The 115,343-nt window shown below is 65.9% G+C and carries 92 protein-coding genes and 9 pseudogenes (1 of these 101 only partly in view); 60 read left to right on the plus strand and 41 right to left on the minus strand.

Features of this window, described 5'->3' with window-relative positions; all coding sequences use genetic code 11:
• The first annotated feature begins 297 nt into the window (after positions 1-297).
• Both HBB12_RS33010 and HBB12_RS33015 read left to right on the plus strand, forming a co-directional pair.
• On the plus strand, positions 298-4,650 hold the full coding sequence (locus tag HBB12_RS33010) for a strawberry notch family protein (RefSeq protein WP_236993681.1): 4,353 nt from the start codon (positions 298-300) through the stop codon (positions 4,648-4,650).
• 25 nt (positions 4,651-4,675) lie between these two features.
• Positions 4,676-5,737, plus strand: a complete 1,062-nt coding sequence (locus tag HBB12_RS33015; protein ID WP_236993682.1) for a DUF7146 domain-containing protein — start codon at positions 4,676-4,678, stop codon at positions 5,735-5,737.
• 407 nt (positions 5,738-6,144) lie between these two features.
• On the opposite strand, the gene HBB12_RS33020 is transcribed toward HBB12_RS33015, so the two are convergent.
• Positions 6,145-7,173 (minus strand): hypothetical protein, encoded by a 1,029-nt coding sequence (locus tag HBB12_RS33020; protein WP_236993683.1) that lies wholly within the window; start codon positions 7,171-7,173, stop codon positions 6,145-6,147.
• 283 nt (positions 7,174-7,456) lie between these two features.
• Between HBB12_RS33020 and HBB12_RS33025 the strand changes: the two genes are divergently transcribed.
• The 4 genes from HBB12_RS33025 to HBB12_RS33040 all read left to right on the plus strand — a co-directional run bounded on the left by HBB12_RS33025 (position 7,457) and on the right by HBB12_RS33040 (position 11,151).
• Positions 7,457-8,038, plus strand: coding sequence for a recombinase family protein (locus tag HBB12_RS33025; RefSeq protein WP_236993737.1), 582 nt, complete (start codon positions 7,457-7,459; stop codon positions 8,036-8,038).
• Between the two features lie 551 nt (positions 8,039-8,589).
• Positions 8,590-9,120, plus strand: coding sequence for a hypothetical protein (locus HBB12_RS33030; protein WP_236993684.1), 531 nt, complete (start codon positions 8,590-8,592; stop codon positions 9,118-9,120).
• A 593-nt stretch (positions 9,121-9,713) separates the two neighbouring features.
• A complete protein-coding gene (locus HBB12_RS33035; protein ID WP_236993685.1) occupies positions 9,714-10,526 on the plus strand; it encodes a methyltransferase domain-containing protein in 813 nt (270 codons plus the stop codon).
• A 94-nt stretch (positions 10,527-10,620) separates the two neighbouring features.
• Positions 10,621-11,151, plus strand: a complete 531-nt coding sequence (locus tag HBB12_RS33040; protein WP_336886979.1) for a 2'-5' RNA ligase family protein — start codon at positions 10,621-10,623, stop codon at positions 11,149-11,151.
• 158 nt (positions 11,152-11,309) lie between these two features.
• On the opposite strand, the gene HBB12_RS33045 is transcribed toward HBB12_RS33040, so the two are convergent.
• The 4 genes from HBB12_RS33045 to HBB12_RS33060 all read right to left on the minus strand — a co-directional run bounded on the left by HBB12_RS33045 (position 11,310) and on the right by HBB12_RS33060 (position 19,266).
• Complete coding sequence (locus HBB12_RS33045; RefSeq protein WP_236993687.1) at positions 11,310-11,771, minus strand: GNAT family N-acetyltransferase; 462 nt, start codon at positions 11,769-11,771, stop codon at positions 11,310-11,312.
• A gap of 619 nt (positions 11,772-12,390) precedes the next feature.
• Complete coding sequence (locus HBB12_RS33050) at positions 12,391-15,303, minus strand: beta strand repeat-containing protein (protein WP_236993688.1); 2,913 nt, start codon at positions 15,301-15,303, stop codon at positions 12,391-12,393.
• Positions 15,304-15,700: 397 nt separating this feature from the next.
• On the minus strand, positions 15,701-17,101 hold the full coding sequence (locus HBB12_RS33055) for an HlyD family type I secretion periplasmic adaptor subunit (RefSeq protein ID WP_236993689.1): 1,401 nt from the start codon (positions 17,099-17,101) through the stop codon (positions 15,701-15,703).
• 2 nt (positions 17,102-17,103) lie between these two features.
• A complete protein-coding gene (locus tag HBB12_RS33060; RefSeq protein ID WP_236993690.1) occupies positions 17,104-19,266 on the minus strand; it encodes a type I secretion system permease/ATPase in 2,163 nt (720 codons plus the stop codon).
• A 640-nt stretch (positions 19,267-19,906) separates the two neighbouring features.
• On the opposite strand from HBB12_RS33060, the gene HBB12_RS33065 reads away from it, so the two are divergent.
• Together HBB12_RS33065 and HBB12_RS33070 are read left to right on the plus strand one after the other, a co-directional pair.
• Positions 19,907-20,692, plus strand: coding sequence for a DUF7146 domain-containing protein (locus tag HBB12_RS33065; protein ID WP_442919409.1), 786 nt, complete (start codon positions 19,907-19,909; stop codon positions 20,690-20,692).
• A 341-nt stretch (positions 20,693-21,033) separates the two neighbouring features.
• Positions 21,034-21,960 (plus strand): DUF2493 domain-containing protein, encoded by a 927-nt coding sequence (locus HBB12_RS33070; RefSeq protein ID WP_236993692.1) that lies wholly within the window; start codon positions 21,034-21,036, stop codon positions 21,958-21,960.
• 39 nt (positions 21,961-21,999) lie between these two features.
• Here the strand turns inward: HBB12_RS33070 and HBB12_RS33075 are convergent, their stop codons facing one another.
• Positions 22,000-22,392, minus strand: coding sequence for a hypothetical protein (locus HBB12_RS33075; protein WP_236993693.1), 393 nt, complete (start codon positions 22,390-22,392; stop codon positions 22,000-22,002).
• Between the two features lie 645 nt (positions 22,393-23,037).
• On the opposite strand from HBB12_RS33075, the gene HBB12_RS33080 reads away from it, so the two are divergent.
• Positions 23,038-23,211 (plus strand): hypothetical protein, encoded by a 174-nt coding sequence (locus tag HBB12_RS33080; RefSeq protein WP_236993694.1) that lies wholly within the window; start codon positions 23,038-23,040, stop codon positions 23,209-23,211.
• A 184-nt stretch (positions 23,212-23,395) separates the two neighbouring features.
• On the opposite strand, the gene HBB12_RS33085 is transcribed toward HBB12_RS33080, so the two are convergent.
• From HBB12_RS33085 to HBB12_RS33095, 3 genes are read right to left on the minus strand one after another with little or no spacing between them, the layout of a single operon-like run.
• Positions 23,396-25,405, minus strand: coding sequence for a type IV secretory system conjugative DNA transfer family protein (locus HBB12_RS33085; RefSeq protein ID WP_236993695.1), 2,010 nt, complete (start codon positions 25,403-25,405; stop codon positions 23,396-23,398).
• Entirely contained in the window at positions 25,402-25,599 is a 198-nt protein-coding gene (gene traD / locus HBB12_RS33090) for a conjugal transfer protein TraD (RefSeq protein WP_236993696.1), read from the minus strand. Before traD ends, HBB12_RS33085 begins: the two co-directional genes overlap by 4 nt.
• Positions 25,583-25,861 carry a TraC family protein gene (locus tag HBB12_RS33095; RefSeq protein WP_236993697.1) on the minus strand — a complete coding sequence of 93 codons (279 nt, stop codon included), beginning with the start codon at positions 25,859-25,861 and terminating at the stop codon, positions 25,583-25,585. Before HBB12_RS33095 ends, traD begins: the two co-directional genes overlap by 17 nt.
• A 538-nt stretch (positions 25,862-26,399) precedes the next feature.
• On the opposite strand from HBB12_RS33095, the gene traA reads away from it, so the two are divergent.
• The 4 genes from traA to HBB12_RS33115 all read left to right on the plus strand — a co-directional run bounded on the left by traA (position 26,400) and on the right by HBB12_RS33115 (position 32,854).
• Positions 26,400-30,140, plus strand: a complete 3,741-nt coding sequence (gene traA, locus HBB12_RS33100; protein WP_236993698.1) for a Ti-type conjugative transfer relaxase TraA — start codon at positions 26,400-26,402, stop codon at positions 30,138-30,140.
• Between the two features lie 220 nt (positions 30,141-30,360).
• On the plus strand, positions 30,361-30,648 hold the full coding sequence (locus HBB12_RS33105; protein WP_236993699.1) for a hypothetical protein: 288 nt from the start codon (positions 30,361-30,363) through the stop codon (positions 30,646-30,648).
• A complete protein-coding gene (locus tag HBB12_RS33110) occupies positions 30,645-31,946 on the plus strand; it encodes a Fic/DOC family protein (RefSeq protein WP_236993700.1) in 1,302 nt (433 codons plus the stop codon). The genes HBB12_RS33105 and HBB12_RS33110 overlap by 4 nt, the downstream gene beginning before the upstream one ends.
• Positions 31,943-32,854, plus strand: a complete 912-nt coding sequence (locus HBB12_RS33115; RefSeq protein WP_236993701.1) for a hypothetical protein — start codon at positions 31,943-31,945, stop codon at positions 32,852-32,854. Before HBB12_RS33110 ends, HBB12_RS33115 begins: the two co-directional genes overlap by 4 nt.
• 94 nt (positions 32,855-32,948) lie before the next feature.
• Here HBB12_RS33115 and HBB12_RS33120 read toward each other — a convergent pair whose 3' ends face one another.
• The 9 genes from HBB12_RS33120 to HBB12_RS33160 are packed head-to-tail and all read right to left on the minus strand — an operon-like array spanning position 32,949 to position 40,909.
• Positions 32,949-33,347 carry a hypothetical protein gene (locus HBB12_RS33120; RefSeq protein WP_236993702.1) on the minus strand — a complete coding sequence of 133 codons (399 nt, stop codon included), beginning with the start codon at positions 33,345-33,347 and terminating at the stop codon, positions 32,949-32,951.
• Positions 33,348-33,361: 14 nt separating this feature from the next.
• Positions 33,362-36,349, minus strand: a complete 2,988-nt coding sequence (locus tag HBB12_RS33125) for a putative type IV secretion/conjugal transfer ATPase (RefSeq protein ID WP_236993703.1) — start codon at positions 36,347-36,349, stop codon at positions 33,362-33,364.
• Entirely contained in the window at positions 36,346-36,831 is a 486-nt protein-coding gene (locus HBB12_RS33130; protein ID WP_236993704.1) for a hypothetical protein, read from the minus strand. The genes HBB12_RS33125 and HBB12_RS33130 overlap by 4 nt, the downstream gene beginning before the upstream one ends.
• Positions 36,832-36,847: 16 nt before the next feature.
• Positions 36,848-37,102 (minus strand): hypothetical protein, encoded by a 255-nt coding sequence (locus HBB12_RS33135; RefSeq protein ID WP_236993705.1) that lies wholly within the window; start codon positions 37,100-37,102, stop codon positions 36,848-36,850.
• Positions 37,099-38,394 carry a DotG/IcmE/VirB10 family type IV secretion system protein gene (locus HBB12_RS33140; protein ID WP_236993706.1) on the minus strand — a complete coding sequence of 432 codons (1,296 nt, stop codon included), beginning with the start codon at positions 38,392-38,394 and terminating at the stop codon, positions 37,099-37,101. Before HBB12_RS33140 ends, HBB12_RS33135 begins: the two co-directional genes overlap by 4 nt.
• A gap of 10 nt (positions 38,395-38,404) precedes the next feature.
• Complete coding sequence (locus tag HBB12_RS33145; protein WP_236993707.1) at positions 38,405-39,511, minus strand: DotH/IcmK family type IV secretion protein; 1,107 nt, start codon at positions 39,509-39,511, stop codon at positions 38,405-38,407.
• Positions 39,512-39,516: 5 nt separating this feature from the next.
• Positions 39,517-40,173: a DotI/IcmL family type IV secretion protein gene (locus HBB12_RS33150; protein WP_236993708.1), complete on the minus strand. Its 657-nt coding sequence runs from the start codon at positions 40,171-40,173 to the stop codon at positions 39,517-39,519.
• Entirely contained in the window at positions 40,170-40,439 is a 270-nt protein-coding gene (locus tag HBB12_RS33155; protein ID WP_236993709.1) for a hypothetical protein, read from the minus strand. The genes HBB12_RS33150 and HBB12_RS33155 overlap by 4 nt, the downstream gene beginning before the upstream one ends.
• A gap of 2 nt (positions 40,440-40,441) precedes the next feature.
• The gene (locus tag HBB12_RS33160; protein ID WP_236993710.1) at positions 40,442-40,909 is read right to left on the minus strand and encodes a thioredoxin domain-containing protein; all 468 of its coding nucleotides are present in this window, start codon (positions 40,907-40,909) and stop codon (positions 40,442-40,444) included.
• A gap of 621 nt (positions 40,910-41,530) precedes the next feature.
• On the opposite strand from HBB12_RS33160, the gene HBB12_RS33165 reads away from it, so the two are divergent.
• Both HBB12_RS33165 and HBB12_RS33170 read left to right on the plus strand, forming a co-directional pair.
• Positions 41,531-41,842 carry a hypothetical protein gene (locus HBB12_RS33165; protein WP_236993711.1) on the plus strand — a complete coding sequence of 104 codons (312 nt, stop codon included), beginning with the start codon at positions 41,531-41,533 and terminating at the stop codon, positions 41,840-41,842.
• Positions 41,842-42,414: a hypothetical protein gene (locus HBB12_RS33170; protein WP_236993712.1), complete on the plus strand. Its 573-nt coding sequence runs from the start codon at positions 41,842-41,844 to the stop codon at positions 42,412-42,414. Before HBB12_RS33165 ends, HBB12_RS33170 begins: the two co-directional genes overlap by 1 nt.
• A 20-nt stretch (positions 42,415-42,434) precedes the next feature.
• Here the strand turns inward: HBB12_RS33170 and HBB12_RS33175 are convergent, their stop codons facing one another.
• Complete coding sequence (locus tag HBB12_RS33175) at positions 42,435-42,956, minus strand: hypothetical protein (RefSeq protein ID WP_236993713.1); 522 nt, start codon at positions 42,954-42,956, stop codon at positions 42,435-42,437.
• 242 nt (positions 42,957-43,198) lie between these two features.
• Between HBB12_RS33175 and HBB12_RS33180 the strand changes: the two genes are divergently transcribed.
• From HBB12_RS33180 to HBB12_RS33245, 14 genes are all read left to right on the plus strand, one after another.
• Positions 43,199-44,335: a type IV secretory system conjugative DNA transfer family protein gene (locus HBB12_RS33180; protein WP_236993714.1), complete on the plus strand. Its 1,137-nt coding sequence runs from the start codon at positions 43,199-43,201 to the stop codon at positions 44,333-44,335.
• Between the two features lie 4 nt (positions 44,336-44,339).
• Positions 44,340-45,521 carry a type IV pilus twitching motility protein PilT gene (locus HBB12_RS33185; protein ID WP_236993715.1) on the plus strand — a complete coding sequence of 394 codons (1,182 nt, stop codon included), beginning with the start codon at positions 44,340-44,342 and terminating at the stop codon, positions 45,519-45,521.
• Positions 45,502-46,137, plus strand: a complete 636-nt coding sequence (locus tag HBB12_RS33190; RefSeq protein ID WP_236993716.1) for a YcbK family protein — start codon at positions 45,502-45,504, stop codon at positions 46,135-46,137. Before HBB12_RS33185 ends, HBB12_RS33190 begins: the two co-directional genes overlap by 20 nt.
• Positions 46,134-46,379 carry a hypothetical protein gene (locus HBB12_RS33195; RefSeq protein ID WP_236993717.1) on the plus strand — a complete coding sequence of 82 codons (246 nt, stop codon included), beginning with the start codon at positions 46,134-46,136 and terminating at the stop codon, positions 46,377-46,379. The genes HBB12_RS33190 and HBB12_RS33195 overlap by 4 nt, the downstream gene beginning before the upstream one ends.
• A 14-nt stretch (positions 46,380-46,393) precedes the next feature.
• Positions 46,394-47,041, plus strand: a complete 648-nt coding sequence (locus tag HBB12_RS33200) for a hypothetical protein (RefSeq protein WP_236993718.1) — start codon at positions 46,394-46,396, stop codon at positions 47,039-47,041.
• Entirely contained in the window at positions 47,038-47,277 is a 240-nt protein-coding gene (locus tag HBB12_RS33205; protein WP_236993719.1) for a hypothetical protein, read from the plus strand. Before HBB12_RS33200 ends, HBB12_RS33205 begins: the two co-directional genes overlap by 4 nt.
• Before the next feature lie 173 nt (positions 47,278-47,450).
• A complete protein-coding gene (locus HBB12_RS33210) occupies positions 47,451-48,401 on the plus strand; it encodes a M23 family metallopeptidase (RefSeq protein WP_236993720.1) in 951 nt (316 codons plus the stop codon).
• Positions 48,402-48,511: 110 nt separating this feature from the next.
• Positions 48,512-49,165: a hypothetical protein gene (locus tag HBB12_RS33215; protein WP_236993721.1), complete on the plus strand. Its 654-nt coding sequence runs from the start codon at positions 48,512-48,514 to the stop codon at positions 49,163-49,165.
• Positions 49,162-50,172 (plus strand): hypothetical protein, encoded by a 1,011-nt coding sequence (locus HBB12_RS33220; protein ID WP_236993722.1) that lies wholly within the window; start codon positions 49,162-49,164, stop codon positions 50,170-50,172. The genes HBB12_RS33215 and HBB12_RS33220 overlap by 4 nt, the downstream gene beginning before the upstream one ends.
• Complete coding sequence (locus tag HBB12_RS33225; protein ID WP_236993723.1) at positions 50,169-51,158, plus strand: hypothetical protein; 990 nt, start codon at positions 50,169-50,171, stop codon at positions 51,156-51,158. Before HBB12_RS33220 ends, HBB12_RS33225 begins: the two co-directional genes overlap by 4 nt.
• 9 nt (positions 51,159-51,167) lie before the next feature.
• A complete protein-coding gene (locus HBB12_RS33230; RefSeq protein ID WP_236993724.1) occupies positions 51,168-53,441 on the plus strand; it encodes a DotA/TraY family protein in 2,274 nt (757 codons plus the stop codon).
• A gap of 14 nt (positions 53,442-53,455) precedes the next feature.
• Positions 53,456-54,820, plus strand: a complete 1,365-nt coding sequence (locus HBB12_RS33235; protein ID WP_236993725.1) for a hypothetical protein — start codon at positions 53,456-53,458, stop codon at positions 54,818-54,820.
• Positions 54,821-55,374: 554 nt separating this feature from the next.
• Positions 55,375-56,427 carry a Hint domain-containing protein gene (locus tag HBB12_RS33240; protein WP_236993726.1) on the plus strand — a complete coding sequence of 351 codons (1,053 nt, stop codon included), beginning with the start codon at positions 55,375-55,377 and terminating at the stop codon, positions 56,425-56,427.
• Positions 56,428-56,796: 369 nt separating this feature from the next.
• Positions 56,797-57,018 (plus strand): hypothetical protein, encoded by a 222-nt coding sequence (locus tag HBB12_RS33245; protein ID WP_236993727.1) that lies wholly within the window; start codon positions 56,797-56,799, stop codon positions 57,016-57,018.
• A gap of 376 nt (positions 57,019-57,394) precedes the next feature.
• Here the strand turns inward: HBB12_RS33245 and HBB12_RS33250 are convergent, their stop codons facing one another.
• Positions 57,395-57,901 (minus strand): Ros/MucR family transcriptional regulator, encoded by a 507-nt coding sequence (locus HBB12_RS33250; protein ID WP_236993728.1) that lies wholly within the window; start codon positions 57,899-57,901, stop codon positions 57,395-57,397.
• A 1,136-nt stretch (positions 57,902-59,037) separates the two neighbouring features.
• Here HBB12_RS33250 and HBB12_RS33255 point away from each other — a divergent pair.
• The 4 genes from HBB12_RS33255 to HBB12_RS33270 all read left to right on the plus strand — a co-directional run bounded on the left by HBB12_RS33255 (position 59,038) and on the right by HBB12_RS33270 (position 64,855).
• A complete protein-coding gene (locus tag HBB12_RS33255; protein ID WP_236993729.1) occupies positions 59,038-59,925 on the plus strand; it encodes an inositol monophosphatase family protein in 888 nt (295 codons plus the stop codon).
• A 554-nt stretch (positions 59,926-60,479) separates the two neighbouring features.
• Positions 60,480-61,403: a HEPN domain-containing protein gene (locus tag HBB12_RS33260; RefSeq protein WP_236993738.1), complete on the plus strand. Its 924-nt coding sequence runs from the start codon at positions 60,480-60,482 to the stop codon at positions 61,401-61,403.
• Positions 61,404-61,715: 312 nt separating this feature from the next.
• A complete protein-coding gene (locus HBB12_RS33265) occupies positions 61,716-63,506 on the plus strand; it encodes a type I secretion system permease/ATPase (protein ID WP_236993730.1) in 1,791 nt (596 codons plus the stop codon).
• The gene (locus HBB12_RS33270; RefSeq protein ID WP_236993731.1) at positions 63,506-64,855 is read left to right on the plus strand and encodes an HlyD family type I secretion periplasmic adaptor subunit; all 1,350 of its coding nucleotides are present in this window, start codon (positions 63,506-63,508) and stop codon (positions 64,853-64,855) included. The genes HBB12_RS33265 and HBB12_RS33270 overlap by 1 nt, the downstream gene beginning before the upstream one ends.
• Before the next feature lie 207 nt (positions 64,856-65,062).
• Here HBB12_RS33270 and HBB12_RS33275 read toward each other — a convergent pair whose 3' ends face one another.
• The 5 genes from HBB12_RS33275 to tnpC all read right to left on the minus strand — a co-directional run bounded on the left by HBB12_RS33275 (position 65,063) and on the right by tnpC (position 72,369).
• Positions 65,063-66,565 carry a DUF4214 domain-containing protein gene (locus tag HBB12_RS33275; RefSeq protein WP_236993732.1) on the minus strand — a complete coding sequence of 501 codons (1,503 nt, stop codon included), beginning with the start codon at positions 66,563-66,565 and terminating at the stop codon, positions 65,063-65,065.
• 177 nt (positions 66,566-66,742) lie between these two features.
• Positions 66,743-68,026: a glycosyltransferase gene (locus tag HBB12_RS33280; protein ID WP_236993733.1), complete on the minus strand. Its 1,284-nt coding sequence runs from the start codon at positions 68,024-68,026 to the stop codon at positions 66,743-66,745.
• Complete coding sequence (locus HBB12_RS33285) at positions 68,023-69,078, minus strand: hypothetical protein (protein WP_236993734.1); 1,056 nt, start codon at positions 69,076-69,078, stop codon at positions 68,023-68,025. Before HBB12_RS33285 ends, HBB12_RS33280 begins: the two co-directional genes overlap by 4 nt.
• A 332-nt stretch (positions 69,079-69,410) precedes the next feature.
• The gene (locus HBB12_RS33290) at positions 69,411-70,703 is read right to left on the minus strand and encodes a hypothetical protein (RefSeq protein ID WP_236993539.1); all 1,293 of its coding nucleotides are present in this window, start codon (positions 70,701-70,703) and stop codon (positions 69,411-69,413) included.
• Between the two features lie 382 nt (positions 70,704-71,085).
• A complete protein-coding gene (tnpC, locus tag HBB12_RS33295) occupies positions 71,086-72,369 on the minus strand; it encodes an IS66 family transposase (RefSeq protein ID WP_236993540.1) in 1,284 nt (427 codons plus the stop codon).
• Positions 72,370-72,669: 300 nt separating this feature from the next.
• Between tnpC and HBB12_RS33300 the strand changes: the two genes are divergently transcribed.
• Positions 72,670-73,797, plus strand: coding sequence for an SGNH/GDSL hydrolase family protein (locus HBB12_RS33300; protein WP_236993541.1), 1,128 nt, complete (start codon positions 72,670-72,672; stop codon positions 73,795-73,797).
• Between the two features lie 95 nt (positions 73,798-73,892).
• Positions 73,893-74,192, plus strand: a pseudogene (locus HBB12_RS33305) (IS66 family transposase); the annotation flags it as partial.
• An 84-nt stretch (positions 74,193-74,276) separates the two neighbouring features.
• On the opposite strand, the pseudogene HBB12_RS33310 reads toward HBB12_RS33305, so the two are convergent.
• A pseudogene (locus HBB12_RS33310) lies at positions 74,277-74,869 on the minus strand (IS3 family transposase); the annotation flags it as partial.
• A 337-nt stretch (positions 74,870-75,206) separates the two neighbouring features.
• Here HBB12_RS33310 and HBB12_RS33320 point away from each other — a divergent pair.
• From HBB12_RS33320 to istB (HBB12_RS33330), 3 genes and pseudogenes are all read left to right on the plus strand, one after another.
• Complete coding sequence (locus HBB12_RS33320) at positions 75,207-76,061, plus strand: ISL3 family transposase (RefSeq protein WP_442919404.1); 855 nt, start codon at positions 75,207-75,209, stop codon at positions 76,059-76,061.
• Between the two features lie 106 nt (positions 76,062-76,167).
• Positions 76,168-77,669, plus strand: a pseudogene (gene istA / locus HBB12_RS33325) (IS21 family transposase).
• Positions 77,669-78,400, plus strand: coding sequence for an IS21-like element helper ATPase IstB (istB, locus tag HBB12_RS33330; RefSeq protein WP_060846004.1), 732 nt, complete (start codon positions 77,669-77,671; stop codon positions 78,398-78,400). Before istA (HBB12_RS33325) ends, istB (HBB12_RS33330) begins: the two are co-directional and overlap by 1 nt.
• Positions 78,401-78,557: 157 nt before the next feature.
• Here the strand turns inward: istB (HBB12_RS33330) and HBB12_RS33335 are convergent.
• A pseudogene (locus HBB12_RS33335) lies at positions 78,558-79,402 on the minus strand (transposase); the annotation flags it as partial.
• A gap of 597 nt (positions 79,403-79,999) precedes the next feature.
• Here HBB12_RS33335 and HBB12_RS34605 point away from each other — a divergent pair.
• From HBB12_RS34605 to HBB12_RS33350, 3 genes and pseudogenes are all read left to right on the plus strand, one after another.
• Positions 80,000-80,158, plus strand: a pseudogene (locus tag HBB12_RS34605) (ISL3-like element ISMdi2 family transposase); the annotation flags it as partial.
• Between the two features lie 727 nt (positions 80,159-80,885).
• Positions 80,886-81,434 (plus strand): hypothetical protein, encoded by a 549-nt coding sequence (locus HBB12_RS33345; RefSeq protein ID WP_236993543.1) that lies wholly within the window; start codon positions 80,886-80,888, stop codon positions 81,432-81,434.
• 957 nt (positions 81,435-82,391) lie between these two features.
• Entirely contained in the window at positions 82,392-83,588 is a 1,197-nt protein-coding gene (locus tag HBB12_RS33350) for a hypothetical protein (protein WP_236993544.1), read from the plus strand.
• A 158-nt stretch (positions 83,589-83,746) separates the two neighbouring features.
• Here the strand turns inward: HBB12_RS33350 and HBB12_RS33355 are convergent, their stop codons facing one another.
• The 5 genes and pseudogenes from HBB12_RS33355 to HBB12_RS33375 all read right to left on the minus strand — a co-directional run.
• Complete coding sequence (locus HBB12_RS33355) at positions 83,747-84,184, minus strand: hypothetical protein (protein WP_236993545.1); 438 nt, start codon at positions 84,182-84,184, stop codon at positions 83,747-83,749.
• Between the two features lie 679 nt (positions 84,185-84,863).
• Entirely contained in the window at positions 84,864-85,391 is a 528-nt protein-coding gene (locus HBB12_RS33360; RefSeq protein WP_236993204.1) for an IS630 family transposase, read from the minus strand.
• Positions 85,367-85,939 (minus strand): helix-turn-helix domain-containing protein, encoded by a 573-nt coding sequence (locus HBB12_RS33365; RefSeq protein ID WP_236990882.1) that lies wholly within the window; start codon positions 85,937-85,939, stop codon positions 85,367-85,369. Before HBB12_RS33365 ends, HBB12_RS33360 begins: the two co-directional genes overlap by 25 nt.
• A 128-nt stretch (positions 85,940-86,067) precedes the next feature.
• Positions 86,068-86,253: pseudogene (locus HBB12_RS33370) on the minus strand (hypothetical protein); the annotation flags it as partial.
• A 674-nt stretch (positions 86,254-86,927) separates the two neighbouring features.
• Positions 86,928-87,246, minus strand: a pseudogene (locus HBB12_RS33375) (transposase); the annotation flags it as partial.
• A gap of 500 nt (positions 87,247-87,746) precedes the next feature.
• Here HBB12_RS33375 and istA (HBB12_RS33380) point away from each other — a divergent pair.
• From istA (HBB12_RS33380) to HBB12_RS33435, 12 genes and pseudogenes are all read left to right on the plus strand, one after another.
• A complete protein-coding gene (gene istA / locus HBB12_RS33380; RefSeq protein ID WP_236993547.1) occupies positions 87,747-88,790 on the plus strand; it encodes an IS21 family transposase in 1,044 nt (347 codons plus the stop codon).
• Positions 88,787-89,581: pseudogene (gene istB / locus HBB12_RS33385) on the plus strand (IS21-like element helper ATPase IstB). The gene istA (HBB12_RS33380) and the pseudogene istB (HBB12_RS33385) overlap by 4 nt, the downstream one beginning before the upstream one ends.
• A 1,090-nt stretch (positions 89,582-90,671) precedes the next feature.
• A complete protein-coding gene (repA, locus tag HBB12_RS33390; protein WP_236993548.1) occupies positions 90,672-91,886 on the plus strand; it encodes a plasmid partitioning protein RepA in 1,215 nt (404 codons plus the stop codon).
• Positions 91,883-92,857 carry a plasmid partitioning protein RepB gene (gene repB, locus HBB12_RS33395; protein WP_236993549.1) on the plus strand — a complete coding sequence of 325 codons (975 nt, stop codon included), beginning with the start codon at positions 91,883-91,885 and terminating at the stop codon, positions 92,855-92,857. Before repA ends, repB begins: the two co-directional genes overlap by 4 nt.
• 425 nt (positions 92,858-93,282) lie before the next feature.
• A complete protein-coding gene (locus HBB12_RS34640; RefSeq protein ID WP_465251171.1) occupies positions 93,283-93,942 on the plus strand; it encodes a S8 family serine peptidase in 660 nt (219 codons plus the stop codon).
• A gap of 149 nt (positions 93,943-94,091) precedes the next feature.
• Positions 94,092-95,516: an MmgE/PrpD family protein gene (locus HBB12_RS33405; RefSeq protein ID WP_236993551.1), complete on the plus strand. Its 1,425-nt coding sequence runs from the start codon at positions 94,092-94,094 to the stop codon at positions 95,514-95,516.
• 2 nt (positions 95,517-95,518) lie between these two features.
• Entirely contained in the window at positions 95,519-97,132 is a 1,614-nt protein-coding gene (locus HBB12_RS33410) for an FAD-dependent oxidoreductase (protein WP_236993552.1), read from the plus strand.
• Entirely contained in the window at positions 97,129-98,676 is a 1,548-nt protein-coding gene (locus HBB12_RS33415; protein ID WP_236993553.1) for an ABC transporter substrate-binding protein, read from the plus strand. The genes HBB12_RS33410 and HBB12_RS33415 overlap by 4 nt, the downstream gene beginning before the upstream one ends.
• Positions 98,673-99,635, plus strand: coding sequence for an ABC transporter permease (locus tag HBB12_RS33420; RefSeq protein ID WP_236993554.1), 963 nt, complete (start codon positions 98,673-98,675; stop codon positions 99,633-99,635). The genes HBB12_RS33415 and HBB12_RS33420 overlap by 4 nt, the downstream gene beginning before the upstream one ends.
• A gap of 9 nt (positions 99,636-99,644) precedes the next feature.
• Complete coding sequence (locus tag HBB12_RS33425; RefSeq protein WP_236993556.1) at positions 99,645-100,469, plus strand: ABC transporter permease; 825 nt, start codon at positions 99,645-99,647, stop codon at positions 100,467-100,469.
• Entirely contained in the window at positions 100,466-101,419 is a 954-nt protein-coding gene (locus HBB12_RS33430) for an ABC transporter ATP-binding protein (RefSeq protein WP_236993557.1), read from the plus strand. Before HBB12_RS33425 ends, HBB12_RS33430 begins: the two co-directional genes overlap by 4 nt.
• Entirely contained in the window at positions 101,412-102,368 is a 957-nt protein-coding gene (locus HBB12_RS33435; RefSeq protein ID WP_236993558.1) for an ATP-binding cassette domain-containing protein, read from the plus strand. Before HBB12_RS33430 ends, HBB12_RS33435 begins: the two co-directional genes overlap by 8 nt.
• A gap of 15 nt (positions 102,369-102,383) precedes the next feature.
• Here the strand turns inward: HBB12_RS33435 and HBB12_RS33440 are convergent, their stop codons facing one another.
• Both HBB12_RS33440 and HBB12_RS33445 read right to left on the minus strand, forming a co-directional pair.
• On the minus strand, positions 102,384-103,484 hold the full coding sequence (locus tag HBB12_RS33440) for a 2-aminoethylphosphonate--pyruvate transaminase (protein WP_236993559.1): 1,101 nt from the start codon (positions 103,482-103,484) through the stop codon (positions 102,384-102,386).
• Positions 103,481-104,686: a Rossmann-fold NAD(P)-binding domain-containing protein gene (locus tag HBB12_RS33445; protein ID WP_236993560.1), complete on the minus strand. Its 1,206-nt coding sequence runs from the start codon at positions 104,684-104,686 to the stop codon at positions 103,481-103,483. The genes HBB12_RS33440 and HBB12_RS33445 overlap by 4 nt, the downstream gene beginning before the upstream one ends.
• Before the next feature lie 210 nt (positions 104,687-104,896).
• On the opposite strand from HBB12_RS33445, the gene HBB12_RS33450 reads away from it, so the two are divergent.
• The gene (locus HBB12_RS33450) at positions 104,897-105,886 is read left to right on the plus strand and encodes a Gfo/Idh/MocA family protein (protein WP_236993561.1); all 990 of its coding nucleotides are present in this window, start codon (positions 104,897-104,899) and stop codon (positions 105,884-105,886) included.
• 200 nt (positions 105,887-106,086) lie between these two features.
• On the opposite strand, the gene HBB12_RS33455 is transcribed toward HBB12_RS33450, so the two are convergent.
• From HBB12_RS33455 to HBB12_RS33470, 5 genes and pseudogenes are all read right to left on the minus strand, one after another.
• The gene (locus tag HBB12_RS33455; protein WP_236993562.1) at positions 106,087-106,749 is read right to left on the minus strand and encodes a LysR substrate-binding domain-containing protein; all 663 of its coding nucleotides are present in this window, start codon (positions 106,747-106,749) and stop codon (positions 106,087-106,089) included.
• 30 nt (positions 106,750-106,779) lie between these two features.
• Positions 106,780-106,965 (minus strand): annotated as a pseudogene (locus HBB12_RS34610) (LysR family transcriptional regulator); the annotation flags it as partial.
• 936 nt (positions 106,966-107,901) lie between these two features.
• Positions 107,902-108,327 carry a DUF2442 domain-containing protein gene (locus tag HBB12_RS33460; protein WP_236993563.1) on the minus strand — a complete coding sequence of 142 codons (426 nt, stop codon included), beginning with the start codon at positions 108,325-108,327 and terminating at the stop codon, positions 107,902-107,904.
• Positions 108,328-108,331: 4 nt separating this feature from the next.
• Positions 108,332-108,559 carry a DUF4160 domain-containing protein gene (locus HBB12_RS33465; protein WP_236993564.1) on the minus strand — a complete coding sequence of 76 codons (228 nt, stop codon included), beginning with the start codon at positions 108,557-108,559 and terminating at the stop codon, positions 108,332-108,334.
• 136 nt (positions 108,560-108,695) lie between these two features.
• Positions 108,696-108,950: a hypothetical protein gene (locus HBB12_RS33470; protein WP_236993565.1), complete on the minus strand. Its 255-nt coding sequence runs from the start codon at positions 108,948-108,950 to the stop codon at positions 108,696-108,698.
• 109 nt (positions 108,951-109,059) lie between these two features.
• Between HBB12_RS33470 and HBB12_RS33475 the strand changes: the two genes are divergently transcribed.
• Together HBB12_RS33475 and HBB12_RS33480 are read left to right on the plus strand one after the other, a co-directional pair.
• Positions 109,060-109,524 carry a LexA family protein gene (locus HBB12_RS33475; RefSeq protein ID WP_236993566.1) on the plus strand — a complete coding sequence of 155 codons (465 nt, stop codon included), beginning with the start codon at positions 109,060-109,062 and terminating at the stop codon, positions 109,522-109,524.
• Positions 109,521-110,813: a Y-family DNA polymerase gene (locus HBB12_RS33480; RefSeq protein ID WP_236993567.1), complete on the plus strand. Its 1,293-nt coding sequence runs from the start codon at positions 109,521-109,523 to the stop codon at positions 110,811-110,813. The genes HBB12_RS33475 and HBB12_RS33480 overlap by 4 nt, the downstream gene beginning before the upstream one ends.
• Before the next feature lie 14 nt (positions 110,814-110,827).
• On the opposite strand, the gene HBB12_RS33485 is transcribed toward HBB12_RS33480, so the two are convergent.
• Entirely contained in the window at positions 110,828-111,880 is a 1,053-nt protein-coding gene (locus HBB12_RS33485; protein WP_236993568.1) for a LysR family transcriptional regulator, read from the minus strand.
• Between the two features lie 275 nt (positions 111,881-112,155).
• On the opposite strand from HBB12_RS33485, the gene HBB12_RS33490 reads away from it, so the two are divergent.
• The 3 genes from HBB12_RS33490 (at position 112,156) to HBB12_RS33500 (ending at position 114,519) form a co-directional block, all read left to right on the plus strand.
• A protein-coding gene (locus HBB12_RS33490) for an IS5 family transposase (protein WP_442919405.1) occupies positions 112,156-112,997 on the plus strand; the annotation gives its coding sequence in 2 pieces (ribosomal slippage) (positions 112,156-112,546 and positions 112,546-112,997; 843 coding nt in all).
• Between the two features lie 27 nt (positions 112,998-113,024).
• On the plus strand, positions 113,025-113,801 hold the full coding sequence (locus HBB12_RS34425) for a GNAT family N-acetyltransferase (RefSeq protein ID WP_336886977.1): 777 nt from the start codon (positions 113,025-113,027) through the stop codon (positions 113,799-113,801).
• Between the two features lie 370 nt (positions 113,802-114,171).
• Positions 114,172-114,519: a hypothetical protein gene (locus HBB12_RS33500; protein ID WP_236993569.1), complete on the plus strand. Its 348-nt coding sequence runs from the start codon at positions 114,172-114,174 to the stop codon at positions 114,517-114,519.
• On the opposite strand, the gene HBB12_RS33505 is transcribed toward HBB12_RS33500, so the two are convergent.
• Positions 114,479-114,985, minus strand: a complete 507-nt coding sequence (locus tag HBB12_RS33505; RefSeq protein WP_236993570.1) for a hypothetical protein — start codon at positions 114,983-114,985, stop codon at positions 114,479-114,481. The two genes, HBB12_RS33500 and HBB12_RS33505, sit on opposite strands and share 41 nt — an antisense overlap.
• A gap of 97 nt (positions 114,986-115,082) precedes the next feature.
• Here HBB12_RS33505 and HBB12_RS33510 point away from each other — a divergent pair, with 97 nt between their 5' ends.
• A protein-coding gene (locus HBB12_RS33510; protein WP_236993571.1) for an SOS response-associated peptidase crosses the window boundary here: on the plus strand, positions 115,083-115,343 show its start. It continues 387 nt past the right edge of the window; 261 of the gene's 648 nt are visible here — the first part of the coding sequence; it begins with the start codon at positions 115,083-115,085; the stop codon falls past the right edge of the window.

Here is a 115,343-nt window from a genome sequence, read left to right on the forward strand (position 1 = left end):
GATCCGAGCCGTGCAGCGCACGATATCGGCGTCTTCGCTCGATTGCGGCCGGTTCAACCGACGAATCCCTCCGCTGTGTCCAATTGTTCAAGCAAGCCCATGACTCGCCTTTCGGTCAATAGTCTTAGTGGACCGTAAGGGAATCACCCGTGCGCAAGGAGTCGCGGTGTGTCCTTGAAGCTTCACCGCCGTATAAAACTCCGTGATCTGAGAGGAAGAGGAGCCCTCCGGGGGATTAAGCCGGCGCGAGGGTAAGAGAGACCCGCGGCCCGGCCTGATCCGACAGGAGCTGCGACCATGAACTTTCCAATCATTGCCAAGCATTTGGAGGCCAGCGCCGCCCTCAGCGCGGGCCCGCGCCCGGACGCGATCCTTGAGGCCGGAAAATGCCTTGCGGACACCCTGGCCAAGGGCCGCACGATCGAGACCGGCGCCTTGCGCGCGGCGATGGAGGCCGCCTGCGGCGGCAGCGACGCCGAGGGCTTCTGGTTGTGGAAGGACGCCTACGAGGCCGGCGAGGTCGCCCAGATCCTGTTCCTGCGCCGGTTCTGGCCGGCGATCCGCGCCAAGGCCGCGGCCCCGGCCGCCCGCCTCGCGATGCTCGGCCGGATCGCCGGCCTCCTGCCGACCCACACCCGGCGCAGCGAGGAGAGCGAGGCGCTCCAGCAGTTCTCGACCTCCCTGCCCCTCGGCTATGTCGCGGCGCTCGCCTGCGGCCTGCGCCCGGGCGATGTGGTGCTGGAGCCGTCGGCCGGGACCGGCCTCCTCGCGATCCACGCCGAGCTCGCCGGCGCCCAGCTCCACCTCAACGAGCTGGCCGCGACCCGCGCCGGGCTGCTCCGGGCGCTCTACCCGGCCGGTTCGGTCACGCAGCTCGACGCCGCGCAGATCCACGACAGGCTCGATCCGGGCGTGACCCCGACCGTGATCCTGATGAACCCGCCGTTCTCGGTCGCGGCCCATGTCGAGGGCCGCTATCGCGATGCGACCGCCGCGCACCTGCGCTCCGCCCTCACGCGCCTGGCACGCGGCGGGCGCCTGGTCGCTATCACCGGCGAGAACTTCCGCCCCGATCGCCCCTCGTCCGCCGATGCCTTCGCAGGCCTGGCCGAACGCGGCGGGCGGCTGGTATTCTCGGCCGGCCTGTCGGGGCGGGCCTATGCCAAGCATGGCACCTCCGTCGACGTGCGCCTCCACGTCTTCGACCGCCTGCCGGCCGGCGAGACGGGCACGCACGTCGCCCCGCTTGGGTTGATCGAGGACGTGGCCGGGCTGCTGGCCGCGGTCCTGGCGAGCCTTCCGGCCCGACTGGAGCCGTCCTCTCCGGCTGGACGCAGCGCGATCCCGGGCTTCGGCCGTAGGCCCATCCCGGCCCCGCGCTTCCGCGCTCCGGATGCCGCCCCGGCTCCTGCCAGCGAGACCGCCCCGGAAGTCGCCTACACCGTGATCGAGGAGTTGCCCGCGACGCTCGCCGCGGAGGCGGCCCTGTACGAGCCCTATGCCCTGGAGACCCTGCGGATCGAGGGCGCCCATCCGCATCCGACCCCGCTGGTGCAGTCGACCGCGATGGCCTCGGTGCGCCTGCCCCGGCCGGGCTACGCCCCGCGCCTGCCGGGGCCCGTCGTCTCGGCCGGCCTGCTCTCCGAATGCCAGCTCGAGACCGTGATCTATGCCGGCGCCGCCCACGCCCAGCACCTGCCCGGTCACTGGACCGTCGACGAGACCGGTACCCTCCTCTCGGCCGCGGCCAAGGGCGCGGACGGCGCCGTGCGCTTCCGCCAGGGCTTCTTCCTCGGCGACGGCACCGGCGCCGGCAAGGGCCGGCAGGTCGCCGGGATCATCCTCGACAACTGGATGCAGGGGCGGAAGAAGGCGCTCTGGATCTCGAAGAACGAGGCGCTGCTGGAGGACGCCCAGCGGGATTGGCGCCATCTCGGCCAGGAGCCGCTCCAGATCGTCCCGCTGTCGCGCTTCGCGCCCGGCAAGCCGGTGACGCTGGCCGAGGGCATCCTGTTCACGACCTTCGCGACCCTGCGCGGCGCCGGGCGGAACGGGTCCGGCTCGCGCCTCGACCAGATCCTCGCCTGGCTCGGGCCGGACTTCGACGGCGTGATCGCCCTCGACGAGGCCCACGCGCTCGCCAACGCGGCGGCCGGCTCCGGCGACCGCGGCGTGGTCGAGGCCTCGCAGCAGGGACGCGCCGGCCTCGCGCTCCAGTACCGCCTCCCCGATGCCCGGGTGCTCTACGTCTCGGCCACCGGCGCGGTCACGGTCGAGAAGCTCGCCTACGCCCACCGGCTCGGCCTCTGGGGCGGCGGCGCCTTCCCCTTCCCCACCCGCTCGGATTTCATCACGGCGATGGACCAGGGCGGGCTTGCGGCGATGGAGGTGCTGGCCCGCGATCTCAAGGCGCTCGGCCTCTACACCGCTCGCTCGCTCTCCTACGCCGGCGTCGAGGTCGAGATGCTGGAGCATGCGCTGACGCGTGAGCAGACGGCGATCTACGACGCCTATGCCGACGCCTTCCAGGTCATCCACACCAACCTCGACGCGGCGCTAAAGGCCTCGGGCGTGACGGGGGAGAGCGGCACGCTGAACCGGGCGGCGAAGTCGGCGGCGCGCTCGGCCTTCGAGTCGAGCAAGCAGCGCTTCTTCAACCACCTGCTCACGGCAATGAAATGCCCGAGCCTGATCGCTGCGATCGAGGCGGGGATCGAGGCCGGCCACGCCGCGGTCGTGCAGATCGTCTCGACCGGCGAGGCGCTGATGGAGCGGCGCCTGGCCGAGATCCCCTCGGAAGAGTGGGGCGACCTCCAGGTCGACGTCACGCCGCGCGAGTACGTGATCGATTATCTGGCCCACGCCTTCCCGACCCAGCTCTACGAGCCCTACAGCGACGACGATGGCAACATCTTGTCCCGGCCGGCAATCGATGCCGACGGCCAGCCCATCCTGTGCCGCGAGGCCGTCGAGACCCGCGACGCCCTGATCGAGCACCTGTGCGGGCTGACCCCCGTGCAATCGGCGCTCGACCAGATCCTCCATCACTTCGGCACCGAGGTGGTGGCCGAGGTGACCGGGCGCTCGCGCCGGATCGTGCGCCAGACCGGGCGCGACGGCGTCGACCGCCTAGTGCTCCAGAACCGCCCTGCCACCGCCAACCTCTCGGAGACCCAGGCCTTCCAGGACGACGAGAAGCGGATCCTCGTGTTCTCCGATGCCGGCGGGACCGGGCGGAGCTATCACGCCGATCGCGGCGCGAAGAACCAGCGCCTGCGCGTCCACTACCTGCTCGAAGCCGGCTGGAGGGCTGAAGCGGCCGTGCAGGGGCTTGGTCGCACCAACCGCACGAACCAGGCCCAACCGCCGCGGTTCCGGCCGGTGACGACCAGCGTGAAGGGCGAGAAGCGCTTCCTCTCGACCATCGCCCGGCGCCTCGACACGCTCGGCGCGATCACCCGGGGCCAGCGCCAGACCGGCGGCCAGGGGCTGTTCCGGCCCGAGGACAATCTGGAGGGCCCCTACGCGGCAACCGCGCTGCGCCAGCTCTATTGGGCGATCGTACGCGGCGAGATCGAAGGGTGCTCGGTCAAGGAATTCGAGGCGATGACCGGGCTCGTGCTTCTCTCCGAAGCCGGGTCCATGCTCGAGGAGCTGCCGCCGATCGGCCGCTTCCTCAACCGCGTGCTCGCGCTTCGCATCGACATGCAGAACCGCCTCTTCGAGGCGTTCGAGGAGCGCCTGGCCCAGATGATCGAGGGCGCGATCTCGGCTGGGGTCTACGATGTCGGGGTCGAAGTGTTGACCGCCGAGAGCTTCACGGTCACCGTCCGCGAGGTAGCCTACACCCACCCGGCGAGCGGCGCGCATACTCACCTCCTGACCATCTCCGAGCGTCGCCGGCTGCGGCCGCTCGACCTCCCTGCCGCTCTCGACATGATCGCCGAGGGCTTTCGCCCCGTGGTCAACGCGCGCTCCGGCCGGCCGGCGCTGATGGGCAAGGCGGCGAGCGAGACCCGCGAGGACGGCTCCGTGGTGGCACGTGTCCGCCTGGTGCGCCCGCTCCAGCGCCAGCTCCTCGACCGCGACCAGTACGCCCGCTCCTCGTTCGAGGAGGTGCCGGCCGAGGCCTTCGCGGCGGCTTGGGCAGCCGAGCTCGCCAGCCTGCCGGAATTCGACGAGCGCACGCTCTACGTCGTCACCGGCCTGCTGCTGCCGATCTGGGACCGGCTGCCCGGCATCGACATGCGGGTGTTCCGCCTCGTGACCGACGCCGGTGAGCGCATCGTCGGGCGCGTCGTCGACCCGCAGGACTTGCACGTCACCCGCGAGAAGCTCAACCTGGGCGCCGGCACCGCCATGGCCCCGTCCGACGCCTACGCGGCCGTGCTCGGGGGACGGGCCAGCCTCCAGCTCGCCGGCGGCCTTCAGGTCAAACGAGTGAGAGTGATGGGGGAGCACCGCATCGAATTGATCGGGGTGAGCGAGAGCGCACGGGCTGCCTTGAAGACGATCGGCCTGTTCTCCGAAGTCGTCTCGTTCCGCACCCGCCTGTTCATCCCGGTCGGCGAGAGTGGAGCCACCATCCTGGCCGCCGTCCTCGAACGCTACGCTCTCTTACGTTGCGTCTCCGCTCACGCTCACGCTTAATGCACGAACCCGCCGGAGGCCGACCATGCCGACCCATCCCACCGCCGCGGACCTCTCCCGCCAGCTCGCCGACAACGTCGAGGCGTTCTGCCGGCGCTACCTCTCGAACGGCTACCGCTCCGGCCGCTGGTGGTGCGTCGGCGACGCCTTCAACAGCGAGGGGGGATCGATGTACGTGCGGCTCACCGGGCCGAACTCAGGCAAGGGGGCCCGCGGCAAGTGGACCGATGGAGCGACCGGCGAGCACGGCGACCTGCTCGACGTGATCCGGATGCAGTGCGGCGACCGGTGGAAGGACGCCCTCGACGAGGCACGGGCGTTCCTGAGCCTGCCCCAGCCGCCGGTGCCTGAACGGGCCCGCCCGCTCCCGAAGGCCCGCGACACGGTCGAGCCGGCCCGCCGCATGCTGCGCTACGGGCGGCCGGTGCCCGGCACCGTCGCGGCGGCCTACCTGCGCTCGCGCGGGCTCGATCACGCGGTCGACCAGCCTGCCCTGCAATTCCATCCGCGCTGCCTCTACCGGCCCTCGCGCAAGGAGCCGGCGGGCCCGGACACCTATCACCCGGCTCTGCTGGCCAGCGTCACCGACCTGTCGGGCGCCGTCATGGCGGTCGGCCGGACCTGGCTCGCTCCGGACGGGCGGGACAAGGCGGCTGTGCGCGACACGCGGCGGACCCTGGGCAACCAGCTCGGCCACGGGGTGCGGTTCGCCGGCACGGTGCCCGAGCTAATGGTGGCCGGCGAAGGCGTGGAGACGGTGCTGTCGGTCCAGCGCGTCCTGCCAGCCGTGCCGCACGTCGCCGCCCTGTCGGGGGCTCACCTCGCCGCCCTGATCCTTCCTCCCGGCTTGCGCCACCTCTACATCGCCCGCGACGCCGATCCAGCCGGTGAGAGCGGTGCCGCGACCCTGCGCCGGCGCGCCGAGGCCGAGGGCATCCTGGTGACGGACCTGGATCCCCGCGAGGACGACTTCAACACCGACCTGCGCCACATCGGCCCGCGGGATCTCGCCCTGTATCTCGCGCCCCAGCTCGACCCGAACGACGCGGTGGCCCACCTCCAATTCGAGGAAGCGATGGCCGCCTGATCCATCACACTCCGGGTTGAGGATCGAACCGAAGACCGGTCCGGGCCGAGAGAGCCTTGGCGTCCACGGCCTTCTTGAGAGGGCGACGGATGCCGGGTCGGGGGACCTTGGGCGCAACGGCCCAGTCCGACGATTTTCCGCCGCCGCCCGGAGGGCGGCTTTGCATCGCGAAGAAAGTATGCCGGCCGGATCCTGACGGGGCGCTTCATGGGTCTGCATCCGACCCCATTCGGTCATTCGGCATTTCAGAGCCGGGTATACGGAAAACAGGTGTTTTCCGACATCATGATCGTAGCTAGATGACATATTTCTGATGCAATATAACAACTTCCTTTTAATCTTCTCCATAAATTGCAGTTCTGAATATTAAAACTGGCGTCTTCTTATGCATATTTCGCCCTTTTCTCTCATTTTTTTCCAGGTCGATGAGCATACCAATCGAACGGCTGACTTGGATTGAATGACCATAATCTATATTTATTTATTAAATAAGGCGACAAAAAGGTATTATATAACTCTATAGGATATATAAAATCTAGATATATCTCATCTACGGATGCCATACGACTTGTATTAACGCCGAATACAGACTGTGGTGCGTGCATATCTGGATCCTCTACAATGTTGATAATCTCAGCACAAACACGATCCCATCCAGATGCGCTCGCTGTATCGGGTGGGTAGCTTGGACAACTGAAAGATGCCCCTGCTGTCAGAGGGCCGCTTTTTGTTGGAATGGGCATTCCATTAAGAAAGTATCTTAAAAAACTTCCGAAGCTAAAGACGCAGTCATGGCCCTGAACCGGCGGTCCCAGCATCCACCAAGATGGCCAAGTTGTGTCGACATTCGAAGGAATGTGTTTGGCCTTCGGCGCCGCCATATACCAGCCAAACGGCTGCGGCTTTGTACCCGTTGCATTGAGTACAATTCCGGTTGCCCTGGCCGCCCCGCTTCCAGAAGTTTTATATAAATCGAAGGGCGGCCAAGCAGAGAGTAGATCGTATTCGTCCTTAGTGCTTCCTGTCATCGGAGCAATAGGAACGGTGGGCTTTTTAATTTGTTGATATCTTTCTGTAATTTTTGCCTGCAAGATAACGGCCTTGGCGCTCCGCGCTATCGGAACAGTTTGACCAACAATCCTCCTTTCTTCAATGGCAAAGAGGACTGCATCGCCCAGTTCCGTCTTTATTGGTTTTGCTGATGTTTTAGCGAGTGGTATTTTGTCAATCCATGCTAGTTTAATCTGCAATACCGCGCCATATCTGGTGTTCCGGATTATTCCTGCCGCCATTTCTTGATAAAGACTCAATAGATAGACTTCATTAAACAGATTTCCAAGCTGTTTTAATTCTCCCAAACCTCTTTTTGGCTCGCAATGATCGCGCGTTAATTCGTCAACACGTCGGGCCATTGCGGGATCGAACCATTTAAACATGAATCTGCCACCTAAGTTCGAGAACCGCTATCAAACAACTAGTTCGCAAGGCCGTCAAGCCAGCCAAATTACACTATTATGCTGCATCTACTCGTTCACCGCACCGTCGACCCTCCGTGTGAGCCGAGCCGCCCTCGACTGAGGCCCCTGTCGGCAAACATGTGTTTGCCGACAGGGGCTGCGCCGACCTGGCGGCGCGCCAGCCCTCGAAGGGGAAAATATACGACAAACCCTATCGGATTGATGTTATGTGCGGAAATGGGGTTTGAAGGGTTTTCCGTACATGCTGGTCGGGTACATGCGGGTGTCGACGGCCGACGAGCGCCAATCGGTCGACCTGCAGCGCGACGCGCTCATGGCCGCCGGCGTCGACGACCGGCACCTCTACCAGGACCACGCCTCCGGATCCCGGGACGACCGGCCCGGGCTGAAGGCCTGCCTCACCTATCTCAAGGCGGGCGACACCCTCGTGGTGTGGAAGCTCGACCGGCTCGGCCGCAGCCTCCCACACCTCCTGGAGGTCATGGGCGACCTGCGGAAGCGCGGCGTCGCCTTCCGCTCGCTCACTGAGGCGATGGACACTGGGACACCGCACGGCGAGCTGCTGTTCTCGCTGTTCGGGGCGCTGGCCCAATTCGAGCGCCAGCTCACCCGGGAGCGCGTAATCGCCGGTCTCGCGGCGGCTAGGCGACGGGGGCGCCACGGTGGGCGACCGCCGGCGATCAACAAGGAGCAGCTCGAGCAGATCACGGCGGCGCTCGACGGCGGCGCCAGCAAGGCCTCAGTCTGCCGGTCGTTCAAGGTGCCTCGCTCGACGCTGCTCGATACGCTTGAGCGGATTGGGTGGCAGCCGCCCACAAAGTAAGCGAAAGCGTCCGACGGGGCACCCCTACGGACAGGAAGAGCGACAAGCAATCCAGGCTCGCCGTGCTCGATGCAGGTTGGTTTGGGTTTCTCAACCAATAGGCCATGTGCTTCGCTCTCCTCTGAATGGAGGCAAGTCGGATCATGGCAGAAGGATCCAGATTGACGGCGGCAGCTGAGCAGCGCGAGAAGTTGGTCGTCTTGGCGAGCGGGCTGGACCGTCCGCAGACGGACCGGGCGCGAGCGATCACGCGGTCGGGTTGGACTTGCCCCGGCATCTCCGCAGCGTCTGGGATGCGGGAGAACACGGTGCGGCTGTGTCGCTGCACCTTCCAGCGTGGTGACTCCGAGGCGCTACCAGCCGCGTGACTGCTAGGACACTACCGGAAAGGCTGAGGCTAATCCTACCTTTGACCGGTCCGCTACGAGCACACCGGTGGCTGCCGAACTAACTGGACCGTGACAACTGTGACTCGCGAGATCGACTTTACATTCTTGTCAAACGTGAAATAAAAACCAACGTAAGTCATTCCAATTATTGAGGTGCCAGCCATGTCAACAGCTCGAAGCCAAGACAAAAATATCGATAAAAAATTGAATATCCGAGGCATGGCTTTGGAAAAAGTTAAAACGCCTTTGGCATTCTTTGTTCTAACAGTATTGATAAATGAAGCCGTTATGCTTGCTATTATTCCTGGCAGTGATCAGCAAACTAAAATGATAATATCTTTAGGAATGGTAATTAGTCTAATATTATTAATAGGATGTGTTTTCTATATAATGATAAAACCACCAATTAATACACCAGAAGGAATGATTATTGGACCAGAAACTTTGAAATTTTCCGGCAATGATTACAGATTTATTCGCCAAATCGATAGGAGGCCTAACTTGCCAGCAGATTTTTACAGCGATTGTCTGCGTCCATCAAAAGAAAAACTTGAGTCCAGGGTTAAGAGATTATCAGATTTGGGCTATATCCAACTTCAACATGCAGATATTTATACATCAGAGCTTCAGCTTACGTCTGAGGGCCACAAGATTGCCAACATTGTCAAAGTAATAGAAGAGGCTATAAAGTAGTTATATATTGACTGAAAAACATTATCGTAATCTATTTATTTATAATATAAAATCTTATTTTCTTATGATTCAGTTGTAAATATAATATTATAATTATTTTAAAATTGTGCGTCTTTTAATAAAAACAGTAGTGCTAAAAAATTTTATTATTAACGGTTATGCAGTTTATGCTTCTGATGATATATTATAAAAATTATTATGATATCTATGCAATCGCATTAAATATTTTCTAATGCTAATATTACATCCATAGTACTTCTTCCATATATCTCTGAGACATAGGAGCCGGCGCGTTCCAAGATGTCAAAACAACTATGTGGAACGTTTCCGGAGCCAGGCTGAACCGGTCCGGTAGGGCACGCCCAATTGGAACGCCCGGCCGTACCGCCGTCCGCTCGGCTGGTGCCCGCATGCTCGGCTATCCGTTGGGCGGATGCGACCCTATCGGACGGCATCTCGGCACGCCGTGGCCCTGTCCGCTACGGTATGCCCCTTCGGACGGCCGGAATAACGAACGCACCTTGGAGCACCGCGCTGCCGGCCGCTGTAGGTGGTTTGCAGACGATCCGCTTGCTGCCTGCTAGGCTAGCTCCATGCTCAATCCACGCACGCCTGTCGGTCCGCGGTCCCGCTCGCTGCACGCGCAGGCGTGGGTCGAAGCCTATCCCCTCATCGATAGACAGCTTTCACCGCTGGGGCTGGAGGCCATGGCGGCTCTCGCACCTTCACCGGGCGCCACGGTGCTCGACATAGGCTGCGGCGCAGGCCAGACCCTTGGCCAACTCGCCGAGATCGTGGGAGCCAGCGGCCAGGTCATCGGCGTCGATGTGGCTCAACCACTCCTCGCCGTAGCCGCCCAACGCACGCGCTCTCTTCCGAATGTTAGAGTAATCGAGGCTGACGCCCAGACGATCGACCTGCCGTCCGGGAGCGCGGATGCGGTCTACTCGCGCTTCGGCGTCATGGGCTTTGCCGATCCCGTTGCGGCCTTCACCAACTTCCGCAGGATGCTCCGTCCGGGTGGGAAGCTCGCTTTCGTCTGCTGGCAGGCGTTGGACCAGAACGAACTCGATCACCTGCCGCTCACCGCCGCTGGTATCCCCGGCGTGGCCGATGATGCCCCCTTCAGCTTCGCCGATCCGCGCGTCATTGACGGCGTCCTGGGACAAGCAGGTTTCGACGGGATCGGGTTTCGCGCGCACAACGCGAGAGTGTCGAGCGGCGATCTCGATGCGATGACCGCAGTGCTGCTCAAGGTCGGATCTCTCGGGAAGATCGTGCGCGAGCACCCGACCCTACGGGCGGATGCAGAACCACGATTGCGGGCAGCATTGGCAAAGCTCGGCGATCACGCGCTGGTCAGCCTTACGGCGTCGGTTTGGATCGTGACGGCCTACGCCCCATGACAGCACCCACGCGGAGATCACCGACAGCTACGGTTGCTTAGGGTGAGAAGCTGACCTTTAGTAAATGAGACGCGGCATCTCCGGGGGGCAGGGCATGGGGTTCGCAATTTCACTTCGGAGCGACCATCCGAGTGCAGGCATAATTCGTGCGCTGTGGGATGTTGTCCAGCAGTTCGAGGATCAGCCCTCGATGGCTCTCCTCGGCTACCCGCCCCACGTTACACTCGCCATCTACGAGGGTGATGTGGTGGGAGAAAATGAGGTTCGGAGGGCACTCGATGAAGCCAGCAGAAACCTGGGCCCGCTGACACTGACCTTTGACGCCATCTGCAGCTTTGATGGGCCGCCGATGGTTCTATGGGCTTCGCCCCGTCCTAGCGTAGTCTTGCGGAAAATCCACGAAACAATTCACGCCACCATCAATCCTACTTCTTGTCGGCTGCATTACCGCCCTGGAATGTGGAAGCCTCACTGCACGCTGGGGACGCAGGTAAGGAGTGATCAGCATGAGGCTGCACTGGCTTACGTCCGCAACAGTAGCAGTGTGTTCGACGTAATCTTCGACGCTATCGACTGCATCTATTTTCCGCCTATCAAGCCTTTCGACTTGCGAAGGCTGTCGTAAGCAACGGAGTTCAGGATGCCCATAACGGGTTGAAAACAGCCCCATGAAGCGTCCGTCAGGGCCCAACCCGTATGCACAGCCGGCCATCGTGGACGTACGAAAAGCACTTGGTTTCCGACGAAAAGCTCGACGGGCGGCGATCAACGACGCCCAGGCCTTCACTCGGGTCGGACTGCTGCCCGCCTGACCTGAAAGCCCGTCTTGGACTGCTCGAAACCTGCCGCCTCGTAAAACGCGAGCGTGGACGGCTTCTTCGAACCGGTCATCAGCATCACCTTGTAGCACCTCGCTTCCCAGGCGCGCTCGACAGCCGCGCGGAGAACCGTCTGCCCGAACCCCATTCCCCTATGATCGGCGTGGGTGACGACGTTCTCGATCAGCGCGTAGGGCTTGCCGCCGCGGGTCAGGTTCGGGATCACGACGAGCGTACAAGTTGTGACCAAGGCTTCTCCGATCGCCCCCACTAGGACGACGCTGCCGTCGTAGCGTAGCAGGTGATCGAGAACGGTACCGGCGTCCTCGGGCGAGCAGCGCGCGTCGTCCGGGTTGAGGTGGATGTAGAGGTCCAAGAGGCGCGGCAGGTCGGCGTGATCTGCGGTCCGAACGACGAGGGTGGTCATGCCGAGATCGTAGCTTGGCCTTCCTGGCGCGAACAGCCGCTCAGGGTCGAGGCTGTGTGAAAACTCGGACGTAGCATGAGATTGTAGAACAATCTTCTGCACGGCCGGTGTTCAGCCCCCTCGGGGTGGCGGCTGATAGGTCGTTGGCCTGCCCATGCTGGCGGCGTCCTGGGTATACGAGGGGAGATCCTTCTACAGCGTCCGAGATTTCACACAGCCTCGGTCGAAAGCGGGCCAAAGCGATGCTGAAAATCCGTTAGGGTATACTCCTACGGACAGGATCGGCCGCGCATGGCTCGTGTATGGTGCGGGTCTCCGAGCCCTTCCGCGGGTCAGGTGAGGCGGGTGGCAGAAGGGGCTGTATCTGGCAGGCTGAACGCAAAGGCGTAGCTGCAACTCGCGGTCGTCGCCTCGAGCGGGTTTCTGTCCGGTACGGGTCGGAACTCCGGCTGAAAAACTCAGCCTTGGCTGGCTGCGCACGCCAGCCGATCGCGGGGCCTCGCATTGGCTCGGGAGGAACCCACTGCGCAGAGCGGATGCCCCCAAGGGCGACGGCTCTCCGCAGCAGTGAGCGATCGTCGTGCGGTCCGGGATCCAGAGACCCCGGACCGCGACACCATCAGGCGGCGTGGCGCAACGGCTGCGTCGCGTGCCCGGTCTGGCTCGGATCGATGGTCAGTGTGCCCTGAACCGCTGCCGGCACCGTATGCAGGCCCGTCTCACTGCCGCCCGCACCTCCGAAGGCAGCCATGGCCGCGGCGAGCTGGCTCGCTTGGGCGGCGAGGCTCGGAGGCGCCGCAGCGATCGCGGCCGGAGGAAGGATGGTCAGCGGGCTGACTGGATGCGACCCGTCGCCGGCAGCCCGGAACGCCACGCCGGAGATGTCGCCGGTCGATCCATCTTTCCGGGTGAAGGTGCTGTCGTTCAGGATCACGTTGCCGTTATCACTGTGCCGGTCGGGGGTGGCGTCAATGTCGATGCTGGCGATCCCGAGCTGATCGAGCGAAACGAGCGAGCCCTGTGACGGGTCGGCATGACCGGTGGGGTCGACCCAGACCTTCAGGTTGGACCAGGCGGCATCGTGGGCGTCGATGCGACCGTCGTGGTTGCTATCGAGGGCGCGCAGGGCGGCGAAGCTGGCGACCAGGTCGGAGTCTCCGGTCACTGCCGACTTCCCGGCCGGCAGATCGACGAGGTATCCTTCCCCCGGCGTGCCCCAGCCGACCTTCACCCGTGTGCCGGTCCCATGGATGTCGAGCGCGGCTTGGGAGCGATCGATGCCGACGGTCTGGACCGCCTGTCCTTGCAGATTGAGGACGACGGGATCGAAATCGTCCCACTCGTCCCCGTCACCAGGATCAGATCCAAAGCCCCCGTCGTTATTCGTGCCACCGGCATAGGAGCCGTTATCAAAAAATGAATCGTTGTCTCCTCCTTCCCGGTCAGACGAGATGTTACCCTCGAGGTTCACCTCATCGGCGTTCCCGTCGAAAGTATCGTAAGAACCGTTGATCGTTACATCATCGCCACCTTGCATGCCGTAAATCGTATCGCCCGAGCCGTTGACCGTGACATGGACGTTGCTGGGCAATTCGATCGTCTCATTCGAGCCGTTGATCGTTTCCTCGCGAACCCCCGACACCGTCGCGATGGTGAAGTTGCCGCCGTCGAGGTTCAGGGTGTCGTCGTTGCCGCACAAGCCGACATAGCCGCCGCCGTAGACGGTGGCGGAAGTGCCGGCGCCGAGGTTGACGGTGTCGTTGCCGCTATCGCCGGAGACGACGACACCGGTGCCTGTGACGCCGATCTGATCGCCCGAATTGCCTTGCAGGTTGATGGTGTTGCCGTTGCCCGAGATGTTGGCACCGGCGTTGCCGCCGAGAGCGACGGTGTCACCGGTGGCGTTGATGCCTTCACCATTGAAGCCGCCATAGACGGTCAGGTGATCACCGGAACTATCGAGGGTGACGGACTGGTTCGATCCATAGAGACCGATGCTGACGTCACCGTTGACGGTGGCGGAGGATCCGTTGCCGTTGATGTTGACGAGGTTGGAGGCGTCGTTGTTGCTGATGGTCTCGCCTGTGCCCTGGATGCCGGCGAAGCTATTCGACCCGGCAAAGCCGAGAATGTCGTTCGAGCCGGAGATGCCAGCGCTGGCATTGCCGCCGAGAGTGATGGTATCGCCGGTACCGTTGATGCCTTCGCTGGTGAAGCCGCCATAGACGGTCAGGTGGTCGCCGGCATTGTCGAGCGTGACGGACTGGTTCGATCCGTAGAGACCGATGCTGACATCACCGTTAACGGTGGCGGAGGATCCGTTGCCGTTGATGTTGACGAGGTTGGAGGCGTCGTTGTTGTTGATGGTCTCGCCTGTACCCTGGATGCCGGCGAAGCCGTTCGACCCGCCGAAGCCGAGGGTGTCGTTCGAGCCGGAGATGCCAGCGCTGGCATTGCCGCCGAGAGTGATGCTTGAGTATGAGCCGCTGATGTTTTCACCGGTTACGCCAGAGGCAGTTTGGACAGTCGCCCCCCAGTTGGTGAGAGTAAGGCTTTGATTATTGCCAACTAGACCAACATAACCTCCGACGCCATTTGCGCCGGAAACAATCGCAGAGGTTCCATCCCCGCCAATATTTGCGGTATTATTTCCAGTATCTCCATTTAATGTTTGATTCTGACCAAAAACTCCTACATATGAACCACTGTTCGCAATCATATTTATTTTATCTTGGGATCCAAAAACATTTACTGCAGTATTTGCTCCAACATTTTCCTCTTGATCTGTGACATGTATTTCTGGGAGCTGGATAGTATCGCCGTCTATTATTTCATGATAATCTCCGTTATTACCACCCCATGTTGTTTTTGTCGCTGTATCTGATTCCGGAATATATGATGAAATGGATTCAATTCCCACGTTATTTATTATTGCAGAAAAATTTTGCGCAACTGTGTTTAGTGTATTGTTATATTCTTGCGACGGATTTATATTTTGATAATTTGTTTGATCACTGTAATTAGATAAATTATTTTTAAGATTTTCTAACATATTACCAAGTGAGCTAGCTGCGGATGAACCGGCCGACGAAATACTGTCGATAGCTGCTTGAGCCTTATCCATAACCCAGCCAGGATGATTAAATGCAACGCCTGCTATATCTGTAGTGGCACCAAGAATACCAAAGGCTGTTCCCATCGGCTTATTGTCTAAATATGAGGCTACGCCGCCACCAATTATAGCAACATCACTGAAAAGACCAACAGTGTCAGAGGCGTAAGTACTGAATGACGCGTTATTATTTATATCATATACAAATTTTGTAAATTGAGTATCTAGAGCTAAAAGCCCTGCTGATATCGCAGTACCAGGGCTTAAACCAGCAAAAACTCCAGCAGATGCTGCCGCCAACTGAGCAGATGTGTTTAATTTATCTATATTATTTGGACCCATGTTTTCAATAGAGTCATACCCATTGATAACAGACGTACCTCTGCCGAACAGTTCGACAAGCTTACCAGCCGAAGCCATGTTTATCTCCTGTTTTTGGGATAGTGTTTATTTTTCGTGACTACTGTATTTTTATGACAGAGCGTGACGTAGCAAAGAAATTATTATAAATATCGACGGAAAAAATATGAAAATAATTTTTAGTCTGTTTTTTTCTATCAAATCTGAAACTTTGCTCATTTTTTCTGATTTATTCCACAGTAAGTACATTAAGCTAGAGATGAACGGAATTATAAAAAATGCTGACGCAACCATAATAAATTTTGGATATTTATTGTCATTTCCGTAAGCAATATTTATAAATATTGCTGATATAAATAACAATGGGAATGCAGTTATTGATAATGCAATAATCGAATTATATATAAATAGTTTATGCCTTGGGATATGATTTTCTGATCTTGCGTTTTCCATAAAATTATCTTTCGTGCCCTGCTTCGGAAGCATAGGCTGTGACCGGATCGAGCAGAAATGCAATCAATCGCCTCCACCCTGTCACAACGTCTACCTTCACCGCCATACCAGGCCGCAAAGGTACCGCGCGTCCGGCGACATCCACGCTTGCCCGGTCCAGTTGTACTACGATCCGATAGCCACCCTCATCAGCGCTCAACCGCGCCCCGGCATCTGATAGCTTCCGGTCCCTGGCCGGTGGGCCAGACCCACTCGCCTCCCGGCTCACCAGCCGCACCGTCCCGGGCAGGGTGCCAAACCGCGTGAACGGAAACGCTTCCAGCTTCGTCTCGGCCCGCTGGCCCTCCCGCACGAACCCCGCCTCCCGGTGCGGCAGCACCGCTTCCAGTTCCAGCGGCGTATCGTCCGGCACCACCATCGCCAAGCTGTCGGCCGCGCTCACCACACCGCCCAGCGTGTGGACGGTAAGATCCTGCACCACACCCGAGACCGGCGCCCGCAGGTGCCGCAAAGCCTCGCGCTCGCGCTCCTTGCGCAAGGCCTGGTCGGCCAGCGCCAGGCGCTGCAGGGCCTTCACCCGCTGCTCGGCGGCCTGCCGCAGGAACTGCGCCCGCGCCTGCGCCCGCTTCTGCTCCAGCCCGGCGATCTCAGCCCGCAGCTGCCGGTCCTGCTCGGGCAGGCTCTTGCCTTCCGCCCGCTTGTCGATCAGGTCGGTCTGCGCCTGCAGCAGCGTCAGCTTCGAGGTGTTGCCGCGCTCGAACAGCCCCTTCTGCGTCTCGTAACGATCGGCGGCCAGCGGCGTCAGTTCGGCGTTGCGGCCCACCTCCACCGCCTTGGCGGCGAGCGCCGCGCGCTTGTCGGCGATCTCCTGGCCGAGCTCGGCCAGCTCGGCCCGGTGCGCGGCGAGCTGCAGCCGCACCTGGGTCCGGGTCGCCTCGAGCAGGCTCGCTTCCACCTCCGGCAGGGCGGCGATCACCGGATCCTCGGCCTCGGTCAGGAGCAGCCGCGCCGCTTCCGCATCGAGCAGCGCCTGCATCCGCTCGGTGCGCGTCGACTCGAGATCGGCCGAGGCCTCGGTCGGGTCGAGGTCGATCAGCACCTGGCCGGCGACGACGTGGTCGCCCTCGGCGACGTGGATCGCCTTCACCACGCTGGTCTCCAGCGGCTGCACCCGCTTCACCTCGCCCACCGGTACCAGCCGCCCCGGTGCCGTGGCGACGATCTCGATCCGGCTCAAGGAGGCCCAGCTCACCGCCCCGGCCACCAGCGCCATCACCGTCCAGGCGGTCGCCCGCAAGGTCGGCGAGGGCGGCGTCTCCAGGAGTTCCAGATGCGCCGGCAGGAAGGCCCGCTCGATCCGGCCGGCGCCCTGCGGGGCGACGTCGAGAATGATCACCTCGCCCATCGTCACGCTCCCGCCGCCGCGACGAGGCCGGCATAGAGCCCGCCCGGGCGCGCCGCCAGATCGGCGTGGCTGCCCTCCTCGGCGAGCTGCCCGCGCTCCATCACCAGGATCCGGTCGGCGCCCCGCACCGTCGAGAGCCGGTGAGCCACGATCAGAACCGTGCGGCCCCGGCAGATCGCCCGCATGTTGGCCTGGATCACCCGCTCCGACTCGTAGTCGAGGGCGCTCGTCGCCTCGTCGAAGATCAGGATGCGCGGGTCGGTGGCGAGCGCCCGGGCGATGGCGATACGCTGGCGCTGCCCGCCCGACAGGTTGGCGCCGCGCTCCTCCAGCACCGTGTCGTAGCCCTGCGGCAGTTCCAGGATGAACTCGTGCGCCCCGGCGAGCTGCGCCACCGCGATCACCCGCTCCATCGGCAGGGAGGGATCGGCGAGCGCGATGTTCTCGCGCACCGTGCGGGCGAACAGCACGTTCTCCTGCAGCACCACCCCGACCTGCCGGCGCAGCCAGGCCGGATCCATCAGGGCAAGATCGACTCCGTCGACCAGCACCTTGCCGCGCTCCGGTACGTGCAGGCGCTGGATCAGCCGCGTCAGCGTCGACTTGCCGGAGCCGGAGCGGCCGACCACTCCCACAACCTCGCCGGAGCGCACCGCGAGGTCGACCCCACGCAGGATCTCCGGCCCGTCCGGGCGGTAGCGGAAGCTCACCCCCTCGAAGCGGATCGCGCCGGCGATCGGGGGCAGGTCCTGCCGGGTGCTGGCCTGGGCTAGCTCGCTCGGGCTGTCGAGGATGTCGCCGAGCCGCTCGACCGAGAGGCGGAACTGCTGAAAATCCTGCCAGAGCTGGGCCAGCCGCAGTACCGGCTGGTTGAGCTGGCCGGCCAGCATGTTGAAGGCGACGAGCGCGCCGATCGTGAGATCGCCGTCGATCACCGCATGGGCGCCGAACCACAGCACCAGCGCGGTGGTGAACTTGGCGACGAGCTGGATCGCCTGGCTGCCGGCGGCGGCGAGAGACACGACCCGGAACGAGGCGGCGATGTAGGCGGCCAGCCCCTCGTCGAAGCGGCGGCGCGCCTGCGGCTCGACCGCCATGGCCTTCAGCGTCTCGATCCCCGCGAGGCTCTCGACCAGGAAGGCCTGCTGGGCGGCGCCGCAGCGGAACTTCTCGTCGACGCGCCGACGGATCAGCGGGGTCAGCGTCAGGCTCAAGACCACGTAGAGCGGCAGGCCGAGCCCGACGATCAGGGTCAGGAGTGGGCTGTAGGCCAGCATCACCGCCAGGAACAGGCCGGAGAACAGGAGATCGACCGTCAGCGTCATCGCCGAGGAGGTCAGGAACTGGCGGATGTTCTCCAGTTCGCGTAGCCGCGCCACGGTCTGACCGGTGGGCCTTGCGCCGAAATAGGCGATCGGCAGGGCGAGCAGGTGGCCGAAGACGCGCGCGCCCAGCACTGCGTCGAGGCGGCTGGTGGTGTGGGCGAACAGGTAGGTGCGCAGGTAGCCGAGCAGCGCCTCGAACGCGGTGACGACCACCAGGCCGATCACTAGGACATCTAAAGTAGTCAGACCCTTGTGGACCAGCACCTTGTCGACCACGACCTGGAAGAACAGCGGCGTGACCAGGGCGAGGAGCTGGATCACGAAGGAGACGGCGAGCACCTCGCCGAACAGGGCCTTGAAGCGGCCGGCGGCAGCGAGGAACCACGCGAGATCGAAGCGGGCCCGCTCGCCCGTGGCCGCATCCTCGCGCGGGGTGAGCAGGACGAGATCGCCGGACCAGGCCTGCGCGAGCTCGGCCGCGTTCCAGACCGTCGGGGCCTCGCCGGGCCGCTGGATCAGGGTGCGGCCGGGCTGGTGGCGGGCGAGGACGAAGAACCGGCCGGCACGATCGCGGCCGATCGCCGGCAGCGGGGTGCGTGCGAGCCGATCCGCGTTCGTCCGCACGGCGCGGGCGCGAAAGCCGTTGCGGCGGGCGGCGAGGACGAGCTCGCCGAGGGAGAGCGGCTGGCCCGGCCGGCCGTGCTCGTGCAGGAGGCGGGGCAGGTCGAGGGCGCGCCGGTTGAGGGCCGCCACGAGGGCGAGAGCCGCGGCGCCGCTCTCTGCGGGAGCCGGCGCTGGCGCAAGCGCCGGGGAGGCCAGGCTGATCGTCTGTGCCGACAAGGTCATTCTCGTGATGAGGAGAGGCCGTCGCGACCAGCTCGCCCGTATGGGGCGGATCGGCCTACGGGCCCAAGATGCCACGGACCGTGAGACGGGACCGGGCGCCGGATGCGCCCGTCCAACCTGAGAGAACGGTGACGCCGTCGCGTTGGCGCAGGGCCGGTTCGGGTCAGCGAGTGGCGTCGACCGTGATGGTCGCGGACTGGACGAAACATGGCGCCGACGCGCGGCAGCCAGCAGGGGAGAGGCGGCTCAACGGCATTCCGGTGGGCTCCACAGGGGATGCTGGCGTCGCGGTGGCGTCAGGCAACCGAGGGTTAGCTCTGCTATTTCCTAGCGTCACCTCGAAAGCTTTGCAATCACGCATATGTGAATAATTGTTGCACAAATATATCTATTTACAAAAGAGTTGCCAGATTTTGCTGGAGGGAAATAAGCGCGATTAATTTGGTGAATTTCGAAATGTACAGCCACCGCAGGGTCAGCTACCCATGGTTGCAACTCCGCACTGGGGATCCGCGCGCGTCGACGAAACCGACATCCGGGCTCGTGGCCAGTGGCGCTAGCTGTATGCCTGGTTCCATACGCCCCCCTTATGCGAGGGCGAGCAGCATCCGGAGAGGCGGCGCAGTCGACCTCCATGGTGTCAAAGCCATGGGAGGCACCCCTGCCCCAGCCGCCCGCGGTGGGGTGGGCACGCTCGCTGCCCGAAGGCCTGCGACGCGGTCGAGTCGGCCCGCCGCATCTACGCTACGGGCGGCCGGTGCCGGGCACCGTCGCGGCAGCCTACCTGCGCTCGCGCGGGCTCGAGCATGCGGTCGACCAGGCGTCCCTGCGCTTCCACCCGCGCTGCCTGTACCGGCCCTCGGCCAAGGAGCCCCCGGGCCCGGACGCCTATCATCCGGCCCTGCTGGCCAGCGTCACCGACCTGGCGGGCACCGTCATGGCGGTCGGCCGGACCTGGCTCGCTCTGGACGGGCGGAACAAGGCGTCTGTGCGCGACGCGCGGCGGACCCTCGGCAACCAGCTCGGCCACGGGGTGCGCTTCCCCGGCACGGTGCCCGACCTGATGGTGGCCGGCGAAGGCGTGGAGACGGTGCTGTCGGTCCAGCGCATCCTGCCGGCGGTGCCGCACGTCGCCGCCCTGTCCGGAGCCCACCTCGCCGCCCTGATCCTTCCTCCCGGCTTGCGCCACCTCTACATCGCCCGCGACGCCGATCCAACTGGCGAGAGCGGTACCGCGACCCTGCGCCGGCGCGCCGAGGCCGGGGGCATCCTGGTGACGGACCTGGATCCCCGCGAGGACGACTTCAACACCGACCCCTGCCCCATCGGCCCGCGGGATCTCGCTCTGCATCTCGCGCCCCAGCTCGACCCGAACGACGCGGTGGCCCACCTCCAGTTCGAGGATGCCCTGGCGGCCTGATCCGCCGAGCCCCGGGTTGAGGCTCGACCTATGGCCCGGCCCGGGCCGAGAGAGCGCGCATCCACGGCCTTCTTGAGAAGGCGACTGGTGCCAGGTCGGGGGACCTTTAGCGCAACGGCCCGCATCCGACGATTTTCCGCCGCCGCCCGGAGGGCGGCTTTGCATCGCGAAACAAAATCGACGGCCGCAGAGCCGTCCTCCGCTCCGCTCCGGCCCGCGTGGCCGCATCGCCGGATTGCGATGCGGATCCTCACGCGGGTGCGCCAGGACCCCGAGCCTGGCCTTGGGTCGCCATGAAGGCCGCGATGGACGCGAGCCCCCGGACCCCAGAGGAGCCTGCGATGCTCGACCACCTGACCCACGATCTCGACGAGGACCTGCCCGCCGATCCGACCCTGCTCGAGGAAATCTCGGCCACCGGCTACCGCCCGTTCGAGGAGCACGACGATCCCCGGCCCCTACCCCACTCCGGCAAGCTGGACCATGCCCTCTATGTAGCGATGTCCGCGATCGAGGAGGCCTTCGCCGGCACCCGCCTGGAAGACGACCTCGAGGACGTGCTGTGGGGGATGGTCAACGTGTTCCACCGCCGCGTGGAGACGATCGAACGCAAGCTCGACGAGAACGAGCAGGCGCAGCGCCAGAGCCAGCGCGAGCAGGACGGCAGCGAGGTGCTGTCGGTCGAGCTGGAGCGGCTCATCGCCCTCGGCCAGACGCTCTCGGAACGCCGCAACGCCTTCGAGTACTCCCGCGACGAGGCCGCCCACCGGTTCACCCGGATCACCAAGTCGCTGTGGCGCCCACGCTCCGGCTCGCAGGTCAACCGGGCGACCATGACCGCAGCGATGATCGACTCGCGCGACTTCATTAGCGCCCGGCGCCGGGCCGAGACCGAGATCCACCTGCCGCAAGGCACCCGGATCGCCTTCACGGGCGGCAAGCAGTTCCAGGACGTGTCGGTGATCTGGGACACCCTGGACCGCGTCAGGACCAAGTACCCCGACATGGTGCTGATGCACGGCGGCGGTGAGGGCGCCGAGCTGATCGCCGCGAAGTGGGCGGCGCACCGCCAGGTCGCCCAGGTGGTGTTCAAGCCCAACTGGAAGCGCCACAGCAAGGCGGCCCCGTTCCGGCGCAACGACCAGATCCTGGAGCAGGCCCCGATCGGGGTCGTCCACTTCCCCGGCGGTGGGATCTCCGACAACCTCGCCGACAAGGCGATGGCCAAGGGTATCCCCGTCCGGCGGGGCGTGAAGGCCGGCGCGTGAAGCGCTGGACCCCTCCGGTGGCGGTCCGTGGTCGGGCCGCTACTGCTCCCGACAGGCCGGGCCCCAGGCGGCGGCCCGCGCCTCTTGGGCAAGCTGGAGATAGGTCTCCTGGAAGGCCGCATCGACGCGCGGATCGCCGATCAGCTCCGTCACGAGGGCGGCGAGGCGATCGTAGGCCCCGCGCGGGATGGAGACCTTGGTGAGGGCGTCGCTGTAGAGCACCACATCCCCGACCTGGACCAGTGAGACGACGGCGCGCTCACAGGACACGACGGGTTCCCCGCCAAGCTGGAACCCCTCGATCAACTCGCCCACATCCTCGACCCCAATGGCGAACATGGGCACGCCGCTGACGGTCAAGGTGAGGCGGAGATTGGCCGGATACCCGACCTCGAGCCGGAGCGAGACAGGGCTCTCGAAGATGGCCTTCACGGTCGACCAAGACGTCGCCGGAAAAGGGCCTGAGACCGCATCAGAGCAGGTGAAGGGAGCGAGGGAATTTCCGGCCATGCTTGCCCCAGAGTTGTGCCGATAGTCCGCTAGGTAGCACAGCCTCAACATTCGGTCAGCACTGCCGCGGAGAGCGGCTGAGGAGGTTCCTGCGCCAGGCTGGAAGCGCTCCTCCCCGGCGAGGGAGCCCATCTGGTCGGGTGGCGAGGCTGGAGGCGTCAGGAGCGGGCGCCATCACGAGACGCGGCGGCGCGGTGGGGGCGCCCTCCCGCGCCAATCTGGACCCACGGCGAGGGTGGGAGACGGCCACCTCGCCCCATCCGGCAAGCCCGGCGTCCTGTCGAACCGCCCCATGCGGGACCGGCGGTGAAGCGCGGCAGCGAGGTCGCCACAGCGACGGACCGTCCCTACACGATGGCGACAAGGGAACAGACGGCGTCTCCGCCCGCAACCGTCCGGCCAGACGATTTTCCCCTGTCGCTTCGCGCCATTCCTCGCGGGACAAAATCGTCAGTCCGGCCGGTCCTCCGCTGCGCTCCGGCCCCTTCGGGGTGCAGGCGGAGCCGCCGCCTGTTTGGGGGGTCGCATCGCGCAGGGACGGTCCCTGCGCCTCAGGAAACCCCGCCGATGCCGCGCCCCACCTCGACCCTCCCCGCCCACGCCCGCTACGCCCTCGTGACCCACGTTGCGGAACTCCAGGCCGAGCTGGCCTCCATCTCCTGCCCGCGCGAGCGGCGCACCATCCAGGCCGAGCTGAAGGCCGCCCAGGCCCGGGTCGCCCAGCTGCCCCCGGAGGGCTGAAACCCCCTCCTCCAGGGCCGCCCAACCGGCGGCCTTCGACCCCGGCGATCGGGGGGCTTTACCCTGGTACGGAGCGCGCGAAGAAAGCCTTCGGCGTCCCCCCGTGCGCGCGGCCGCCGAACCGTCCTCTCGGACGGGTTTCACCGCGACGGGCGTCGCGGCGAGCGGCCCGTCCGGCTGCCGGTTACGCCGCCATTTGCGCGTCCTCCAGAGATTTCTCGAACTCGGCAAGATAATCCTCCGCTTCCTGCGCTTCGCGGAGGAAGAAGCGGTTGTCACCGACGAGCTTCTTCATGTCCTCGCGACGGAAATAAATCGCTCGGCCGCAGCGGATCGGCTCGACACCGGGCACGCACAGGATCTGCTCGTCCCGCCGCATCGTGTTGATGATCTCGTCGGGCATGATCAGCGCTCGTTTGTGAAGCGAGGTCGAGGCCGACAGGCTCACACCGCCCGAGCCTTTGCCCGTGCGAGCCTGCTGGCTGTAGGACACGACTTCCTGCGTGAAATACCCGCACCGCTCCGAAAGCGCCTTGGCCGTTTCGACGTCGGTGACGGCGGAGAACGACTGCCACGAGGTCGACTCGAACCACGCACTGACGGCGTCCTTGTCGCCCCATTGCTGGCGAAGCTGGCCCAGCGCCTGATACACCATCACGAGCACGATGCCGTATTTCCGGCCGGCGTCGCGCGCGACCTCGAGCAGGCTCATGTTGCCGAGCCGCGCCGCCTCGTCGAGGATAAACGCGACGCGATCCTTAACCTTGCCGTTGGCGTGATAGAGCGCGTTCATCATACCGCCGATGATGACACGCGCCAGCCCCGGATAATCCTGAAGCGTCTGGAGATCGAGTGCCACGAACACGTCGATATCGTCGTCGATGAGGTCGAGGCTGGAGAACTTTCCGCCAGACACGATCGCGGCGTATTCCTTGAACGACAGCCAGTTCGTCAGGTCGGCCGCGGTCGCGTAGACGCCCGAAAATGTCTGCGGCGTCATCGACTTGAATGGGCCGAGGGCGAGCGCGGCAAACGAGTCCTTTTCCTCGGCCCGGAGGATCCAATCGAGCTGCATCAGGAAGTCCGGTTCGGGCTGCGAGATCATCTCGCGCAGGGTGCGCAACGTCCGTGGCTTGGTCGCGTCGAAACCCTTGTTGAGGCAGATATAGGCGAGCACCCCACGGATGAGCTGGAGCGCCGAGTTTCGGAAGAAATCGTTGGGGTCGGCGCGCTTGACCGGGCCTGTTGCGATCCAGCCGACCACGGCCGCGATGTCCTTCTCGGCCGAGTTCTCCCCCCGACCGATCCAGTCGAGCACGTTGAACCCGCTCATCGGGTCCTTCGGCGTGATGCAGAACACGCGTCGACGGTTGCTCGGGCCACGCATCGCTTCCCGGTATTCGACGAGCATCGGATAAAGCTCGGTCGAGGGGTCGAGCACGACCGCGTTCCACGGGCACGACAGCAGCATCGGGATCACCGTGCCGGTGGTTTTGAACCCGCCCGAGCCGGAGAAGATCAGGCCATGTCCGGAGCCCAAATCGGCGTTGAACCCCATCAGCGGTTTGCGCCCGCCAGAGCCCCAGGTCTTGCGATCGTTCGGCTTGAAGATCCGCGACGTGGTCTTCGGGTCGAGGTCGGGCCGGTATAGCTCGCCGAGCACCAGTGCGCCGTCCTCCGGAAACAGCTCACCGGCCAGCTTCAATGACGCCCACTCGGCATCGCCGTGGGCGGCGGATTTCGAGCGGATCGGCTTATTGTAGCCGCGCGTGGTCTTCCTGACCCGCACCAGTGAAACGACCGGTGCGATGAAGGCGACGAAGCCCGCAAAGCACACTGCGCAGAACAGCGGGATATCGGCTTGGCGCAGCAGCGCTCGCGTATCCGCGCCCGGGTTGAGGGCGGTCAGTCGGGTGATTTCCTGCCGCACCGTCCAGACGCAAAGCCCAATCAGGAACAGCGAGGAGAACGCCGCGACCACGCGACCACTTTCGCCGGTTCGCGCAAGGCCGGAGGCGGCGAACAGGATGAGCGCAGGGAAGGTGACAGCCGCCACCCGCATGGCCTGGACCATCATCGAGTGGCCAGGCTCGACGACGTAGAACGCCCCGACCAGCGGGCCGAGAACCAGCGCGAACGCGAGGTGCAGGGCGAGGCCGATCGCGACGGCGATGGCACCGTAGATCCACTTCATGCCTTGAACTCCTTATCGCCAAGGCGGGCGAGCCGTTCTTCCACCGCAGGATCGCGGATGCGATCACGACCCTCGACCAGGAGACCGAGTAGGACGTTGGTCGGAATATCGGCGAGCCCCGCTTTCACGATCAGGCCGCCGAGCTGGATCTTGCGGTGTGCGTCCCGCCGCCGCTCCTCAAGCTGCGCTTTCATCAGCTCCCTCCGGAGCCGGTCGAGCGCCTCGACGTCGCGTTGCCTGGGGCTGCGCCACCTCCGGGTATTCCGCACGAAATCGCGCGACCAGAGCCTCGAACTCCTTGGCCAGAACCTCCTCGGGAATGTCGATCGACCCAAGGCCGGCTTTCATGGCCAGGTTGCCGATTCGTTCGGCCTCGGCCTTGTCGTGGGCCTTGAGCTTCTTTTGCAGCGCCTCGATCTCGGTCAAGATCGCCTCGCGCGTCTTCGGCCTGGCCATGGATGTCTCTCTCACAGTGTGTGGTGGGCCGGGCTGGTTAACATCGTCGCGGAGAATGCGAAACGCTGCGTCAGGAAGAGGCGGCGTAATCAGGTTCAGGATGGGATGACCCGTGTTTCCAACGTCACACTCTCGGTCATGTTAGGCTTAGAGTGCGGTTGGATACCCCAGTCAGGTCGCGAACCTTCAAGCCAGCATACGCGCCTGAACGGCCGAGCTTGAGGCCGGGGTTTGGGTCTCTCACCTCCCCTTCCGGCGGCGCGACCAGTGCCGGTTCGATGACGCCGGTTCGAGCCGGCCTCGACCGACCACGACACCCCGATAACCCAAGGCCTCGGCCGTCAGTTCGCTGTCTCGCGTCGCGCTGGCCGGCCTCAGCCGGGCGGAATTCTTCAGGCCCCTTTGGGGGCCTGCTTTCAGCGGAGCTTCGGCGCGAAGCGCCTCCGCAAAGTCCCCTGAGTTTCACGAAGGGGCGCACTTATGGGGAAATTTGCATTTCCCTACGTTAGCTGCTAATGGCCAAGCTCGGTATCCTCGCATGGCCATCTATCACCTCTCGGCTCAGGTCATTAGTCGCGGTGCCGGCAAGAGTGCCGTTGCCAGCGCCGCCTATCGGCGCGCTACGACCATGACTCGCGAGAGCGACGGCAAGATCATTACCTACGAGGGCAAGCAGCACGTCGCGCACACCGAGTTGAGCCTTCCGGCTCAAGTTCCTGCCTGGTTCCGCACCGCCATCGACGGTCGCAGCGAGAACGGCGCCTCGGCCTTTCTCTGGAACGCCGTCGAGAAGAAGGAGGGTCTGAAGGGCACCGGCTACGCGATGGAGATGAACATCGCGCTCCCCAACGAACTCACCATCGAGCAGAACGTGGCGCTAGCCCGCGACTGGATCGATACGGAGATCACATCCCGGGGCCTCGTCGCCGATTGGGCCCTGCACGACGTGCCGGGTAACGCACACTTCCACGTCATGGTCCCGCTGCGACAGCTGACCGAGACCGGGTTCTCGGCCAAGCACGATTTCGCCCGCGATCGCGATGGCAATATCCTCCACCGTGAGGACGGAAAGCCCCGCTACGAGCGCATGGCGGGGCCGATGAAGCACCTCGTGCCATGGCGCCGTTCATGGGCAGAGGTGGCCAATACCCACCTGGCCGCCGCCGGGTTCGACCTGCGCATCGACCACCGCTCGCACGCCGAGGCCGGCATCCAGATCGAACCGACGGAGCATATTGGCGTCCAGGCCTCCAACCTGCGCGGCACCGTCTCCGATCGCGTCGAGGAGGAGAAAAAAAAGCGCGCCCGCAATGCGCAGGCGATCATCGCCGATCCGGAGAAGCTGCTGCCGATCCTCTCGCGCGAGAAGAGCGTGTTCGATGAGCGCGACATCGCCCGCGCCGTCTTCCGCTATATCGACGACCCGGCCGCGTTCGAGGCGGTGCGTCTCAGGCTTGGCCAGTCACCCGAACTCGTGGCCGTCGCCGAGGAGGTTTTCGATCCCGAGAGCGGGCGCGTAGTATCGCCCGCGCGATGGACCACGAGGGCGCTGCTCCAGGCCGAGATCTTGATGCAGGCCGCGACCGGACGGCTCTACGCCGATGCCAGTCACGGGATCTCACAGCGAGCGCTCGACCGTGCCATCGCCGCCCGTCCGGAACTGTCCGAGCAGCAGCGCGAGGCGGTCCGGCACGTCACGGCGTCTGAGCGGATCGCGGCCGTCGTGGGGTTTGCCGGTGCGGGCAAATCGACCATGCTCGGCGTCGCACGCGCGGCCTGGATCGGGGCCGGTCACGCCGTCATTGGCGGGGCGCTCGCCGGCAAGGCGGCCGAGGGATTGGAGAAGAGTGCGGGGATCACCAGCCGCACGCTGGCCTCGTGGGAGCTCGCCTGGAAGCACGAGCGTGACGTGCTGAAACCCGGCGACGTCTTCGTGCTCGACGAGGCCGGCATGGTCGCCTCCGAGCAGCTCTCGCGGATCGTGCAGGAGGTGGAGCGCCGCGGCGCCAAACTGGTGCTGGTCGGCGACGCGCAGCAGCTTCAGCCGATCGAGGCCGGTGCGGGTTTCCGGGCGATCGTCGAGACGATCGGCTACGCCGAGCTGTCGGAGATCTGGCGCCAGGCCGATCCGGCGATGCGGCGTGCAAGCGTGGCGCTTGCCAGGGGCGAGGCGGCAGCGGCACTCGGCGTTTATAGCGAAGCCGGGATGGTGCGGTTCACGTCCGATCGCGCGGGTGCGCGCGAGGCGCTGATCGCGGCCTGGAAGCCGGATTACCTCGCCGCCAAGCCCGACGGTCGCGCAAGCGAAACGCTGATCCTGGCCCAGACCAACGTCGACGTTCTGGCGCTCAACGCCTTGGCGCGTTCCGCGCTCAAGGCCGACGGGATGCTGGCCGAAGAGGCCCGGTTCATCACGGCCCGCGGCGAGCGGATGTTCGCGCCCGGCGACCGCGTGCTGTTCCTGGAGAACGATCGCCAGCTCGGGGTGAAGAACGGCATGCTGGCCACGGTCGAGGCCGCGTCGAGCGGTCGGCTCACGGTCAGGCTCGATCGTGACGGAAGAGGCGGCGGCGAGCGAGTGGAGGTCCATGCCGAGGCCTACCGCAACCTCGATCACGGCTACGCTGCGACCGTGCATAAGAGCCAAGGCGCGACCCTCGATCGGGTGCATGTGCTGGCCACGCCCGGCATGGATCGCCACCTCGCCTACGTGGCGATGACGCGCCATCGCCACAGCGTCGTTCTCCACGGTGCCCACGCCGACTTCATCCCCAACTGGCGCAAGGCCAAGCTCGGACCTGAGCCTGTGCCGGCCGTGCTCGATGCGGCAGCACTCGACGGACTGACGCGCCGGCTGTCGCGGGACGGCTCGAAGGCCTCGACCCTGGATCATGCCGGCGAGGCCGCATTCCGTGAGGCCGCCGTCGGGCTGACGCGCCCGCCCGAGCCGATGGATGGGGAGCAGGTCCACGACCGCGCGAGCGATCTTCCGCTGCTCGATGCCAAGCGGATCGCCAGGGATCTCTCGGCTCTCGCAGGTCGCCTCGAGGCGGGAAGCGGCGCGGCTTCGATCGGCCCCGACCCGAAGCCCGCCGCTGCCGTTGTCGACGCCTCCGGCTCGCCGGCCTTGGCCGCGCTCGACGCGGCTCTTGCCCGTCTGGAGAGCGCGGAAACAGACATCGCCGACCGGGTGCGACCACAGGATATCCGGGCGCTCGCCTCGGCCTTTGCGGAGCGGCGTGGTCTCAACGGCCACGCCGTCCTCGCGCCTGCGCTCGCGAAGCGGGCGCGCACCATGATCCGCACCGCGCAGGCGCGTTGGCGGCGCCTGCGCGGCCTCGCAGGGCGGCTTACCGCAGCTTGGCAGGCGCTCGCAGCATCCCGCCCTGCGGCTCCCGAAACGATCCCGTCCAAGCCGGCGGAAACGGCAGAGGTCAAGGTACCGCTCGAGCCGTTCCTGGCCGCCGTTCCCTACGACGAAGCGGCGATCGATGCGGTCCTCGAAAGTCGGGTCGATCCGCAGCAACACCTGAAGGCGGAACTCGACGTGTTGCGACTCAGGATCCGCAACGCGGTCAAGGATCCCGCCAGCCTCTACAAGGCGATCTACGGCCAGCTTCGCACGTCCGGAGAAGGCTACCCTGGACGGATCGATGACCTGCTTGCTGACCCCGAGGCCTATGGCGGTCTGCGGGGGCGAAAAGGCTGGTTCGTTCCGAAGGCCGAGAAGGAGGAGCGGGAGAAGGCGGAAGCCTCCTATCGAGAACTCAGGAGGTCCGCCATCGACCTCAAGAACATGTTCTCGTTCATGGCTGACAAGATGCGTCCGGAGGAGGAGCGTTACCGGTGGCGCATCGCGGTCGAGGTGCCGGGCTTGTGCCCGGCCGCCGCCGCGGCGCTGATCACGATCGCCCGGACGCCTGGTACCGATCCTCGGGCGTTCGATGCCGTCGTCGCGAAGGCCGTGGCGACCTCCGAGCAACGTGCCGAAATCGAGGCATTCGCGAGTGCCGTCGCCGACCGGTTCGGCGCCAGCGGGGCGATCGGGCGAACGGCCGAGAAGGGGCTCGGACCGGGGCAGTGGCTCACGCGCGAAGAGCGGGAGATCCTGTCCGGGGCTGGGTTCGTCGCCACCTACCTCAAGGAGGGCAGCCTGGATCACTTGATCGCTCAGGTCCTGCGCCGCGAGCTCGATCAGCAGGTCGACGTACAGCCGCAGCGGAGCGTGGATCAGCGCCGGGACCTCAACCGTGACCGAGATCCCGGGCTGACGCCCTGACGCTCCCGCAGGTTGCGTACCGGTTCCCCGACCTCGGCCGTGAGCACAATCTTTGGCTGACGCTGTGACGCACACGACACGCGCTCCGTATTGGCGCCGCGGCGACGATGGGTAAGGGTAGGAGAGAGAGGACAGCTGAGAGTTATGGCCGTCTCAGGACGGATCGAGAGTCCCTGCGTGCGAGCCGGATCGGCCGGGCCTGAACCGAGGAACGACATTCATGAGCTTCCGCGATCTGCCGGCGCTGGTGACCCAGCGCGAGGATGCCCTCACCCTGCTCGAGGCTCTGGCCTCGGGCGTCGACGAGCGCGAGTTCGCTCCCTTCGTCACGGCCTTCACCACGCCCGAGGACGAGCAGGCGGCCGCGATCATGATCGGATCGGGCAACGCGATGTCGCTGCGCGTGCAACTCGGCGCCCTCCTCGCCGGAGCGGGCCTCGTGACCAACGACGAGGTATTCGAGGCGCTCGACGCCCGCCGCGCCCGCGCCAAGGGAGCGATGGCGTGAGCGGCGATCCCTACGTCTACGAGGGCACCGACACCCTCAAGAACAATGCGGACATCCGCGACCCCGAGGCGCTGGCCGAGCGTGAGCAGATCGTCTCGTTCCAGGCCCTGCGTCAGATGCTCGGGGAGCCGGTGCTCGGCCAATTCGACCAGGCGCATTTCGCGGCGATCCATAAGCGGCTCTTTGCCGAGATCTACCCGTGGGCGGGCGAGACCCGCACGGTCGAGCTGTGGAAGCCCGAGATCGTGCTCCAGGGTAAGAGCGTCGCCTACACGCCGCCGGCACAGATCGCCGCGCAGATGACGTCGGCGCTGTCGAGCTTGGCGCAGGAGAAGCCGGGGAACCTGAAGGAGAGCCGGCCGGCGATGCGCCTGGCCGAGAACATGGCGACGCTGTTCCAGGCCCACCCGTTCCGGGAGGGCAACACCCGCACCCTCCTGGCATTCATGGAGCAGTACGCCCGGCACCATCAGCAGCCGCTCGATCAGGCGCTGATCAACCTGGTGCCGAGCGAGACCCGCGACAAGCTGGTGCTCGCCACCCGCGGCCAGATCCAGCCCTTGGCCGAGATGGTCCGCAACGCCCGCTACTCGGAGGAGCAGCGCGCCCATCCGCTTCTTGGCCGCCTCTCGGCCGAGGCCTTCGAGGCAACACGGCTGATGGGATCGCCGCGCATCGTCCTGGCCGAGCCCGGCAGCCAGATCCGCGGCCAGGTGGTCGCCACGAACTACGACCATGCCCTGGTGCGTCAGGACCGCGTGCTCGCCGCGGTACCGCTCGCGTCCTTCCGTGTGATGCCGCCGAACAACTCCCGCGTCGACGTGCGGGTGCTGGCCAAGGGCGAGAGGCTGGACCGAGCCCAGCCACGCGAGGAGGTGGCGCGCAGCCAGGTGGTCGGGAGCGTGCTGATCCCTGCGACCTACGTGCTGCTCGCCGGCCAGCGGCCGGAGGATGCCGTGCGCAACCGCATCGAGATACCGGGCCCGAGCCCGGCTCTCGTCGACGCCCTCAAGAACCTCACGGCCCGCGAGATCGTCGCCAATCCGGGCCTGGTCGCGGAGGTGCGCCAGATCGACAAGAGCCTGATCGACCGCTTCGGCCGCGAGGGCTCGGCGATGCTGATCCAGGGCAGTCCCGAGGAGGCCAGGGGCCTCCTGCCCACGGGACAGGATCTCGACGAGGTCCGTGCCGTCCTCAAGCCCGTGGTGCAGGCCGTGATGCTCGACGATCGCCAGCAGACGCTCGCGCAAGCGCAGACCCTCGCCCGGGACGAGCCCCAGCTCGGACCGTCGCTGTGACCGCCCTGCACGATAAGCCGGTCGAGACCGTCTCGCCCGCCAGGATCGTCGTCCTCGGCCTCGTCGCATTCGCCACGATGGCCGTGCTCAGCTTCCTGTGGTGGACGTTCACGCCGGTTCTCGGCCGGCTCTATGCCGCCCTGCGGCTGATCGAGAGCGCCACGCTGTGGCGGTTCACCGGCTGGGGCCGGTACTTCACCGGCATGCCGGCCGGCGAGCCGTTTGCGTTCGTGTCGATCTACCAGTCGAGCGCAGTCTTCGGCCTGGTCGCGTCCCTGCTCACGGCGCTCATCGGCTACCTCGCCTGGCGCAAGCGCAGCCGCGACCACATCGACGCGCTCATCGCGCTGCCACCCAAGGGATTCGGCCAGAGCGAGATCCGCAGCCGGTTCGTGCCGGCCGACCGGCTGGTGCGGCTGCCCGGCGAGGACCAGGATACGGTTCGAAAACCGGCCCCTTGCCCGAACACCTTCGCGGGGGTCCGCGACCTCCTCGATGTCCCGGCCGTGGAGCCCGTGCTGGAAAGCATTCCCTGGCACCTCGCCGCCGCCCTGTTCCTGACGATCGACGCGGTGGCCCCTGTCGCCGATCGCAAGGCCCGTGAGGCCGTGCTGAAGGCCGCCAGGACGGCCGCTGACCGCCAGGTGGGGAATCCGCTCACGGAGCCGCCCGAAACGCTCCTGCCGACCCTGCACGGCTACCTGCTCCAGGCGATCACCGACCAGAATGGGCGGGCTATTGCCGTTCTCAAGCAGGTCCACAAGGTGTTCGAGACCAAGCCGGATCTCGCCTCGGCCGTGACGGAGCTCGGCGCGAAAGCCCTGGCGGCTCAGCGCCTGCATTTCCCGGACTACGCATGGCTTCGCCACGTCGATCCGGTCCTGCAATCCAAGATCACGACCTACTGAGGTCGCTTTCTTTGGTCCGGCATCGTGAAAAAGGCGCCGAGCGCAGGTATCCGCTCGGCGCTGTCGTGTCACGCTGTGCCGTCCGGGTCGACCGTCAGGTGCCCGACCCGATCATGTAGGTCGTCACGACGCCGATGATGACGCCCAGGATCGTGACCCCGGAGCCGACCACCAGCCCGGCCAGGGACCGGCCGGCATCCTCGCGGGCGTTGTCGTCCTGCGAGCTCTTGTAGAGCTTCACGGCCGAGATGCCGGCGAGACCGATGCCCACCACGGCGAAGATAATGCTTATGACGATGCCGGCGTTATTGCCGCCGGTGGCGATCGAGGAGGCGTTGAGCGAGGAGCTCGATGCCTTCTGCCGTGCCGTCTTCAGAAAGTCGATCGGCGCCGACGGATCGCCCGACGTGGCCTGAGCCAGCGCCGACATCGCGCTCAGACCCACCATCGTAACGCTCGCCAGAGCTCGGTAGTAAATATCCTTGACGTTCATTGGGGTCTCCATTGTCATGCTGCGGTTCTGGATCGGCCGATCTGGGGTCGAGCTTCGCTCATGAGTTCCCCCAAGACTTGATCGACGATCGTCTTTGCGATCCGGTCCTCACCGGCCCGCGCATGCGCGGACACCCGGCTCCACGTCTCGATGGCCGTGCCATCGGGAAACCGTGCAGCCAGAATGCGCAGCGCCTCGTTGACCGCCATCCGGCGGTACAGTTCGTCGCGCACCAGGCGGTCCTCCGCCTTGGTGGTCAGGGCCCACAGCATCACGGGCCCGAGCGAGTTGTTGAGCACGATCCAGCGCTCTTCCTCGCGCAGCTTGAAGCGCGCGAGGATGTTGGCGCCGCGCCGCCCTCGCGGGCCATGGACCTGGCGCTCGAGCGCAGACTTCACCGCCTGGTCGAACCCGAAGGTCACGCGCGCCTGCTCGCGGATCTCGTTCGAGTCCGCGTTCAGCACCAGCACGGTCGAGGCAATGTCGGCGAGTGTGGCGAAGTCGGCGAGCAGCTGCGAGACCAGGATTAGCTCCAGGCCCCACTTGCGGCCCTCGCGGGCGTCCGACATCACCTGCTTGGCGATCGTCTCGACGCCGCCGGTCAGGTGATACTCGTCCATGCACAGGCGCTTGGGCGTCTCGGCCACCTCGTGGTAGCGCGCCTGCCAGTACCGGACGTATTCCGTGCGGATCGCATCCTCCGGCGGAAAATCCATCTTCGCGATCTCTTCGGCAAAGCCGGAGATCTTCGACAGGTAGACGTGCCGTGCGATCATGAAAAACAGCGCGTTGGTGCGCTCGGCCTCCGGCGACTTGTGGCGTTGCGCCACGTCCTGGAGGTCGATCGACACCACCCGCGCCGCGCCGAGGTCGAGCCGGGTCGGGCGGGCGAAGATCGGGAACTTCTCGATCGCCGCTTCGAGCGACCGCTGGACGTGCCGGATCAGCTCCGGAGTGAAGTCGGAAGCCATGATCGGCTCGGCCAGGACCCGTGAGAAATCCTCCAGCAGCGGCATCGCGTAGCGCTGCGCCCGCTGCGCGGCCGTGTAGAGCCGGCGCTGGACCAGCGCGTCCACGATGCTCCACCAGCGCGTCCGATCGCCGACCTTGATGCCGTAATCCGCGATCACACGATCGAGTTCGGGATCGACGTTGGGCTGGTAGACCGCCGGCGAGGACGAGAACTGGAGGTCGCTCTTGAGCTGGTAGACCCGCGTGATGAGGCGCGGGATCAGCAACGCCACTTCCGGGTTCGGCACGTTGAGGAGCGTCGTCAGGAAGTTGTCGATGAAGCTCCTCTCGCGCTCCAGCGGCATGCGCCGGCCGAGCCCGAGATCGAGGAAGTTGACCGCGTAGTCGGGTGTGTTGAGGAGCCGCACGTAGTACGCCTCGTGCCAACGCTCGACTGGCAGCGCATTGCGCACCAGCTCGATGAAGCCCGACGAGCTGACGCCGACGTCGATCACCGCGAGGAACGGCAGCGCCGCTCCCGCACTGAACGACGTGAAGTCGACGTTGAGCCGGTTCATCAGCACCGACTTGCCCGAGCCCGGCGTGGCGTAGATGAGCGTCAGCCAGAACAGCTGCTCGGCCGAGAGCGCCTCGTAGGGCACCGGCTTGCCGTCGGGCGTGAGCAGCATGCTCTGGCCCTGCTTGAAGATCGGTGCCGTGCGGTGGAACGGCAGCATGGCGGCGAGGTCGCCGAGCGGCGCGATCGAGCCCGGCGGGACCACGGCCTGGACCGTCATGCCGGCCACCGTCTCGCAGAGCGCCCGCAGCGGGTTAAAGGGCGTGTCGGTCATCACCGCCTCGCCCCAGGTCATCATCCCGCTCATCAGGTACGAGCGGCGGCGCTCCAGCAGCCCCGGATCCTCGCCCGGCTCGGTCCAGGTCGCGGCGATCACCCTGCCTTTTACGATCGCCTCGCCGTCCTTCTCGACCACCTCCTCGAGCTGACGCAGGGCCCGGAACAGATTCTTGTTGCTCGGGCTCGCGAAGGCGAGCAGACCCGCGATCACCTTGCGCAGGCGCATGGCGACCTCGTTGTCGCGCAGGGCCTCGAGGTGGAAGCAGACCCGGAACGGCATGTCGGCCGAGCGCGACGAGCTTTCGAGGAGCGAGTCGAGCAGCCGGTTGAACGGCAGGATGGTCGAGGGGAACATCCGCATGACCGCGAGCGCGTAGCGGCGCCCGCCCATGTCGAGGGTCCGCATGTTGCTCGACGCCTGCGCGTTCGAGGTCATGATCTGACGCGCGACCGTGGGTGTGAAGAAGTCGCTGACATCCTCGTCGCGGTGCTCCTTGGCGCCCGGGTAGCGCCGGGTTCCCGGCCCGTAGGGGGTCCAGCCACCGGGGGTTTCGTGGTAGAGCACCGCAGCCCGGATCTGCTCCAGATCGCGACGCCGCCCCTGGTCGTCGGGGCTGAGGATCCGCCCTTGCAGGCGGGCTTCCCCGAGCGCCTCCATGACCCGGCGCACGAACGCCGCGTGGACACCGTCGAGGGCGCCGATGCGCAGGAACGGGTTCTGGGCGTCTCGGGCCGGGGGCAGCTCCTGCCACGCCCTGCGGTTTTCTTGTCGCTCGCGCCGAACCTCCTCGGGCGTTCCGGCCGTCGGCCGGGTCCAGGCGGCGAGCAGGATCGTCTCGGAGCGCGCGCGCTCCTCCAGGACCGCCCGGCCCTCCTCGATCAGCGCCTCGACCGAGAGCCCCTTCTGGCGGGCGCGCCGGCCCTGCCGCTCGACGAAGGGATCAATGACCTTGGCGGTGTTGAGCGAGGACTCGTAGGAGATCGTGATCTGGTGGCCCGGGCGCTTGAGGATCTGGGCGATCCCGCCGGCGAAGCGCTCGACCACGTTGACGAGGTAATCATCGCCCGAGACGATCGTACGGATGCCGTCGATCTCGATCAGGGTGACCTGCGAGCCGTCATGGGCATAGACCACCGGCTCATCGCGCTCCGGGTCGAAGCCCGCCAAATCGCAGAACTTGTCGGCCGTCCTCATTGGACGCCCCGCAGCATGAGGGAGAACTGGAAGACCGGCACGCAGAGCGCGAACAGCCACAGCCCCAGGAAGCCCGGGATGACGCCCCTCAGCAACGGCGCCGGGCGGACGTGCAGCGCGCAGAACACCTGTGCGAGGGCAAACACCATCGCTGCGCAGGAGAGCGCGATCGAGGCCGGGTAGTAGGTGTAGATCAGCGGCGTGCAGGTGATGGCGCCATAGAGGCCGCGCATCAGGCTGTCGTAGAACAGCCCGGTCAGGAACAGGCAGCCGCCCCCCGCCATGGCGCAGACGCGCAGGACCCGGCGCAAGCTCCGGTCCGAGCACACCGACACCGCCCAGACTCGGGCGGTCACGATGGTAAAGCAGCCCGCCGCGAGGGTGAACGCGATAGCGCCATAGCTCAGCACCGGATGATCGGCGAGGTAGCCCGCCATATTAGCGGTCAGGTTGTTGAGGAGGTGCCAGGTTCCGTCGGTCATCGCCCGCGATCCGTGGTCAGTCGGCGAAGTAGAAGGACAGCTGCGCGATCAGAACCGTGACGCAGGTCATGGTGCTGCCAACGATGGCCGCCGCGAGCCAATTGCCCGCCATGCCGTCCCCGGCGGCGTTGGCTTGGTAGAAGCGGACCATGGCGTAGCCGGCGAGGAAGACGCCGGCGACCGCCGTGAGCACGACCACGAGCCAGGCGAGCACCGGCACGGTGTCGATCAGGCCGCGCAGGACGTCGGCCAGCCCCTTCGAGCCGTTCATGGCTTCCTCGCGTAGGAGATCGGCAGGGTCTCGGGCCGGTAGCTGGCGCCATAGGCCGGATCCGGCCCGTAGCCGGTGCCGGCCCCGACCGTGACGCGGGCGGCGTCGAGCGGCACCACGACCGGCTGGAGGAAGACGACGCCTACGGGGAAGTTCACCGACGAGGACAGGGTCGGCGGGCGGCTGAACGAGCGCGCCGCCGCCGAGGTCATGGCCTGGCCCACCGGCAGCGCCGCGCCCATCCCGGCGGTCAGCCAGTCGATGCCGCGGCCCGACTGGACTGCGAATCCGTTGCCGACCACCGTCTGGGTGTTGAGCTGGGTGAGCTGCTGCCCGACCTGGCCGACGCCCTGGATCAGGCCGGCGATGACGAGGCCGCCGTAGCGCTCGAGCACGTGGTTGTCGACATCCTCGGCGACGCCCGTGCGGGCCTGGTCGACCGTGATCGCGATCGCCTGCATCGGCCCCTGGCGGCCGTCTTGCAGGATCATGGTTGTGAAGCGGATCGCACCTTGCGTCTGCGAGTAGATGATCTGGCCCATCATCCGGATGCCGTTGAGCGGCCCGGGCTGCTGGCGTTCGTCAAGGTCGACGATGGTGGCGAAGATCGGCGCTGCCGGATCGTCGGAGTTGAAGCCGCGATCGAGGACCGCGTAGGCGACGTCGCCGGCGCGCGCCACGGTCGCGTGCCGGACGCCCGGCCCGAACGGCCCGGTCGGAACCGGCGCTGCCGCCGCGGCGGCCTTCGGCTCCGGCGGCTTCGGCCGCTCGCCCTTGGCAAAGCTCCGCACCAGGAACCCGCCCGGGGTGGGCTTGAGGAGCGCCTTGATCTGGTCGTTGATCGCCGCGACCTGATCGGGATCGGCCGTCGGCTGGACCGGCACGTCCCGGTACACGGTCTGAATGACCGGACGGTCCTTGTAGATAATCTTCTCGACCACCTTGGGCTCTGGAGGCGGCTCGGCCGGCTTTGGCTCCGGATTGCCGTCGGGCAACTCGCCCATCGTCGCGCCGCGCTTCTCGGCGATCACCGTCGGCGCAACAAACGGCTTGCCCTTCTCGGCCTTCTCGTCCGCCGCCTGCTGGTTGACGCCGGCGCGCCGGTCGGCCTCCGCCGCGCCGACGGGCTTCATCATGTCGTTGGGCGGGTTCGGCGTCTGCCCGCGGATCTCCGAGGCCAGCCCCGCGCCCCGGTCGGTGCCGGGAACGTCCCGCAGGATGAACGCGGCCGAGCCGAGGGCGCTGACCACGACGACGCCGCCGATCGCCGCGAGCGCTTTCTGTGAGAGCATCGCTATCCCCCTAGAATTCGACGCTGATGGCGGTTTCCGCGCCGTCGCCGCGCTCGGCGACGAGGCGCGAGGCCGGGCGCAGGAACTCGTAGACGCGGAATCCCCCCGACGCGTCGGCCGAGGCGATCGGCTGCGGGCTGACGAGATCGCCCTGGACGCGTACGTACATCCGCTCGCGATAGATCCAGGCCTGCGCCCCGCCGGTGGTGGCGAGCTTCTGCGCCCCGGCCGGCGGCGTGCCGGCGCCGAAGAGGTGCAGGAGCTCCGTGGTGTCGATCGGCCCTCCCCCGCGCCGCGGACCGGGCGGACCGCCCTTGCGCACCGGCGCGGTGCTCGCCGTGACCACCTTGATCGGGGTCAGCGGCGAGGTGCCGGCGACCCGCACCGTGACCGGGATGTCCACCGTCTCGCTCTGGCCCGACAGGACCATGAGCGGGATCGGGTAGGACACGTTCTCGAGCCGGATGAGGATGTTGCCCCAGGTGTCGTACCGGCACGGCATCAGGTTGATCGAGGTCGGCCGGTCCGATCCCGCCGGAGCCGGAACCTGCGTCGCGCCCATGGCGATGTCCTGGCCGCAGCCGGTCCCGTCTTGCGCGAACAGGCGCGGGTCGTAGGCGACGGAGGCGATCGGCCAGGGCGTGCCCTTTGCGTCGACGAAGGTGATCGGCGACACCACGCCGTAGGCGAGATGCAGGGTCTCGGGCGCCGCCCGGCTGACCTCCTGCGTGACGATGAGCAATCGCGGCTCCGGCCGGGGCATCCGCCCGTCGCGGCCCGGGAAGTTGCCGGCGCCCTGCGCGTCCTGAACGGCGCGACGGACCTCCTGGATCTCGCCGGGCTTCAGGATCAAGCCCTGGCTGGTGCCGAGCATGCGCTTGCGCAGCTCCTCCAGCTCGGCCGGCGTCAGGGGGCGCGGGACGGGAGGGTGGGTCTGAGGCGCCAGATTGCCCGTGGCAGGCGGCTGACCGGTGGGCGGCATGCCGGCCGGGCGCCGCACCGCAGCGCCCGCGGCCGGATCGCTCGGTGCCGTGACCGGCTGCCCGGGAGCTTGTGCCGCCGCGGCCGAGGCCCAGACGGCCGCCGCGGCGAAGCCCGAGGCCCACACTCGCATCATGGGCATCATTGCCCCACCTGATTGGTCAGTTGCTGCGTCGAGATCACAGAGTCGATCGCGATGCCGTTCGGGTTGATCGGAGAGGGGTCGATCCGCACGATCGTCATGGTTAGGAGACGCCGCTCGACCCGCGTCTCGACGTTGGTGCGGTAGAAGATCTGCACCGGTACTTCGACGCGCCAGTAGTACCGGCCCGCCGACTTGCCCTCCTCGGCCACGTTGGCCGGGTCCGTCGTCACCGCGGAGACGGTCTGGTAGCCGAGCACCACCTTCTGGATGATGCCGCTCTCTTGCAGTGCAGCTCGGTAGAGGTCACGGCCGCTTGGTGTGAACGACTGCGCCAGCGCGTTGTTGATGAGCGCGCGCCAGTTCGCGTAGTCGTAGGAGTTCAGCTGAACCGCAGCCGAGACCGCGAATTCTTTCAGTCGAGCCTGGCTGATGTTGGGCTCGGAGAGCGGGATCGCATTGCAGACGGCTTGCGCATTCGTCGTCCAGATGAATTGCTTGACCGGAAACCGGATGAAGGCATTGTAGAACAGCAGCGCATTGACGACGAGCGACAGGCTCAAGAACAGCGACAGCAGCAGGATCCAGTACCACTGATTGTGCAGCATCATCCGGCCGGCATCGACCTCGCGCGAGATGCGATCCGCCGACTTCATGACTGAGGCCTTCCGAGGCTTGGCGGGGGGACGATCTTCACCTCGCACCCGAATACGCCGCCGTCGGCGACGTACGGGATCACGTCGGCCCGCTTGAGGCAGGCATAGCTCAGCCACATCATCGCCATCAGCGACGCGAAGACCGCACCGGACAGGAACCACGAGGCGCGGGCATAGCCCTCGATCTCGTCGGCGAGCCGCGACGGCGACAGGCAACCGGGGGGCGAGGGCAGGCTGAACGCCCCGATGGAGGATCGCCGCGCCATGGTCAGCTGCCGGCCATGACGCTGCGGACCTTGGCGTCGTCGCCCGGATTGTAGCCCACCATGACCGCGACGCGCCCGTCGGGGCGTGGCACGAACAGCGTCGGCACGCCGGGGCGCAGGGCCTGCTGGGCAGCGAAGATCGACGCGAACGCCCCCTTGTTCTCGGCGAGCTTGGCCGCGACCTCCGCGCTCACCTCGCCCGGCCGGGCTGCCTTGGTCTCGAAGGTCGCCTTGAGAGCCGCGACCGGGTCCTGGGCGGAGAGGATGCCGGCGGCCATGCGGTTGCCGCCCTCTGCGTCGCCGAGCACCACCACCGGCACCCAGCGCGCCGCGATCTGGCCGTGCAGGGAATTGAAAGCAGCGTGACAGTAGGGGCAGCGCGGATCGAAGAAGATCGTCGCGACCTGGGTCTCCGGCGTGCCTGGCGGCACGTCGACGACTGCGGCGAGCTTGGCGAGCATCTCCATCACCGCTCTGGCTTTCTCGGGATTTTCGATCGTTGCGAAGCTGACGGTCCCCACCTGTGGCGGCGGGGGCTCGGGAGCGGGCGCGGGCACCGGTGCCGGGGCAACCGCATAGGGTGTGATGGCAGGCGCTAACGCAACCTGTGGAGCGGTTGGTGCGGCAGGGGCTAACGAATTGGGAGAATTGGCAAAATTGGCAAGAGAAGAAATGTTCTGCGCAACCGCTGCCACAGAGGGATTATTTCCGCCCGTGCCGGTTTGAAGTGACACTGGCTGCCAGTTGTTAGACGTTGCAAGATAGACACAGGCAACGAGAGAACCAGCCCAAACGATGTGTATTACTGCTTTCTCCATATGTAACTCGCCCCAAGAGAGTCATTAAATTCGTGTTGGGGCTCTTATTGCGAACATCGCGCCGACGTGTCAATGAGGCGATCAAGATACCGCAGATGATGCCATCCGATAGAGGCTTTGCATGGCGCCAACGACACACTCTTTTGTATAAAAACAATCAGTATGCCTTGTGGTGCAGCGCGATAGTCTGCGAATTAACGCGAGTTATCTGCGGCATTGGTTGAAGTAGGACCCAGGCAAGCGTCCCGGCTAGAGCGAAAGGGTCAAGCAGAAATGGCCGCGAAAAACTTCGTTAAGTCCGCGTTAAGAATTGCAACCCTGGCGGTTGTACTCGTGAGCGCAATGCCAAGCCTGGTGGTGGCCGCGTCAGATGACGCAGAGAAACTAGATCTACAGAATAAAAACCGTTCAAATTTCCAGTATCACGATGGGAGAGCTGAGGAGAGGCGGCCGTATCGCCGGCCAAGTATCGACGCCGATCCAAGGGATTTGAAGATCGAGGAGCTGACGGAGCGGCTCAACGGGCTCGAGGAGCGGATTGAGAAGCTGGAACGTCAGTCCATAAATCCGAAAAGGGTTCAGTGATGGCTGTGCCGGACCTCGGGAGCGTCCTCGCCTCGCTGAGCGAGGTATTCCCGCTCGTCGTCAACCTGGTGTTCCTTCTGATCGCGCTCCTGGGGATCGTGTACGGCACCATCGGGCTCTACGGCCTTTATGGCGTCGCCGCCGGCGAGCACAAGTTCACGAACCGCCCGGTCACCATCGACGCGGCGTTCGGCAAGCTCGTGCTCGGCAGCGCGATGATCGTCGCGCCCGTCCTGATGTGGAAATTCGCCAACTCGTTCGTCCTGGGCGGCGACATTACCTACAACATGTTCAACTACGGCTCGACGCCCCGCTCCTCGACCTGCGAGGGCATCAAGACCGCGATCACCTACTTCTTCATGGCGCTCGGCTCGCTCGCCTGGCTGATCGCCGGCATGCGGCTCTACAACGCCACGTCCGGCCACCACAGTGCCGGCCCGGGCTCGGCCGTCCTCTACCTCGTCGGAGGGACGCTCGCCTTCTTCATCAACGACGTGGCGAGCCTCGTCGGCAACACGATCAAGATGGACATGTCGCTGACTAACGTCTGCTCGATGATGGGCGGAAGCTGACGATGCGCCCGCCCCTTCCCTCAGGGCCGCTTGCGCCCCAGCAGTGCGTCGATCTCCGCAGCCACGAAGGCGCCGAGCGGCGCGCGGGCCTCGAACATCCGGCCTCGCTCGAGTTGCCAGGCGCGGTAGCGCTGGACGAGCGCGCTTGCCAGCACGACGATGCACAGCAGCACCGCCCCGAGCAGCGTGAGCCTGGACTGGACGTAGATCGCCCACGCGGCTGCCACGACGGCGATCAGGACCGCCGCCAGCAACAGGACGAACGCCTGCCGGCGCGACTCATGCGCCAGGTCGCGGATGTCGGCGCCTTCCAGCGCGAAGGTGCGGCCCATCTCGGCGAGCGAGAAGGTCGCTCCGCATGCCGGGTCGTCGCACTTGCGCAGGGATGGGACGCCGGGATCGGGCCGCAGATGGCCGCGCCCGCAGGCCGGACAGACCGCATGGGAGCCACCGAGCACGGTTCCGGTCATCGCCGCGAAGGTGCGGTGCTCCGGGCCGACCCGGCGCGCGAGGCGCCCCGCCAGAAACGATCTGATCCCCATACGTCCGATCCGTCGCAAGTGCATCTTGGATCTGACTTGTGGATCATTCGGTATCGTCCGGGCAAGACAAATATCAATGATAATCGACGAGGCTTGAATATGAACCGTTATCGCCTTGCATATTATATTAGATTGGCGGCTGTGCTTATTGTAATGGCGGTTTTGCTGCCTGCCTGCGTCAGCTCCGGCAGCGGCACTTCGGGCCACGTCGACGCCAAGCTGCGCGAGCACGGGATCTGACCATGCGGCTCAAGGGCTTGCTCCTCTCCACCGCGCTCTGCCTCGCGGCCTTTCCGGCCGCGGCGCAGGTCGCCAATACCTACTGCGCCCAGAACCCGGCCGCCTGCGCCCCGGTGGCGGCTGCCGGCGGCTACGGCTACGGGGCGCCGACCTATGGCGGCTACGGTGGCGGCTATGGCGCGCCCGCCTACGGGGGCTATGGGGGCTACGGGGCGCCGGCCTACGGGGGCTACGAGGGCGGCTACGGCGCGCCCGGCTATGGCGGCGGCTACGGCGCCCCTGGTTACGGTGGCTACCCGCCGCCGGGCTACTATGGCCCCGGCGGCGTGGCGCAGGCCAACGCCCTCAACGCCATCGCAAACGGGCCGCGCACCCTGCCCGGAGGCGACAGCCAGCCGTTCCCGCAGAACTTCGGCGACAACCAGCCTCCGCCCGCCCCTCCTCACCCGTCGAACCCCGACTTCCAGCGCTACTCGGCCGGGGTCTTCGGAGACGCGAACAGGCCGAGCAAGGTGGTCCAGCGGACGGCCCGCTCGGCCGGCATCCAGGACGGCTACCTCCAGGAGTCGCAGCGGATCGCCGCCTACCTCGACACGCCCGAGATCGCCGCCCGCCTCGAGGCGAAATACCCCTTCGCGACCGTGATGATCGGGCCCGACATCGTGCCCCCGGTGGTGTCCGAGCTGCGCGCCGTGCGCCAGACCCCGACCCGCACCCTGTTGGTCACCACCCTCGGCTCGTTCGAGATCGTGCGCGACGCCCGCGTGACCGTGATCCCACCGAACTGGCGCGACTATCTCACCGTCACCCCACCCCCGGAGGGCCGCACCACCTGGACCCAGCCCAAGGGCGACGCTGAGAAGGCGAACTGGGAAGTGGGCTACGCCGGCGGGATCGAGGTCGGGATCGTCCAGGCGAGAGCTGCCTTCGACGACGGGCTGTCGCGCCTTGATCGCGACTTCGGGGGGATGCGCCGCTACGGCGAGCTCGCCGCGGCCGGTGTGGTCAGCCTGCCGATCGTCAAGGAGCGCGCCACCGCGCTCAAGGTCGGCAAGAACGGTCGCTCGGCCGCGGTCGACCAGCGCCTCCTCAAGATCGTCGTCGCCCCGAAATTCCTGCGCACGGCCGCGGTGGAGTAGGCCCATGCGCTGGACCGGAGCTACTCGCTACCCCGACACCCCGATCACCGTGCATGGCCGCGACGAGGTCACGCGCCTCCTCGTCCACGCCGTCTCGCTTGAGGCCTCGGAGGTGATCTTCCAGTCCGGCCGGCCGGTTCTCGCCTCCGTCTACGGCCACCTCTGTGCACTGACCCAGGTCTGGCTCCAGCCGACGACGCTGGCGCGGATCGCCGCGGAGCTGACGACGACCGACTCGATCATGTCGAAGCTCTACGCCGGTCAGGACTTCGATCACGCGATCACAGTCCTGGAGCAGGATGTCGGCAATCGCGACGCCGAGCCGATCAAGCACCGCTTCCGCATCAACGTCACGGCCGGCTACTACGAGGGCGACGTCGGCGTGCAGATCGTCTGCCGCTACATCCCGGCCGACCCGCCGACCGTCGCGCAGAACGGCACCGATCCGGAGGTCGTCGCCGAGTCGACCCCGGCCCAGGGCGCCGTCATCGTCGCTGGCGAGACCGGCTCAGGCAAGACGACGACGATCGCGGCCCTGATGCGCCGCATCCTCGAAGAGGACACGCCGATCCACGGCAACATCCTCACCTACGAGGCGCCGATCGAGTTCGTGTTCGAGAACGTGCCGTCGAAGAACTGCACCATCATGCAGCACGAGATCGGCCTGCACCTGCCCTCGTTCGCCGCTGGCGTCCGCAATGCCCTGCGGCGAAAGCCCGGCCTCATCATGGTGGGCGAGCTGCGCGACATGGACACGGTGATGGCTAGCGTCGAGGCGGCCCAAACCGGCCACCCGATCTACACCACCACCCACGCCAACGACGTCGCCCACATCGTGCGGCGCCTCACCCTCAAGTTTCCGGCCGACCTCCAGGTCCAGGCCTTCCACGACGTGTTGTCATCGACCCACATGCTGGTGTCGCAACTCATCGTCCCGAAGGTCGGCGGCGGCCGGGTCTGCCTGCGCGAATGGCAGGTCCTCACCGACCAGGTCCGGCGCGAGGTGGCCCGCATCGGCATGGCCGAGGCCGTCGACACCCTGCGCGCCATCATCGCGCGCGGCGAGGACGGCCGCTCGATGAAGGTCACCGTGAAGAACGCCCTCGATGCAGGCACGATCGACGTTGCCACCGCCCGCCGCGTCCTCGACCGCTACGGATATCGCGATGCCCGTCTCGCGGCGTGACCTCCTCGCCGGCCTCGCCGGCACCCTCGCAGGCGCCCTGCCCGTCTTCGACCGGGCCTACGCCGCCGCGCTCGCCGGGGCTCCTGTTCCCGTGGCCGCCGCGCCCGTACGACTGTGGCTGCGGCGGGAGGGTACCGGCGAGGAGGTGAGCGCGATCGTCCGGACGCCGGCCGGCTACAACGGGCGCGACCTTCTCCTCCTCTCCTGGCTCCTGCGAGACGTCCGCGACGGTAGCTCGGCGGTCTGGATCAATCCGCGCCTGTTCGACCTCCTTGCCGCGGTCCAGGGCGCGATGAGTGCGGTCCACGGCTCGGCCGTGCCGCTGATCGTCACCTCGGGCTACCGGACGCCTAAGCACAACGCCGGCGTCGAGGGCGCGGCCCGCGGCTCGCTCCACCTCGCCGGCCGGGCCGCCGACGTGAAGGCGGCCGGCTACGCCCCGGACGCGGTCGCCGTTGCAGGCGCCCTGTGCGGCCGCGGCGGCATCGGGATCTACCCTTCGTTCTGCCACCTCGACATCGGGCAGGCCCGGTCATGGGCAGGTGGGCGCAAGGTACCCCCCGCCGGTCACCCCGCCCCCGGCACCCCGATCACGCAGCCGAAGGAGCCGACATGAGCGACGGTCACCTGCCCTGGCGATGGAGCGCCATGCCGCTGCGCTTCTTCGGCATTCATGGAAGCATTGCGGCGTTCTTCCCGCTGCTCATCATCACGGGTCTGAGCCGATACACGTTCATCGCCATGGGGATGTACGCGGCGTTTCTCGCGTACTGCAATTACCGCAAGATGACCCCGATGCGGTTCCTGAAATACGTCTGGGCAAAATTTATCGAAGGTGGAAAATGGCCAGCGTTCTAGATCGGACCTCGCGGATGCGGACCTCGCTCATCCTCGCCGCCGTCGGCGGCGGGCTCGCGCTGGCCGGGCCTGCGCCGGCCCAGGCGCAGTCGATCGGCAATAATTGCCTGGTGCGGCAGGCAGCCGACGCCGCCGTGCAGCGCCAGATCGCGCTGATCGACGCCGCCAAGGTCAATCCGTCGAGCTTCTTCAACGGCCCGAACAGCTGCATCGCCGGCGACCTGCTCAAGCGGTTCGACCTCTCGAACCTGATCCCGGACCTGTCCGGGTTCCTCACGAGCACGGCGACGAGCCTCGTCCAGTCGGTGATCGACCAGGCCAAGCGCCAGGTCTGCCAGATCCTCGACAGTCAGCTCCAGGATACGATCCGCAGCATCAATCAGCAGATGGGAAGCTTCCAGAGTTCGGTCACCGGCGATCTGTTCCGGCAGCTCAACGGCTCGATCTCGCCGATCACGCTGCCGAGCATCACCAATCTCGGGACGTACAGCCACGTCCAGAATACGGCGTTCGGCTCGGCGCTCACGAACCTGACGCCGACGCAAACCTCGCCCCCTGTGGTGCAGCAGGACACGGCCGCGCCGGCAGCGTCTTCCACGATCGTCGTCCCGCCTTGGTCCGGCACCACGACCAGCAGCGGATATGAAGGGATCAATCAATGACCGTCCGGATCGCTCTGCTTTCCTCTGCCCTGTTCCTGGCAGCAGCGAGTTCCGCTCAAGCTCAGAAACCTGCCCTGCCTCTCGGCGATTGGACCAACTCGCCCGTCTCGGAGAAGGCATGCCAGTGGCCAGAACTCACCATTGAAAACCAACGCCTGATCCAGCGTATCGACCAGGAAGGCATCCGTGGCGAGGCACGCTGCAAAATTCTCAAAATTAAAAAGCATACTAAATGACTTTTATTTGTCGATACTACGTGTGATTGGGATAAGCATGTCCCTCAAGGAATGCGAGAGAGTCCCGACAATGAACATGATGAATATTTTTCCTTGAATGTTGTCGGTCAGAGGGAGATAATGTTTAACAATATCAGTTATAATCTTTGCCCGGCTAAGCCGGAGGGCGCTCGATGATCCGTGCCGCCGCATCGGTTTGCGGGCTGATCGCCCTTGGTCTCTCGCATGTGCCGGCATCGGCCGGCACCTGCCTGACCGCAGACATCATGAGCCCTGGGGGACAGCGCGTTTCCTCGCCCTACGGCGTCAACAGAACCGGCCGCCCGGGAGCCTCTGCGGGGTATCATCAGGGCATGGATATCGTGAACAGTCAGGGGGCTGGGACACGAATATTCTCCGGTTCATCCGGTCCCGTCCGTTATTACAATTTCACGGGCGGCGGCATCATTGCTGACGTGACCTCCGGAGATACCCGCTTTCTCTATCTCCACATGAACACCACGGCGCTCTCGAAGGACCAATCAGGTCAGGTCGCGGCTGGTGATGACGTCGGGACGATGGGCTGCAAGGGTATGAAGTCCTGCGCCCCGCACCTTCATCTCGGCGCGCTTCTCAGGGGCAACGCTCTGTCCGCTTCGGGAGCGAGCGGCCGTGCCTGGAAGATGGGAACCGGCAAGGGCGCAAGCCCGATGACCGGCGATGCGATCAAGGCAGCCCTTCCGGCGGCCTGGTACTACGTCAATCCCGAGCGGTTCCTGCCGCGCCAGATCCCGATCTCGACCAAGTATCCGGACATGGAAGGCGGGCCGCGCGACACGACCCTGCCGAGAACCTGTGCACCTGGCGCCAACGATGCCGCCCCTAGCGAGACCGTCTCGCGCTCCGATACCCAATCCCGGCAGGCCTCGATCTCGGCTGCGGCGGAGCACCCGGCCGGCTCGGAGGATCACGCGGTCAAGGTCGCCAACCAGCCCAACCGCAGCCTCTTCATCGAGCTGGCGCGCACCAACGCGACCGAGCTGACCGCCAACACTTTCGACTACGACGCGCAGACGGATGCCGCGCTCGCCCAGCTCGTCGCCCTCTACGCCCTCGATGCCCGTCCCGTTGAGGCCAGGCCGTGACGCGCCGGCCTCTCCTCCTCCTTCCGGCCGGCGCGGTCCTTGCCGTCGCCTCGGCGTCTCCCGCCCAAGCGCAAGGGCTCTTCCCGCAATGGGAGATCTCTCTTCAACGCATGCTGTCCGGCATGAAGGTCTCCGGTGCGCAGTCGAGCGCCACGTCGCTCCAGACCACCAACGGCCACAAGGCGGCGGCCGAGGCCGTCGCCTCGGCCCTGGTGAGCCAGGACAATGCCCTCCGCGTCGCCCGGGCCCAGCACCAATACGGCTTCGATACCGGCACGGGCTACGCCGCCTGCGACGTCGCGCTCGGGATCAGCCAGGAGCGCGACAGCTACGCCTCTGCCGACAAGGTCCGGCAGAGCTTCCGGCAAGCCGACCAGGGTTGGCTCACCAGTGGAGGTGACGCCGCCGAGCGCATGGGCGCCACCCTCGACCAACGCCGGACCTTCTACTGCTCGCCCTCCGAGCAGACCACCGGCTGGTGCACCGGCGCCAGGCCGGGCGGCTTCGGCGCCGGCGACTCCGATGCCGCGCCCTGGCTCCTCAACCGCGACTACGGCGCCGAGGAGGTGATGACCGCAGCCGACTACCTCGACGTCGTCGCCCCCCTGCCGACCGTGAAGCCGAACCCCTCCACGGCCGAGGAGGAGGCCACCCTCGTCATGGCCCGGCGCCAGGGCGCGATCATGAGCGGCGCCCGCGCCAGCCTCGTCGGCGTCATCGTCGGCGGCATGGGCGGAGACAGCCGCCAGGGAGCCTCGCCATGACCCGTCGTATTCTCCTCTCGATCCTTGCCGCCGCGGCGATCGGCGCCGTCACCCCGGCGCAGGCGCAGACCTGCTTCGGCGTCGAGGCGCGCGTGAACGTCGCGACTTCGACCCTCACCACGGCGATCACCGGCGCCATCACCACCACCGAGGCCGGCCTCATCGCGCAGGAGATCGCCGAGCGGGCTCGGCTCCTGTCGGCGGTGAAGGTCCTCACCGCGCAGTCGGCGGCAGGATCCGACCAGGTCTCGAACGGGTTCCGGGCGTCGAGCGAGGCGCTCGCCACCACTGTCGTCACTCAGGAGCAGCGCCAGGCCGTGGCGGAGGCAACCCACCGCTACGGCTCGGTCGGCTACGACCCGTGCGGGTCGAACACGAAGGCGCAGGCCCTCTACACGGCGATGAGCGGCTCCGCCGCCGCCCGCCAGCAGATCGTCACGCCCGTGCGCGCCCAGCCCGGCCGCTACGCCGATCCGAAGGACTGGGTCTCCGACGTGAAGAACGGCGACGCCCCCGACGGCGCGGCGCTCTACGGCGGCGACGCCGCGGCCGCGTCGAAATTCATCAACACCGTCGTCGGTCCGCCCGACCCGCAACCGAGGAATACGGGCAGCAGCACCGCCGCCGATCGGGACCGCCTGGAGAAGACGGGGCGAGACACCTTCCGGTCGATGACAGCGGTCGTCCTCGCCGACATCGCGGCCGATTACCGTGCCGACGGGCCGATCGCGCAGGCGCGAACCCTTTCGACCCACTGGCAGGGTAACGATGGCGGGGCCGCGTGGGCGGCCGGTGTCGCCGGACAGCACGATCGCGGCATCATCCAGGACGCGGTGCGGATGGAGGCGGCGAACCTCGCCCTCCTCGCCCACCAGATCAAGCGCGGCATGCGGACCGAGGCCACGGCCGCGGCGCTGCTGCTGGCCATGGTCAACGCCCGCCTGACGAACAGCGTGCCCGCGCCGAGCCGCGGCCCCCTCACCCCGGCGAGCTACCAGGCGCCATGATGAAGCAGATCCTCCTCGCCGCCGCCCTCGCCACCAGCCTCGCCTCGCCGGCGGCGGCGCAGTTCTGTGGCGTCCTCGATCCGATCTGGATGGCCGGCCACGAAACAGCCACCGCCGCCCTGAGCGCCAGGGTGGCCACCATGGGCACCACCATCGCGACGCAGCGCAGCCTCACCCTCGAGATGCTGCTGTCCGCCATGAAGGTGCAGACGGCCCAGACCGCGACCAACGGCGAGCGCGAGGTCAACCTCGTCAGCAACACCCAGCAGGCCGTCGCCTCGACCCTGTCCCAGGTCGCGCAGCGCCGCGCCCTGGTCGACGCCCGCGAGCAGTACTCGATCGACACCGGCCAGGGCGTGAACGCCTGCGGCTCGATCGACCTGCTGAACGCGACCAGCCGCGCCATGGGCAACGTCTCCACGACCGGCCGGGAGACCTATCGCAGCCTCGACGTCGCCCCGGGCAAGAACACTCCGGTGCAGGAGGCGTCCCGCAGTCGCTTGCAGGATCCGACCAAGACCGACAGCGCGGTGTTCTTCGATCCCGCCGCCGGCGACGACGACCGCAAGGCCGTGATCGAGGCCATGGCCGGGCTGCCGATGCCCAAGCCGACGGCCAACATGCCCGGAGCCGAGGCCGACGTGATGATGCTGCGTGCCCGCAAAGTCGAGGCCCTGCGCTCGCCCGCCCTCGTCTCCCTCAGCGCCGTCCGGGCGATGTCGTCCACCGACCACCACCAGATCGGCACCACCGCCGGCTCGCCGCTCGCCCAGCTCGACGCGCTCATCAGCCAGTACGGCGGCGGGCCACAGTTCGAGGCGTGGTCGGCCGGCCTCGCCGGCCAGTCCGAGCACGGGCTTCTGATCGAGCTCACCCGGATGCGCTCGATGTCGCTGGCGCTGCGCCAGCAGCTCGTCGAGCAGCAGGCCCGGACCTCGGCGGTGTTCGCCACCATGCTGGCCACCCAGGCCGGCGGCAACCTCTAGGGGATTCCCGTGCTCCGCAGGATCATCGCCGCCGGCGCGAGCCTCGCCGCATTCGTTGCGGCCGGCGTCGCCCAGGCCCAGACGACGAGCAAGGAGGTCTTTACACCGGTCACGAACGACCTGGCGCTGATCAACCTGCGCAAGCTCCTCGGCTGCGTGGTCGACGGCGTGTGGAAAGCCGCGACCTGCTCGGACGATCGCCCGCTCACGGTGGCGCTCGGGTATTTCAACGTCGGCTGCCTGATCGTCTCGACGATCCTCGCTTGCTACCTGCTCTACTCGCTCGTCGCCGACACCGCGAACGACGGCCAAGCGTTCGGGCGGGGATCGAGCGCCAAGTACACCATTCTGCGGGTGCTGGCCGGCGCGATCCTCAGCCTGCCGATCAAGTCTGGCCTGTCGCTCGTGCAAATCCTGGTGGTGCAGATCGCCGTCTGGGGATCGGGGTTCGGCGACACGCTGTGGACCCGCGTCGCCGTGACAGGGCTCACCGGCATGTACGGCACCCTCGCCCAGCCGACCCAGGCGCTCGGCGACTTCGCCCTGCGCGGCAAGCTCGCCAAGGTGCTCGAAGCCCGCCTCTACGGCCACGTCTGCGCCCAGTCGTTGATGCTCTACGCCAGGAACGTGTCGGGCCGTGCCAAAGCCGCCTCCATCGTCACTCAAACCGCCACCGATACCGGTATGTTCGGCTCATGGAGCCCGCAGACGACGACCTATTATTTTGCAGACACGAATGGATATTTTCGCAGATCGACCAACCTCTGCGGCTCCATCGTCTACGAGCACCAGAAGATCAACGTCAACCTGTCCGATACGAAGGATGCCAGTACGACGTCCCTCCTGATCGCGCTGGCCGAGCAGCAGAGCCAGCGCGCGTTCCAGGCGGCGTTCAACAGCCTCGACAGCGCCGCGAGCGGGATCGCCACCACCATCATGTCGGGTGCCCGCGACGAGCAGGCGATCCAGGGCCGTATCAAGGATGCGATCGATGCAGCCTATACCAACGTGAGCCAGAGCCTGACCCAGGCCAACAATTCGCAGCTCGATCAGGCTCTTCGAACCTACCTGGATAATTCGACCGAGAATGGCTGGCTGTCCGCTGCGCTATGGCAGCGCTCGATGAGCCTCGTGCAGGCCAAGCTGCTCGCCGCCTCGGCCGGTCCGAGCGCCTCGGTGACGACGGTCCCGCCGGCCGCGATCTCGACCTACATGCCCTCGCTCGGCCACAGCGCCTACTGGCCGCTCGCCCAGGAGGCGCAGCGCAACGTCAACTATGTCGGGACGTTCTCCGGCTTCATCGCCGCGCAGGGCACGGGCAGCGTCGCCCGCATCGCCAGCGACGATCCGGCAGCGCAGGCCGACCCGCCGAGTATTTTTGCCCGCGCACTCTCAGGTATCTACTCGGGCGTACTTAGCATCATCAGCCGGCCGGAGAGTACGACTTGGAGAGATCCGATCCTCGAGGTGCAGGAGATCGGCCAGAGCATCGCCAGTTACGGTCTTGTTGCAATGGGTGCCGGAGTAGGATCAGATTTTATAGGATGGGGGTTAGGTTTTGTCAAGCATCCAGCCGCAGGAGCGGGGCAAGCAATTGCCGAAAAAGCTTCCGGCTTCCTCTATCTCCTGGCAATGATCCTCTTTGCCGCGGCGTTCATTCTGGTCGGCCTGGTGCCGTTCGTGGTCATCGTCCACTTCCTGATGGGTACCTTCAACTGGTTCCTCGTCGTTGCCGAGGCGATGATCGCGGTGCCGATCTGGCTCCTCACGAAGTTCATGCCGGCCCGCTCCGACAGCTTCGTCGGCAACAGCGGTCAGGGCTACATGTTCTTCCTCGGCATCCTGCTGCGGCCTCCCCTGATCGTCGTCGGCCTCCTCGCCTCGCTCCTCCTGATGCGGGTGGGCATCGACATCACCAACGTCTTCTTCCGCGGGGCACTCGCGATGCTCTCGCCCGACGGCACCATCGCCTACGTGATGGTCGGGACCGCCGGGCTGTTCGTCTACGCCGTCCTCCTGTTCTCGATCGTCATGCTGTCGGCGGGTCAGATCAGTGCCCTGCCCGAGACCGTGCTGTCCTGGATCGGCGCCCAGCTCGAGCGACGTGCCGGCAGCAGCGCAGCCGTCGCCGCGGCCGGTATCGTCGTGCCGAGCCCGCCGGGCAGGATCCCGGGCGGCAACGCGGCCAGAACAGCCGGCGCCCTGACGTCCGGCACCCGGGCAGGCTCGAAAACAACGGGCAACACCATGCTGTCGATGATCCGCGGCCGGAACAAGGGCTGAGGGGAGCGTGATCGATGAACGATGATACCCCGAACGAGGTCGCGTGGCATTTCGGGATCGCGACCGCCCTGTCCTTCTCGATGATCGCCGCGCCGTTCGTGCCCGAGGCGATCCTGGCCTATGCCGGGTACCGCTTCCTGCGCCATTTCACCTATGGCTGGCGCAGCTGGCGCGCGCCGGGACGCGTGCCGCACCACCTCGGACGGCGCGGCTACCGCGACGAGACCACGCGCCGGCGCGGCGACGCCACCTGGCCCGTCGGCCTCGCGAGCACCGGCCAGGTCTGGCTGCGGCGCGAGGACCTGGTTCAGGGCGTGGCGATGGAGGGAGACGACACGCGGTGGCAGGCCCAGGCGATGACCACGCTCGTTTTCGGGGCCTGCATCAATCGCATGGGCGCCATTATCGTCGAGGGAATCCCCAAGGCCCTTCCCAAGCCCGCCGTCCGCGGCGCGCCCGATCCGGAACCTGGAGCCATCAGGAACCCGGATATGCTGACCCGGCAGATCGCCAGCGTCGCGCGGCCCTTCGGCCGGGACCAGGAGGTCTACTCTATCGATCTCAACGCCGTGCCGCAGCCGCCCCTGCGGATAGAGGACTCGACGCTGGCAGCAGCGATCGCGGACCTGCGCCTGGGCCCGGAGGCCGAAGCCCTCCATGCCGTGCTGATGCCGTTCGTCAAGGAGATCGCCACACGGTTCAAGAAGAACCCGCTCGAACTCTATGCGTCCTTCGTCGACGAGGTCGCACTCGAACATCTGGTCGAGGGCAAGTACGAGATCGACGGGCATGAGGTCAGCACCGACGACGTCGACTCGCCCGAGGGCTTTGCTCTTCGGGCAGCGATCCAGCCAATCTGCGGCCTTCCGGACGACAAACGCGAGGCCGGCCGCAAGGCCCTCGCCGCGCACGCAACCGAGATCGCCGGCCTCAGAAGCTTCTCGCTCACCGAGGGCTTCGAGCTGCGCTCCGCCATCTCGGCGCAGGGGATCGTCTGCATCCGACCATCGTCACCCCTGACCACGGCGCTCGTGATCGCGCGCTGCACCGAGGCTTTGATCGAGGGCAAGCCGGGACACGCCGCGGACAACCTCATCCACGTCGCATATCCCGGGGAGCTGTCAGGCAAGTCGGCGCGACGTTTCCGGGCCGCAGCCGTAAAGGCCGGTGCGATCGGTACCCTCTCCCTCCCGGCGAGACCACCCGGCCACCTCTACAAGGCCGTCCGAAAAATCACCGCCCTTCGCTTTCAGAGCAGGGCTGGAACGCGAAATGCTTCGGTGGAAAGTTCAAAAATCATCTCCGCGCTCAAAGATTGTCCTTTCGTGCTCGATGTCGAGCTCCCTGGTTTGCCGAAAAACAATTCACGCGCATTTTAAGGGACAAGATTTTTTTAAAATACAATTCGATTGCGATCGATTACCGACAGGTAATTGCCTAAGAAATATTTTCGGCTCGCGATTTTATTGGCTCACCTTTAGTTGAAGGCGGGATTTTGATCAGGTCATGATGGTGGCAAAGCGCGTGGCCTTGGCCCTGAGATTAGCTCTCAGGGCGATAAAGGACTCTGCGCTAAGAGAATCCGTAGCTATCCCCTGATTCAGACAATATTCCATCCTGATTATTCTCCAATCGATACTGCGATATAGCCGCCAGAGCGGAATATCTGCTTGTGATCGACAGGGCCGCCCAACTGTCGCAAGCATTGCTCTGAGCATTTCCTCAGATATAATTGCAATAGAAAAGACAGAATTCATATTTAATATTTCAACGGCTCGCCATTGTGCGTGATCACAGCATCATCAAATATACGATGCATTTGGGCACATAGCAGCGGAAATGCAGTCCCCCGATTGAGGATCGCCTACCCCGAGCTTATGATCATGGCGAAGCGCTACATCCTGATCGTCGCGAATTCTGAAGTCTTTCGAGCATGGTCTATATCAATTTCCATAACTATACAGTGAAGCTAAATCAAATCGGATTGACCAATACAACAGGATCTGGCCCATCGGGGACGACTGCCAATCTTGCAGCAGGACCGTATGACTCCGCCGACAATGGGAGATATGCTGTCCTGCAGAGCATCGACGTCAAAGGTACCGTAACTTTTAATCAATATCGATCCGATGGCACTCTCGACACGGGAATTTCTAATCCTAGTATAGTTTATCAAACTCCATATCAATCTTCCAGCGCGATTCTGTTCGCAAATACCTATCGAGGAGGCACTGACTATTTAGTTTTGTCGCAGCAGAGGATTATTTTTGGAGCCCCGAGCTCAAGTTTTACGCTAGCAAACGATCAAAGTTTAGGTACTTATGATACGAGCACGGGTACTTATATCCCTTGCTTCGCCACCGGCACGCTGATCACCACGACGAAGGGAGACTTGGCAGTCGAAGCACTCGCGGCCGGCGATCATGTGATCACCGCGTCGGGCGAGATACGTGAGATTGTCTGGATCGGGCATCGCCACCTCGACGGACTCGGCCGCGCATTACCGGCACATCAGCAGCCGATCCGAGTGCGCGCTGGTGCCTTCGGGCCAAGGCTGCCCGGCCGCGACCTCTTCCTGTCACCTGGGCACCCCGTCCTCGTCGGCGCCAGCACGGCGAATGAAGGCGGTCATCACGTGCCGATCATGTGCCTCATCAACGGCACGACCATCGCCCGCGAGCCGGCCGTGTCGGTGACTTACTGGCACGTCGAGCTCGACGCCCACGACATCCTGCTCGCCGAGGGCGTGCCCGCCGAGAGCTACCTCGACTGGGGTGATCGCCTGTTCTTTACGGAAGCCTCGGACCACGCCCTCCATAACCCCGACTTGGTCGCGCCGGGCCTTTCCGCCCGCTGTCGGCCGGTCGCCGTGGACGGCCCGGTGGTCGAGGCCGAGCGGGCGCGGCTCTCGGGCGTGTTCGCCGCATCGCTCGGCGAGGCCTGCGGCTGGGATGAGGCCGAGCGCTTCGCCTGGATCGCGGCGTAGCTCAGAGACGAAATGGGGTTGCCCCCGGTTCGGATATCGCTGGCGAGTATACCGGGTCAAGCTGCTTGTGTGATGAGTCGAGCGCAAGGTGATCGTCGTCTCGACGCGAGCGGACTTACTCGCCAGACGATCGGCGATGCGGCCGATGTCGAGGGCAGCGGCTTTCAGCGTACGCGGGAGGTGGACTTTGACGGGTCCGAGGTCGCGGGCCAGTCGAAGATGCAGGGTGCGCCCGCCCCGATACGGCGTCTCTTCGCGATGCTTGCCCGCCGCGGTACTGCGCGGCAACGGCCCCATCGGCTTCGCGCCAACAGTCGCCTGCGCTCGCGGCACAGGGCCAGGCACGTGGTCGGGCAGGAGCGTCCCGGCGTGGCCGGCCACGAGGCGGAAGCGGAACTCGCTCAACACCAAGGCGTCGAGTCATGGATCGGTGAAGTCGAAGCCGAAGAGGTCCTTTCAGTCGATGCAGCCACGAGCCGCCTCGGCTGCGCGGCAATCCACGCGGTTCTCGGCGAATCGCAGCATGGCGACGAGCGCCAGCCGCCAGGGCCGCTTCGGCTGGGCGGTCACGAGAGGACAACAACGCCGTGAACAGCGCGTCGGCAAACACGGTACCGAGTTCATCCCTCGGTCGCTTAGAGGTAGTGCCCCGCGGAAATGCGTCCTGGATTCCAGCAGCGGTGTGGCTGGGAATCTCGGCTGGAGATCGTCGCCGCGGCGACATGGCGAGCCTTCGCAAGCGTTGGAATGCGCTGCCACATCAAAGTGCTAACCATATAGAGTGATTATCCCACAGCACCATGGAAAAATATCAGTAAAAATTCCACTCAGCAAGGCGTCCTGGCGCTGATCCTCGATTGAATATTGAGCGGAAAAAGGCAGCCTATTGACGGTTTTTAGGATCGTGGTGCGCGCGACACTTCCACGCACCACACCCTACTGTCGCTATAAGATGATCGGAGCCAGGCTATTCCGCTGCGGCAACCTGAGCTTTTTTCGTCCGGCCGCGGCGCGGCGCTACGGGCTGTATGAGCTTGACCCCGGCTTCCACCTTCCGCGCTTCAGCTTGGTTATGCCGGATCTGGCCAAGCCCGAAACTCTTGGCGAGCTCGGAGCGTTGCGCAGCATAGGTTGCAGCGACCATCGGGTAATCGTGCGGCAGGCCCCATTTCTGGCGGTACTCCGCCGGGGTCAGGCCGCGCGTCGTCAAGTGCCGCTTGAGCGACCTGTAGGACTTGCCGTCCTCAAGGCTGATGATGTAGTCCGGGGTCACCGTCTTGCGGATTGGAACGGGAGGCGTGGGCCGTTCGACCGCCGGCTCCGGCTTTACGGTCAGCTTGGCCAGCGCTGCGTGGGTTGCCACGATGAGGCCCGGCAGCTCGGACGCCGGAATATTGTTTTTCGCGACATAAGCGCCGACGATGGCGGCCGCGAGACCGACGAAATCGGCGTGGTCCTGTGTGATGTCGTCCATTGGCGAGGCCTCGAATTTCTATTCTTGTGCAGGATCAAGATAGAGGCCTCGCGACGGGACAGGTCAAGGCTTGTCGTGACGCACCGCCACAAATTTCGTTTATAACAGGTCAAGTCGCTGGCGCTTACATCCTGCCACCTCGGTTGTTGCAAAGCGATCCCAAGTCCGACAGAAGGCAGCGCCCCACGGCCCTTCCGTGCAGAACCGCTCCGGTGATCCTGCCACACGCTCCACGGCGCAGCAGGCATAGGACGTGGGCCGACCTTCGCGTGAATTTCCTGGCGCGGCGGCTCACCGGGCGGCAGGCGCGCCAGCAGACACGGCGATCCGGGAAAGCTACCTGCATCGCCTCAACGTTCTCGCATAGGCTTGAGCGATGGCGCGCTATGCGAGCCGTCGTGAATCTGAACGGGTGTGGGGCGAAGGCTGATCCTCGTCGACAACCAATCGCCGAGTTCATGACGCTTTACGCTTCTCTCACTGCAATTTCGCATACAATCTTCTCCGATTTGGCCAGACGGTACCATTGCCAAAACTAAGCGGCCGATTCATGGGCAGTTTGCATGAGCCTGGACAATAAAAAAAATTACGATTCAAGAGATATAATTGTGGAATTTTATTTAAGGCAGCCGCTATTTTCGCGCCCTGTAATAGTCTAATAATTGCTGGGTGGGCAGTCGGCGGGTCAGCGCGATCCCCCTGGAGCAGAACGACGGTTGAGCCCTGCAACGCTGCCGCGCCATGATCCTGAAACGCCTCGCACCGACCGGCGATGGCCACCTCTTCGGCCTGCCCACTCGGCAGGCTGCCCAAGCCGACCTGCTGGTCGTCATCGCGCTGGACCGGCCTCGCATACCACACGGTCCTGGGACGCGATCGGTGGCCATCCAGCGGCAATGACGAACCGTGCGGAGACCTCGATGTCCCACGGGTAGCCACGATCGGAAGGCAGTTGCGCGCGGTCTTGCGAATCGGCCTCGCTTTCACTTACGTCGCAGGTCTCGCCAAGGGCGGGCGGGGCGGCACGGATGCGGTCGATATCCCTCGCCGCTCGACTTGCTAGTCGATACAATGGCGACCAGATTGCGCCTGACCTCGGCGCGGCGGCCTGGGATGAGCCGCTCACGGATATGCCGATGACCTTCCCGTGCTCCATCCTCGATCGTCTTCTTGCCTTCGCGGAGGAAGCCGGTGCCCTCGCACTCGCCTATCGGGACCAGGGCGTTTCGGTCACTCACAAGGATGGGGATCTTGGGCAGGCCTTGACCGAGGCAGACCTCGCAATCAGCCGGATGCTTCACGCCCATTTCGACCCGCGCCTGATCGAGGAGGAAAGCGCAGACGATCTGGGCCGTGATGCGGCCAGGGCTCTTCTTCGCGGGAATGAATGGACCTTCATCGGTGATCCGATCGACGGGACGAAGCCGTATGCAAGCGGACTGGCGAGTTGGGGGACGATGGTGGCGGCGTGCCGCTCCGGCTGGCCTCGCGCTGGCGTCATCAGCCTGCCGGCTTGGTTCGACGACCGAACCGAGCCGTTCGCGATCCGCCGCAAGGCCGACCAGCGGGGCCTGATCCTCGCGGCGGCCGACGGCGTCGCATATTGGGCGCCGACGCGCGCGGGCAGGCTGGCTGGAGATCTGCGTCCCTTCCAGCGTCCTGACCGGGAAACCCTCCACGTCGGCTGGCTTCCGATCTCGGCCCAGCGATATACCCTGGATTACGAGCAGGGATTCTTTCCGTGGAGCGAAAGCAGTGCCGCCGCCGATGCCGCGCTTCTCGTCCTGGGGCGCCTCGACGCCACCTGTGTCAACTACAAGATCTGGGACGCAGCAGCGGGCCTCGCCATCGCGGAGACCCTCGGCTTTGGACTCTATCGCTGGCCGGATCTGGCACGCCCCCCTTCCGAGTTGATCGAGCTGTTCGATCGACAGTTCTCGGCACGCGACACCCTGTGGCTGCTCTGCCCCGACGAACCGACGGCTGCACGTTTCGCCCGGTCCATCCGTTGCCAGCGGTCATGAGATCCTTGCATGACGCAATCGTTCTTATGATCACGTAATTTAGTTGTCACATTATCATACAGCATTACATCCGCTTCATCATACTTTATGTTGATGGATAACATGTTAAATTTTATCAAAGATTATATGCGCAAATAATATATGGTCTTATTTTTATGTTAGATAGCAAGATCGAATATCAACCATCAACAGTGTCGGTCAATTCATTGGGCTATGCCCCCATATTGCTGTGCAATCGACGTTGGTTCAGCACGATAGGTCGACACGGTCCGACCAGACAAGCTATCAGGGTGGCCGGTCCGACGAAGGGACCAATGCCGATCGGGGCGATGCATTCCAGAACCGTGAAGCGGCAACGATGCGCGGCTCACCCGTCGTTCTGGTCCGACGGAATCGCGCCGCCCCACTGGCGAGTTGGGGCCATGTCGGCGAGGACATCCCCATGCTCGGTGCGCGGCCCGATCTGGCTTTGACAGCAGCCTCCTGATGACGCTGAGGTGCAACCAGCCAAACCCGGCAGGTGGGAGAGGGCTGCCTTGTACGAGCAGATCGCGATGGACACCGAACGACTCGCCCACCTGCCGGACCGCAAGCGCCGCGAGCTGCAGCACGCGGTGCGGATCCTGTTCGAGGAGTTCGACGACGCGCAGAAGACCAAGCTGTCGGACAAGGCCCGGCGCGGCCGCTTCCTCAAGCTCGTCCTCTTTGGCTCCTACGCGCGCGGCGACTGGGTCGAGGATCGCGGCAGTGGCTACCTGTCGGATTACGACCTGCTGGTGGTGGTCAACGACGCCCGTTTCGCCGAGCAGTACGAGGCGTGGGAGAAGGCCGAGGAGCGCCTGCTGCAGGAGCTGAGTCTGGGCGGTCGTCTGGCGGCGCCGGTGAACGTGATCGTTCACACGTTGCAGGATGTGAACGACCAACTGGCGCAGGGCCGCCCGTTCTTCGTCGACATCGCGCGGGACGGTATCGTGCTGCACGAACTTGCTGGCTTTCCGTTCGTAACCCCGAAGCCGCTCACGGCGGAGGAGCAGCGCACCGAGGCGCAGCGGCACTTCGAGCACTGGTTTGCAAACGCCGGCTACTGCCTGACGCAGGCAACGTACGCCATCAGGGACCACCAACCGAAACACGCGGCGTTCAACCTGCACCAGGCCACGGAGCGGCTGTATCACTGCGTCCTGCTGGTCCTGACGCTCTACAGCCCGAAGCTCCACCGCCTGACCAAGCTCCGGTCACAGGCCGAGAGCATCGATACCCGGCTGATCCCGGTTTGGCCGCGCGATACGAAGTTCGCCCGGCGCTGCTTTGCGCTCCTTAACCGCGCCTACGTCGATGCGCGATACTCACCACATTACAAGATCACCCCCGAGGAGCTGGCCTGGCTCGTCGAGCGGGTGACCGCCTTGCAGGAGATCGTCGCGGCGATTTGTGCTGAACGCCTTGCGCCTTCAGTTGCGCGGGGACCGGACACATAGCGAGTGGCGACATCAGCGCCGCGCTGATCGGGAGCTATCGGCCCATTCAACAGATCTGGCGAATATTCAACTATAAAATTGCGAATATGAATTTAAATTATTCGGAATTAATTGATCAATATGGTTTCAATTAAGATATTATATACTATTATTACATAGAGTAGCATCAATTATTATTCGTAGTAAATGATACATTACTTATCAGTTTAAGATGTTATTTAAACGTGCGGCCCTAGAGTTGCCGGCACGAGCGGCATCATGACGAGAGCCCGATCGCGAGTAGCGACGGTGGCAGCCCGTGCAGGAGCGACCATGTCGGTGACAAGCAGTGGCGGTACCCGTTCCGAAGGGTTGCCAGGAGGAACCTCAGAGCTCGGATCGGCGCTCGGTCGCTTCCGGTCGAGCTTCATCGGCGTGGCGCTGGTGAGCGGGCTCGTCAACGTGCTGTGCCTGACCGGCTCGCTGTACATGCTCGAGGTCTACGACCGGGTCATCCCGAGCCGCAGCGTTCCGACTCTCGTGGGTCTCTCGGTCCTCGCGCTCGCCCTGTTTGCGTTCCAGGGCGCCCTTGAAACGCTGAGATCGCGGATTCTCGCCCGCATCGGCGTCGCCCTCGACGCATCCCTCTCCGGCCGGGTCTTCGACGTCCTCATGCGAGCCCCGATGCGCTCGGAGCAACCCGAGGGGACGATGCCGGTGCGCGACCTTGACCAGGTGCGGGCCTTCTTGGCGGGATCGGGGCCTTGCGCGCTCTTCGACCTGCCGTGGCTGCCGGTCTATGTCGCGATCTGCTTCCTGTTTCATCCCGCCATCGGCATCGCCGCGCTCGTCGGCGCTTGCGTGCTGGCGCTCCTCACGCTCTGCACCGAGTTCGCGACCCGACGGCCGGCCCGCGGCGCCAACCAGCACGGCGCGCGCCGACACGTCCTGGCCGAAACCAGCCGGCGCAACGCGGAAACGATCGCGGCACTGGGCATGCAGGCCCGCTTCAACGCGCGCTGGACCGCGATCAATCAGGACTACATGGCGGCGCAGACGCGCGTTGCCGACGTGGCCGCCGGGTTTGGCACCCTCTCAAAGATCTTCCGCGTTGCGCTGCAATCGGGCGTGCTGGCGCTCGGCGCCTGGCTCGTGATCCACAATCAGGCGACGGGCGGCATCATTATCGCCTCCTCGATCCTCGTTTCGCGCGCCCTGGCGCCGGCGGAACTCGCGATCGCCAACTGGAAGAGCTTCGTCCAGGCGCGTCAATCCTGGGCGCGGCTGACCCAGGCGCTGGCGCGCATTCCCGCCGACCGCGTGGTCCACGCCTTGCCGGCCCCGGTCGCCTCCCTTGGCGTTGAAGGCCTCTTCGTCGCCCCTCCTGGCTCGCAGCGACTCGTGGTGCAGGACGTCTCCTTCGGCCTGTCCGCCGGCCAGGGGCTCGGGATCATCGGCGCCTCGGCGTCCGGCAAATCCTCGCTCGTTCGGGCTCTCGTCGGGATCTGGACGCCGTTCCGCGGTGCGGTGCGGCTCGACGGAGCCGCCCTTGACCAGTGGCAGGGCGATGCGCTCGGCGGGCATCTCGGCTTCCTGCCGCAGGAGGTCGAGCTCTTCGCCGGCACCGTCGCCGAGAACATCAGCCGCTTCGAGCGCGGGGCCGATTCGGCCCTGGCGATCGCCGCCGCCAAGGCCGCGGGCGTGCACGAGCTGATCCTGCGCCTGCCCGAGGGCTACGACACGCAGATCGGCGAAGGCGGCGCGATGCTGTCCGCCGGCCAACGCCAGCGTGTCGGCCTGGCGCGTGCGCTCTACCGCGATCCGTTCCTGGTGGTGCTCGACGAACCCAACTCCAACCTCGACGGCGAGGGCGAGGCCGCACTCACGGAGGCGATCCAGTCGGTACGCCGCCGCGGCGGGATCTGCATCGTCGTCGCCCATCGCCCCAGCGCGCTCACCGCCGTCGATACCGTCCTGGTGATGGCCGGCGGCCGCGCTCAGGCATTCGGCCCGAAGGACGAGATCTTCAAGCACGTCCTGCGCGCGCCCAACGCTCCCGTCCCCCCCGTCGCCCAGGATAATGCCGTGCGGCGGCTGCAAGCCAGCCTGCAGGAGATCGCCTGATGGCCGCGAGCCTCAACCCGACCGCGTCCGCCCTGCTGCCCGCCGCCCCGGCGGACGGGCAAGCCCGAGCCTCGATCCGACGTCACCTCGCCCTGTCGCTCGGGCTCTCCATCGCCCTCGTGGCGGGAGTGGGCGGTTGGGCAGCCACGACCCAGATCGCTGGTGCGGTGATCGCGCCCGGCCAAATGGTGGTCGAATCCAACGTCAAGAAGGTGCAGCACCCGACCGGCGGCGTGGTCGGCGAGTTGCGGGTGCGCGAGGGCGACCGCGTGCATCTCGGCGACGTGCTCATCCGCCTCGACGACACGCAGACCCGCGCCAATCTCGAGATCGTGCTCAGAGCCCTCGACGAGCTCTCGGCCCGCCGCGCCCGCGACGAGGCCGAGCGGGACGGCGCGACGCGGGTGCGGTTTCCCGACGATCTCGTGGCGCGGGCAAGCGATCCCGCGGTCACTCGCCTGATGAGCGGCGAGGAGACGCTGTTTGCCGCGCGCGTGGCGAGCCGCGAGGGGCAGAAGGCGCAGTTGCGCGAGCGCATCGCGCAGCTGCGCCAGGAGATCGCCGGCCTGACCGAGCAGGCGGCCGCCAAGGAGCGGGAGATCGCGCTCATCGGCACCGAGCTCGTCGGCGTGCGCGAGTTGTTCGCCAAGAACCTGGTTCCGGTCGGTCGCGTGACGGTACTCGAGCGCGACGCCGCCCGGTTGCAGGGCGAGCGTGGGCAGCTCGTTGCCGCGACCGCTTCGGCGCGCGGCAAGATCACCGAGACCGAACTCCAGATCCTCCAGGTCGACGGGGACATGCGCACCGAGGTCGGCAAGGAGCTGGCGGAGATTCGCGGGCGCTGGTCCGAACTCGTCGAGAAGCGCGTCGCGGCCGAGGATCAGCTCAAGCGCGTGGACCTGCGCGCACCCCAGGACGGCGTGGTCCACCAGCTGGCGGTGCACACCGTCGGTGGCCTCGTCACGCCGGCCGAGCCCGCCATGCTGATCGTGCCGACGAGCGACCAGCTCGCCGTCGAGGTCCGGGTGCAGCCCCAGGACATCGACAGCGTGAGCCGAGGCCAGCACGCGCTGCTGCGGTTCCCGGCCTTCAACCAGCGCACCACGCCGGAGATCGATGGCAGCGTGGAGCGGGTCTCGGCCGACGTAACGACCGATCCGAAGACCGGCGCCAGCCATTACACCCTGCGCATCCTCGTTCCGCAATCCGAGAAGGACCGCCTCGGCGGCGCACGCTTGGTGCCGGGCATGCCGGTCGAGGCGTTCCTGCAGATCGGCGAGCGTTCGGTGCTGAGCTACCTCGTCAAGCCGCTCAGCGACCAGATCGCCAAAGCGTGGCGCGAGAAGTAGGCCAACGACGCGGATGCAAGATTAAGTGCACCTCACAAAACTCCCGTTGCGCCGACGCTGCCACAGCGAGCGACGACGGCGATCGGGAGTTTTGTGAGAGACACTCAGTCGCAAGCTCGCCCGAAGCATGCTTCGGGCGGGCCGCCGCTGCGGTTGGCAGCAGCAGCGACCGGCTCGTGGGGTTGGCACGTGACCCCGCGGCCGGCGTCAGGCGAGATGCCAGCCGGTCTCGATCTCGGCCGCGTGGTGCAGCGTTGCCTCGAGACTCTCGGCGATGGCGACCGTCACGCTCGCGCGCGAGACGCCGCTGTCGAGCTGGCCGGTCCAGGTCGCGAGGCCGCCCGCCTCGGCGTGGCGGCCCAGCGCGTTGAGATAGATCGCATCGACGAATTGCGCGTTGTTCAAGCCCCCGACCTTGGCCTGGACCTCCGGGGCCTGCAGGAACGACCCGGTGATGAGCTCGAGCGAGGTGCCGTGATCGACCGCTGCCGTCCAGGCCGCGAGACCGCCGGAATCGGGGGCACGCCCGAGAACGCCGTAATAGAGCCGCGCGACCTCCGCGGCCTCCGGGTTCGGTACGTAGACGCCGGCGTCGAAGGTGCTCTTCAGGTTCGCCACATGCTCGGGTGAGAGGGCAAAGCCCAAGGCGACGTCGGCCCGGCTCGTGCCCGCATCGAGCGCGGCCGTCCACGCCGCGAGGCCACCGGGATCGGACGGTCGGTCGAGGGCGGTGCGGTAGAGCTGCTCGACGAAGTCGGCATTGCCGAGCGCTCCGGTCCGTGCCTGTCCCTCCGGCGAGGCGAGGAACGCCTTCGCGATGTCGTGCAGCGGCGTGCCGGTCTGCACCGCGTCGATCCAGGCCCCGAAGCCGAGCGGATCGGGAGCGCGGCCGAGCAACGCGTCGTAGAGCAGGTAGACCTGACCGCCGAAGCCCTGCGCATCGTGGACGATCGTCCCGAACTGCAGCTTGTCGTAGGTCGAGACGGTGAGGCCGAGGTCCCGCAGGATCGCCAGGTCGAGGGGCGAGATCGAACGGGATTCGCCCGCGGCGAGGCCCGTGCCACCCATGAGATCCTTGCTCAGCGGATCAGAGGCGCTGTTGGCGAGGTGGTAGTATTGTTCGCCGTTCTTGATCGTCGTCACGGGAACAGGGCCGCCATACACGGCCTGCGCGTTCGCCCCGGTGAAGTAAGCCGTCCCGTCGGGCTGCAGCGCGACCAGCCGGTCCCAGGTCGTCTCGGTATTGGCCGGCAGCGCCCCGGTGGCAGGGTCACGGGCTCCGGAGATGCCGAGGGCATGGCCGATCTCGTGGGTCAGGATCGAGACCGCGTCGTACTTACCGCGCGGCACGCTGCCGCCCGAGGACGGCGCAGGGTTGAGATAGAGACTCGAGAGCAAGTCGGCATTGACGTTGATGGTCAGGTCGGGAGCGGCCCCGTTGACGTCGAGGCCGGTGAGCAGCTCGGTGATGACATTGCTCTGCGTGACGGTGCGAGCACCATCCCTGTCGACGGCGAGTTCGAGCGCCGGACCGGCATCGGCCAGGAACCCTCCCGCAAGCGAGACGAGGTTGAGCTGGACATCGACCGAGCCTTTCCCGGTGATGTAGCTGGCCCAGGCGTCGAGCGCCGCCCGCGTGTCGGTCAGCAGCGACGCATCCTCGGGACGCTTCTGCGGGTCGTTGAGGTTGATGGTGTAGGAGAAGGGCATGTCAGTCGAGGACCCGGACCGCGCGTTCGGCTCCAGAGGTCTCATTCCTTCATACGGCTGTCAAAGCACGTTTCGATTTGTGCTCGCACATCACCAACTTAAAAGATCTGTGTTGCCTCCACGACATAGTCCGCCGTCGTCCTTCCCGCATTGCGGGAAGTTGCACTGCAATCACCTTCAGCGCGCCAGAAGGGACTGGTAGAGGGAGACGAACTCGTCGTTCATTGCCGCGATGCTGCGGGGCGGTGCGACCTGAGCCTGGAGCGTGCGCCACAGCCCGTCCTCGTGCAGGCCGCGGGAGAAGGTTCGCGCCAGGTCCATCCAGTCGTTCGGCCGCACGTGCAGGCCGTCCCGCCCGTGGCTCACCGCCTCGCGCAGGCCGCCGATCCCTGAGCAGATCACCGGCCGACCGGCCAGGAAGGCCTCCTGGATGACGACCGGCGCGTTCTCCCACCAGATTGACGGCACCACGACCCAGCCCCAGCCGCGCATATGGGCGACGACGGCCTCCGGATCGTAGACGCCGTGGAACATCAGGCTGCCGGTCCAGCGGTCGAGGCCGGAAAGCAGGTCCTGACACTCGGGCATCGCGCGCACGCGCGCCGCGTCGCAGCCAAACACGGCGAAGCGGGCGGCCGGCCCCTCCCTCTCCAGGAAGGCCAGGGCTGCCCTGAGAAAGACGTCGATGCCCTTGTAGGGCGTGGGCTGGCCGAAGAACGCGAAGCTGCGGGGGAGGTCCTGCGGGAGACTGGCCGACGCATACTGGACACCTCCTCCGAACGCCTCGGGCGCGAGGTCCGACGTGCCGTTGCGGATCAATCGGACCTCGTCGGATAGGCCGGCGGCAGCGACCCGCGCGGCCAGGAACGCGCTCGGGGCGGTGACGGCGTCGAAGGTCGCGATCATCTGGCGCATCAGGGCAGCGCGCAGGGCGAATTCCTCCCTGGCGTGCTCGGGAAAGCAGACGTGGCAATCGACCGGCGAGGCGCGGGTGCAGAGCTGGCGCGAGTTCCGCTTTACCATCTGGCCGTGCTGGTGGCAGATCGCGAGGTATTCGTGCAGCGTCAGCACGAAGACGGCGTCGGGAAAGCGCCGGCGCAAGGCGGCGGCCGCGTTCGTTCCCAGCCCGAAGAAGTGGTGGAAGTGGAAGACGTTGACGTGGCGCTCGGCGCAGAGGTCGGCGATCGCCTCGAACAGGGCTTCGTCGCTGCTGGCGCCCAGGAAGGGATCGTAGCCCTGCGAGTCGAGGAGGTACTCGTCGCGATCGTACGCAACGATGCGCTCGTCCCGGGAAAACAGCGAGACGGCGCCCGGCACGTGGCGGGGCAGCGTCGCGAGCAAGGTCGCCCGGCCGAGGCGCTCGCGCAGCTGCACGAACGACCGGTGCGCCAGGATCTCGCCCCCGCCCTTGCTCAAGGCCGGGTGAGCGTGAGCCAGGATGGCGACGCGCAGATCGGTCATGCCGCGGCCTTCCGGTCGGCCGGGACGATCGCCTCGAGGCAGTCGCGGACCAGGCCGATCGCCTCGCGCGCATGCAGCGAGACGGGCGGCGGGGCGACCTGCACGACCCCGTCCGCGCCGTCGGCCAGGGTTTCCAGTACCTCGAGACCGCGAAAGAGATCGAGGACGAGACCGAGGGCGGAGGCGTAGCAGCGCCGCCCGGCGAGCACCGTGCGGATGTCGGCGGCGCGCGCGAGAACCGGGTAGAAGCCGCTGAGCGGGAAATCGCGCGGGCGCATGGCAGGACCGTCCATGAGTGCAAGCGCATCGAGGCGGCGCGCCTCCCCGTCGGTGCGGATCTGCACCACCGTGCCGGGCTCGAAATGCCCCAGGATCTCGCCGATGAGCCCGTCGGCGGCGGGGGCGAGGAGCGTTCCGGCGGCAAGCAGCAGCACGAAGTCGTGGGTCGACAGGAACGTCTCCTCAAGTTCGTAGATCGAGGCGTGGGCTGCCTCGCCCTGCGCCGGCGGCCAAGCGGCGTTGCCGTCGTGCAGATCGCCCAGGAGCGCGACCTTGCCGCGGGAAAGCGCGACCCCGGCGGCGATGCAGGATGCACGGCGAAACGGGGTGTCGCCGCCGCAGACGAGGATTCCGACCGACCCAGGCCGGACCTTGCCGGACAGCTCCGGCGCGCGAGCCGCGCCTGCTTTCCCGCGCAGGAAGCCGCCAGTCTTGTCGATGCGCACCAGGCTCGCAGCACCGTCGAGGCTCGTCTCGGCCGCCCGCCGGAAGAGGTCCGCGACGGCTGCGTCGAAGCGCGCCTTGGCGAGGACCGTCGGCGCGATAAGGACGCGCTCGCGCCGGCCGGAGCCGTCGGTGAGGATCCACGGGACTGGGCCGGCCTGTGCGGTCGGCCCGCTCAGGAGGAAGCTCGCCTGGTGCTGCCCGCCAGTCGCCGCGTCGAGCCGGAAGCGCGGCGCGTCGGGCAGGCCGACCTCGACGATCTCGCCTGCCCCGTGGACGATCTCGATCAGGACCGAGCCGAAACCGTCCGCAAGGGCGGCCTGCAGCACGCTCCCGGACGCCGTGCGAAAGCCCGGCTGGACTGTGCGGAGGCCTTGAGGCCGGTCTTGATGCGAATCGTGGCGCACGCCTTGGAAGTCAGTCATCTCTCGTGCCGGAAGACTCCAGCCCGGTGGGCCGGACTTGCGTCCATTGCTGCGACATTGCCATTCGAAGTCTTAACCGGCCTTGAGGGGCAACGCGACTCGTCGGCCATGACGCCGTTTCTGCCAAAGCTGGGCCGGCCCTGCGCTGGGGCAGGTGTTTAAGCCGATCACGGCGAGCGGGTGTGGGCGGACCTGGCTCCTCGGACGCGTCACCGCGATGCCTTGGCCGTCCCGGTTCAGCGGGCCGATCTCGAACCGGGCCGTCCAACCGTGACGCCGGATACCGTTGATTGCGCCGGCGTGACGTTGTTGCCGTAGGATCCCAACATGGCGCCTGGCGGCAGCGCCACGCCCCAACCTGCCAAGACATTGCCGGTGACGACGTTACGGGCGTTATCAGCCCCGATGCCGATGAGCGTACCGCCTCCCCCGGACGCCGGGAGCAGGGCGACGTTGCTGGCCGCGATGAGGACGCCCTCGCCCTCTTGCGCGAGGAAGGGACGGCGGCGTGCCGGGCCGGCGGAGCCGACGAGCGGCCTCAGCACCGTGCCGGTGATGACGAGGGTGCCGCCGGTGACCTCCGCGGCGGGCTGGTCGGCGGCCTGCTCGAACGCGCCGCCGGACACGGCGAGGCTGCCGCCTGTCACCGTCATGTAGGGCGCGTCGGTGGCGCCCCACAGCCGCGCCGACCCGATCAGCACCGTCCCGCCGGCCGAGGCGATGGCGGGAACGGTCGGACGGCCGGACTTGGTGCTCGACAGCATGCCGATCTGCCAGTCGCCGGCAGCATTCGAGAAGGTAGCGCCATCGCCGTCGAGCTGTATCATCCCGATCTGGCGCGCCGCGCCGGTATTGCCGTTCCGGTTCCCGAGAACAGCCGCGCCGAAGGTGTCGAGGCTGCGGATGTCGAGCCCGTCGACGCGGCCGAACTCCGCCGCCACCGTGGTCCCATCGCCGTAGATCGCCATCAGGGCCGGTGAGGCGGCAAAGTCGAACGGCCAGGCATGGAGCACGCCGATATGGGTGAAGTCCTGCGGACCGTCGAGGAGAAGCCCCCGGTTGAATGCCCCGATCTCGAGCAGGTCCGCGGCGAGGCCGCCGCAATTGCCATCGCAGCGAATCCCGTTATAGGCGGCTGAAATGCGGAGGCTGCCGATCTTGACACGGGTGGCGGCGCGGATGTCGAGCGCCCACGGGTAGCGCCGGAGCGTCGCTCGGCTCGTCGCGACCGACTGGTCGAAGGCGATGCCGATCCCGTCCCAGCCCGACGAATCCCCGGGAGCTACCGACACGACGGCGGGCGCCGCGAGGTTAAAGCACGGCCCGATCCAGAGCACCGAGGCCGTCACCCCCTCCCCCACTGCCGCCTGGCCGGAGGCGAGCGTGAGCCCGTCGCAGATCGGGTAGCGCCCGGCCGGGAAGCGCACCGTCCGGCCGGAGGCGAAGGCGGCGCGCAGGTATTGCGTCAGGTCGGCCGTGCCGGTCCGGTCGCGCACGCCGGCGCGCAAAGCCGGGGGGATAAACGCCATCGCGTCCACTGCATCGGCACGCGGCTCGAGGACATGCCTACCTACGTCGGTCGCTGCATCGCGTGGCAGGTGGGGGGCAAGGCCGCGTGATTCGAGGGCGAAGGAATGCCCTACAACAAGCAGCGTCGCGAGCAGGACGCCGAGAGGCAGGTGCGACCAACAAGACATCGTAAGATGCCTGATCGTTCGATGACGGACCTGTAGAATCTACTCTCTCCCCATCACCTAGCGCAGCGTTGCTGCGGCAAGCGGTTTTTAAAATCAATCGATTATTTCGTCCGCGTCCGGCCTGAACCTACTCACATTTTCTGTAATTACCCAGGGGGTATTTTTCGGCACGCGCGTTTTCCGCCCCCCCTCTTTCACTTGGAGGGGGGGTTGCTCAGGCGGTGATGGTCGCGAGCAGGGTGGTGAAGGGCGTGGCCTTGGTCCGGAGGGCGGCGGTGGCGACGACGGTGCGCACGTCTGCCTCGCCTTTGGCCGCCCACATCGCCCGATAGCCGTTTGTCACCTTGCGCTGGACCACGGCCGGCCGGAGGTCGCGCTCGCAGGCGTTGTTGGTCACGTCGACCTTCCCCGGGAAGGCCACGAAGGTCAGGAGCTGGTCGCGCGCCCGCTGCATCCGGGTCTGGAGCGCTCGGGTGAGGTCGCAGGTGGCGGGCACCTTCAGGAGGGCGTCGAGATCCCCCTCCAACTCGCGCCGTTTGCGCGCCAGGGTCGAGGCGGCCAACGCGGTCAGCCGGCGGGCGAGCCCGAAGGCGTTGTCGAGCCACCACTTGAACCGCAGGGCGAGCAGGTCGTCGCTGGCTTCGGCTGCATAGGCCACGTCGCGGGCGAGGTGCGCCAGGCAGGTCTGCTGGCGCTCGCCGTGTCCCTGCTGGGCCGAGTACCGGTCCGAGAGCCACACCAAAGGCCGGTGCCCGGCCATCACCTCGCCGACGACAGCAGCAGACCGGCTCGGGGCGGCGTGATGCACCACCGCCTCCTCGCAGCGGAACACCCAGTGCCAGCTGTTGGTGCCCTCGATCCGCACCCCGGTCTCGTCCGAGGCCACCACCGGCGCCTGCCGCAGACGCGCCAGCGCCGCGTCCCGGCCCCCGGCAAAGCAGCCTTGGGCGCGCCGCAGCACGTTCATCAGCCCGCCCTGGCTGAGCTTCAGCCCGAACAGGTCCGACAACGCCGCCTGCAACCGTTCGTAGGACAGCGCCTGGAAGGTCTTCAGGTAGGTCGCCACCGCGTGCAGCCGCGACCCGAAGGGTGTCGCGTCGGCTCCCGCCGGGCGTCGGGCGGCGACCCGGGTCCGGCAGGCCGGGCAGGTCACGCACAGGCGCCGGTGCTGCTCCACCACCGGGCGAACCAGCGGCAGGTCGATCCGCTCGTGCACGCTGACGACCTCGGCCGGAAGGTCGGCCGGCAGTGGTTCGCCGCACGACGAGCAGGCGCAGGGCCGATGCTCCACCACCTGATCCGGATCCGGGGTCAGCGCCCGCTTGTGGCCCTCATGCCCGGGCTTGGCCCCGCCGGGACGGGACTTCTCCCGCCTCTCCTTGCGATCCGTGGCCGGCGGCTTGGACGAGGTGCGCGAGGTCTTCTCCGGCCGGTGCAGCTTCAGCACCAGCTCGATCAGTTCCTCCTTGCTCAGGCGCTCCAAATCGCTGCGGCTCATCCCGACAGGGAATCAGCCAAACCATCAGACGGCAAGGGGGGCGACATGACACCTAAGCCGCGACCGAGCCGCCCGTCACGGCACCCCCCTGGGTAATTACCATTTTCTCAACCCTCATAGCTGACGGAAACACTCCAGATCGTACCACCCCGCAGGCCCTTAACGCAATTCGATCAAACTGATAAACTCACAGGATGCGCGACACAGGCTATATGTGCTAAAACGATTTCCGCGCCGTGTGAGTGGCACGTCCGCATTTGGCGGAACGGGCGCGATCGAGAAAGCAAAGAGGCTACATTCATGCGCATTGCGGTTGTTGGCGGGTCAAACACTGTCGTAAATCGCGGCTATTTGTACTTTTTAAAAAATAGCTGCCAACGCGAAGAGGGAGATTTTGACATCCGGTATGATCTTTCGACCGGAAACACCACATGTGGTTATGGGATTTTGCAGCTACTAAAAAGCAATGCTCTAAAATCAGTGGACACTCTCATTATTGAATATGCATTAAACGACGAATTTATCTACTCCCCCTCCGAAATCTTGATGAGGCGTTGGTCCAGGACGTACGAGGCTTTAATTCGGTTCGCCCTTAGAGAAAATCCAAAAATCGAAATATTGTCCATCATTTTTGATACCCGACAAGGTCCATTCCGCGATCGCGTTCCTCGCATTGCTTCGAGCATATATTATATATCGGAATGGTATGGAGTAAATTATATTGATATAAATGCGAATTTGTCCAAAAAATATGGAAAGTCATTCCTCGATGAACCTTTCTATATGCCTGGGGACTCTGCCCATTATTCACCCCCGCTTGCCACAGCTATGATAGCGAATCTGGTTTCGGAGAAGCTCTATTTGATGAAATCATCCGTAAATTTATTGCGCCCCTATCCCCTCCCTGATCCTATTGATCCTTTGAATTATTCAAATTCGTCATTTATGTCTGTTGAGCAAATATCTGACAGGACGGGCGCTGCACCCTTGAATTACAGCAACTGGAGATTTAGTACTCAAGCAGTAAATATTGGAGGAAGATCTCTGTGCTTTCGAATTGAGGGCGGCATAATGCTGGGCATTGAGTATGTATGTGAATCCAATACTATTCCAATTATTATAGAGCGCAACGGAATTTCATATATTGTCAGTACGATGAAGCACGGCGTCAAGGCAGGTGAATACAAGTTTTTAACATCTTATATTACATGCGAATTCTTAAACGGAGACCTAGCACAAGACAGCGCCAATGAAACCGTCTATGTTCTCAGGTTCGGGGACCCCATCGGAGAGATTATAAAATACACACCTCGCGACGGATTCGAAGAATATAGCCATAATCCTGTTACCGAGAGTTTATTTCCAATTGTCTCGATTCACTACACGGGAAATATAATAGAATTTACAGATACAGATGCAGGTCAGTAATTAATCAGTTTTATAGCAAAGGCGCGGTTCAGACGCGGCGCGAGTCTCGAATCGCCTCCTTCGCTGGATGGAAATCTGGCCGACTCACTCTTGAGATAGGCCGCGACGATCTCAAGCGCCTGAGCAAGGAGGAACTGATCGAGTTGGTGTTGCGCTTGGACCGGCAGAAAAAGACCTCGCGTACGTCCTCCAAGCCGCCAGCGAGCAACTTTGAGGAGCGGCGCGAAGGCCTGCCCCGGAGCAGCCAAGCCTGGGCAAGAAGGGCATAAGGGGCGCTGACCGCTGATCCAGAACAGTTCGGTGAGCATCGGAGGACCTCGTGCCCGGCTTACGGCGGGCCACTACCCGCCGCCTTGCCAGCCAAGGTGATCAGCGTGCATGAGCAGATCGACCTGCTGAACCGCTCCGGGTTTTTCGGAGGCTGATTGTCTTGGTTAGGCGGCCAGGGCTTGGTCACCGACGTGGGTATGATAGCGCGCTTAGGCCTCGGCGGGAGGGACGTTGCCGATCGGCGCGAGCAGGCGGCGGTGGTTGTACCAGTCGACCCACTCCAGAGTGGCATACTCGACCGCCTCGAAGGAGCGCCACGGGCCACGCCGGTGGATCACCTCCGCCTTGAACAGGCCGTTGATCGTCTCGGCCAGGACGTTGTCGTACGAATCGCCGACGCTGCCGACCGACGGCTCCATGCCCGCACCGACCAAGCGCTCTGTGTACCGTAGAGCCAAGTATTGCGAGCCGCGGTCAGAGTGGTGCCCCAGACCGCTGCCTTGGACAGGACGGCGCTCGTGCAAGGCCTGCTCCAGAGCATCCAGAACGAAGCTCGCATGAGCGCTACGTGAGGCCCGCCAACCGACAATGCGCCGGGCGAACACATCGATGACGAACGCCACATAGACGAAGCCCGACCACGTCGTCCGTAGGTGAAGTCGCTCACCCACAAGGCATTCGGCCGTGGAGCCTCGAACTGCCGGTTGACGCGGTCGAGGGGGCAGGCTGCGGCCGGATCGGAGATCGTGGTGCGCACGGTCCTGCCACGCACCACCCCCGCCAAGCCCAATCGGCGCACTAGCATTACAGTTGCATTTTCCTTTTTAGGTAAGCTTGGCGGGCCGCAGCTTGGTGAGTGCGCCGCCACGCTGACCAGGCGATGACGAGAGCCGGTTCAATGCGCCGTTGTGCGAGCCGGTTCGCGACCCGTCGGATCTCCTGGAGCGACCAGGGTGCGCACGAGCTTGGCCCTTCGCTCAGTTTTTGGGGGCGGGCCGTTGGCCCGCTGGCGCACCCGCGCCAACACCGCGAAGGCCTGGGATTGCCCCGGATCGGTGGTTCTTGCTCACTTTGCGTGGATGGCGGTGGATCGCCTCGGGCCGATGATGGTCTGATCCACCCTCGCCATCGTGGGAGGCATGAACATTCCCTTCGCCATCCCCGAGTGCCGCGTTGCGCATCTCGTCGAACGACACGACGATCACCTCGTCGTCCCGGTGCGACTGGACGCAGCCACAGGCTGCTGCCCAGAGTGCGGGCATGCGAGCCGGTCCGTCCATAGCCGCTACCACCGCCATCCCTCCGATCTGCCGCTGTCAACATCGCAGACCAGGCTGCGCATCGAGGTGCGGCGGTTCTACTGCCGCAACCCGACCTGCCGACGCCGCACCTTCGCGGAGACGCCTACGGACCTCCTCGCACCGCACGCCCGGCGCACGCGGCGGCTTGGCGAGGCGCAGGCCAGGGTCGGCCTCGCCTGCGGCGGTGCAGGTGGCGCGCGTCTTCTCGTGCACCTCCACATGCCGGCAAGCCGCGCGACCGTGCTGCGGCTCGTCACCCGCATGCCGATGCCCGACACGCCGGCTCCCATCCGGGTCGGCATCGACGACTGGGCGATCCGGAAGGGCAGCCGTTACGGCACGATCGTCGTCGACCTCGACCGTCACCGCGTCATCGATCTCCTCCCGGATCGCACGGCACCCACGGTGGCCGGTTGGCTCAAACGGCACTCCGGCGTCGAACTCGTCGCCCGGGATCGCTCGACCGAGTATGCCCGAGGCGCAAGCCTCGGCGCTCCCCAGGCGCAACAGGTCGCCGATCGCTGGCACCTGCTCACCAACCTGCGGCAGGCCGTCGAACGCTGGCTCCACGGTGCCCATGCCCGGTTGCGCAGCCTGCCGCTCCTCCCTGGCTCGACCGCTCGTCCCGCCCGGCGCGACCGCGCCTTTGCCCGCACTCCGTCGGAGTTGGAAGCGGGGGCACAGTGTGATTAGGCGTGGAATAAGGACCCCGTTTCCGGGGTGATCGGCGTCCAAACGGGACCCCCAGGATACTTCATCCAGACTGCCTCCCGCACTCGGAACGGGAGGCTCGCGGAGGATGTTGGTCGTGGAGACGGTCGCGAAGATCCGCCGCGCGTACTTCGTGCAGCATAAGCCGATCAAGCAGATCTGCCGGGAGCTGATGCTCTCCCGCAAGGTCGTCAGGAAGGTGATCCGCTCGGAGGCAACTGCCTTCCGCTACACCCGCAGCGTCCAGCCTGCACCCAAGCTCGGGCCCTGGCGCGACGAGCTCGACCGGATGCTGGCAGCCAATACGGGGAAGCCGGCGCGGGAGCGGCTGACGCTGACCCGGATCTTCGAGGCGCTGCGGGGGCTCGGCTACGAGGGCGGCTATGATGCCGTCCGCCGCTACGCCAAGACGTGGAAGCGCCAGCAGGCCAGCGTGACGGCTCCCGCCTTCGTGCCACTCGCCTTCGCCCCGGGTGAGGCCTACCAGTTCGACTGGAGCCACGAGATCGTGCTGATCGCCGGCGTCACCACGACGGTCAAGGTCGCCCACGTCCGGCTCTGCCACTCGCGCATGCTGTTCGTGCGGGCCTATCCGCGCGAGAGCCAGGAGATGGTCTTCGACGCCCACGACCGAGCGTTCGCCTTCTTCCGCGGCACCTGCCAGCGGGGGATCTACGACAACATGAAGACCGCGGTCGAGACGATCTTCGTCGGGCGCGAGCGCGCCTACAACCGCCGCTTCCTGCAGATGTGCTCGCACTACCTCGTTGAGCCCGTGGCCTGCACGCCCGCGTCAGGCTGGGAGAAGGGGCAGGTCGAGAACCAGGTCGGGCTGGTACGCGAGCGCCTGTTCACCCCGCGCGTCCGAGTGAGAAGCTACGACGAGCTCAATGCCCTGCTGCTCGACGGGGTCGTCGCCTACGCCAAGGCCCACCCGCATCCCGAGCAGCGCGACCTGACGATCTGGCAGGCCTTCGAAGCCGAACGGGGAGCCCTGGTCCCCTACGCCGGACGCTTCGACGGCTTCCACGCCGTGCCGGCAGCCGTGTCCTCGACCTGCCTGGTGCGCTTCGACAACAACAAGTACTCGGTCATGGCCTCGGCCATCGGTCGCCCGGTCGAGGTGCGCGCCTATGCCGAGCGCATCGAGATCCGCCAGGACGGACGCATCGTCGCCGAGCACCCGCGGGCCTTCAGCCGCGGCCAGACGGTGTTCGACCCCTGGCACTACGTCCCCGTGCTCGCCCGCAAGCCCGGCGCGCTGCGCAACGGCGCACCGTTCAAGGACTGGGTCCTGCCCGCCGCCCTCGAACGGATCCGCCGCAAGCTCGCCGGCAGAGCGCCGACGGTGACCGCCAGATGGTCGAGATCCTCACCGCCGTGCTCGGCGACGGCCTGTCCGTGGTCGAAGCGGCCTGCGCCGAGGCACTGCGCGAGGGCGTGCACTCGGCCGACGTGGTGCTCAACATCCTGGCCCGCCAGCGGGAGCCGCCCGCGCCCGTCCCGCTGCTGACGCCCGAGAGCCTGCGGCTGCGCCACGAGCCGGTCGCCGACTGTGCCCGCTACGACAGCCTGAGGAGAGCCCCGTGATGGAACGTCAGCAGATCCTCGCCACCATGGGCGAGCTGAAGCTGTTCGGGATGAAGGCGGCCTACGACGAGATCATCAAGGTCGCCCTCAAGCGCAGCCACGAACCGCAGCAGATCGTCGGCGACCTGTTACAGGCCGAGATCAGCGAGAAGCAGGCGCGCTCGATCCGCTACCAGATGACGATTGCCAAGCTGCCCCTGGCCAAGGACCTCGCCGAGTTCGCCTTTGCCGGGACGCCGATCAACGAGGGTCTGGTGCGCGACCTCTGCGGCGGCGAGTTCCTGGCCCACCAGCGCAACGTCGTGCTGGTGGGCGGCACCGGCACGGGCAAGACGCATCTGGCCATCGCGGTCGCCCGGTCGTGCATCCGGGACGGGGCGCGGGCCCGGTTCTACACCGTGGTCGACCTCGTCAACCGGCTCGAGGCCGAGGCGCGAGCCGGCCGGCAGGGCCGCATCGCCGACCACCTCGCCCGGCTCGACCTGGTGGTGCTGGACGAGCTCGGCTACCTGCCGTTCGCGCAGTCGGGCGGTCAGCTGCTGTTCCACCTGATCAGCCGGCTCTACGAGACCACCTCGATCGTGGTGACGACCAACCTGGCGTTCGGGGAGTGGCCGAGCGTGTTTGCCGGCGACGCCAAGATGACGACGGCGCTGCTCGATCGGCTGACCCACCACTGCGAGATCGTCGAGACCGGCAACGAGAGCTGGCGCTTCAAGAACCGGGCGTGAAGGATGGCCTGCGCGCAGCTCATCCTGGACCCCTGGTCAGCCCGGCTGCGCCACCCCGACCCGCTTCGCCGGGCTGACCAGGGGCGTCGCGCTACGCGCAACAAGGGGTCCCAATTGGACGCCGATCAGGGGTCCCGTTCCGATGCCGTTTGACAGTCTCGACGTCATACGGCGAGCCGATGTAGCGGCCCGATGGTGGCACCTGATCGTTCGTCCGCCACGCGACACGGGTGCCCTCCGGCCCGTCCTCGCGGAGGAAGTTCTGCACCCAGACCCGTCGCAGGGTTTCGAGGGCTGGGAGGTCACGCAGGACGGGTGGGGCGAGGGCCAGCGGGGTGAACCCATCGATCCCTGTCTGCACCGCCCACGCCTGGCGTCCTGCCTGGCTCTTGGGCAGCCGGAACTCGCTCGCCCGCAGCCCGTAGCGTTCGACCCAGATCGGGGTCGTGCACGTGCGCAGCCAGTCGGGCGCGACCGTTGCCAGTTCGTTCAGTGCGTGGCGCAGCGTTTCCCGACAACTTCGAATCGGCTCAGAGTTCCCATCGCTTCAAGGACGTGCGTGGAATCGCTGCGCTGGCGTCCACCGCCTTTCAGGAGCCCGCGCGCCCGTGCCAGTGCGAGCGTCGCGTCGAAGAGCCGGCTTCCCGCTCCATGGGCAAGAAGGCGGGTGCGGAACTCGCTCAAGACGGTGTGGTCGAAGCCGGTATCGTTGAGCTCCAGGCACAGGAGGTACTTCCAATCGATCCGCGTGCGGACGGCGTCGGCGGCTTGGCGATCGGTGAGTCCCTCCATGAACTGCAGCAGGGTCGCGAGGGCGAGCCGGACCGGCGCCTCAGCAGGGCGTCCCCGTACCGGGAACAGGTCGGCAAAGTCGTGATCCTCCACGACCCGATGCAGGTCATCATAGAGGCGCATGATCGGATTGCCGTCCGGAAAGAGCGCTCGCGCGACCTGCGCGGTCTGATCAGGCACGAGATAGGTGCGTCTCACGTCGAGCGACATGCTCCCCTCCTGATGGGCGTGGGGCCACATCGTCACTCTTCGCGCCGCGCTGGTCGTCCTCTCATCGCAGGATGCCTTGCCGAATGCGCCACCAATATCAAAACGAGCAAGAACCACCGATCCGGGCCAATCCCAGTGCGTCGCTGGATCCGGGCTGGCCAGTTCATGCCCTACCGCCGTGCGGCAGGCCCGAGCCGGCTCGACCGTTACATCTCCTTCGTCGAGGCGCGCTGGCAGAACGGTCAGCGCAGCGCCACCGGTCTTCATCGCGAGTTGTGCGCGCAGGGCTTCACGGGCGGCTGCGACATCGTCCGGCGCTGGGCCGCACGGCAGCGCTCGGGGGCGCCGGCTCGACCGCCCTCCGCTCGGATCCCCTCGACACGCCGCATCACCCGGTGGCTGACGGGCGATCCAGCCGTGCTGCCGCCCGAGGATCGCGCCTTCACCGAGGCACTCTGCGAGGCGGCTCCGCCCTTGAAGCGGGCGGCCGAGGATGTGCGCGCCTTCACCGATCTCCTGCGCCAGAACGATCCCGCCGGACTGACACCTTGGCTGGAGGCTGCTGCCGCCACCGAACTTGGTGGCTCCGTCACCGGGCTTCGGCAGGATGAGGATGCCGTGCGCGCGGCGATCGCCGAGCCCTGAAGCAACGGCCAGGTTGAAGGGCAGGTCAACCGCCTCAAACTGATCAAACCCAGCATGTATGGTCGAGCCAAGTTCGACCTGCTCTGCCAGCGAGTGCTGCATGCCGCGTGAGCCGAGCCCCCGAGTTTGGCTGGACAAGCACCCGTCAACACTGAAAGTGCGGATGAACCCCATTCCGATCCCCTTTGACATGATCTCGGGGCACAGTTCCGATCGCTCTTGGCGTCCGACCTGCCGCGGTCTGCGCTGTCTCTGACCGTGCTCGCGACAAAACCTCCTTCGATGATCCCCTCCCCGCTTCCTCGCGCGGACCCACTGAGCCTATGCCGGTCGAAATCGACGTTCCGGGCTGGGACGATCGACGCTGTGCCTGTTGCTCTGAATGGCTGCAGGCAATGCGCACGAGAATCGCGCTGAGGTGTTGATCGAACTCCGTCAGCCCGACATCCCCTGGTTGGCCCGGATCCCGCTGTGCTTTTCGGTCTTGCCTGAACGCTTGATCGAGCATGTCCTCGCCCCCGAGAGTGAGAGCCCGGGGCTGTGCCGGTGGTGATAGCTCAGCCCCGGGCTTTCGCGCCGTGAGCTGCCTCGCTGATCGTGATCCAAAGGCAGGCTCCCCGGTGTTCACAGCCTCGGCGTAACTCGTTTTAGATTCTTCCTTTATGGGTTTGGTGGGCGCAGATTCTTGCGTTGCCGTCTCGTGCAAAGACGTGATCGGCGCGTTGGCGCATTTGAAGCGCGGCGGTTCGACGGCTTCGGTCAGACGGATCGGGGTTGCGCTGGTCTTTGGGTCGACAGCGCCGCGGACGATATACCCAGCCTTTTCCAAGGCGGCGTAGTGAGCCTGGACGGTTCGCTGCGCGATCCCGAGATCGCTGGCGACGAGGCAGGTCTGCTTCTTGAAGACACGCTGCTTCCCGCAGCGCGCGATCAGATACAGGAGCGTCGTGCGTGCGCCGGGCGACACGAGTTGGCTAATGAACGGGTCAAGCGCGTGCCTGCGGACGTAGCGGATACCGACGATCCGGGTGATCCTGGTGCGATTCCCAGGCGAAGAGCGTCGACCACGCCGCTTCACGCGCTTGTCATCAAAGCGCGAGGGGATCCCGTCGAACACTCCGCGGACCGCACACCGGACGACGGCGACACTTTCGCGCTCGAAGGCGCTGACCTCGTCCTCGGTGCAGCGTCCGGCCTCAAGCTCCTTATAAAGCGTTTGACGCCAGAGATTGTGAGCCCACGCTTCTTCCGGAAGCTCGTTCAGCAGCCGAAGCAGCTCTGGCTTGAAGGCCTGTGGGATGAGCATTGCGTCCGCTCCAAAGACGGATTGATCGTCTTGAACGCATCGGGTGCCGGTTCGTCGTTCGATTCAAAGCACTTCCCATGAGGTTTTCGGGGCGCTTCGTAAGGTATTCGGGGCGTATTGCAATACACGACTTAAGGCGCTGAGTTTTTTGGGGCGTGACGTGAGGTTTTTGAGGCGCGATGAAGCGCTGCCGGCGAACCGATTCGGGTGACGATCGCTGGAGAAATGACGAGAGGGTTGACCGATACTCGGCGTGTGGGGCGCTTACAGCCTGCCCTACCGTCACGAAAAGCCAGTACCCGGCGCGGCCGCGCGTTCCAATCGCCTCGGTTGCGGCCCATGGATGCCGAACGCTCTCGCAAGCTGAGGTTTTTGGGGCGAGGTCGTGACCTCGGCGGGGCGCCGACGACGGTTCCGCCGCCTGACGGGACTGCCGCGACCGAGGTTTTCGGGGCGCGGCGGTCGGCGAAACGAGAACGTCCGTGCTTTTTCGCGATGCCGGGAAAACGCCTGCACTGTCAGCGATATGGCCCGATACCGCGGATCGCGCCCCAAATGACTCAGGCCGTCCAGCCGGATCGCGCCCGAAATGACTCAGCCCTGCCAGGCGGATCGCGCCCCGAATACCTCAGGGGCAGCCCGGGACTGATGGCGCCCGATTTACCTCAGAGGCCCTTTGCTGCAGCGGTCTGACGAATGGGACCTCGGGCCGGATGTTCCGACCATGAAAAGCACGTCACGATCGCTCCTATCGTCCTACCAGGCGTCGTCCTTGCTGCATGAGCATCGCGCCCGAAATACCCCAGCCGCCGCAAGGCGCCGACGGGCAGCCCTCGGCATCGCTGGCACTCTTCGGCAGCGCCCCGAATCCCCCAGCTCTGCATGGGGCTCCCGATCGCGCCCCGAATCCCTCACCCTCGGTTCAGGATCGCGCCCAAAATACCTCGGTGCAAAACACGCATAACGCTCGGCTGCAGGACATTTGGCTTTGACTCGGCAGGTGTCCCCCGATCCATTCAACATCGGAGGTTTGATCCGATGAGCCTGAGTCGTGTTCCCGCCAAGCGAGCCAAGAACGGTCCGGAGGCCGAGCAACCGGCCCAGTTCGCGTTTCTCGACAGCCCGTCCGGTCGGATGACGAAGAGCTTCGGCTTGTGGGATCTAACACCCTGGCAGGTGATCTATACGAGCGCCGAACTGCGGCAGGGTAATTATCTGGCATCGGTCGAGCGGACGTTCGAGGCAAGAGGGCATACCTATCGGCTCACGCTGAACCCCGCTCGTATCAATCGCAACGGCGTCAAGGTCGAAGAGTATCCTGGCGAACGCGAACACCTGATCGAACTTGCGATCCGAAAGATCGCCATCCAGCAACGCAAGCTCAATCTGGAAGTCAGCGACAAAGATGTCGTTGCCATTAATTTGCAATTTTACGATCTTTATAAAGAACTGCAATCCACAGGACACACCTTCGGATACAAGGAAATCGAGGAAGCTCTCGTCATCCTCAACACTGCCAAGGTAACAATTCAACGCACCGATTACGATGGCGACGGAGAGCCTTGGGACCTCATGCTGGGGTCCGCGATCCTGCCCGTCATGAGATTGCGAAAGGCTGGCGCCGCGAACAAGGAGGAGCGCTCTTCCGTATATATCCAGGTCAACCCGCTGCTGGCTGAGGCCATACGCAATCTCGATTTTCATGATTTAAATTATGAAACGTTGATGTCGCTAAAGCCGGTATCACGGTACATTTATAAGCGGCTGCAGCACGCCTTCGTCTTCGGCGAAAACAACGGATCGCCGACGCTGATGTTGGCAGCATCGGCCGTGCGCGATGCTTGTGGGCTCAACTACTCCCGGTCTCGCAAGCTGTTCGAGGTGCTCGCAACCTGCTTCGAGGATTTGAAGCGGATGAAGCTGATTGAATCAGTTACGGAAGAAGGAGTTTTTCAGGGCGAAGGTAAGCGACGCTCGAAAATCGACGCAATGTATTGCATCCTTCCAAGTGCCGATTTTGCTGCTCAGGCCCTCCAAGCTCAGATGAACGTGGTGCGTAATATTGAAGCATTCGAGGTCATCAGCGGTGGCAGGCGTCCCAGCCAGGGATGGATTCAGGCGGCCGATGACCCCAAGCAGGTCCGCGCCAGTCTGCGTACGAAGCGGACAAATTCTGTGGGGCAGACGTCACTTCCTCTCCTTGAGCTCGTTGCCGCTGATCAGACGACGACATAGATTTTCGCGCCGACGACACATTTCACACTGAACTTGGGTCATGTGATACACCCAGTCAGACCGAACTGCTGGGTGCAGTCTGCGCTGCAAGCGACATGACCCACGGGTAATCTTTGGCGCGGGCGTTCGTGCTCCGGTCCGATTCGGGATGGGGGGTATCAGGCGGTGATAGTGCCGAGCAGAGAGGCGAAGGGCGTCGCCTTGGTCCTGAGCGCGGCGGTGGTGATGACACTGCGCACGTCCGCCACGCTTTCGGGGGCCCACAACGCCCGATAGCCGTTCGGCATCTTGCGTTGGACGACTGCTAACCGCAGGTCGCGCTCGCGGGCCTTGTTGGCTGCCGCGACCTGTCCAGGGAAGGCGACGAAGGTCAGGAGTTTGTTGCGCGCGCCATGCATGCGTGTCTGGGACGTCCGGGCCGGATCGTACGTCGCTGGACGTTTCAGGATGGCGTCGAGGTTCTCGTCCAACTCGCGCCGCTTGCGCGCGAGGGTCGAGGCCGCCAGTTCGATCAGTCCGCGGGCCAGCCCAAAGGCCTTGTGGAGCCACCCACTCGAGCCGAAGGGCGAGCAGGTCGTGTCCCGCTGCGACTGCATAGGTCACGTCGCGGGCGAGGTGCGCCAGGCAGGTCTGCCGACGCTCGCCGTGCCCCCGCTGAGCCAAGTACCTGTCGGATGTCCGCTCCGCCGGCCGATGCCCGGCCATCACCTTGCTGATCGTGAATGCCGCCCGGCTCGGGGCGACAGGGTGCACGACCGCATCCTCTCGGCGGTATAACCCAATGGTCGCTGTTGGCGTCCTCGATGCGGACCCCGTCCCGTCTGAGGCCACCACAGGAGCCTTGCGCAGGCGCCCCGGTGCCGCATCGCGGCCCTTCCGCGAAGCAGCCTCGAGCGCGCCGCAGCAGGTTCATCAGCTCGCCTTGGCTGAGCCTCAGCCCGAACAAGTCCGACAAGGCGTCCTGCAACCGTTCATAGGAGAGCGCCCGAAAGGTCCTCAGATCGGTCGCCACCGCGTGCAGGAGCGGCTCGAACGGCGTCCCGTCAGCCTCCGCTAGCCGTGGGGCGACGACCCTGTTCCGGCGGACCGTGCACGTCACATATTGGCGGCGATGCAGCTCGACCGGAGGAGAGCCAGCGGCAGGTCTATCCGCTCACGCACGCTGACGACCCCTGCCGGCAGACCGATGGGCAGTGGCTCGTCATAGGCCGAGCCCGCGGCGGACCGATGCACCACGACCTGATCCGGATCAGGTCTCATACGCTTTCCGGTTGATTAGGCCAGCTTGGGCTTTGGCTTTGCGGTTTTGGGCAGCCAGTGGAAGCTTGTGCGTGAGCTGATGAGGTCGGGCTGCTCGCTTAAGGTCGCGCACCGCTGCTCGACCACGCGTTCCAACTCATCCAGGTTGGCGATGTACCGGTTGACCACCGGCTCATCGACCAGCGGCCACAACGTCTCGGCCGGCTGCAGTTCGGGCGTATAGGGCGGCAGGTAGACGAGCCGCACACCCTCGGGCACGCTTAGATTGGGCTGCGTGTGCCAGCCGGCATTGTCGAGCATCACCACCGCCCGGCAGCGCGTGCCGGCTCCGACCTCGCGCGCGAAGTCGGCCAAGAGTCGCTCGAAGAACGGCTTGGACAGGCCGTTGGAGAGGTACCACACCGTCTCGCCCATGGCCGGCGCCACGAAGGCGGTGACGTGCAGCCACTTGAAGCGATGCTGGCCCAGCGCCACCGGCCGCTCTCCCGCCGGCGCCCAGACCCGTCGCGTGACCGGCTTCAGGCCGAGGCGGTGCTCGTCCATCGCGTAGACGACGACCGGCAGGCGCGGCTCACGGGCCTCCTCCTCGTCGACGGCCTGCGCCAACTTTTTTTAAAAGCCTGCGCAGCCTCGGGCGTGGCCGCGCGCGGGTTGCGCGGGCGCGGCCGTTGCAGCGACCAGCCCAGCGCCTTGAGCGCCTCCCAGCCGCGCTGCACCGCCACCTGCTCGCGCCCCAGGTCCTGGGCCAGGACGTCCGCCACCGTGCGGCTCGTCCACACGCCCCCGTCCGGCGGCGGCTCGGCCAGGCGCTGACGCAATCGCTCGAGGACATCTGGCGTCAGGAGGCTGGCCGCGGCCCCGTTGTGGCGGCGCCGATCACCCAGCGCCTCGACCCCCTCAGCGTTGTAGCGCTCGCACAAACGGCGCACCCAGCGTTCGCTGAAGGCGGTCGCCGCGGCGGCTTCTGCGAAACTGTGGCCCTTGGCCAGAAGCCAGATCGCCTGGGTCTGGCGGGCGGTGCGCGCGTCACGGCAGGCCGTGAAGCGCTCCGCCAACTCCGACACGCTCAGGTGGGCTACCGGGCCAGCCATCGCCGCCTCCTTCGACAAACAGCATGCCCGACCAATGCGCCAGCACACCCGTCAGTTCACAGCTAAGCTGATCGAATCATACGGAAATCGTATCAGCGCTCGCTTGCGCCCTTCGTTCCCGGACTTGGGTGCCCGGACTTGGCAGCGATGGGGCGGGACGTCTCGCCTCGCGCCTTGTGGTCGCTCGCCGGAGGCTTGGAGGACGTACGTGATATCTTCTCCGGCCTGTGCAAGCGCGCTACCAACTCGATCAATTCCTCCTTGCTGACGTGCTCAATGTCGCTGCAGCTCGCCCCGACAGGGAATGAGCCTATTCGCCAGTCGACAAGGGGTGCGGGCGACCCAGCACCCAACACGGGACTGAACCGCTCCGGCCAGCCATCCCCAGGGTCACGACCTGCCGACTGTCTGCCCAATCATGCAATTTGGTTTGCGCTTAAAGTAAGAGGAGCCAGCGCGGTTATCTCGAAGGCCTTCATTTATTTTAGAGTGTCCGACAGTCGATTGAGTCATATAAACTCCGGACAAGCTTTTTGGTGGTTGGTGGTGGTAGTTCGCTACTGCTAAGATGCATCGATGCAGGTGTTCGTCCCGGTGTCGTCCGGACCTCTGCCGATCCAACGCCGGCGAGAGGTGGACGTCTCCCCCCCTCCCCTCCCCTGGCTTCGTCAACCACCACGACGCGATCTCGGTCCCGATGTCCGCGAGGTCGCGCGACTGCTCGTTGGTGAGCGACATCACCGTACCCGATCGAGCCACTCCTCGTTGCATCGCCGCGCCGTTGAAAACCCCGAACTGCATTCGCTCAGGGCAAGGATGGTGCGTCGTGCGCGTCCTCGATGACCTTGCGCTTGGGATGATGCTTTGCGCTTACCATGGCGTCACAGCGCAGCAGTCGGCTGCGGACCGTCACGATCATGTAATTCCCGTCCCACGTTCGGCTTTAGTCGATCGTCTTGCGCACTCTGCCGACGAAAGCAGGCATTGATGCTTGGACCAGATCATCGGCGGCTCGGGTCGAGATACTCTGGATATGGGCCTCCTCGATCACCGCGGTCAGCGCCTTCTCGGTCATCCGGTACGGCTCCAGGGAACTCGGGAAGTCGCTCCCCCGTCTCCAGCTCCGGGACGCCCGGCTCGACGGTGCCGACCCGCCGCTGCCAGTCCCGGTCACGGTAGTCCGCGGATCGAGTCCGGGGCAAGCTGTTGCGCCGGGTCAGCTACTCCGGGCTCTTCTCGCTTTTCGCCGCCCCAGTCATGCCAGTGACCTTCAGGTTCATCGGCTGCTCGCAGGTAATACCGGTCATCTCGCGCAGCACGTCCGCGTGAGCGCTCCTCTCAGCCAGCGCCCACAGCCTCGTCGTGGAGCCGGGATTCGGGGGGGCTCCCGGGTTCAGGGTTGGTGGCTTACAACTCGATCCTACCCGTCACAGCCGATGGCCATCCCCGCGAGAGATCCCGCTTGCGACAGCGCCATGATGGGCGCGCATGCGACCTCTCTCGCATTCGCCCAGACACACTCAAAGGGATGCGGCTGCATCGATCCCACGGTGACGTGGCTGGATTTTACAGGTTGGGTGATGAGCGGCTCTACTCGGTGCTGCTCGAACTGGTCGCAGGCGAGCAGGCGGTGTCAGTCGTGGTCGCCCGTCGTGTTATGCAGCAGCAGGTGCAGACGGCTGTTCGCCGGCTGCTGAGCGGAGCATTATCCACGTAGCGTGTAGCCGCCGATGTGAAACTGACCCGGTCGCCGATTGAATCCTGACCCAGGCCGTAGGCTGGGCTCCTTCTGCGGGAGGAGGCCCGGATGGTGGGTGAGGAGGCAGCGTTGGAGATCCGGGTGTTGCATCGGCACGGGAAGGGCATCCGCGAGATTGCCCGCGCGACGGGTCTGTCGCGCAACACGGTGAGGCGCTATCTGCGCGACGAGGCGGCGGCACGCTACAAGGAGCGACCGCCCCGACCGGGCAAGCTCGATCCGTTCAAGGGCTACGTGGTGGAGCGTCTGGCGGCTGCGGCGCCGGAGCGGATCCCGGCCAGCGTGCTGCTCGGCGAGCTGCGCGAGCGGGGCTATGCGGGCGGCTACACGATGCTCAAGGAGTTCGTCGCCGGCCTGGCGCCGGCGCCGGCCCCGCAGCCGACGGTGCGCTTCGAGACCGCGCCGGGCGAGCAGATGCAGGTCGACTGGGCGGTGATGCGGCGCGGCGCCGACCGGCTCTCGGTGTTCGTGGCAACGCTGGGCTGGAGCCGGGCGGCCTACCTGGAGTTCGTGACCGACGAGCGCCTCGAGACGCTGATCGCCGCCCACGAGAACGCCTTCCTGGCCTTCGGGGGCGTGCCGCGCGAGGTGCTCTACGACAACATGCGCACCGTGGTGGTGGAGAGGAACGCCTACGGTCGCGGACGTCATCGCTTCCAGGCCGGCTTCCTGGACTTCGCCCGCCATTGCGGCTTCCGGCCCCGGCTATGCCAGCCCGGGCGAGCGCAGACGAAGGGCAAGGTCGAGCGCTTCATCCGCTACCTGCGCGGCAGCTTCTACGTGCCGCTGGCCAGCCGGCTGAGCCAGGAGGGGCTGGTGCTCGATCGCGAGGCGGCCAATCTTGCGGCGGGGCACTGGCTGCGCACGGTCGCCAACCAGCGGGTCCAGGCCACGACCGGCGCGGTACCGGCCGAGCGCCTGGAGGTGGAGCGGGCGCACCTGCAGCCGGTGCCGCCGCCCTATGGCGGCCGCTCGGTGCGTCAGATCCAGGCTCCGGCGGTGCCGGCTCCCGCCCATCCGGTGGTCGGGCTGCAGCACCCGCTGGCGCTCTACGACGGGCTCTCGGGCCTGATGACGGGAGAACCGGCATGAGCGACCTGCAGCATACCCGCCTCGCCGAACTCTGCGCCGAGCTGCGCCTGCAGGCGGTGCCCGCGGTCTACGGCGCGCTCGCACAGGCGGCTTCCGAGCGCGACACGCCCTACGCCGTCTTCCTGGAGGAGGTGCTGCGGGCCGAGCGCGAGGCCCGGCGGACCCGGGCGCGGGAGATGTTCGCCCGGGTGGCGGGGTTCCCGGCGGTGAAGACGCTGGAGGGCTACGACTTCGGCTTCGCCACCGGGGCGCCGCGGGCGCAGATCTAGGAACTGGCCAGCCTGGCCTTCGTGGAGCGGGCGCAGAACGTGGTGTTCCTGGGTCCGTCCGGCGTGGGCAAGACGCATCTGGCGATCGCGCTCGGCTACCTGGCGACGCAGCGTGGGATGAAGGTGCGCTTCACCAGTGCGACGGACCTGGTTCTGACGCTGGAGACGGCACAGCGCCAGGGGCGCCTGAAGGAGGCAATGCACCGGGCGGTGAACCTCTACCGGCTGCTGATCGTCGACGAGATCGGCTACCTGCCGTTTGCGCGCGAGCAGGCGAACCTGTTCTTCCAGGTGGCGGCCAAGCGCTACGAGCGGGGCGCGATGATCCTGACCTCGAACCTGTCGTTCGGGGCGTGGGACCAGGCGTTTGCGGGCGACGCGGTGCTGACGGCGGCGATGCTGGACCGGGTGCTGCACCATGCCAGCGTGGTGACGATCACGGGCGAGAGCTACCGGCTGAAGGACAAGCGGCGCGCCGGGCTGGTGGCGCGGCCAGTGCGGGAACCAGCCGTTCCTGCGTGAGGGGTGGGTCAGGTTACGATCGGCGACAAAGCCAAAAGTGGGTCAGACTTCAATCGGCGTTGACATAGCGCATCGAATGGTCACTTCCCGTGCTGCTCGTCAGGCATCAGGCCGAGGCCACGAGATTGAGGCCGTGCTCGACGCGCAGAGCCGTTCGGTGCCAAATCCGCCCTGGCTACACCCGAGTGCCCTACCCCCTCCCCTCATGCGCTGCACCGGCGTAAGCCGGCATCGTGCTGATGCCCACGCCACAGGTGCGTCAACGCAGGCGACCTCTCGTCGGCGGAGACCATGCAGCGCATGTCGTGGCTTTCCGGATCTTCCAAGTTGGCATCCCGCTGCATAGGGCGTTGCGATCAATAATATTAAGAGTCAGCAGAACCATCGCGAGGTCGATCGCCTCATGCGACGAACGGCACAACGCCTTGGCATGGGTGGATGCGCGTTCTCGGGATCGTCTCTTCTTTACACGAGCGCCAAGGGAACGACGCCAGAATTTGCTCTGCTCATCAAAGTTCCCGCTATGTCGCGAACGTGTTGCAAAAAAAGTTCGCGCTCATGACGCGGACTTGGACGGTCCACGTGCCGGAGTGCTGTCATAAAGGCGAAGGCCGTGATCGCGATGTTGGGCGTCGCGTCTACACCGTACATATTGAGCCCATATAACGGGCGGTCGTTCATATCCCGCCATCTTTGCGTGTGGGGGCAGGACCACCCTGTAGGCGTGGTTCGGGAATCAGCGCGTCGATGACGCGAAAGGCGCCGGGACATACGGGTGCTACGAAGCTGCTCTCACGCGACCGGCACCAATCTCCACCCCAGCATGATGCGTGAGGGTTGGAAGGTATGTGGCCGTCAGCTTGGGAGAGAGCTCGTGTCGGCGCCTGTGTGCACCACGGCTGCCCTCGGCGGCCACCAGGGCGGTGCGAGGTGATGCTCATAAAACCCGCTTGTTGTCTGCTGACAACGAGGGCATCCGTTAAGGAGCGGTTTACCCTTAATTCCTTGCCAGCCGGTGCGAACTATGTCGTCTATCGAGAGACGGTGAGACAGCGTTTTACGCGCTGATGCCGTCTCGGATGGATCATGAATGACGCAAGTACCCCACACGCATTCAGAGGTCGTTGAGACTGCCGCGCAGCGCGTGAACCGTCACGCCTCTCTCTTGTCCGGCCAACTTCGGAACCTCACCGCGTCGCTGTTCCCCCCAGCGTCCCAGAAAATGCTGCGGTCCTTCAGTTCAGGAGAGGTCGCAAAATTTGTAGGGGTGTCCGACGGATACCTGCGGCAGCTCTCGATCGATGGACTTGGACCGGCGCCGGCCATAGCGACGGGTGGGCGCCGGTCCTACACGCTCACACAGGTCAACGAACTGCGAGCCTATCTCGCTGAAGCGCGACCTCGCGAGGCCATGCAGTTCCTGCCACGACGTCGTCCAGGCGAGCCGTTGCAGGTGATCGCGGTCGCCAACTTCAAGGGCGGTTCAGCGAAAACCACGACATCGCTCTACCTGGCGCAGTATCTGGCTTTGCGTGGTTTCCGGGTTCTGGCGATCGATCTGGATCCGCAAGCGTCATTGTCGTCGATGTTCGGGTATCAGCCGGAATTCGATATCGACCGAAATGAGACACTCTACGGTGCGATCCGCTACGACGACGAGCGCCGGCCTACACGGGAGGTCATCCGGCCGACCTATTTCGACGGCGTCAGCATCGTTCCCGGAAATCTGGAGTTGATGGAGTTCGAACATCAGACACCACGCGCCATGATTGACCGAAAGGCCCGTGGCCACGACATGTTCTTCAGGAGGGTTGCAACCGCTCTGGGCGAAGTCGAGTCGGATTACGATGTGGTCGTGATCGACTGCCCACCGCAACTGGGCTACCTCACCATGGGGGCTCTCAACGCGGCGACTGCTATGGTGGTCACCATCCATCCGCAGATGGTCGACATGGCGTCCATGAGCCAATTCCTCCTTATGACCTCGGATCTGATGTCCGTGATTGAGGATGCTGGTGGACACCTGCATCACGATTTCATCCGCTACGTCGTCACCCGGCATGATCCGAACGACGTGCCCGAGACGCAGATCGTCGCCTTGTTGCGCAATCTGTTCGGCGACGACGTACTGAACGCTGCCGCCTGGAAGTCGACAGCCGTTGCTAATGCGGGACTGACGAAGCAGTCCCTCTATGAGCTGGAGCGTGGGTCGGTCGGTCGAGCGGCCTATGACAGGGCACTCGAATCCGTCGATGCGGTGAATGCCGAGATCACACATTTGATCAAACAGGCGTGGGGCCGATGACGAAGACAACTGGAACCAACCGCACCCGTGCGATCAGCGCTCTCTTCGCCATCCAACCGCCGTTGTCAGCAGACAACAAACCCCGGATCCCATCCGGCTCGGTCAACGCACTCCGCTCGACCCTGACCGACTCCGAGCGGGAGAACGAAGAGCTGCGCCAGCAGCTTCAGTCCGGCGCATCGATCGTTACGATCGATGCAGACCTCATCGATGCGTCACCCATCGTCGATCGCTTTCATGAAGCCGATGATCCAACCTACGAGGCGCTGAAGGCTTCCATCGCTCAACGCGGGCAGGAGATTCCGATTCTCGTTCGTCCGCTCAAGAGCGGACGTTATCAGAGCGCCTATGGTCATCGCAGGGTGCGGGTCGCGCGCGAGCTCGGCCTGCCGGTCAAGGCCGTCGTTCGCGAACTCACGGACGAAGACCTGATCGTTGCCCAAGGCGTCGAGAACGCGGCACGCGAGGACCTGAGCTTCATTGAGCGCGCCTTCTTCGCGGCCCGTTTGGAGGATGCAGGCTATGAACGATCTGTTATCCAAGAGGCATTGGCCATCGACCGGGCGGAAGCGTCGAAGCTGATTACCGTTGCTCGCGCCGTTCCGCCCGACATCGCCGAGGCCATAGGTCGTGCACCCAAAGTCGGGCGTGGGCGCTGGCAGGCTCTGGCCGACGCGCTCAAGGACGAAGCAGCACTTGAGCGTGCAGGCAGAGTCATCCACGACCCGCAGTTCAGGGGGGCGTCAGATGACAGATTCCTTGCCCTCCTAAAAGCGGCCACTGCAACACCGGCCGAGTCAAAGCTCATTCGCACCGTGTTCTGCAACGAGAAGCCGGTTGCCAAGGTTCAGGAGACGGCCAAGGACATCCGCGTGACGCTGACCAGGGAAGGGGGGTTCGCCCACTACTTGCTGGAGCAGCTTCCCAATCTGTTCGAGGCCTTCGAGCGCAGCCGCATTCGCGACGAGTGAGGCTCCGGCGAAGTTGCGAGTCCATGAGGGGCCGGACACCACGACTTCGGCTCGCGTCAGGAGTGGCTTGCGCTTGATGCGCAGGCTCGTTCTTCGACGACATGCCGACAGGACCGGGGCGAGGATGTCGTCGGTGGTAACGGTGCGATGTCGCCGCCGAACTGCCCGAGGATCGCAGGGAGGGGAGGGGGGACGGCCTGATTCATCATGACGGGGCTGTCCCAGCCGGCCGGACATCGGGCGCGTATACTACAGCAGCGTCTCGCGTCCGGGATCACCTCGAACCGAGAACGCTGTGACCGGCGGGTCGTCCGCGGCGTTAAGCCATCAGGCTATCGGCGAGACCTGACCGCTACACCGCCGAGCCTTGGCCCCACAAGTTCGAGCGGACGGACCTGATCCGGTCGCGGCGGTAGGCCAGTCAGGTGATCTGTGCATCCTTGAAGGATACACTCTGCGGCCTGAGGCTGCACGAATGCGTTGGCCCGTCACGACACGATCCGACGACCGCAGGTGTAGTTCTGGACGCGGTTCGTCCTCATTGTGACCGGCGAGGTGGTGGGCAGGACGATGGTCGATATTGTCTCGTCGCAATCGCCCGAGAATCCATCCCACGGCTGGATCAAGCTGAGTATGGGCAGCGTCACTCGGGAGGGGGCGCTGGCGCTACCACGCACGCTCAAGCCGGCCGTGCGCCGACCACCATAGCCCGTCCAGCCGCGGTTCCCACGGCGCTTGCCGACGGCCTGACGCCGATCACCGCGGACGTACTGGTCGAGACCGGCACCATGACGTCGGATGAGGTGGGTTTCTGCTGTGGACGCCAGGCCATGTCGCTGCTCGCGTCGGGCTCGCAGACCGCGAGGGCGCCGCTGGCGCCGTTTTTCGGCACGAGCGCGGCGGCGGGCGTCGCAGGGCACGTCGTCGGTCGCCTCCAGATTACGTTGCCCGATCAATGGCCGGAGACACACCGCGCCCCGCTGATGGACACCGCGGCCTGGCGGGCGGACCCGCACACAACGCGTCGCGTGCGGCGCACGCTGAAGGGCCGGATCGCCGGCACCGAAGCCGCGGAGCCGGTCTGAGACAGATCACGTGGTTGTCGAAATGGTCCGCCTCCACCGATCGCCGAGACTTCGCCGAGGCATACCAGTGCATCATTCCTGTATTTGCTGAACGCTGCGGCAGGTCGTGAAGTGCGGGGGCGAAACACCCCGCACGAGGATCTCACGGCTTGCCTCCCGCCACCCTCCAACTCGCCCGGACGTTCAGTGCCCTGACCTGGGCCGAGGTCCCGGCGCCCGTGCGCCATGAGACCGAGCGTCTCCTGCTCGACACGCTCGGATGCCTCCTTGCAGGAGCGGATACCGAGATCGGGCCGATGGCCCGCCGGTTCGGTCTCGCCCTCGGCGGCGGGACTCCCGTCTTCGTCGCTGGCGGACCCCGCCTCGGCCTCCTCGGCGCCATCTACGCCAATGCGCGCATCGCCAATGCCCTCGACCTCGACGAGACGTTTCCGGTCGGTGCCCATTTCGGCGTCGGGGCGGTTGCAGCGGCACTCGGGCTCGCCGAAGCGCGGATGCAGTCGGGTGCGGCATTCCTGAGCGCGATCCTGACCGGCTACGAACTCGGCGCCCGGCTCGCGAGCCAGATCGGACCGATGATCGAGGTCGAGGACGGGCGGGTCACGGGATTTCCATCCGTCTGGGGCGTCGCCGCGCCCGTCGTCCTCGCAGCAGCCGGTGCGGCCGCACGGCTCCTTGAGCAGGATGCGTCCCTGTTCGCGCAGACCATCGGCTTGGCAGGCGCGAATACGCCGGTACCGGCCGGGGCACACTGGGCTGCGGCGATCGACTTGCCGAACGCGAAGTATTGCGATGCGGGCTGGTGCGCCGTCACCGGGGCCGGCGGCGCTCTGGCGGCCGAGGCAGGCACCCGGGGATTTCCAACGATCCTCGACGGACCGAGCGGGTTGGCGCGGCTCTCGGGCGCGGCCTCGCCCACCGAGGCGCACCTGACCGCGGGGCTCGGTGAACGCTGGCTCATCGCCTACATCACCTACAAGCCTTGGCCGAGTTGCCGCTTCACGCATCCGGTGCTGACCGCCCTCGAGGCGATCCTGGCGAGCGAGCACCCCGCCGCCGACGCCATCACGGCGATCGTCGTCGAGACCGGCCCGCTCACCGCCTCGGCCCGCTTCACGCAAGAAACGCCCCGCACCTTCGCGAGCCGGCAGTTCAGTTATCCTCACCTCATCGCGATGCGGCTCCTCGGCGTGCCGCCGGGCCCGGCCTGGTGCGACCCGCGCTGGGACGACGACCCGGCCGTTGCCGACTTGCGCGCCAAGGTCCGATTCGAGGCTCATCCGCGCGGCGAGGACTTTGTGCACAGCCTCACCCACAATCAGATGCGCGCGCTTCCCGGCGGAATCCAGGTCCACCTCGCCGACGGGAGGATCCTTCGGGCCGAGAGCGACACCGCGTGCGGCGACCCATGGAATCCCGAAACCCTCCTGTCGGACGAGGCGCTCGCTGCCAAGCTCCGCGGTCTCGCGCGGGGCCCGGTCGATCCGCTGATCGAGGCCGTGGGCGACCTCTCGCGCGCGACTTCGATCAAGCCTCTGATCGCGGCGCTCCAGGCCGCCAGCGGGATGCATTGAGCATGCGCGCTCCTCTCTCCCACCTCTCCGGCCTCGCCGTCGACGTGCTGGTGATCGGTGCCGGCATCAACGGGGCGAGCGCCGCCCAGCACCTCGCGGCGTCCGGCCACGACGTGCTCCTCGTCGACAAGGCCGATTTTGGGGCCGGCGCCACCGCCCGCTCGAGCCGTCTCCTGCATTGCGGCCTGCGCTACCTCGCCCCAGGCCGCTCGCTCGCCGAGTTTCTCATCCGGCCCGATCGGCTGCTCACGGCATTGCGCATGGCGCGTCAAGCCATGATGGCCCGGGCCGAACTCGTCCGTACGGTTCCCGAGCGGGTGACCGCGATGCGCTTCTGCTTTCCCGTCTACCGGGATGGTCCCTATCGGTCCTGGCAGATCGACGCCGCCTTCGGAATCCTCGCGGGGCTCGGGGCGGGGACCTCCGTCCCCCTCGACTACAAGCGCCTGTCGCCCGAGGAGGCCACGGCCCGCCCGCTCCTGCGCGCCCTGCGGGACCCCGAGCGGCTTCAAGCCGTCGCTTGCTTCCGCGAGTATCAGATCGACTGGCCCGAGCGGCTCTGCCTCGACGCGGTGCTAGACGCGGAGCGCTGTGGCGCCCGGGTCCGCAACTACACCTCCGCCGCTCTCCTCGGATCGCTCCCCGGGGGGGGCTGGCAGGTGCGCCTGAGCGACACCCTCAGTACGCAGCCGCCCGTCCACGTCACGGCCCGCCGGGTCCTTAACCTTGCCGGCACCGGGATCGATGCGGTCACGCGCGGGGTCGTCCCGCACGCCCGACGCCGTGTCGTCGGCACCAAGGGGGCGCATATCCTGGTGCGGCTCCCTGCGGAATGCGCCGGGACGGGGATTGCCACGCTGAGCCGCCGGGGCGAGCCGTTCTACTGCATCCCCTGGCGCAACCTCCACTTCTTCGGGCCGACCGAGACGCCCTACGAGGGGGACCCCCACGCTGCAGCGGTCACGCCGGACGAGGCCGCGTTCCTGCTCTCCGAGGCGCACCATCTCCTGCCGGGCTGTCGCTTGAGTCCCGAGGCTGTCGTCGCGAGCTGGGCGGGGGTCCGGCCGCTGACCTACGACCCCGCACTGCCGCTCGGCCGGCGCTCGCGCGAACTCCACGACCTTAGCGCGGACGGTCTGCCGGGTGTTTTCGCCCTGACGGCCGGTCCGGTGATGAGCCATCGCTCCGCCGGGCGCCTGCTCGCCGACACGGCTGCCTGCGGCCTCATCCCCCGTCGTGCCGCCCAGGCCGTGCGCTACTCCGGGCCGGAGGTGCCGCCGGGCCTGATCGGCGAGGCGCTTCGGCCCGGCACGCCCTCCGCCGTCGCCGACCTGCAGCGCGCGGTCGAGCGCGAGCACGCCGCAACGCTCGCCGACGTGCTGTTCCGGCGCACCGGCGCCGCCTGGGGCGAGCCCCTCGCATCGCACGAGATCGTGCGCGCCGCCGCAACCGTTGGCGAGGCGCTGGGCTGGGACGCCGCCGCCCGGCGCGCCGCCGTCGAGGCCTACACGGACGAAGTCTCGCGACTGTTCGGTTCGCCTTTCGCCCCTTCGAACCTGAGCCCTCCGGACCTTCCAACCGTGACCGCCGCGTCCCGCCAAGGAGATCACCCGTGACCCCGTCCGTCCTGACTCGGCGCAGCCTCGTCGCCGGTGCCGTCCTCAGCCCGCTCGCCGGCGCGGGCCTGGTCCGCGCCGAGCCCACCGCGACCCTGCGCGCGGCCATCGCCGGATTCTCGGTGCTGAACACCCTCGATCCGGCCAAAGCCAGCCTCCTCTCGGAAAACTATGTGATCTGGGCGCTGTTCAACGCCCTCTTGCGCTTCAACGCCCGCATGGAGATCGAGGGCGATCTCGCGGCCCGCTTCAGCGTCCTCGACTCGACGACGCTCGAGTTCAGCCTGCGGCCCGAGGCGCGCTTCCACGACGGCGCACCGGTCACGGCCGACGACGTCAAGTTCTCTCTCGAGCGCGTGCTCGATCCAGCCACCGCCTCGCCGAACCGGGGCAAGCTCACGGCGATCGAGGCGGTCACCATCCGCGATCCGCTGACCTTGCGGATCAGTACCCGCACTCCTTTTGCCCCCCTGCTCAGCGCCCTCACCAACACCCGCACGGGGACGCAGATCGTGTCGCGTGCGGCCCTGCGGGAGCTCGGACCCGAGGCGTTCGCGCGTGCACCCGTCGGCAGCGGTCCGTATCGCGTGCGGGCATGGCGGCCCAACGAGCGCGTCGAGCTCGAGGCGGCCGCCCAACACCTCGGCCCACCCGCTCGGATTCCACGGGTCGACGTCCTGCTGATCCCCGAAGAGTCGAGCGGGCTCACCGCTCTCCTCGGCCAGGCCGTCGATCTCACGAGCACGGCCCCCTTCGCCGATGTCCGCGCCCTCGAGGCGCGGCCCGCGCTGCAGGTATTCAAGCAACCCGGACTGAACACGCGCTACGTGGCGCTCAACAACAGGCAGGCGCCGTTCGACGACCTCCACGTGCGCCGCGCCCTCTCGATGGCCTTCGACCGCAACGCCCTCGTCAAGGCCGTCCTGTTCGGCGAGGGCACCGCGACGCCGGGCCTGCTGCCCCCCGCGCTGCTGGCGCATCAGGGCCCGCTTCCCGATCTCGTGACCTACAATCCGGACCGCGCCCGCGCCGAGCTCGCCAAGGCACGCTACCGGCCCGAGGCCATCACGGCGAGCGTTCTCGTCTGGGGCTCGTCCTGGTGGCGGCGCTTCGGCGAGATCGTCGTCGCCCAGATCAACCAGACGCTCGGGACGCGCCTCACCGTCCAGGCCGGTGACACCAACGCGGTCTTTGCCCAGCTGCGAGCCGGCGCGTACCAGGCCGCGGTCTGGGGCTGGCTCGGCCTCGTCGACTACGACGAGTATCTCGGCGACATCCTCGGCGCCACGGGCGCCCGCAACTTCCAGGGCTACGCCAACCCGGCTTTCGACGCGCTGCTCGCGGAGGGGCGCACCACCCTCGACCCGAGGAGCCGGGCCGCGATCTATGCCAGGGCCGACCGCCTGATGCTCGAGGACATGCCGGTCTGGCCGGCCTTCTGCTCCAACATTCATCAGGTCGCGACCCACCGCCTCGTTGGCTTCACGCAGCTTCCCTACTCGAATTTCGGCGACCAGTTCGCCCATCTGGAGCTGCGCGCATGACTGCAGCCTTCCGTCTTTCCGGGCCGATTCTCCGCCATGCCGGCGGCGTCGTCCTGGTCGGTCTCCTCGGCGCCCTGTGCATCTTCGCGGCCCTGCGCCTCGGCCCGGGCGACCCGGCGCTCACGGCCCTGGGGGAGGGGGCAACGCCCGCCTCCGTCGCGGCCTACCGCGCCCGCTGGGGCCTCGACCAGCCCTGGCCCGTCCAGTTCGCGGCCTGGTTCCTCCCGGCGCTGCACGGCGATTTCGGCACCTCGATCGCGGTCGCGAGCGGGATCCCGGTATCCCGGCTCATCGCCGAGCGTCTGCCGGTCACCGTCTTCGTCGGTGCCTACGCGCTCGTCATCGCCACGACGACGGCACTCGTCTTCGGCGCCGTGGCGGCACGCTGGCGCGGCCGGTGGCCCGACAGCCTCGCCACGACGCTCGCCGTGCTCGGCGTCGCGATGCCGGATTTCTGGGTCGCCTACCTGCTGATCGGCAGCCTCGCCTTCGGCCTCGGCCTGTTCCCGAGCTTCGGCTACGTCCCGCCCTCGGTTTCGCTGACCGGGGCTCTCTCGAGCGCGACGCTGCCGGCGCTCGCCATCGCCGCACCGATGGCCGCGAGCTTCACCCGCATCCTGCGCGCCGCACTCATCGAGGAATCCTTGAGCGAGCACGTGCGGGTCGCGCGTGCGCTCGGGCATCCCGGCCGCTTCATCTTCCTCCACCACGTCCTGCGCAACGCGCTGATCCCGTTCGTCACGGTGGTCGGGCTGCAGGTCCGCTATCTCCTCGGCGGCACCGTGGTGATCGAGCGCATCTTCGGCCTGCCCGGTCTCGGTGCCCTCATGGTCGATGCGGCCTTCGCGCGCGACTACCCGCTCGTGCAGGCCTGCGCGCTCGTCTTCCTCCTCGGAGTCCTTGTCGCAAACCTCGCCACGGACGGGCTGTGCGCCCTCCTCGATCCGCGCCGGAGCTAGAGGCCTCGCATGCGCGCCTTCCTCGCCCATCGCCTCGCGCCGCTCGGCGCCCTCGTCACCGGCCTCGTGCTCCTGCTCGTCGGGGTCGGCCCTGCCCTGTCGCCCTACGACCCCACCCACATGGACGTCCTCGCGCTCCTCGCACCTCCCGACTGGCAGCATCCGTTCGGCACCGACGCACTCGGGCGCGACGTGCTCACCCGGGTGCTCGCCGGCGCCCGGCTGTCGCTCACCGTCAGCGCCACCGGCGTCGCCCTCGCGGCGCTCGCCGGAACCCTCGCGGGGCTCGTCGCGGCCGAGCGTGGCGGCCTCCTCGCCGCGGTGCTCCTGCGCCTCTCCGACCTCCTGTTCTCGTTTCCGAGCTTCGTCCTCGCCCTGTTCCTCGTCGTCGTGCTCGGTTTCGGCACCGGAACGCTGATCCTCGCGATCGCCCTCGTCTACGCGCCGATCTTCGTCCGTCTCAGCCGCAACCTCGCGGCGAGCGCCCGAGGCCTGACCTACGTCGCTGCCGCCCGTGTGATCGGCCAGTCGGGCCGGAGCATCCTCCTGCGCGAGATCCTGCCGAACATCGCCGGCCCGCTCCTGGTGCAGGCGACCCTCGGACTCGCCTTCGGCATCGTGATCGAGGCGGGCCTGAGCTTCATCGGGCTGGGCGTCCAGCCACCCCAGCCCTCGCTCGGCACCATCATGGCCGAGGGCCGCGAGGTGTTCGGCCAGGCACCCTGGGTGCTCACGCTGACGGGCCTGTTCATCGCGCTCACCCTGCTCGGATTGAACCTGCTCGGAGACGGCCTGCGCGAACTCGCCGATCCCAAGCTGAGGGGCCGCTCATGACCATTGCCACACCCCTCCTGTCGGTTGCCGACCTCGCCGTCACCGTTCCGGGGCCGTCCGGGCCCTGGACCGCGGTGGCGGGGATCGACCTCGCGCTCGCCCGCGGGGAGACCCTCGGCCTCATCGGCGAATCGGGTTCGGGCAAGACTCTCACGGGCCTCGCCCTCCTCGGGCTCCTGCCCTCCGGGGCGAGCGCGACGGCCCGACAGCTGACCTTCGACGGCCACGACCTGCGGGGTGGTGAGCCGGTCCTGGCGCCGCTTCGCGGCCGGCGCCTCGGGATGATCGTCCAGGACCCGGTCGGTGCCTTCAACCCGGCCAAGCGCATCGGCTGGCACATGCGGGCAGTGCTGCGTCGGCGCGGGGACCGGCGGCCCGACGCCGCAGCCCGCTGGCTGTCCGCGGTCGGGGTCCGGGCGGCCGAGCGGGTGCTTGCTGCCTATCCCCACCAGCTCAGCGGCGGCATGCTCCAGCGCGTGCTGATCGCAATGGTCGGTGCGCTCGAGCCCGACCTCATCGTGGCGGACGAGCCGACGACGAATCTCGACGCGGTCGTCGCCCGGCAGATCCTCGACCTCGTCCGTGAGCAGCAAAACCGCACGGGCTGCGCGGTCCTGTTCGTCACGCACGATCTCGCCGCGGCGCGCCACCTGTGCGACCGCGTCGCCGTCATGGTCGCGGGCACGATCGTCGAGATCGGTCCGGCCGGCGCCGTCCTCGACGTGCCCCGTCATCCCTACACGCGCGGCCTGATCGCGACGGTGCGCTCGCTCGCCGCGCGCGATCCCGTCCTCATCGAGATGGTGGGCGAGCCGGGCCGCCGCGAGACCGGCGGCTGCCCGTTCCTCAGCCGCTGTCCGCGCTCCGACGCCCTGTGCCGATCGGATCCGCCCGGCCTCGCCGCCCTCCGTCCCGACCACCTCCTGCGGTGCCATCACCCCGATGTCTGACTGTCCCTCCGCTCCCCTCGTCATCGACCGCGTGAGCCTCGAGATGTCCCTGGCGTCACGCTGGCGCACGCCGCGGATGCGGATCCTCGACGCGGTCAGCCTGTCCCTGGCGCCTGGCGAGATCGTCGGCCTTGTCGGCGAATCCGGTTCGGGCAAGACGACGCTGGGCCTGACGCTCGTCGGTCGGCATCGGCCGACGCACGGGTCGATCCAGCTCGGCGGATCCGCACTCGCCCCCGGCACGCCAGCGCAGCGGCGCCTCCAGATGGTGTTCCAAGACCCGCTCGCCTCGTTCAACCCGCGCCGGCGGGTCGGCGATGCGGTCCGTCTCGCCCTCGACGTCCACCGCATCGGGCCGCCGTCCGCGCGCGGGGACATCGTCCAGGCCCTGTTCGCCCAGGTCGGGCTGTCGTCCGAGCACGCCGCGCGATTTCCCCACGCGCTGTCGGGGGGGCAGCTCCAGCGCGTCGCGCTGGCGCGGGCGCTCGCCACCCGCCCGGACTACATCGTGGCCGACGAGCCGGTCTCAAAGCTCGACGTCTCGGTGCGGGCGCAGATCCTCAACCTCGTCCGCCGCACGAACGCCGAGACCGGGGTCGGACTCCTGTTCATCACCCACGACCTTGCTGCAGCGCAGTTCCTGTGTCACCGCATCGCCGTGATGTATCTCGGGCGGATCGTGGAGCTTGGCACGCCCGATGCCGTGCTGGGGCGCCCCCGCCATCCCTACACCGCCCGGCTCGTCGCCGGGACCGCCTATGACGGCTCAGCCGGGGCGGATCCCCGGCTCGGCGCGCGCGAGGCCTGCTTCTACGCGCCGGCCTGCACTCGCCGTCTGCCGCGCTGCACGCAGGAGCGCCCGCCGCTCGACGAGACCGGTCTTGCCTGCTTTCGTCCCGAGGAACTCCCACCGGAGCCGGGGCGGGAGGCAATCCCCGCCCTGGCGTGAGGCAGCCCGTCATCCTCAAGCGATGATCGGGCCGGACTTCAGGACTTCCGCGAGAGCGGCTGCGGCCCGCGCCGTGTCGGGGGGCGTGAGGTCTCCGATACAGCCGAGCCGCACCGTCCGCGGCACGGCGAGCCGGCCCGGGACGAGCACGTAGCCGCGGCTCGCCATCGCGGCGGTCACGGTGGCCGGGGCAGGGCCGTCCTCGGGCAGTGCCACCGTCACCACGATCGGCGCTGTGTCCGGCAGCTGCAGCAGCGGCGGAAAGCCCGCCGCCGCGAGGACGGCGGCGGCAGCCTCCCAGTTCCCGCGGTAGCGCACCGCCCGGGCCGCAAGCCCCTCGGCCGCGAGTTCCTCAAGGGCGGCGTGCACGCCGCACAGCACGTGGGTCGGTGGGGTGAAGCGGAATGTGCCGGTGCGCTCGACATGCTGGTGCTGGTCGAAGAGGTCGAGGCTGGCGGACGCGGCAAATCCGCGGCCCCGCTCGAGCGCTGCGCGCTCGGCCACGACCCAGGCCAGGCCGGGCGGGCCCTGCAGACCCTTGTTCGAGGACAGGACCAGCGCCTCCGGGCGGTCATGCGCGACATCGAGCGGAACGATTCCCGCGGAGGCGACGGCATCGACGATGAGCCCGCGGCCGAGCCGCCGGCAGAGCGACGCGATCTCCGCGAGCGGATTGATCCGGCCCGAGCTCGTCTCGACATGGACGAAGGCGACGTGGCTGATCGCCGGATCGTCCTTCAGGGCGCGGGCGACCCGCTCGGGCCGGATCGGTTCGAGCGGCGGGGTACGCAGGACGTGATGCGGACGCCCCATCGTCGCGCACAGATGGGCCAGCCAGTCGCCATAGGCGCCGTTCGTCACGATCAGCACTGCCGCGCCCGGCGGTGGCAGGGCGCGCAGGACCATCTCGTTGGCCTGGGTGGCGCTGCCCGGAACCGGAATGACCGCGTAGGCGGCGTCCATCCGGACGAGAGCACCGACCTGCGCCTGCATCTGTAGCAGGGCCGCGATCATACCGGGCTCGGCCGCAGAGCGGTCGACGGCCATCGCGGCGCGAACGGCCGTGCTCGTCGCGACGGGGCCGGGGGTCACGAGAAGGGGAGGGGAGGGGATCATGCCACGGTCTCCGCATCCGCCGACCAAGCCGCCAGCGCCGCGTCGATGGGGAAGGCCGGGAGGTTCTTGCGCGCGGCGCTGCGCGCGTCAGTAAGCCGGCCGGCCCCGCAGGCGATCGCCCCGTGGAGCGGCGTGCCGGGGCGAAGGGCGCTCGCTACGCCCTCTTCGGCGAGAGCGAGCACGAAGGGCAGGAGGGCTGCCGCGTAGAGGTCGCTTGCGGTACCCGGCACCAGGGCCGGGATGTGGTCGGGGCTGTAATGGATGATCCCGTCGATTGTCTCGACCGCCGCGAGATCGGGCGATGACACGCAGGTCTCGATCAGGTCGCGGTCGCAGGCGGTGGCGTCGCACATGATCGAGCCCGGTGCGAGGGCTGCCAGCATCGGCCGGCTGATCAGGTGAGCCAGCCGGTCGCGGGGCAGGCTGGGACGGCGGACGGCGGCGTTGAGGACGATCGCGACCGACGGCAGCGCGGCGGCGAGCGCCGCCTGCGTGCGTGCCGGGTCGGTCACGTCCATCTGCAGGAAGGTCACCTCGTCGGCCGGCAGGTAGTCGCGGTCCCGCGTCCCGAAACGGCGGTTGGCCTCCGCATTGACCGCGTCGCGGTCCCGGTTGGCGATCACCATCAGCCGGAGCCGCAGGGCGCGCCAGACCTGAAGCACCGAGAGGCCGATCTCACCGGTCCCGATCAGGAGCGCCCCGACCTGGCCGAGCGCCGGATCGAGCCCCGGGGCCAGGCGGCCCGAGTGGCGCGTGCAGAGCTCGATCGCCCGCTGGGCGAACAGGTGACCGGTCAGGCGGCTCATTGGTTCGAGGATCGGTGCGCGTCCGGATACGCGCACCGCCTCGCAGGCGATACCGAGAAAGCCCCTGGCGACCAAGCGCTCCAACGAGGCCGGATCGATGTTCTCATCGAAGTGCAGGAAGGTCATCAGGATATGGTGGGGCGCGTAGTCCTCGTACTCTTCCGGCAGCGGAGCCTTGACCTTCAGGAGGAGCCTGCACGCCGCGAGGATCTGCGCCTTCGGCGACAGGGTGGCGCCTTCCCTGACGAAGGCTGCGTCGGGATAGCCGGCGGCCTCTCCCGCGCCGGGCTCGACATCGACCGCGTGACCTCGCCCGGCCAGGACGCCGACTTCGCGCGGGGTCAGGGCGACCCGCGTCTCGTCGGGTTTGCGCTCGCGCAGAACACCGATCCGCATTACTGCCTCCCGCCGCTGACTTGTCCAAGGTTAAAGCCGGGGCAGCCTGCGGGCGGAGGAGCGCGCCGCACCAGTGCCGTTAAGGAAAGTCGACTTTCCGCAACGGCAATGGTGCGGGCCGGGCTCTGGCGCAACAGTTCGCGTTCCGGCGCGAGGCTGCGATCGGCGCGGTTCGTGATGCTCTGCCGGACTTATACGGGGAGGTCGGATGTGATCCGGGCAGCAATCGTTGGTCTTGGAGGCTGGGGTCGGCGCCTCGTCGTCGCGGTGCAGGAGGACGGGCAGCCCCGCGGTTCCGAGATCCACTTCACCCGCGCCGCCGTACGCTCGGCCGCGCGCGCAAAGCCCTTCGCGGACCGCCAGCGCCTGCTGCTCGGCTCCTTCGAGGAGTGCCTCTCCGATCCGGCCATCGATGCCGTGGTCCTTGCAACGCCCCACAGCGCCCATCCTGGCCAGGTTCGCGCCGCGGCCGCGGCGGGAAAGCACGTCTTCGTCGAGAAGCCCCTCGCCTTGACCCTGGCGGAGGCTGAATCCGCCATCGCTGCCTGCAAGGCTGCCGGGCGCGTGCTGGCGCTCGGTCACAACCGGCGCTTCCTGCCGGCTTTCCGCGCTCTGCGCGAGCTCCTGCTCGCCGGTGAACTTGGGTCCATCCTCCACGCCGAGGCCATGTTTGCCGGCGCCTTCGGCCTTGCCTACACGCCGGATGCTTGGCGGGCGGGTGATGCGGATGCACCTGCCGGCGGACTGACCGCTATGGGCATCCACAGCCTCGACGCCTTGATCGACTGCCTCGGGCCGGTGGAGGAGGTGACCGCCCAGAGCATGCGCCGGGTCCTCACGATTCCGATGGACGACACCACGAGTGCGATGCTGCGCTTCCGGTCAGGCCCGTCTGGCCATGTCGCGACGCTCATGGCTACGGCCTGGACCTGGCAACTGCGCGTGTTCGGTGTCCGGGGCTACGCCGCGATGCCGGACGAGACGAGCCTTCAGATCGTCGAGCGCAGCGGCGCCTCGCGGCATTTCGTCTTCCCCGTCTTCGACACGGAACGGGCCGAACTCGAAGCGTTCGCGCGGGCGGTGCGGGGGGACGAGGCCTACCCGGTCCCGCTCGGCGACGTGGCGCACGGGGTCGCCGTGCTCGAGGCCGCGGTGGCGTCGATCCGCTCCGGCCGTGTGCGGATGTCGGTGGGGGCTTGAGCGCGCAACCCTCATGCGGTCCGGTACGCTTGCTGGCACGCGACCCGCCTTCCGCGAGCATCCCGTGAAGGCTCCTGGTGATACGAAATCCGGAAGATCACTTCCGGATTTCGTATCACCAGCCCGCGCGGCGCGTGAGCGAAGACGATTTCCGCATCGCGAAGTGATCAATCGGAAATCGTATGAGAGGTCGGTCTCGCTCATCGTCCGGAAGAGACCTGTGCCTCGCGGTGCAGCCAGGCGATGAAATCGCGGCGCACCGGTAGCAGCGCGGCAGGCATGATCGCGTTCCCGCTCGGCACGATGGCGAGCCGGCGCCCAAGCGGCCGGAAGCCGAACGGGGCGATCAATCGGCCGTCCGCGAGTTCCTCTCGCACCAGGGCCTCGGGGACGATCGCGCGACCGAGACCGACCTCGGCGCCGCGAAGCGCGAGAGCGAGATCGGCCATGAACACCTCGCCCGCCCGACCATCGGCGACCTGCCCTGCGGCACGTTCCCAGCGCTCCCAGGCATCGGGCCACGACCGGGTGTGGATCCGGGTGGCCCCGACACATGGCCGGCGCGGTAGCGCGAGGGGGTGGTGAACCGGCCCGAAGGCGTCCGGGAGCGGCGAGGTTGGCGTGTGCATCTCCCCGCCGATGTCCTGCCACGCGATCGTCAGGTGGGGCACGGCGCGACCGCCGCCCGGGTCGAGCAAGGTCAGTTCGACCACGACGAGCCCGGGCGGTGGGGCTGCGGCGAGAAGCGGGATCAGCCAGCGCTCGGCGAGCGCCGGCTCGCAGCCGACGATGAGACGGGGGGCGCGGGGATGCACCCGCAGCCGCTCGGTTGCGCTCTCGAGGCTATCGAGGGCTTGCACCACGACTGGGAGGAGCTCGGCTCCCGCCGCGGTGAGAACCAAGCCACTGGGCAGGCGAAGAAGGAGCGGAGAACCCAGATGGGCCTCGACAGCCCGTATCTGTCGACTCACGGCGCTCTCGGTCAGGTGCAGGCGCGCCGCCGCGCCGGTCACGGTCCTGGCGGTTGCTGCCGCCTCGAAGGCCTCGAGCCCACGCCAGGGAGGGAGCCGCCGTCTCATCGAGCCTGCCTGCCGTCACGCGTGCTAAGAAAATAATTTCATAGAAAAGAATTGTATTATAAAATAAACCAATGTAAACGTCACGATATAGAAATGTGATTTTCATAACAACGGGCTTTTACGGAACGGAAGTGTTCGTTTAAGCGTGCGAGCGCGCTGAAATCGCTATGGATATGCGTGGAGCGTCGTCAAGCAGGGCTGTGTGCATACGGCAATGTCATGATGAATGAATGAGGTATCGATGGTGCGATACGCCGGTCTCGTGAGCCGAACTCCGAGAATGAGGGACGTCGACGAGGTCGGATCGTAACGGGAGCCTTGCGCTTGTCCCCGATTTGGTGGAGCGCGCCCGCAGCACCCCATTTCGTTCTCCTGACCTCCGCAGTGCCAAACGCGCAAGGCGCCGACCGGCGTTCTGCCGGCAAAGGTTGTCTCGTGACTGCCTGACGGCATTGAGGTGGCGCGCTGCGGCTCGACCTCCATCACCACGCCCTGGCTTCGAGATGAGGCGCTGCGACAATCATGGCGGAAGGGGACATCCGGTCCATCATTGTGCAACGGTGGGGCTCGCGCGCTCTTGCCGACCGCGCGGATGGTCGTGCGCCGCATCCTCGCCCAGGAAGGCGACGAGCTCGCGGGCGCATTTCGTGGTGGCCGCCGCACATCGCATCGCGCAGCGATCTGTGCGCCCGTCAAACGGTTCGCTGCCGCACATCATGGGCGGCCAAGGTGGACGATCCATGTCTGCAGGTGGGGTAGACCGCCTTTCAGTCCGGTCTTGGAGCAAGCAAGCCGGCTTGCGCGATCTCGCGCAAGTTGGCAGGTCGCGCCGGTTCCTAAGGGCAGGGAGGCTGGGAAGCGGACTAACTGGTGAAGTCCGACCCTGCTCGCTTCCCAGACGCGGAGTTTTTGTGTTCTCAGTCCCGTAATGGAGTGTCAGGCTGCCTCTGCCTCGCGATCCAGGCCGAGTGCCGCCAGTCGCACCGTCTTCGGCAGCAGGTGCGTCCCGGCCTCGTAATAGCGCCACATGCGCGGGCTGACGCCGAGCGCCGCCGCGGCCTGGGACAGCTTCGGCGTCCGGGACTTCCGCCACGACAGCAGCCAGGCGGCGCCCTGCTCGAGCGCCAGTCGCCACAGCGTGTCGGCGCTGATCTCCATGTCGTCGGACCAGTGGGCGTTCCAGCCCCACTCGCCGACCGTTGCCGCCCGGAAGGCGTCGGTGTCGTCCCGGAGTGGCCTGAACACCTCGAACCGGCCGAGGTGCTCGCTCACGTCGACAGGGCTCTCGGCACCGTTCTTCCAGGTGACGACCAGGGTCCGGCCGCGGCCGGCCCGGACGGCATTGGTGCTCTGCGCTTCCATCGTCTCACCCTAGCTTGTTGAGGCGACGCCACGCGGCCCAGAGGACATCGCGGTTGGCCTCGGCCCACGCCATCGCCTCGGCGCCCCTGCGAGCGTCGCCCGAGCGGACCGTCAGCGTCTCGATCTCGACCAGGGCACGCCAGCCGCGCCTCTCGATGTGGAAGTGCGGCGGCAGGTGATCGTCGGCGTAAATGGCGACCTTGCAATTTGTGAAACGCTGAATGGTCAGCATCGCCTGTCGCTGTAAGGAACCTAGGCAAATGTTGCCTTCTAGGCAACACAAAAACGGAAATGGTTGCCGATTTTTATCGGGCTCGCTCAAGGTGAGGACAGGCGCCCGCGCCGCCCGTGCAGACTGAGACGCAAGGTCATCCGCCGCTCGCCTGCTTCGCGCAATCCTCCGGCACCTCGCCAAACTGGCCGAGGATCGCTACGCTCTGCAACTCGCCCGTCTCGTCGTCCGCCACGACGCGCAAGGCCGCCGTGCCCGGCACCCGTCGAGCGATTGCCTCCGCCCGATTGAGCGCCTCGCTCTCCGTAGGCGCTACGTCCCGGCTACCTGGCCTCAGCCGCTTCCGGTTGATCTCGAACGTCTGCACCATGAAGGTGGTCCGCATCCCCATAACGATCTCCTGACCCTGTCATCCCGGCCGCGCACAGGCCCGAAGCGGGGCCTTGACCGGGAACCTCCGGCCTGTTTGTTCTCTTTGTGTTCTAGAACGGAGGGCGCGCGTGAGTCTCTATCGGGTCGGTGGCCAAGCGGCGGATGGCGGCGGGCTCGTGCGGATCCCGTTCATGCTCTCGACGCTCTGCGCCGGCTTCCCGAGCCCGGCAGAGGACTTCATCGAGGGTGCACTGGAGCTGCCGCGCTGGCTCGTGCCGAATCCGCCCGCCACCTTCATATGGCGCGTCCGCGGCTGGTGCATGAAGGGCGCCGGCATCCATGACGAAGACTTGGCCGTGGTCGACCGCTCGCTCTCGCCGTCCCCCGGCGCGGTCGTCGTCGCAGTTGTCAACGGCGAGATGAGTCTCAAGCGCCTGATCATGACCGGCAACCGGCTGAGCCTTACGTTCGACAACCCGGAGATGGATCAGGAATTCGCCCTGGAGGATCTGGAGGAGGGGCTACTCTGGGGCGTGCTGCTATTCTCGGTGCGCTGGCACCACGTGAAGGCCCGTGCGAGCCTTGTGCGATGACCCGCGCCATTGCGCTCATCGACGGCAACAGCTTCTATTGCTCGTGCGAGCGCGTATTTGATCCGCGCCTGACCGGCGTGCCGGTGATCGTGCTCTCGAACAACGACGGCTGCGCCATCGCCCGCACCGCCGAGGCCAAGGCGCTCGGCATCCGCATGGGCGAGCCGTACTTCAAGATCCGCGACCTGTGTCGGCAGCAGCGGGTTCGGGTGTTCTCCTCGAATTATGCCCTCTACGGCGACATGTCGGCCCGGGCCAACACGGTCTACCGCCAGTTCGCGCGCGACGTGGAGGTCTACTCGATCGATGAGAGCTTCCTCGACCTTTCTGACGTGCGCGAGTGTGACCGAGTGGCGCTCGCCCGGGACCTCCGCTCCACCGTCCGTCGGTGGACCGGCCTGCCGACCTGCGTCGGAATCGGGCCGACCAAGACCCTCGCGAAATTGGCGAACCACATCGCCAAGTCCATCCCCGAGCTCGGGGGCGTGTGCGATCTGTCCGATGAGGCGGAGCGCGCTGCCTGGATGGTCGGGATCTCGGTGGGCGAGGTCTGGGGCATCGGTCGCGCCTCGTTGGCGCGACTCATCGCCATGGGCATCGACACGGTGGCGGACCTGCGGGACCTCGATCCCCGGCCGGCGCGGGCCTCGCTGACGGTGGTGGGCGAACGCATCATCCACGAGCTGCGCGGCCGCGCCTGCCTGCCCCTCGAGATTGTGCCAGCCCGGCGCAAGGGCTGCGCGGTCACCCGATCATTCTCGTCACGGATCACCGAGCGGACCGTGCTCGAGCAGGCGGTGGCGGCGCATGCGACGCGGCTCGGCGAAAAGTTGCGGCGGGACGGTCTCGCCGTCTCGGCCGTCACCGTCTTCTACCACACCAGCGAGCACGACCGCGGCGACCCGATGCGCTCGGTCTCGACGGTGGTCCACCTGCCGGAGGCGACGAACGACAGCCGGCACCTGATCCAGGCCGCGCTCCACGGCGTGGCAAAGACCTGGAAGGAGCAGGGGCCGACGCCCTGGCGCTACAGCAAGGCCGGGCTGGTCACGAAGGATCTCGTGCCGCTCGACGAGGCGCCCCGGCCGCTATTCGATGCCCTCAACCGGGAAAAGTCCGGCGCGCTGATGGCCGCGATGGACGCCTGCAACAGCCGGTTCGGCCGTGGTGCCGTGGTGCCGGCGCGGGCGGGGTTGATCGAGAAGCGCACTTGGTCGACGAAGTTCGAGATGCGCTCGTCGCGGTTCACGACGCGGTTGAGCGAGGTGCCGACCGTTCAAGCCGTTTAGCTGCGACCATGAATCTAATCCGTTCGATCATTTACAAATCCCTGGAATATTTTAAAAATATCATTGTGATCGCTGAGTGGTGCCAGATCTCTGGGATGAATATACTCTTCGCCAAAAAACGGGAATATACGTACATCGAAACAGGCGCGCAGCCAATCAATGGCGGTGCGGATCCGAGGAACGCGGTCCACATCGGGATGATATGTCAGCCACACATCGAGCCGAAAATTGAGGCCACAATCGATCGGAATCAGGTCCATTCCCAACGGATAGACGTAAGTCGGTAGCCATCCGATGCCGGCCCCGTTTGCGACAGCCAGAGTATGGGCGCTGCTCGCATTTGTTTTGATTGCAATCGCAGGGGCACGGGGGAGCGCCGGGAGAGTCTTCCCATATGTCGAGAGCGTGGATGTTTCCTCAGAAATTTGAAATACAAGAGTATGATCACTAATTTCCTCAATTCGAGTTGGTAGCCCAAATTTGTTTGCGTATGAGTTCGATGCAAATGGCATCGTATGCAGATAACCAAGGCGCACTACTTTCAGGTCGGCTTCCTGCGGACGTGTGAGCTGCACTGCAACATCCGCCTCCATTCTCAGCACGTCGGCCGAGGTCATGCCGCAGCTAAGATCGATGCGCAATCGTGAGTGCCGACGCTGAAATTCAATGATGCGGGGCACGAGCCAAGCAGATCCAAGGCCCTCTGTGACGGCAATCTTGACTTCCCCGTCGATGACGCTCGAATAATAATCTCCCGCGCGGAGTATCCGATAGGCCGAAGCCTCCATTTTCTGCGCTTCAGCCAGGATCTTGGCGCCTTCCGGGGTCGGCTTGATGCCGGTCACGCCTCTCGTCAGGAGGGACACCCCCAAGGTGGCCTCCAACTCGCTGATGCGGCTGCGCAGCGCATTGAACGACAGCCCGACCCGTGGGGCGGCCGCCCGGAACGAGCCGCAACGATGGATCTCCAGCAGCATCCAGAGCGAATGCCAGTCGGGCATCGTGTACTGCCGATCGGCTGGCGGGTGTTCTGTTTTCAGAACACCCCGTTCTTGTGGCTTGCGCATACACGATCCTCTGTTTCTGCAATCAAACGGGAAGTTTCCACTCAAATCTACTTGGAGCTTCCTGGTGTCATCTCACTTAGCAAGAACGGGTTCTCTTGCCCCTCAACAGGCGACGCGGCATCCACGCCCACGCCGCGCGCTCGCCGACATGGATGTGACGCGAATTTCGCGTCACGTGGTCATCTACACCCCCAGCATCGATGAGAGTCTGTCCGGGAAGAATTTGTTTTTTCGGAGCGCGTTGCGGTTCGCGCCGACAGGCGTATGCTTGAGCGATGTGGACGCCTGAGAACCGCCAGCGGTACGACCGCAGCAAGCTTCGCTATTCCACTGATTTGACGGATGAGGAATGGGCGCTTGTTGCTCCCCTTCTCCCGCCGGCTCGACGCGGGGGAAACAAACGAACGGTTGATCTGCGCGAGGTGGTCAACGGCTTGATGTATGTCCTTGGAACGGGGTGCCAATGGCGCGCTATCCCAAAAGATCTACCGCCTCGCTCGACGGTGCATGGCTACTTCGATCTATGGGATTACGACGGAACTCTCCTGCGCATCCATCACACCCTCTACGTTCTCTGCCGCGAACAGGCAGGACGTGAGGCCAGCCCAACGGCAGCGATCATTGACAGCCAGAGCGTCAAGAGCGCGGAAAAAGGGGGCGCACGATCGACCCGTCCGGCTATGATGCGGGCAAGAAGATCAAAGGCAAGAAGCGCCATCTCCTCGTCGATACGCAAGGTCTGCTGATGCATGCTCTGGTGCATCCGGCCGACGTGCAGGATCGTGATGGCGGCGTATGGGTCATGGCGACGCTGTTTAGTCTCTACCCGTTCCTGCTGAAGCTGTATGCAGATGGCGGCTACCAGGGGCCGGTGTTCCGGGAGGCGTTGGAACGGGTCTGCCGGTCTGTGACGGTGGAAATCGTCAAGCGGTCGGATCAGGCGGTCGGGTTCGAGGTCCTGCCCAAGCGCTGGATCGTGGAGCGGACGATTGGTTGGCTCAATCGCTGCCGGCGGCTGGCGAAGGATTGGGAGTGCCGCACCCGCAAGGCGCTGGCTTTCCTGCGCCTTGCTTCCATCCGCATCATGCTCAGAAAACTCTGCCAACAATCAGCATGATCCCGGACAGACACTGAGGTCGAGCGTTTGTTCGACGTCTGCCGCAGAGAACTGGGGTCGCAAGCCAGTCTCGACGTCGTCAGACGGGTGATGTCGGCCAATCCTTCGACGTTCAGCGCTTTCGCAAGACGCGATAAGTACGACTGCGCCAACCCCCGTGCAGAAGGGTTCATCGCGTGGCTGCCGCTGACGTCCGAAGGCAGAACGGCCCTGCTCGGCGGTCAGTTCGACGGTGCCAATCCTTCGCCGAACTACATCGCAGCCCAGCATGAAAAGCCTGCGGCGCTCTATGTGTGGGCGATCTACGCATCCGGGCGTCTCGCCGGCGGCGTCGCGCTCGCCTTCCAACAGATGTCGACGCCGCTCTACAGCGATGTGGATCTGCTCGCCTGGGGGCCGACGGCGGCCGGTCGCCGCCTGATCGATACCGTCGGATTCAAGCCGCTCGATGCCGACGAAGCCGGGCAACGCGGATTCCACATCTACAGGCGGAGCCCGCAGCACACTGTTCGCCCGGCCTACGACACCTATCCGAGCACGACCGAAGTGAACACGGTCACTGTGGTTCGATCGCTGGACGACCTCACCAAGGTGATGGCGATCCGCAGCGTTGCCTTCCTGGCCGAACAGGCCTGTCCGTTGGAGGAGGAGTTCGACGGCAACGACCTCTCGTCGACGCATCTCCTCGGCTACGTGGGTGACGAGCCGGCGGCCTCGTTGCGCATCCGGTGCTTCGCGGATTTCGCGAAGGTCGAGCGACTGGCCGTGAGGCCGGAATACCGCAATTCACGCATGCGTTCGTGATCGTCCGTGCGGCCCATGAGCTGTGCCGCAAGAAGGGATACGTGCGGGTCTATGGACACGCCCAGCGGCGGCTCATGCCGTTCTGGAGCAGGGCAGGGGCCCGGCGGTTCGAGGGCGCCCGCGAGTTTACCTTCTCCGATCACGAGTACACGGAGATGCTGGCCGAGCTCCCGCGGGATCCAGAGGCCATCGCCGTCGGCGCAGATCCTCTCGTCATCATCCGTCCGGAAGGGCGGTGGCACATGCCCGGCGTCCTAGACCGATCAAGTGCGCGCCCGGCAACGAACCCCACTGGCGGCGAAAGGAATAGGCGGCGATGACGACTCACCAACGAAACCGCTCGCCGGCGGTCGGGAGTGAGGATCTCCTCATGCCCCCCAAGCCTCCCCCGACGATCGACGAGGTGGCGGCGATCCTGCCGTCGCTCGTGCGGGCTCTCGGGCTCATCGTCGAGCAGATGGAGCCCCTTATGGACCTCGCCTGCCAAGCCACCAATCTGTCCGAGGAGACAGCCGATGCGATGAACGATGTCGGCTATGCCCTCACTGAGCATTCGCGCACGCTCATGCGCGAGGCAAACACGCGCCGGAGGAATGGTCTCGGCCGCAGCATTCTCCGACACCGGGACGAAACGGGTGCGGTCGATCAGCCGAGCGTTTCGGTGCTGCCCAACGAGCTCACCGGAGAGACCGGGCTGCCGCCAGTATGTCCGACGTGACATCCGCCTCAAAACACAGCGGCTTAGCCCCGCGCGGCCGGTTGTAGGCGCTACGCCGGCCGCAGGATCTGCCGGCCCGGTCGTGCTGGTAGGGACAGGCGCAGGAGCCGCGATAGCGGGCGATCGATTCGGCGATGAGGCGCTTGGCGATCTCGGCGTCGAAGGGGCCGCTCGGTGCCGCCCGCGGCCGCTCTGGCGTCTCCCGGCGCCGAGGCGGCGGTGCGCTGCGATCGAACGGATTCTGGACCGACGGTTGAGCGGCCGGCTGCGCCACCGCCTGTCCGACGCAACGGACCATGCCGAACAATACGGCGCCCCAGAAAAGGGCCGAGAACACGACTGCTGCGACTGCGAGGAACCGATCCTCCCACCGGCGCGTCTGGTTGTACTTCCGCGGATGCGGGCCGGTGGTCTGCTGGGCGGCCCAGGCTTGAAAACGCTCTTCGGCTTCGTCTCTCTCGCTCATGCCAGCCGCCTACGGTGTCCGTTCACCTTGGCTGTTGTCACAGGCCGCTTGCGTGGCATCAAGGGACGAGTCGGGCTGGATCGGCTACGATCCGACCATGTGCAACCTCTACAGCTTAGCCCGCTCCCAAGACGAGATCCGGCGCACCTTCGCGGTCGATCGCGACGAAGTCGGCAACCTGCCGCCGCTGCCCGGGATCTTCCCCAACCAGATGGCGCCTGTCATCCACGCCGCCGGAGGCGAGCGGGTGCTGACGATGATGCGCTGGGGCTTCCCGCCGCCGCCGAAGGTTGGCACCCAGCCGGTCACCAATGTGCGCAACGTCGCCTCGCCTTACTGGCGCCCCTGGCTGAAACCG

The sequence above is a fragment of the Methylobacterium sp. SyP6R genome (assembly GCF_019216885.1).
Lineage (GTDB): Bacteria > Pseudomonadota > Alphaproteobacteria > Rhizobiales > Beijerinckiaceae > Methylobacterium.

Coding starts and splice junctions, on each gene's coding strand:
- HBB12_RS33010 (WP_236993681.1), top strand. CDS start 298: ATGAACTTTCCAATCATTGCCAAGCATTTGGAGGCCAGCGCCGCCCTC.
- HBB12_RS33015 (WP_236993682.1), top strand. CDS start 4,676: ATGCCGACCCATCCCACCGCCGCGGACCTCTCCCGCCAGCTCGCCGAC.
- HBB12_RS33020 (WP_236993683.1), bottom strand. CDS start 7,173: ATGTTTAAATGGTTCGATCCCGCAATGGCCCGACGTGTTGACGAATTA.
- HBB12_RS33025 (WP_236993737.1), top strand. CDS start 7,457: ATGCTGGTCGGGTACATGCGGGTGTCGACGGCCGACGAGCGCCAATCG.
- HBB12_RS33030 (WP_236993684.1), top strand. CDS start 8,590: ATGTCAACAGCTCGAAGCCAAGACAAAAATATCGATAAAAAATTGAAT.
- HBB12_RS33035 (WP_236993685.1), top strand. CDS start 9,714: ATGCTCAATCCACGCACGCCTGTCGGTCCGCGGTCCCGCTCGCTGCAC.
- HBB12_RS33040 (WP_336886979.1), top strand. CDS start 10,621: ATGGGGTTCGCAATTTCACTTCGGAGCGACCATCCGAGTGCAGGCATA.
- HBB12_RS33045 (WP_236993687.1), bottom strand. CDS start 11,771: ATGACCACCCTCGTCGTTCGGACCGCAGATCACGCCGACCTGCCGCGC.
- HBB12_RS33050 (WP_236993688.1), bottom strand. CDS start 15,303: ATGGCTTCGGCTGGTAAGCTTGTCGAACTGTTCGGCAGAGGTACGTCT.
- HBB12_RS33055 (WP_236993689.1), bottom strand. CDS start 17,101: ATGGGCGAGGTGATCATTCTCGACGTCGCCCCGCAGGGCGCCGGCCGG.
- HBB12_RS33065 (WP_442919409.1), top strand. CDS start 19,907: ATGGTGTCAAAGCCATGGGAGGCACCCCTGCCCCAGCCGCCCGCGGTG.
- HBB12_RS33070 (WP_236993692.1), top strand. CDS start 21,034: ATGCTCGACCACCTGACCCACGATCTCGACGAGGACCTGCCCGCCGAT.
- HBB12_RS33080 (WP_236993694.1), top strand. CDS start 23,038: ATGCCGCGCCCCACCTCGACCCTCCCCGCCCACGCCCGCTACGCCCTC.
- HBB12_RS33085 (WP_236993695.1), bottom strand. CDS start 25,405: ATGAAGTGGATCTACGGTGCCATCGCCGTCGCGATCGGCCTCGCCCTG.
- traD (WP_236993696.1), bottom strand. CDS start 25,599: ATGAAAGCGCAGCTTGAGGAGCGGCGGCGGGACGCACACCGCAAGATC.
- HBB12_RS33095 (WP_236993697.1), bottom strand. CDS start 25,861: ATGGCCAGGCCGAAGACGCGCGAGGCGATCTTGACCGAGATCGAGGCG.
- traA (WP_236993698.1), top strand. CDS start 26,400: ATGGCCATCTATCACCTCTCGGCTCAGGTCATTAGTCGCGGTGCCGGC.
- HBB12_RS33105 (WP_236993699.1), top strand. CDS start 30,361: ATGAGCTTCCGCGATCTGCCGGCGCTGGTGACCCAGCGCGAGGATGCC.
- HBB12_RS33120 (WP_236993702.1), bottom strand. CDS start 33,347: ATGAACGTCAAGGATATTTACTACCGAGCTCTGGCGAGCGTTACGATG.
- HBB12_RS33125 (WP_236993703.1), bottom strand. CDS start 36,349: ATGAGGACGGCCGACAAGTTCTGCGATTTGGCGGGCTTCGACCCGGAG.
- HBB12_RS33130 (WP_236993704.1), bottom strand. CDS start 36,831: ATGACCGACGGAACCTGGCACCTCCTCAACAACCTGACCGCTAATATG.
- HBB12_RS33135 (WP_236993705.1), bottom strand. CDS start 37,102: ATGAACGGCTCGAAGGGGCTGGCCGACGTCCTGCGCGGCCTGATCGAC.
- HBB12_RS33140 (WP_236993706.1), bottom strand. CDS start 38,394: ATGCTCTCACAGAAAGCGCTCGCGGCGATCGGCGGCGTCGTCGTGGTC.
- HBB12_RS33145 (WP_236993707.1), bottom strand. CDS start 39,511: ATGATGCGAGTGTGGGCCTCGGGCTTCGCCGCGGCGGCCGTCTGGGCC.
- HBB12_RS33150 (WP_236993708.1), bottom strand. CDS start 40,173: ATGAAGTCGGCGGATCGCATCTCGCGCGAGGTCGATGCCGGCCGGATG.
- HBB12_RS33155 (WP_236993709.1), bottom strand. CDS start 40,439: ATGGCGCGGCGATCCTCCATCGGGGCGTTCAGCCTGCCCTCGCCCCCC.
- HBB12_RS33165 (WP_236993711.1), top strand. CDS start 41,531: ATGGCCGCGAAAAACTTCGTTAAGTCCGCGTTAAGAATTGCAACCCTG.
- HBB12_RS33170 (WP_236993712.1), top strand. CDS start 41,842: ATGGCTGTGCCGGACCTCGGGAGCGTCCTCGCCTCGCTGAGCGAGGTA.
- HBB12_RS33175 (WP_236993713.1), bottom strand. CDS start 42,956: ATGGGGATCAGATCGTTTCTGGCGGGGCGCCTCGCGCGCCGGGTCGGC.
- HBB12_RS33180 (WP_236993714.1), top strand. CDS start 43,199: ATGCGGCTCAAGGGCTTGCTCCTCTCCACCGCGCTCTGCCTCGCGGCC.
- HBB12_RS33185 (WP_236993715.1), top strand. CDS start 44,340: ATGCGCTGGACCGGAGCTACTCGCTACCCCGACACCCCGATCACCGTG.
- HBB12_RS33190 (WP_236993716.1), top strand. CDS start 45,502: ATGCCCGTCTCGCGGCGTGACCTCCTCGCCGGCCTCGCCGGCACCCTC.
- HBB12_RS33195 (WP_236993717.1), top strand. CDS start 46,134: ATGAGCGACGGTCACCTGCCCTGGCGATGGAGCGCCATGCCGCTGCGC.
- HBB12_RS33200 (WP_236993718.1), top strand. CDS start 46,394: ATGCGGACCTCGCTCATCCTCGCCGCCGTCGGCGGCGGGCTCGCGCTG.
- HBB12_RS33205 (WP_236993719.1), top strand. CDS start 47,038: ATGACCGTCCGGATCGCTCTGCTTTCCTCTGCCCTGTTCCTGGCAGCA.
- HBB12_RS33210 (WP_236993720.1), top strand. CDS start 47,451: ATGATCCGTGCCGCCGCATCGGTTTGCGGGCTGATCGCCCTTGGTCTC.
- HBB12_RS33215 (WP_236993721.1), top strand. CDS start 48,512: ATGCTGTCCGGCATGAAGGTCTCCGGTGCGCAGTCGAGCGCCACGTCG.
- HBB12_RS33220 (WP_236993722.1), top strand. CDS start 49,162: ATGACCCGTCGTATTCTCCTCTCGATCCTTGCCGCCGCGGCGATCGGC.
- HBB12_RS33225 (WP_236993723.1), top strand. CDS start 50,169: ATGATGAAGCAGATCCTCCTCGCCGCCGCCCTCGCCACCAGCCTCGCC.
- HBB12_RS33235 (WP_236993725.1), top strand. CDS start 53,456: ATGAACGATGATACCCCGAACGAGGTCGCGTGGCATTTCGGGATCGCG.
- HBB12_RS33240 (WP_236993726.1), top strand. CDS start 55,375: ATGGTCTATATCAATTTCCATAACTATACAGTGAAGCTAAATCAAATC.
- HBB12_RS33250 (WP_236993728.1), bottom strand. CDS start 57,901: ATGGACGACATCACACAGGACCACGCCGATTTCGTCGGTCTCGCGGCC.
- HBB12_RS33255 (WP_236993729.1), top strand. CDS start 59,038: ATGACCTTCCCGTGCTCCATCCTCGATCGTCTTCTTGCCTTCGCGGAG.
- HBB12_RS33260 (WP_236993738.1), top strand. CDS start 60,480: ATGGACACCGAACGACTCGCCCACCTGCCGGACCGCAAGCGCCGCGAG.
- HBB12_RS33265 (WP_236993730.1), top strand. CDS start 61,716: ATGTCGGTGACAAGCAGTGGCGGTACCCGTTCCGAAGGGTTGCCAGGA.
- HBB12_RS33270 (WP_236993731.1), top strand. CDS start 63,506: ATGGCCGCGAGCCTCAACCCGACCGCGTCCGCCCTGCTGCCCGCCGCC.
- HBB12_RS33275 (WP_236993732.1), bottom strand. CDS start 66,565: ATGCCCTTCTCCTACACCATCAACCTCAACGACCCGCAGAAGCGTCCC.
- HBB12_RS33280 (WP_236993733.1), bottom strand. CDS start 68,026: ATGACCGATCTGCGCGTCGCCATCCTGGCTCACGCTCACCCGGCCTTG.
- HBB12_RS33290 (WP_236993539.1), bottom strand. CDS start 70,703: ATGGCGTTTATCCCCCCGGCTTTGCGCGCCGGCGTGCGCGACCGGACC.
- tnpC (WP_236993540.1), bottom strand. CDS start 72,369: ATGAGCCGCAGCGATTTGGAGCGCCTGAGCAAGGAGGAACTGATCGAG.
- HBB12_RS33300 (WP_236993541.1), top strand. CDS start 72,670: ATGCGCATTGCGGTTGTTGGCGGGTCAAACACTGTCGTAAATCGCGGC.
- HBB12_RS33320 (WP_442919404.1), top strand. CDS start 75,207: ATGAACATTCCCTTCGCCATCCCCGAGTGCCGCGTTGCGCATCTCGTC.
- istB (WP_060846004.1), top strand. CDS start 77,669: ATGGAACGTCAGCAGATCCTCGCCACCATGGGCGAGCTGAAGCTGTTC.
- HBB12_RS33350 (WP_236993544.1), top strand. CDS start 82,392: ATGAGCCTGAGTCGTGTTCCCGCCAAGCGAGCCAAGAACGGTCCGGAG.
- HBB12_RS33355 (WP_236993545.1), bottom strand. CDS start 84,184: ATGCAGTCGCAGCGGGACACGACCTGCTCGCCCTTCGGCTCGAGTGGG.
- HBB12_RS33360 (WP_236993204.1), bottom strand. CDS start 85,391: ATGGACGAGCACCGCCTCGGCCTGAAGCCGGTCACGCGACGGGTCTGG.
- HBB12_RS33365 (WP_236990882.1), bottom strand. CDS start 85,939: ATGGCTGGCCCGGTAGCCCACCTGAGCGTGTCGGAGTTGGCGGAGCGC.
- istA (WP_236993547.1), top strand. CDS start 87,747: ATGGTGGGTGAGGAGGCAGCGTTGGAGATCCGGGTGTTGCATCGGCAC.
- repA (WP_236993548.1), top strand. CDS start 90,672: ATGACGCAAGTACCCCACACGCATTCAGAGGTCGTTGAGACTGCCGCG.
- repB (WP_236993549.1), top strand. CDS start 91,883: ATGACGAAGACAACTGGAACCAACCGCACCCGTGCGATCAGCGCTCTC.
- HBB12_RS33410 (WP_236993552.1), top strand. CDS start 95,519: ATGCGCGCTCCTCTCTCCCACCTCTCCGGCCTCGCCGTCGACGTGCTG.
- HBB12_RS33420 (WP_236993554.1), top strand. CDS start 98,673: ATGACTGCAGCCTTCCGTCTTTCCGGGCCGATTCTCCGCCATGCCGGC.
- HBB12_RS33425 (WP_236993556.1), top strand. CDS start 99,645: ATGCGCGCCTTCCTCGCCCATCGCCTCGCGCCGCTCGGCGCCCTCGTC.
- HBB12_RS33430 (WP_236993557.1), top strand. CDS start 100,466: ATGACCATTGCCACACCCCTCCTGTCGGTTGCCGACCTCGCCGTCACC.
- HBB12_RS33435 (WP_236993558.1), top strand. CDS start 101,412: ATGTCTGACTGTCCCTCCGCTCCCCTCGTCATCGACCGCGTGAGCCTC.
- HBB12_RS33440 (WP_236993559.1), bottom strand. CDS start 103,484: ATGATCCCCTCCCCTCCCCTTCTCGTGACCCCCGGCCCCGTCGCGACG.
- HBB12_RS33445 (WP_236993560.1), bottom strand. CDS start 104,686: ATGCGGATCGGTGTTCTGCGCGAGCGCAAACCCGACGAGACGCGGGTC.
- HBB12_RS33460 (WP_236993563.1), bottom strand. CDS start 108,327: ATGGAAGCGCAGAGCACCAATGCCGTCCGGGCCGGCCGCGGCCGGACC.
- HBB12_RS33465 (WP_236993564.1), bottom strand. CDS start 108,559: ATGCTGACCATTCAGCGTTTCACAAATTGCAAGGTCGCCATTTACGCC.
- HBB12_RS33470 (WP_236993565.1), bottom strand. CDS start 108,950: ATGGGGATGCGGACCACCTTCATGGTGCAGACGTTCGAGATCAACCGG.
- HBB12_RS33480 (WP_236993567.1), top strand. CDS start 109,521: ATGACCCGCGCCATTGCGCTCATCGACGGCAACAGCTTCTATTGCTCG.
- HBB12_RS33485 (WP_236993568.1), bottom strand. CDS start 111,880: ATGCGCAAGCCACAAGAACGGGGTGTTCTGAAAACAGAACACCCGCCA.
- HBB12_RS33500 (WP_236993569.1), top strand. CDS start 114,172: ATGCCCCCCAAGCCTCCCCCGACGATCGACGAGGTGGCGGCGATCCTG.
- HBB12_RS33505 (WP_236993570.1), bottom strand. CDS start 114,985: ATGAGCGAGAGAGACGAAGCCGAAGAGCGTTTTCAAGCCTGGGCCGCC.